Origin of the sequence: Endozoicomonas numazuensis (assembly GCF_000722635.1) — a bacterium.
GTDB lineage: Bacteria > Pseudomonadota > Gammaproteobacteria > Pseudomonadales > Endozoicomonadaceae > Endozoicomonas_A > Endozoicomonas_A numazuensis.
In genome coordinates this window covers 402,956-518,298 of sequence record NZ_JOKH01000001.1, presented here as the reverse complement: position 1 = coordinate 518,298, position 115,343 = coordinate 402,956, and the positions used below count along the sequence as shown (strand labels likewise).

Below are 115,343 nucleotides of genomic sequence, written 5' to 3'. Positions count from 1 at the left end.
TGCTGGATAACAGGGTTGCCTTCTTCGTCTTCATTCAGATTGGTAACAGGGCCTCGATAGCCGTGTCTTTCTGTATAAGCGAACAGGCCATTGGCGACCGCTTCATTAGCCGATGTTTGCAAGACACTGTCTACAGTGGTGTAGACCTTGAAGCCTTCGGTATAAGTTTCTGGCCCGAATCTTTCGACCATTTCCTGGCGAACCATCTCGGCAATGTAGGGGGCCTGCATTTCTATTCTGGGGCCGTGGTAACTGGCTGTTATAGGGGCTTCAACAGCGCCCTCGTAGTCGAGCTGGGAGATGTATCCCAGGTCAAGCATTCTGCCAAGAATCCAGTTACGGCGAACCAGTGCGCGCTCTGGTCCGTTAATCGGGTTGTAGCGGGAGGGGGCTTTAGGCAGGCCGGCAATCATGGCCCATTGAGCCAGGCTGAGTTCATCAATGGATTTACCGTAATAGACCTGTGCAGCAGCTTCTACACCGTATGCCCGATTACCCAGATAAATTTTATTGAGATAGAGTTCAAAGATTTCGTCTTTGGTCAGTTCCTGTTCAATCTGTAAAGCCAGTAGAATCTCGTTGAACTTTCTGGAGAAGACTCTCTCATGGCTCAGGAAGAAGTTTTTGGCCACCTGCATGGTGATCGTGCTTCCGCCCGATTGAATTCGGCCTGTTGAGGCCAGCTGCACCGCTGCGCGCATCAGGCCCATGATATCTACCCCGGGGTGGTGATAGAAGCGATCATCTTCAGCCGCCAGAAAGGCTTTGACCAGAGGTTCGGGGGTATCTGTGAAATGAATTGGGGTTCGGCGTTTTTCGCCAAACTCTGCGATCAGTTTTTCATCTTTTGAGAAAACACGGAGTGGTGTCTGCAGGTGAGTGTCACGCAGGGTGTCTACTGAAGGCAGCGAAGGGCTCAGGTAGAGATACGCACTGGCTGCTATCAGGATTGTGCCGCTGACAGCGGTGAGGCCACTCCAGAGCAGGAATTTTAAAAGCTTTACCGATCGATTCATTCTTGGCTGATGTCCAGTTCTGGCTCTCTGCAGTTACAGGAGCCTCATTATAAAGGGAAATGTTCAATTTCCCTAGAAACTGGATCGTTAGTTAATGTAATGTTCGGCTTTACGTTGCTATTTCGTTGAAATGTTTTCATTCCCTGACAGGGTGTGAAAGCGTTTTCTGCCAAAGGCTGTTCCGGATGGACGATGTTTTTCTGTCATCAGTGACAGATAGTTGTCGAAGCAGTTATGGCGAAGTGAGTAAATTGACATGTCCTGATTTAAGGTATATCGAATAAAAAGTAGCCACGGGAAGGCGCTTAGCGTGATCTGTTCAAGATAAAGTTAATCCGAAAGGTTCCTTTCGTTGCGCAATTGAGCGGACTGTTATTAAATGAAAAATAGGGAATTTTTATAACAAAGCCGCCGTGAGCAACAAACGTCAGTGCTGTGAGCCTTTATCAGACAGATGTTTCATGGTGAAAAAAGCAGGAATCGCGTCTGTGTTTGGGCTGTTCAATAATAAAACAAGCGCTGTCCTTGGAGTGGACATCAGTTCGACCTCAGTGAAGGTTCTCGAGCTGGGTCGTGGCAGTGGGGGCTACCGAATCGAAGCCTACGGCGAAGAACCTTTGCCGCCCGGGGCTGTGGTAGAAAATAATATTCAGGAGCCTGAAGCCGTTGGCGAGGCTATTAAACGCGCAGTGTCCAAAAGCCGCAGCAATGTGAAAAATGCTGCAGTGGCTGTATCCGGCTCCGCTGTCATCACTAAAACCATCGAAATGGATTCTTCTCTTAGTGATGATGAGATGGAAACACAAATTGCAGTAGAAGCCGATCAGTATATTCCGTATGCACTTGATGAAGTGGCCATTGATTTCGAAGTGCTCGGCTTGAAGGAGAATAATCCTGAGCGTGCCGAGGTACTACTGGCGGCGTGTCGGCGAGATAATGTTGATATGCGTGAGGAAGCCCTTGGGCTGGGTGGATTGAAAGCCAAAGTGGTTGATGTCGAAGCCTTTGCCATGGAAAGGGTTTATGAGCTGGTCAGTGACATGCTGGAGCTGCCTGAGGAAGATCCCGTAGTAGCCATTGTTGATATTGGTGCCAGCAGTACCTCTATCAGTGTACTGAGTAATGGACAGACTATTTATACTCGGGAGCAGTTGTTTGGTGGTCGACAACTGACGGATGAAATTCAGCGTCGTTACGGCTTAAGTCCTGAAGAAGCTGAAAAGTCCAAGCGCGAAGGTGGTCTACCCGATGATTTTGAGCCTGAAGTACTGGAGCCTTTCAAAGAGGCCATAGTGCAGCAGGTTTCCCGGTCCCTGCAGTTTTTCTATTCCTCCAGTCAATACAATGATGTTGATGCCATCTTGATGGCAGGAGGAACGTCTTCCATTCCAGGTCTTGCTGCTCTTATTCAGGACAAGCTCGGAACCCAGGCGCTACTGGCTAATCCGTTTGCCAAAATGGCGCTATCCGGAAAAGTGGATGCCGGTCAGTTAACTGGAACTGCTCCAGCATTGATGATCGCCTGTGGATTGGCCATGAGGAGCTTTGACTGATGGCAAGAATTAACCTTCTCCCCTGGCGTGAACAGCTGCGTGAAGAGCGTAAAAAACGTTTTGTTGCTGCCTGGGTAATGACCATTCTGATGGGTGGAGCCATGATTTTTCTGGCGGATCTCTATACCGGAAATGTCATTAATCAACAGCAGAGCCGAAACCAGTACCTTCAGAATAAAATTACTGAACTCGACAAAAGTATTTCTGAAATCAAGGACCTCAAGGATAAACGGGCCCAGCTTCTGGAGCGGATGGAAGTTATACAGAATCTGCAGGGTAATCGTCCGATCATCGTCAGAGTCTTTGATCAGCTGGCCCGCTTGATTCCTGATGGCGTGCATTTCAAAAGTCTTCAGTTTCAGGGGGATACTTTGAAGCTTGTGGGGGTAGCTGAATCTAATAATCGTATCTCCAGCCTGATGCGTAATTTTGATTCCTCGGAATGGTTTTCAGATCCCAATCTAACTGCTGTGCGTAAAGTGACGCTAGGCGGCGAGCGGATGAATGAGTTTGATCTGACTGTGATTCGTACATCACCTGAAAAAGAAGGGGAGGACGAATCATGAGCTTTGCAGATTCTCTTAAAAATCTAAATGAGTTGGATCTGGCTGAGCTGGATCTGGAAAATGTCGGCGGCTGGCCGCTGCCAGTGAGAATTATTGCCTGTGTGCTCACTCTTGGTGTGGTTCTGTTTCTGGGTTATCAGTTGCATTTGAATGACCTTCAGAAATCTTACGACAGTGTTATAGCCAAGGAGAGAGAGTTAAAGGATCAGTATCGGCTCAAAGCTTTCCAGGCAGCAAATCTGGATTCATATCGTACTCAAATGGAAGAAATGGAAGCTTCGTTTGGCGCGCTGGTAAAGCAATTGCCAAGTGATACAGAAGTGCCTGGTTTGCTTGAAGATATTACCTTTACCGGGCGTGGTGCAGGTTTAACGTTCGAGACTATTAAGCTGCAGCCTGAAAAAGCAACGGAGTTTTATATTGAATTGCCTATCAGTATTTCTGTGAGTGGTAACTATCACGATATTGGTAGCTTTGTTAGTGGTGTAGCCAGCCTGCCGCGAATTGTGACACTTCATGACTTTTCTATTACCCCGGAAAGAAACGGGCAGATTCTGAAGATGGAAATTCTGGCGAGAACTTATCGCTACAACGACAAGGAGTCTCAGTAATGAAGTATTTACAAAGACTTTTGGTTGTTTGTGCGGGGGTTGTTCTGGCAGGGTGTTCCGGAAACAGTGGTTTCAGTGATCTGGACCAGTATATGGCAGAAATGAAAGCCAAGCCGTCTGGAAGAATTGAACCGTTACCGACGTTTACACCCTATGAAGCATTTACATACAGGGCTTCAGGCTTGAGAAGTCCTTTTGAGCCACCGATCAAAGTGAAGGCTTCTGATCGCGAGTTCAATAGTAATGTTAAGCCGGACAATAGTCGGGTCAAGCAATATCTGGAGCAGTTTGATATTGAAACTTTTGCTCTGGTGGGCTCTATCAGTAACGACGATGGCCTCTGGGGGCTGATTCGTGGTGATGATGGTATCCATCGGGTTAGAGTGGGTGATTACCTGGGCAAAAACCACGGTCGTATCACCTATATCGATGATAGTGAACTCAGAATTATCGAGATTGTGCCTGCAGGTTCTGAAGTCTGGATTGAAAGACCCAGAAGCCTGAGGCTGGATCTTGGTCAACCCTGATCGTTAAGCTTGTGTTTACAGCCTGGGGCGATGAAATGAGCTTTCTTCGTCTCTGTTAGTGAAAATATTTTCACTGTAAACCTTGCTTGTAAGGATAGCCCGATCAGTGTCGAGATGGATTTCCCGCTTTTGCCATGAGTACCTCGCAGAGCATGTCTTTTTTGATGTGTGGGGGTGATCAAGGTATGGCTCTCGTTTCAATGAGAGCCCTCATGGCTGATTTGATAAGGTAGGCAACATCGCTGCAGAAAACTGGATTTTTCTGATGTCATGCCGATTAGAACAACAATTCTAAAATGCTAAGTGGGTTAAGTAGATGAATAATAAGCCCGTGTTGAAAGCCAGCGCAGTACGAATGCTGCTGTATACGGTGTTGGCGTGGTTGCCGCTTTCTGTCTGGGGTGTAACACTCAAGAAAATGGATGCTGGCACCCTGCCGGGTGACATCGTAGAGCTGCGTCTGATGTTCGATGGTCCTGCACCTGAAGCCAAGGGTTATACGATAGAACAGCCACCAAGAATCTCTCTGGATTTGCCTTACACTCGTAGCGATCTGCCCAAGTACAATGAAGTTGGGTTTCAGAACACAGAGAGTGTGACAGTGCTTGAGGCTGGGGATAGAACTCGTCTTGTCGTTAATCTTAAATCAGCTTCCGGCTTTACCACCAAAACAGATGGTAATGTGCTTTATGTTTATGTGGGAGCAGAAGGTTCAACTACCAGTTCAGCTCTCCCTTCGGTAGCCAATTCTGGAGCACCTCTGGCTGATCCTGCCAGTAAGGGTATTACCCATATTGATTTTCAAAGAGGGGAAGAGGGAGAGGGTAATATTGTTATTACACTGGCAGATCCCAATATTCCCATGGATATGAATGAGCTGGGTGGCCGTATTCGTCTTGAGTTTCAGGGTAATGTGCTTCCGGGTCGGCTACGTAACCGCCTTGATGTTATTGACTTTGCTACCCCCGTGAAGTTTATCGATGCCAAGGTGGAAGACGGTAACGCAGTGGTTGTTATCGAGCCTAAGGGTGAGTACAACTACCTTGCTTATCAGGCTGATAATACACTGACTGTGAGTGTGAAGCCTGTCACTGATAAGGATTATGGTCGAGATCGTAAAGGCCTGACTTATAAGGGTGACAAGCTGTCTCTGAACTTCCAGGATATTGAAGTCCGTGCGGTTCTTCAGTTGATAGCTGACTTTACAGATCTGAACCTTGTGGCCTCTGATACAGTCAGTGGCAATGTGACTCTGCGTTTACAGAATGTTCCGTGGGATCAGGCTCTGGATATCGTTCTTAAGTCAAAAGGTCTGGATAAGCGTCTTGAAGGTAATGTTCTGACAGTGGCTCCGGCTGAAGAAATTGCAGCACGAGAACGTCAGCAGCTGGAAAATGATAAGCAGATCCGAGAGCTGGCACCTGTATACACTGATCTGATTCAAATTAATTACGCAGATGCTGCCGAGATTGCGACAGTTCTTGCCGGTGAAGGTGAAGAGACCAGCCTGCTGACTGAGCGAGGCTCGGTTCAGGTGGTAGCACGTACCAACAGTCTGCTGGTTAAAGATACTCAGGAAAAGCTGGATGAATTGCGAGCCCTGATTCAACGTCTTGATATCCCTGTACGACAGGTGATGATTGAGGCTCGAATAGTCAATATGAATTCTGATTTTACCCGTGATCTGGGTGTTAAGTGGGGTGGAGCAACTGATTTTGATCGATCACCTAATCGAGATGTAGCAATTGGTGGTAGAGGGACTCAGGCGGGAATCGTTGATGGTGTGCCTACTGTTCAGTTGCCAGAAAATGCTCCATTTGTAGACTTTGGGGTAACGGGTTCTAATGCTGCGACTCTGGCTATTGGTTTTGCTACCAATAGTACTCTGCTAAACCTTGAGCTTTCAGCCATTCTGTCGGACGGTGGTGGTGAGACGGTTTCACAGCCAAAAGTCATTACTGCAGATAAAACCAAGGCCGTTATTAAGTCGGGTAAAGAGATTCCGTACGAAGAGAAAACGTCCAGTGGTGCTACCTCTGTGGCCTTTAAAGATGCTGTGCTTTCTCTTGAAGTGACTCCGCAGATAACGCCTGAAGGCAGTATTATCATGGAAGTTACGGTGACTAATGACTCTCAGGGAACCGATGCACCTAATGGAGTACCTACCATTAACAAGAATGAAGTGAACACGCAGGTTCTTGTCAGAGATGGTGAAACAGTTGTTCTGGGTGGAGTCTTTACCCAAGAGAAGAAGAAGGGGACGGTGAAGGTGCCAGTGTTGGGTGATATTCCATATGTTGGACGGTTGTTTAGAAAAGACACCAGTTCAAACACTAAAACTGAGTTGATGATTTTTATTACGCCTCGAGTGGTTAATGACAACATTACCCTCCGGTAATTCTCGCCTGTAAAGGGAAAAGTCGGAAAATAAATAAGAACGGGAGCTTAAGCTCCCGTTTTTTTATGCCTTATCATATTGTCAGCATCGCTTAGGATGCGCTACGCTCGGCCACACGCAGGCAGGAAGTCGGGCTAACAAAGACAATGCCATTAACAAATATATTTCTGGTAGGCCCTATGGGGGCCGGTAAAAGTACGATCGGGCGGATGTTGGCTAAAGAGTTAGGGCTGCCATTTTACGATTCGGATCATGAGGTTGAGGCGCGCAGTGGTGCTGATATTCCCTGGATTTTTGATGTTGAGGGCGAAGAAGGCTTTCGACAGCGCGAGATACAGGTGATACACGATCTATGCACCGAGCGAGGTATCATACTTGCAACAGGTGGTGGCGCTGTAACCAGGTTGGAAAACCGTCAGCAGCTGGGCACCAATGGTTTCGTTGTTTTTCTTAAGGCGTCAGTGGCTGCACAGCTGGCCAGAACAGAGAAAGACAAAAAAAGACCTTTATTGCAAAGACCTGATAGAAAAGAGGTGCTCACTCAATTATTGAGTGACAGAGCGCCTCTCTACACCAGTATTGCAGATATTGAGTTGGACACCGAACAGCTCTCACCCAAAGCGCTGATCAATGAAATCATCCGTGCCGTTGGCAAGCAGCCGTGAGTAAAGGAAAGAATTTTATGAGCGGTTCATTAGTGGAAGATTTTTCAGAAAGAGAGAGTGAGGCGTTTGATGCAGGAGTCGAGCATGCTTGAGCTGAAGGTGGATCTGGGTGAAAGAAGCTACCCCATATTTATTGGTTCAGGTCTATATACGGGTAATTCCAGAGCCGAGTTGCTGAAGCCTTATATTAAAGGGCAGCAGGTGGCTATTGTAACGAACGAAACCATTGCTCCACTCTATCTGGAACAAGTGCGTAGCATGCTTGAGGGCTTTGAGCTGATCGAGGTGATTCTTCCGGATGGTGAGGAATACAAGAGTCTGTCTGTTCTTGAACAGGTGTTTGATGGCTTGCTCAGAGCTCGTCATACCCGAAAAACGACACTGATTGCCTTAGGTGGAGGGGTTGTGGGTGATATGACAGGCTTTGCTGCTGCGGCCTATCAGCGCGGAGTTGATTTTATTCAGATTCCCACCACGCTCTTGTCGCAGGTTGATTCTTCAGTTGGCGGAAAGACGGGAGTTAATCATCCCTTAGGCAAGAATATGATTGGTGCTTTCCATCAGCCTAATGTCGTACTGATTGATATTGATTCTCTGTCCACTTTGCCAGGCAGAGAGTTTTCGGCAGGGGTGGCGGAAGTCATCAAGTACGGCTTGATTTGTGATCGCGACTTCTATCAGTGGCTGCAGTCGAATATTGATCGGGTCATGGCTCGGGATCAGGAAGCATTGACGTATGCTATTCACCGCTCTTGTTCTGATAAGGCATGGGTGGTGGCAGAGGATGAAAAAGAATCCGGGCTGAGAGCTATTTTGAACTTGGGTCATACCTTTGGTCATGCTATCGAAACACATACTGGTTATGGTGAATGGCTGCATGGTGAAGCTGTCGCTGCAGGCATGGTTATGGCTGCGGAGCTGTCCTGTCGGTTGGGTCATATTGGCAGGGAAGAGGTTCGAGACGTTGTGGATATGCTCAAAACGGCTTGTTTGCCAATTGAACCACCTGAAGATATGTCCTCTGAGCAATTCATAGAGCTGATGTCTATAGATAAGAAGGTATTGGATGGGAAGCTGAGGCTGGTCCTTTTGGAGCAGATTGGAAAGGCTTTTGTCACCGATCAATTTGATCGAAGTGTGTTGGATGAAATGCTTCAGGACATGTGCAGGGTATAGAGTCTATTACTTATTGTTCTTTTTATGCATTTGTGATCAAGGGGCTGGCCGTGTAAAATGGTCAGCCCCTTGTCTTATATGGCGAGGCTAAATATCTGCAACTTCGACCTATTTTCCATGAAGTAGTAGTAAAGGGTATACTCTTTTCTTGTACCCTTTTTTGAATTAAAATCCATAAAAATGAATTAATATCTATAGGTGTTTTGCCCTGCAGGGAAGCAGCCAAGTCTTGTCGGAGCATGGGGCTCATGTTTGACGGTAATGGGCTCAAGTGTGATCAAGGTCAGAGACGTCGCCTGACGATCCGGCAGCAAATACCAGAAGCTATGGGATGGCCTATAAAAAGTTACGTTTAAAAGCGGCGAGCAACAAAATTTAAAGAAAAAAACAGCCTTGGGAAAAAGAATAACGATCGTCAAGGGAGTCCAGTAAGAGCGTGAGTCTCAATGGGGCTCCTTAAGTGACAGAAGTTTCAAGGTTTATAATAACTGACGATGAGAGAGTGCCTATGAAAGCAGGTTTGTATAATCCTGGGGAGTTTAGGGATAACTGTGGTTTCGGGCTGATAGCCCATATGGAGGGAGAAAAAAGTCATAATCTCCTGAAAACCGCTATTGAAGCACTTACCTGCATGACGCACCGTGGTGGTATTGCCGCAGATGGGAAAACGGGCGATGGTTGTGGCTTGCTGATTCAAACCCCGGATACTTTTTTCCGTACTGTGGTCAAGGAGCAACTCGGTAAAGATCTGCCTGCTCAGTATGCTGTGGGAATGCTGTTTCTCAGTCAGGATGAGGCAGTAGCGGATCATGCCAGAAAAAAGCTGGAAGCAGAGCTGGAAAAGAAAAATCTGGTGGTGATTGGCTGGCGGAAAGTACCGGTCAACAGTGAGTGTCTGGGGCCGATTGCTCTGGATCAACTCCCTGTTATCGAACAAGTCTTTGTTGGGCATCAGGGGGAGCTGGATGAAGAAGAGTTTTCAGCCCGCTTGTATATGGCTCGCCGCTTTACCAATATGGCACTTGAGCAGGATCAGGACTTCTATATCTGTTCCCTGTCTACCCAGGTAGTCACTTATAAAGGCCTGATGATGCCAGTCGATCTGGCCAACTTTTATCAGGATCTTGGGGACTCTCGATTCGAAACTGCAATCTGCGTATTTCATCAGCGTTTCTCTACGAATACTATGCCTCGTTGGAAGCTGGCTCAGCCATTCCGTCTGCTGGCTCATAACGGTGAAATTAATACCATTACCGGTAACAGGAACTGGTCGCAGGCTCGCCGAAACAAATTCAAGTCCAAACTGCTGCCTGATCTTGATCAGATCTCCCCTCTGGTGAACCGGACGGGTTCAGATTCATCAAGTCTGGATAATATGCTTGAAGTTCTGGTCACTGGTGGTGTTGATCTGTATCGAGCCATCAGAATGCTGGTACCCCCTGCCTGGCAAAATGTTGACACCATGGATCCTGGTCTCAGGGCTTTCTATGAATACAACTCTATGCATATGGAGCCATGGGATGGTCCGGCGGGTCTAGTTATTACTGATGGTCGTCGTGCGGTTTGTGCGCTGGACAGGAACGGTTTGCGTCCTTCCCGCTGGGTGATTACAAAGAATGGCTATCTGACTGTTGCTTCTGAAGTAGGAGTATACGGCTACCAGCCAGAAGACGTGGTAGCGAAAGGTCGTGTAGGACCCGGTGAAGTGCTGGCCATTGATGTTGAGTCCGGGGAGTTACATCAGGCTCACGATATTGATGATCAGTTGAAAACTCGTCAGCCCTATAAGCAATGGCTGAAGAAGAACTCCTATCGTATTCGCTCTCAATTCAGAGGTGAAGACCACAAGATTGAACATTTGGATTCAGAGCTGCTGAACGTTCATCAAAAGATGTTCTCGGTCACATTCGAAGAGCGTGATCAAGTTATTCGCCCCCTGGCTGAAAGTGGGCAGGAAGCAGTAGGGTCCATGGGTGATGATACCCCTATGGCGGTTCTGTCAGGGCGAGTGCGTTCTGTTTATGACTATTTCAGGCAGCAGTTTGCTCAGGTCACTAATCCTCCTATTGACCCCTTGCGTGAAGCGATTGTCATGTCCCTGGAGACGTGTCTGGGTCGTGAGAAAAATGTATTTGAAGAGACTGCCGAGCACGCTGGTCGAGTGGTCCTCAAATCGCCTGTGCTGTCTACTACGAAGTTTCTGAATCTGATCAATGCCCATCATCAGCATGATGATCTGGATGTCGTTTACATAGACATTAACTACAAGCCTGAGGAAGGGCTTAAAGCGGCTATTGAGCGTATTTGTGATGAAGCAGAGCAGGCTGTAAAAGACGGCAAAGCTCTGATTCATTTAAGCGATCGAGATATCAATGATGACAAACTGCCCGTTCATGCTGCGATGGCTACAGGCGCTGTTCATCATCGACTGATCGATACTGGCCTGCGTTCGGATGCCAATATTCTGGTGGAAACGGCTACTGCCAGAGATTCACACCAGTTTGCAGTGCTGCTTGGGTTTGGTGCGACCGCTATTTACCCTTATCTGTCGTATGAAATTATTCATGATCAGATTCGTTCTGGTGAGATTCTGGCAGACCCTCTGGATGCCTATAAAGCGTATCGCAAAGGTATCGATAAAGGTCTTTTGAAGATTCTCTCCAAGATGGGGATCTCGACTATTGCTTCTTATCGAGCTGCTCAGTTATTCGAAGCAATTGGTTTGTCTTCTGATGTGGTTGATCTGTGCTTTAAAGGTGTCCAAAGTCGTATTGAGGGCGCCAGTTTTGAAGCTATTCAGCAAGATCAAAGCCTGCTCTCTGAGACCGCCTGGAAGAAAAGGAAGCCTATTCAGCAGGGTGGTTTGCTGAAATATGTGCATGACAGTGAATATCACGCCTTCAACCCTGATGTTGTCCAGCAACTTCAGAAGGCGGTTTCCAGTGGTGATTACCAGGAGTTTCGTCGTTACTCAAAACTGGTCAATGAAAGGCCGGTTGCCACTCTACGTGATCTGATGGGTCTGAAGGTAGCAGATAAGCCTTTTGCTCTTGCCGATGTAGAGCCGGTAGCCAACATTCTCAAAAGATTCGATTCTGCCGCCATGAGCCTGGGGGCACTGTCTCCAGAAGCTCATGAAGCTTTGGCTGAAGCCATGAACCGCCTGGGTGGTCGTTCTAACTCGGGTGAAGGGGGGGAAGACGAAGCCCGCTTTGGCACCCAGCGAGTTTCAAAGATCAAGCAGATTGCGTCTGGCCGCTTTGGTGTAACGCCTCACTATCTGGTTAATGCGGAAGTGTTGCAGATTAAGGTGGCTCAGGGAGCCAAGCCAGGTGAGGGTGGTCAGTTACCAGGTGGCAAGGTGAACAAGCTGATTGCCAGGTTGCGTTATTCTGTACCTGGTGTGACATTGATCTCTCCTCCACCGCATCATGATATTTATTCTATTGAAGATCTGGCACAGCTGATCTTTGACCTGAAGCAGGTTAATCCGAAAGCGTTGGTGTCTGTAAAGCTGGTGTCTGAGCCAGGTGTTGGCACTATTGCGGCAGGTGTTGCCAAGGCTTATGCCGACCTGATTACGATCTCTGGTTATGATGGTGGTACTGCTGCTAGTCCATTGACGTCTATAAGATACGCTGGTTCTCCATGGGAATTGGGTCTGACAGAAGCTCATCAGGCGCTCAGGGCAAATGACCTTCGAGGCAAGGTTCGTCTTCAGACTGATGGCGGTATAAAAACAGGTTTGGATGTTGTTAAGGCCGCAGTTTTGGGTGCTGAAAGCTATGGTTTTGGCACCACTCCAATGGTGGCTATGGGTTGTAAGTACCTGAGAATCTGCCATCTGAATAATTGTGCTACGGGTGTAGCCACTCAGGATCAGCATTTGAGAGAAAATCATTTCAACGGAACGGTTGAGATGATTATGAATTTCTTCACTTTTGTAGCGGAAGAAGTTCGTGAATGGCTTTCTGTACTGGGGGCCAGAAGTCTTGAAGATGTTATTGGTCGTACAGAGTTGCTGGATCTGTTGCCAGGTGATACCGACAAGCAGAAAGGTCTCGACCTAACACCGATTGTTCGCAATGATCTGATTCCGGCAGATAAGCCTCATACCTGTCAGGTTGAGCGCAATCCTTCTTATGATAAAGGAGAGTTGGCGGAGACTATGGTCGAAGCGTGTCTCCCTGTCATCGAAAGTGGTCAGGGTGGTGAGTTTGAATTTACTGTAGGTAACTGCGACCGTTCTATTGGTGCAAGGTTGTCCGGTGAGCTTGCCAAGCGCCATGGTAATCAGGGAATGGCTGATCATCCCGTCAAACTTAGCCTGAAAGGAACGGCGGGACAGAGTTTTGGTGTCTGGAACGCAGGTGGTCTGGATATGCACCTTGAAGGTGATGCTAACGACTACGTGGGCAAGGGTATGACCGGTGGTAATTTGATTATCCGTCCACCTCAGGGTAGCGTTTTTAATTCCAATGAAACTTCAATCATCGGTAATACCTGTCTTTATGGTGCTACCGGTGGGCGTTTGCTGGCTGCCGGACGCGCTGGTGAGCGTCTTGGTGTTCGGAACTCAGGTGCCACAGTCATTGTCGAAGGAGCAGGGGATCACTGTTGTGAGTATATGACAGGTGGTCTGGTGGTTGTTCTGGGTGAAACAGGCCACAACTTTGGTGCTGGTATGACGGGTGGATTTGCCTATGTACTGGATCTGAAGCGAAACTTCGTTGACCGATACAACCATGAGCTGGTGGATATTCACCGGATTGATACCGAGTCCATGGAAGACTATCAGTCTCACCTGATAGGGCTTCTGGATGAATATGTGAAAGAGACAGGCAGTGAATGGGGGCGTGAACTTCAGGAGGAGTTTTACGACTATCGGGGGCGTTTCTGGCTGGTGAAGCCAAAGGCGGCCAGTTTGGACTCATTGCTGGCGAGTACTCGTGGGCGTCCTGAATAGGATGCCTGCCCGCTTGCAGGAAGGTCTTTAGAACAGCCATGCGCGCTGCAGCAGTCTTCAGCTAATAAAAGCGCAGCGCCATGAGCGTTATAAAAACAATCAGCGAATGAGGTCAAATCCATGTCACAGTTTAATAGCCGACTTAGCAACCATTTTCAGTTTGTTGAAGTAGGAAGAAAGGATCCGGAAAAAAAGGCTCTTCGGGTTCGAAAAAATGATTTTGTAGAGATATATGAGCCTTTTAATGAAAAGCAGGTTAAGCAGCAGTCTCATCGATGCCTTTCCTGTGGTAACCCCTATTGTGAGTGGAAGTGCCCGGTTCACAATTATATTCCGGACTGGTTAAAGCTGGTTTCAGAAGGCAATTTATTTGAAGCTGCAGAACTTTCTCACCAAACGAATAGTTTGCCGGAAGTCTGTGGTCGTGTATGTCCCCAGGATCGACTTTGTGAAGGTGCCTGTACCCTGAATGATGGGTTTGGTGCGGTCACAATTGGGGCTACAGAGAAATACATTACCGATACGGCGCTTGCCCTGGGCTGGCGTCCGGATATGTCCAATGTTGTCTGGACGGATAAGAAAGTAGCTGTGATAGGTGCAGGCCCTGCGGGGCTGGGTTGTGCAGATGTTCTGGTTAGAAACGGTGTGAAGCCAGTTGTTTTTGATAAAAACCCTGAGATTGGTGGTCTGCTCACATTCGGTATTCCTGAATTCAAACTTGAAAAAACAGTGATGTCCCGTCGTCGAGAAGTGTTCACAGAAATGGGGGTGGAATTCAGGCTGAGTACTGAAATCGGTAAAGATGTTCTGATTGAAGATCTGATGGAAGAGTATGACGCTGTCTTTATGGGAATGGGTACCTACACCTACATGAAGGGGGGGTTCCCGGGTGAAGATCTGCCTGGTGTCCATGATGCATTGCCTTTCCTGATTTCCAGTGCGAATCGCAACCTCGGTTTTGAAAAGGATGAGTCCGATTACATTGGGGTGAAAGGAAAACGTGTTGTTGTTCTGGGTGGCGGTGATACAGCGATGGACTGTAACCGGACATCAATCCGTCAGGGGGCTAAGTCAGTGGCTTGTGCCTACCGTCGTGATGAAGAAAACATGCCGGGTTCTCGTCGTGAAGTGGCGAATGCAAAGCAGGAAGGGGTTAAGTTCCTGTTTAATCGTCAACCTGTAGAAATTGTCGGTAATGGCAAGGTTGAAGGGGTTAAAGTGATCACTACCAAACTGGGTGAGCCTGATGAGCAGGGGCGTCGTCGTCCTGAGCCAGTGCCTGGTAGTGAGGAGATTCTGGAAGCGGATGCCGTGCTGATTGCTTTTGGATTCCGTCCAAGTCCTGCTGACTGGTTCGAGTCCCATGACATTCAGTTGAATGAGTGGGGGGGAGTGGTTGCGCCTGAAAAGGCCAAGTACAAGTTCCAGACCTCTAACCCTAAAGTCTTTGCGGGTGGAGATATGGTTCGTGGTTCTGATCTGGTGGTCACCGCTATTTGGGAAGGTCGTCAGGCGGCTGAAGGGATTATGGACTTTCTGGATGTGTGATCTTGCTGAACGATTATCAAGATAAGCAGTCTTGAGGGTCTGAAGCAATTGTCAATACGAGGGGGAATGAGTATTCTCCCTCTTTTCCTTTTAAAAACCGTTAGTGTTAAGGGTTGGTTAGATGGGCTTTGGCTCAGGACCTTGTCTTGTCATACGGTATATTGCACTTTCCTGAATTCTGGAAACCTCATGACTGAGCTGAAAAATGACCGATTTCTGAGGGCTTTGCTGAAAGAGCCTGTTGATGTCACACCTGTTTGGATGATGCGTCAGGCTGGGCGTTATCTACCTGAATATCGGGAACTCAGAAGTAAAGCCGGTGATTTTATGTCGCTTTGCATGAATCCTGAGTTGGCGTGTGAAGTCACGATTCAGCCGCTGGAGCGTTTTGATCTGGATGCGGCTATCTTGTTCTCGGACATTCTGACTATTCCTGATGCAATGGGCTTGGGGCTGTACTTCGAAACAGGTGAGGGCCCAAGGTTTAAAAAGCCGGTACGTACAGCGTCGGATGTTGAGGCTCTGTCAGTGCCGGATCCGGAAAAAGATTTGGGCTACGTCATGGATGCTGTTCGAACCATTCGGACAGAATTAAATGGTCGTGTTCCTCTGATTGGTTTTTCGGGCAGTCCCTGGACTCTGGCTACCTATATGGTTGAAGGGGGGAGTAGTAAGGACTTCCGTCGTATCAAGGCTATGATGTTTGATCAGCCTGCTGTTCTCTCGCAATTGCTGGATGTGCTGGCTGACTCCGTCATTGAGTATCTTAATGCTCAGATCAAGGCGGGTGCTCAAGCTGTGCAGATTTTTGATACTTGGGGTGGAGCGCTTTCACCTGAGTGCTACAAGGCATTTTCTCTGAAGTACATGGAGAAGATTGTGTCGGGTCTGATCAGAGAGCATGAAGGTAGAAAAGTACCTGTCATTCTCTTTACCAAGAATGGTGGTCAATGGCTTGAATCAATGGCTGCAACAGGCGCTGATGCACTGGGTTTGGACTGGACGACTGATATTTCTGATGCGCGTCAGCGTGTGGGAGATAAAGTGACCTTGCAGGGGAATATGGATCCATCTGTACTCTATGCCTCTCCGGATCGGATACGAGCTGAAGTCGCGAAAATATTAAGTGATTTTGGTCCGGGCGAAGGGCATGTTTTTAATTTGGGTCACGGTATTCATCAATTTGTAGAGCCGGATCGAGCTAAAGTTTTTGTCGATGCCGTTCACGAACTGTCTGCTCAATACCACACACAATAATCCATCTGATCCTCAAGTGAGTGGTTGAGCGTCGGCTTTTAAGCTTAAGTCTGATTAGCTCTTGGCCTGATGGCTATCTGTCATCAGGCCATCTCTATTTCTTCATTCTGGCGGACTTCTCCTAATGCCTGGGAAAGAGCCTTCTGTAGTGTTTTACGTCCAGCAGGTTTTGTAAGAAAGGCGCTAACGCCTAATCTCTCTGCACGCTGCTTGCCGGGTGGGTTTGTAGCGCCAGTGAGCATGACGATTCTGGGGATTTCTATCTGGTTGTTTTCCTGTAATCTTTCCACCATCTGAATACCGTTCATTCCTGGCATGTGGTGGTCAAGAATGATGACGTCAAATGCTCGACCAAGGTAGGCTTCGTTACGAATCATGGCCAGTGCTTCCCGGCCGTCTTCAGCGTCCAGAGTACTGATGCCCATCAGGGCGCATTGCTGAGCCAGAACCTGTCTGCAGGTTTTATTGTCATCTACGATCAGTGCCTTGATATTTTTATGAGAGAACATGGGTTGTTCATCGTGATTAAGGGCACTTGTTGTTTGTTGTTTATGCGGTATGGCAAACCAAATGTGTGTGCTGCCCTGATTCATGATGCCAAACTGACCAGACATAGCCTCAATTAATTTGATGGCAATATACAAGTGCATGCTGATATCAGCCCTTTGCTTGGCCTCAGAGTAGCTGAGCTTACTGATATCATCTACCAGGTTCAGACTTTGTTGTCCCTGACTATAGGTGGCCTGAAATAGTATGTAGCCATCCTTTCTTTCTTGTTGTTTGTCGGGCTCATAGTCTGGCAATAATGAGGTCTGATTGACTGAAACCATGACTTCACTGTTTTCTGTGTGGCTGAAGATATGACTCAGTATGCCTTCCAATATAAGTGATAACTGACGTATGTCTGTTTCGCTGATATCAGGCACGTCAGGATGTACAAAGCTAATGAGTTCGGTGTTGAGTTGTTCTGCACGAAACCGGAATTTATATAGACTGTCATTCAGAAATTCATTGATGTCATAAGGTTTGATTTCAAGGCTGCTTTCTCTTTGCTCCAGTTTCCACGCTTCAGAGAGTAGATTGATGAGATTGCTGAGTTCATTGCCCGCATATCTCAGGGTTTCAACATAGTTTTCCTGTTTGGGGGTCAATTGCGTGCTTTGCAGTAATTCAGACATACCCAATACCCCATTCAAGGGGGTTCTGAGTTCATGTCCCATCGCGTTGAAAATATCGTTGTCATTTGTGATTTGGGTGATGGGAGCGGGGCTGACAGTATTGGTTCGTGCAAGGTCAGAGTCTGCATATAAATGTTCCCGGTTTCCGAAATAAAAACTAAACGCGAGAATGGTAAGAGAGGTGATTTGAAGTAGCATCCAAATGGCTGCAATCGGGTTGAAATCTATAACGCCAAGAATGGCCAGGGACGCTATCAGGTGAATAATGGCATATGGTGTGGAAAGCCATACAGGTACAGTCAGTGCGCCTGGCGCTCTGGTAAACAGGCTGCAATACCAGATGACCTGAGTCGTTATCAGGTTGATCAGCAAACTGTGCTCCAGTGAAACAGAAGCACCCGTTAAAGTCAGTATCAGTAGCGATGCTGAGATAATGGAAAGCGTATTAAAGCAGTATATTAATTTGGTGCTATTACCCGATAGGCTAACTCGAGCCATTTGACTCAAAAGGATCGTGCCAGTGATTAATGAAATGTTCATGGTCAGGTGTTGTAGCCACCCAGACTCGAACCAATTGACATGAACCAGTCCCTGCCAGCTGATCAAAAATACTGGTCCCATGAAGCAAAGGCATGCCAGATAGATATGGGCCTTTTGGCGATATTTAAACCAGTTAAATGTGTTCATCATAAACATGACGAGAAACAGAGCCAGTAGCCAACCTGTTTGCCAGTTTGCATATTCCTGATCCTGGAGGAGTACACTGGGGGACTTCAGGGAGGCATGCAGACTGTCTGCAGCTGCCGCAGGTATCTTAACAAACACATCCTGCGCCTGATTTATATAAGGGGTCAGGTTGTATAGATATATATTGCTGCTAGCTTGTCGCCCACCTGGTAATTGTTGGTGATATCCCTTTCCTGCAATGTAAGCCTTTAGAGAGACACCGGGTGGTGGTCGAAGTCTCAGTACAGGCATTGGCTCGACATTGACGTCTTTAGGCAGAGTGATCTTTATCCAGGCTGTTCCTTTCTTGGTCGTGAAGTACAGGCGTTCTTTTTGCCAAGGTGCAAACCGAAATAAATAATCCGGTGTGTTGATCTGATCAAGATCCAGAGTGCTGTCCGGGTCAATGAATATGCTTGAGGAAGGCTCAAGGTTGATAGAAACGTTATAAGGCTGCTGATCAGGTGAATATTCATTGCTGGATGCTACTGAGCCATATGTGGACAGTATCAGTAAAAATACAGTTCTGGCCCAGAATCGAAGCCTGTCATGAAGTAGTGACTCTGACTCTGTGCATGAGTGAGGTCGGATGACAATGGATAATAGGCGGTTGAATACAACTCTCATAATATTTATTGAAAATTCCATTTTTCCATTGGCGATGAGTATACCGTAAGCGGCTTTGTGAAAAAGTGAAATTGTTGCAGTTTTTACGTAATTTTACCCTGAAAGATCATTTAATCTATGGGAAGAGGTGACTTTCTTCTTCAGGTTTCTCTATTGCATGACAGGTCGCGTCTATGCCTGCCAGGATTATAAGTGTCTGACTTTCCAGAGCGTTACTTTCTGGCGATGGCAGAACGGTTAAGTTCAAGCAACAGGTTTTAGAGTTTAATGGACGTCTATTTGGGTTGGAATGAGGTTTGAGTGAACGTGCCTTCCTGTATTGGAGCAGCTCTTATTAGCTGCTCCACAGGACAGAGTGTTTACTGTTCTCTGCTTATAGCTCGGTAGCCAATATCAGTCCTGAAATATGCACCATCCCACTGGATTTTAGCGGTGGCTTGATAGGCTTTTTCCTGTGCCTCACTAACGCTGTTTCCAAGAGCCGTGACGCAGAGTACACGACCACCGTTGGTGAGTATTGCATCGTCTTCCAGTTGTGTGCCGGCATGGAATACTTTGCAGTCGGCTGAATTGGCTTCGTCGATGCCAGTAATTGTATCGCCTTTACGGTATTTCTCAGGATAGCCGCCAGCAGCAAGAACCACCCCTAAAGCGGTTCTTTTATCCCACTGCGCCTCAACTTGATCCAGCTTTTCTGTTGAGCCAGCCAGGCATAGCTCGGTCAGACTTGATTGCAGGCGCATCATGATAGGCTGTGTCTCTGGATCACCAAAGCGACAGTTGAATTCGAGAACTTTTGGGACTCCCTCTGAATCGATCATCAAGCCCGCGTACAGGAAACCTTTATAGGTGTTGCCTTCAGAAGCCATGCCTTCCACAGTTGGGATGATCACTTCCTGCATAGCGCGGTCATGTATAGCGGAAGTGACCACTGGTGCGGGAGAGTAGGCGCCCATGCCACCTGTGTTAGGACCCTTGTCACCATTGTCTCTGGCTTTGTGGTCCTGGCTGGTGACGAGAGGCAGGATATTTTTGCCATCGACCATAACAATAAAGCTGGCCTCTTCACCCTGAAGAAACTCTTCAATGACGACTCTGTGTCCCGCTTCTCCGAAGGCATTGCCTGCCAGCATGTCATCGATTGCTGAAAAAGCCTGCTCTTCTGTGTCTGCGAGAATAACGCCTTTACCGGCTGCCAGTCCGTCTGCCTTTACTACAATAGGCGCGCCCTTTTCACGGACATAGGCTTTGGCTTGATCAATATCAGTGAAGTTCTGGTATTCTGCAGTAGGAATGTTATGACGAGCCAGGAAGTCTTTGCTGAACGCTTTTGAGCCTTCCAGTTGTGCAGCATTTTGAGAGGGGCCAAAGATGGTGAGGCCAGCTTCTTCAAATCGGTCAACCACACCCGCTACTAGAGGCGCTTCGGGGCCTACAATCGTCAGACTAATGCTTTCTGCACGGGCAAAATCAACCAGCTTTTCGATTTCGAGAACATTAATGCTGATGTTGGTAATGCCAGGTTCAAGTGCTGTGCCTGCATTGCCCGGAGCTACAAACACCTGCTCTACATTGTTGTCCTGAATGGCCTTCCATGCCAGGGCGTGTTCACGCCCGCCACTGCCGATAATGAGTACTTTCATAAGTTTGCCTGTCCCCCGGGAATCTGGTTGTGGTGGATGCCAGCCAGATTCTCTAGTAATCAAACTGCTGTGAGCCAGTATGCTGGCTCACAGGGATAATGAGCGACCATAGCCTTCTACTGGTCATTCATTGAATGAAAAAGAGACACATTGTGTGTCTGTAGGAGCCTGGTTGAGAATTTCGTCCGAGCATAAATTTCAGCAGAACGAATCACTGCCTTAATCGCTCTGGGCAGCTCTGTTCTTTCTGAATTTTATGCTGGACTGTCTATTCTTGTCAGGCTCCTGGGTTATCAATGGCGGAAGTGTCTGACGCCAGTGAATACCATGGCAATGCCTGCTTCATTTGCGGCATCGATAACTTCCTGATCTCTCATTGAGCCGCCTGGCTGAATGACAGCGGTAATACCAGCACTGGCTGCTGCGTCAATGCCATCCCTGAAGGGGAAAAAGGCATCAGAAGCCATTACCGATCCACGAACTTCCAGGTTTTCGTCAGCTGCTTTGATGCCAGCAATGCGGGCGCTGTAGACCCGGCTCATCTGACCTGCGCCTATACCAATGGTTTGATGGTTTTTGGCGTAAACAATGGCATTAGATTTAACAAATTTGCCCACTTTCCAGGCAAACAGCAGGTCGTTCAGCTCTGCTTCTGTTGGCGTTCTTTCCGTAACCGTTTTCAGTTCCTGAGCGCTGGTCACCTTGATGTCGGTGTCCTGGACCAGTAGTCCACTATTGACACGTTTGAAGTCCAGAAAGTGTTCTGCTGTTTCCGGTAGGGTGCCACAGCACAGAAGCCTGATATTCTTTTTGTTCTGAAGAATGATTTCAGCTTCGCTGTCGATTTCAGGTGCAATGATGACTTCTACAAATTGGCGGTCAATGATGGTTTTAGCAGTGACTGCGTCCAGCTTTCTGTTAAATGCAATGATGCCGCCAAAAGCAGATGTAGGGTCGGTTGTATAAGCCCGGTTATAGGCTTCCAGAATGTCTGTACCAATCGCTACGCCACATGGATTGGCATGCTTAACGATGACGCAGGCTGGTGCTTCAAAAGACTTGACGCACTCAAGAGCAGCATCAGTATCAGCAATGTTGTTAAAGGAAAGAGACTTGCCTTGAACCTGCTGAGCGCTGGAAACGGTGCCAGCGGGTGCAGAATCTTCTATATAGAAAGCGGCTTTCTGATGAGGGTTCTCGCCATAACGCATGTCCTGCACTTTCTTGTACTGGCGGTTAAATGTGCGAGGAAAGGCTTCTGGTTCTTCTTTGTTGCCTGTCAGTGTGCCGAGATAGTTGGCAATGGCACCATCATAATGGGCAGTATGTTCAAAAGCCTTCACTGCCAGGTCAAAACGAGTAGCTGCGGAAACAGAACCGTTGTGTTCATCGAGCTCGGTGAGTACCCGGGAATAGTCCCCTGTATTCACAATAATGGTCGTGTCTCTGTGATTCTTGGCTGCAGATCGAACCATGGTAGGTCCACCAATATCAATATTCTCAATTGCCATTTCCAGCGTGCAGTCGTCTTTGGCTACTGTTTGCTCAAACGGGTAGAGATTGACCACAACCAAGTCGATCGGTTGAATGCCGTGTTCGGTCATGACAGCTTCATCCTGACCTGAGCGGCCCAGAATCCCACCGTGTACTTTGGGGTGTAGAGTTTTGACCCTGCCATCCATCATTTCCGGAAAGCCGGTGTAGCTGGAGATTTCCACAGCGGGAATATCGTGCTCAACCAGCAGCTTATATGTGCCGCCAGTAGAGAGGATTTCTACGGAGCGTTGGTGCAGTGCCTGGGCAAATTCTACGATGCCGGTTTTGTCTGAGACACTGATCAGGGCTCTCCGAAGAGGTGGCTGTTCGAAATCGTCTGCCATCATTCCTTTACTCACTGAAAAACGTTGCCTGAAAAGCTGACTGATTCTAGCTGGATTTGACCTTCTTCGCAGCATCCGATTCATGGGAAAGGCAGGAAATACGGAATTATTGATGCTGCTTTTGAACAAAAGTGCAGTTTTCTGCGATCAAGGTCGCCTTATTGGGCTCTGGGGATGGGTATCGGGAAGGTATTATTTCTATCTGTATTAGGCAGAAAGTGCATAAAGTCGTATTCATGTCATAAGGCAAAATACGACTTTAAAAGCAGGGAGGGCTACAGCAGGTCGTATTGCTTCAGCTTCTTTCTAAGTGTTCCTCGGTTCAGGCCAAGCAGGACAGCTGCTTTAGTCTGGTTGCCCTTGACGTAAGTCATAACGGTTTCCAGAAGAGGAGCCTCTACTTCAGACAGGACCATCTGGTAAACATCGGTTACCTCTTGTCCATCCAGGTGACTGAAATAGTTATTCATAGCTTTTTCAACGCTGTCGCGGAGTGTCTGTGTTTCACTCTCGATAGGGCTGGTCAGTGCCTGTCTATTGACAGATTGTTCGTCAGTAATAATATGGGGTGCCGTCATGCTGCAATATCCTTGTGATGACCTAAGGTTTGAAAATACTCCAGTATGCAGTTTTCTTGTTCTTCTGCAGACTCCAGACTGTTAAAAAGTTTGCGAAGCTTGGAGCCTGATGGACTGGCCTGCAAATACCAGCCAACGTGTTTTCTGGCGATACGTACGCCTTGCACTTCACCATAAAATTCGTGAAGTGCAGAAAGATGGTCCAGCAAAATGGACTGAATTTCTTTGTTTTCTGGTGCGGGCAGATGATCACCGTACTTGAGATAGTGATTGATTTCCCTGAATATCCAGGGTCTGCCTTGAGCTGCCCGACCTACCATAACGGCATCTGCTCCGGTGAGTTCCAGTACCGTCTTTGCTTTTTCTGGAGAGGTAATATCACCGTTGGCAATTACCGGAATTTCCAGGGACTCACAAATCCGGGCAATGGTTTCGTATTCAGCGTCGCCTTTATACATGCACTGGCGGGTCCTACCGTGTACTGCGAGTGCCGAGATGCCGCAATCTTGAGCCATTAGGGCTATGTCGAGGCCATTTCTGTTCTCGGGGCTCCAGCCAGTTCGTGTCTTGAGAGTTACAGGGATATCAACGGCCTGAACGACTGACTTTAATATACGTTCTACCAGCTCTGGCTCTCTCATTAGTGCTGACCCGGCAGCTTTATTGCAGACTTTTTTGGCGGGGCAGCCCATGTTGATATCAATGATCTGTGCGCCTCGTTCCTGATTCAGTCGGGCGGCCATTCCCATTTGTTCAGGGTCGCTACCTGCTATCTGAACAGAGCGCGGTTCAAACTCTTCGGCATGGTGGTCCATTCTCAGTCGAGATTTTCGTGTGTTCCAGAGCTTTGGATTGCTGGTCACCATTTCTGAGACGGCCATGCCCGAACCCATTTTCAGACACAGTTGTCTGAAAGGACGATCTGTTACTCCGGCCATGGGGGCCAAAATAACCGGGTTTTTAATAGTGTATGGACCAATCTTTAACAAGGTGGTTTGCCTCAATCCAGCATTAGAACTGCCTGGAGCGGATAAAAAGTCTGGGACTATTTAAATCGCTGCCAAGAATTGTGAAAAAAGCAAGTGGTTGATCTTGCGGTATTTTTAAACATTGATACGACTTTCAGCTTCTCCTTGTGGGAGATCAGGCAGACGTAGCCAGATATAATACTCTGTACAATTTTTAGACGAAAGGGGGTTCTATTGTGGGCTCTGACTGGAATAGCACTTACGTTCAGGAGCAGTTATCACCACATACCAGTGTCCTGTTGGATAATATAACCTTACCAAGACCCTTATATAGTGACTTGTGTGGGAAAAACCTCAAGTACTAATTTGAGTGATCTGAGTGTTTTTTGATCTGGATCAAGTACTTACAGGCTTGTAGCAAGTACCTATTGCGTTTTTGTAAGTGCGGGTTCGAGATACCCCTATCTGTAAAACACTACAGAAATAGGGGTTTTAGGCTTTTTGCCTTTTTTCAGGATTGCTTGATAGGTAAAAAGCGAAGCTGGTAGTTCGTTGCTCCGTTGCCGGGGTCAACGATTTCTATGCTCAGTCTGATGGGTTGTCCGCTGGGCATTTCTCTTGATCCTGCCAGAGCGCCCCCCAGGTATTCTCTGGGTCGAAAGCGTCTGCTGGCCACAGGCTGGCCATTGATGTCTGTAAAGGTCAATTCGAGTTGTGGCCAGGGTTGGGGAAATGTGGCCTCATTAATGATCACAGAGTCCACGACCAGCCCTGTATCCTGTTCAGGGTGGCTGCGAATATGCAGCTGCAGGCTTTTTATGGCTTTGGCATCAACCAGGGCTGGCAGGGAGCAATTCAAGTATTGACAGCTGAGTGTATAGGCAGGCCTCAAGCGAGGGTCGAGTGAAAGCTGATCTTTATTGAACCAGGCATATTGCCCCACGAGCGTTAGCGAGGCGAGGAGTATGAGAGCTGTCCAGCCCAGCAGTTTCAGTGAGCTTCTTCTCTGTTCTTCATCTACTTCAACGTGTTCTTTATCTAGAGTTTCCAGAAATGAGTGAAATTGGTGCTCTTCTTTCCCTGAGGGTTCAGTTGTTTTTGTTGTATTGATTTCAGGCTTGTTGTCCTGGGAGGGGCTTTGCTCCGGTGTTTTGGTGGCTTTGCTCGTCTGTTTTTCTGTGGCCTGGGTTTGTAATTTCTTTTCTGGGGCAGGGTCACTGTTCATCTGGGAGCGAGCGTCAAAAACCTCGAGACAGGAGCCACATCTTACAGAGCCGCTGGCAGCTCGTAATTGTGCCTGAGTGACTTTAAAAGAGGTCTGGCATTTTGGGCAGCGAGTAATTCGAGAGCTTGTCATGAAGCCTGTATACGTTACTGTCTTAATTGAATGATGATCATTAGATCAAAGAGCTGCAAAGGATGTCTACTGCTCAAAAGGTAAAATGTCCTGATCAGTAGTCTGAAATGAGCTTTGTATCAAAAAATGACTCAATAGAATCAATAATACTCCCTGATTACGGCTCTTAGGAATAGTCCTGAAATAACTTCCTTATTCAAATCTGCTCAAAATCCGTTCGGGCTGAGCTGGTCGAAGCCCAATGCCATAACCCTTCGACAGGCTCAGGGCGAACGGAGTCCGGGTGAAAATCGGGAAGTTATTTTGGGACAAATCCTTAGTCTTTTCGTGTGCCGGTGACCAGTATCCAGTCTTCGTTGTGTACTACTGGCTCCAGGTCAAACCATTCAGAATAGGTACTCACGATGCTCTCTTTCTGTTCTGAAAGGATGCCAGAAAGTGCTATTTTTCCGCCATTGTTGAGGTGGCCTGCTAGTTTGGGGGCTAGTTCTACCAAAGGGCCAGCGAGAATGTTGGCAATGACGACGTTAGCTTTATCTTCTGGTGCCTGATCAGGTAGATATACTTTCAATTTTTCAGGAGCAATCTTGTTTCTCTCGGCATTATCTACCGTGGCTTCCAGTGCCTGAGGATCAAGATCAACCCCGGTCACTGTTTTAGCGCCCAATAATAGTGCGGCTATAGCCAGAATCCCAGATCCGCAACCATAGTCGATAACGGTCTGGTTTTCGAAACTATCCTGTTTTTCCAACCATTCGAGACATAACGCTGTTGTTGGGTGGGTGCCTGTTCCAAAGGCCAGTCCAGGGTCTAGCATCAGGTTGATAGCGTCAGGTTCTGGAATCTCTTTCCAGCTTGGGCAGACCCAGAGCTTTGTTCCAAACTGCATGGGAACGAAATGGGTCATCCATTCTCTTTCCCAGTCTTTGTCTTCAACGATTTCAATCTTGTGGCTCGGAAATGGGGTTTGCTGGTATTGGGACTGCAAGTGCTCTATTACAGAGTGCATTTCTGTATGGGCATCAAAGAGGCCGATGACCATGGTGTGGTGCCATAACGGAGTGCTGCCTGGTTCAGGCTCAAACAGGGGTTGGTCTTTACCATCCTGAAGAGTTACAGCACTGGCTCCGGCTTCCAGAAGCAAGTCTTCCAACTCTTCAGCATGATCTGAAGAGGTATCTAATTTGATTTGTATCCAGGGCATGAGTATGGGCTTACAGATAGGGAGTGGGAGGCGAAGTCAGGAGTCTGGCCGAGAATAGACGGCTCGGCCTAAAGTCCAATCCACCAAGTCGGACTCATTCTAGCTGATTGGAGGAATGGGACAAAGGGGATTGCGAAAGAAGGAGGGAGAAGCTCTCTGAAAAGCTGCTTTCAGAGAGCTGGGGGAGGTATCAGGCGTCTTCCAGTTTCTTTTCCAGGTAATGGATGCTGACGCCTCCTTCCTGGAAATTTTTGTCTTTCACCAGATCCTGATGCAGTGGAATATTGGTGCGGATACCATCCACAACCGCTTCATCCAGAGCATTTCTCATTCTTGTCAGGGCAGTCTCACGATCAGGGCCGTAAGTGATGATCTTGGCAATCAATGAGTCATAGTAAGGAGGAATGCTATAGCCGCTGTACAAGTGGGAATCGACACGGACACCGTTGCCGCCTGGAGCATGGAACTGGTTAACCAGGCCTGGAGACGGCATAAAGGTTTTGGGATCTTCGGCGTTGATTCTGCACTCAAATGCATGCCCCTGAAGTTCAACTTCATCCTGGGTAATGCTGAGTGGTAAACCACTGGCAATGCGAATCTGCTCCTTGACAATGTCCACTCCGGAAATCATTTCCGTTACTGGGTGTTCAACTTGAACACGAGTGTTCATTTCAATGAAATAGAATTGGCCATCTTCGTACAGGAACTCAAAGGTGCCAGCCCCGGTGTATCCAATTTCTGTACAGGCCTTTGTGCAGGCCGCTGCAACTGTGGCTCTGGCGTCTTCATCAATGCCGGGTGCAGGTGCTTCTTCAATCACTTTTTGGTGGCGACGCTGTAACGAACAGTCTCGGTCACCCAGATGAATAGCGTTGCCGTGGCTATCGGATAGTACCTGAAATTCAACGTGGCGAGGGTTTTCCAGGAATTTTTCCAGATAAACAATATCGTTATTGAAGGCTGCTTTGGCTTCAGATTGGGTCAGGCTTATTGAGTTCAGCAGAGCCGATTCTCGATGAACGACTCGCATACCACGACCGCCGCCGCCACCCGAAGCTTTAATGATGACTGGGTAGCCAATGCGGCGGGCTATTTCCAGTGTGCGTTCATCATCGTCTGTGATTGGGCCGTCAGAGCCCGGGACCGTTGGAACTCCGGCTTCTTTCATGGCGGCAATAGCGGATACCTTGTCACCCATAAGACGAATAACGTCAGGTTTGGGGCCAATAAAAGTAAATCCGCTGCGTTCTACCTGTTCGGCAAAGTCGGCATTTTCAGAGAGAAAGCCGTAGCCAGGGTGAATGGCATTCGCATCAGTCACTTCTGCAGCGCTGATAATGGCAGGAATATTCAGGTAGCTTTCAACAGGACTGTTAGGACCAATGCAGACGGACTCGTCAGCCAGACGCACGTGCATCAGGCTCTCGTCTGCCTTGGAATGCACGGCAACGGTCTTGATGCCGAGTTCTTTACAGGCCCGCAATACCCTCAGGGCTATTTCACCCCGGTTGGCGATTACGATTTTATCCAGCATGGCATCTGTCTCAGACAATGGTGAACAGGGGCTGGTCGTATTCAACGGGCTGCCCGTTTTCAACCAGAATAGCTTCGATGGTGCCTGATTTGTCGGCCTTGATCTGATTCATCATTTTCATGGCTTCGACAATGCAGAGAACATCTCCTTCCTTGACATGCTGTCCCTGTTCGGCAAAGAGCGGCGAGCTGGGTGAAGGGGCTGTGTAGAAAGTACCGACCATTGGAGATCTGACCTGATGACCGGACAATTCAGGTTTGGCTTCAGCCGCTGCAGGAGCTTCAGATGCTGCAGCAACAGGTGCAGGTGCTGCAGCAGGTATTACCTGTGGGGCGGCAATGGCGGCCACTGGAGCATTCTGGGAATAACGGCTGATGCGAACAGACTCTTCACCTTCGTGAATTTCCAGCTCGTCTATACCAGACTCTTCCAGCAGCTCAATGAGCTTTTTTACTTTTCTGATGTCCATGGTCAATCTCAAATGCTGTTGGACAGGGTGAACCTGCCCTGTGGTTAATAGGATGTGTTCATTGGCGCACTACATCATGCCGCCTTGATTGTTTTTACCGTAAAAATCATTTTATTCCCGAAGAGTAAAAATGATTTTCTGCGCTCATGGCTGTTTTAGCCTTAAAGCAAACCGGTTATGCAGAAGCGCGTTTGATTGATGAGTCCGAAGGGGAGGTCATCAAGGCTTCTGATTGAGTTGGTCCAGGGCGTAGGCCAGACCGAACTCGTAGCCTTTGGGTCCAAGACCTGCGATAACACCTTCAGCGACATCACTGAAATAGGAGTGATGTCGGAAAGCTTCCCGTTGGTGGACATTGGACAAGTGAACTTCAACAAAGGGGATGGCAACACCCAGCAGGGCATCTCTGATAGCAATACTGGTATGAGTAAAAGCCGCAGGGTTGATGATGATGAAATCAACACCGTCCTCAGAAGCTTTGTGAATCCGTTCTATGAGCTCATGCTCAGCGTTACTTTGAAAGCAGCTGAGCTGGTGGCCAGCTGTTTGAGCCTGTTGGGTCAGAATCTGGTTGATCTGTTCCAGTGTGGTGGCGCCATACACGCCTGGCTCTCTGGTTCCCAGTAGATTCAGGTTTGGGCCATTCAGAACAAGTATTGTTGCCATCAGTATCCTCTCATAATGGCATGCATTGTGCCGCAATGAAATGAAAGGGTCTAGTTCGTGCGTGTTACTGAACGTTAACGCCAGTTACCAAGCATTTCAGAGCTAGATAAGCTTACAATGATCATGCTGGATTCATGCTTATGGTGAAAGGGTCAGGTTCAGCTTTTTCTGGAGCTCTGAGGAAGTGATTTCCCCCAGAGAGCGAAGTTCATTGCGCTCCTGGCCATTGATATCGAAGAAGAGCAAAGAGGGAGGGCCAAACAACTGATAACTGTTTAACCAATCAAGCTGTTCAGGGGTATTGGCGGTGATATCGAACTTGATCAAGTGCCAGTTATTTATGTTGACGCTGGAGAAAGCATTGGGAAAGACTTCTCTTTCCATGACTTTGCATGAAATACACCAGTCAGCATACACATCAATCATTGCTACTTTGCCATTCTTTGTGGCTATTTCCAGTTGTCTGGAGAGAGCTTCAATCGTTGTAACTTTTTGAAAAGAATAACCTGTTGAGAGCCTATCAATAGGCTGGTTGGCCATTGACAGAGGTTGAAGTGGGTTTTTCTGACCTTGGGCTGCTCCAATGATCAAAAGAGAGCCGTAGATCAAGAGAATAACCCCGAGAGCCTGGAGAAATAAAGCGCTTCCGTTTTTTTTGCTGAAGTCTAAAGCACCAAGGCAAATTGCACCTCCAATAGCTAGAGACCCCCACAAGAATAGAGTCATCGGGGCGGGAATAACCCGTTCCAACATCCAGATAGCAACACCTAGCAAGAGGAAGCCAAATAGCGATTTGATATTCTCCATCCAGCTGCCGGCTTTAGGTAAGAGGCTTTTACCACCGAGACCAATCAAAATCAGTGGAAGCCCCATTCCCATGCCAAGAGCCAGCAGGGAGAGCCCACCCATCAGTGCGTCTCCAGTTGTACTGATATAAATCAGAGCTCCTGCCAGCGGTGCCGAGACACAAGGAGAGACTACCAGTGCAGAAAGAACCCCCATAACTGCAGCACCGTAAAGGCTTCCTGGCTTTTGGTGTTGTTTGTTGAGGCGATCTCTGAGTTTTTCTGGCAGTTGCAGTTCATACAGTCCGAACATACTGAGAGCCAGTAGTACGAAGAGTATGGAAAAGGGGATCAATAGCCATGGGGACTGAAGTTTTGCCTGCAGATTAAGGCTGGCTCCGAACAGGCCCATTAAGGTACCAGCCAGAGCAAAGGTGACTGACATGCTCAATACATAAGCGATCGAAAGTGAGAGCGTTCTCTTTCGACTGGCTCCCTGTGATGCCGCACCAACCAGCAGGCTGGAAAGAATAGGAATCATTGGGAGCACGCAAGGAGTGAAAGTCAAACCCAGGCCTGCCAGTAAAAACAGCAGAAGCGTCACGGAAAACGCTTTGCTTGAGTCCTGTCCAACGGTTTCAGAGATGGTCAGGCTTGTACTGCTATCTGAAGTGGTCTCAGCTGATTTAATCGTTTCTGCACTGACAATGTGAGGATTTTTAACAGAAATGTTGAGCGTATGGGGTGGGTAGCAGAGGCCTGCATTAGCGCAGCCCTGAAATCTGATCTGGAATTGAGGTTCTGTCTCAGAACTCTGGACGGGTACTCTAATCGTGACGTTTTTAGAAAAAACCTCCATGGTTTCTTCAAAATTGACGTCATATTTTTCTTTCCCTTTGGGAAAGGCAGGCTGACCTAGCCGGGTTGAACTTCCATTACTAGTAAAGTTGAAACGATCTTTGTAAAGGTAATGCTCAGGTGTTACCAGAAAATGCAACAGCAATGTTTCGTCTTCAATTTCTGCTTCCAGCTGAAATGCTTCTTCTACAGGTATAAACGACTGGGTTTCTGATGAACGGCTATTCAGTAGTTGATCCAGGTTGGCCATTGCGCTGCTGGAAAAAGCCCAAATAAAAAGAATGAGGAAGAAGGTCGACAAGTAAGGTGTTTGTTTGCATCTGAATAGCTGAACCATGGAAAACCGACTGTTCTTGTTTCTGGTTCTTTTATTGTGGAGTGAATCAGCTGGGATGCAAGCCCTTGGAAAGTTTTGGGGGTACTAATTAGTGCTGAAGATGACATCTCCAGCACTATTTTAAGGTGTAATGCACCATTCTCAAAAATAGCTTAATGCATTATTTCCTTTAGCCTTTGTAATTGGCTACAGACTTCTTGATGACTTCAAAAGCTGCTTCTTTATTCTCCCAGCCTTCGATTTTGACCCATTTCCCAGGTTCCAGGTCTTTATAGTTCTCGAAGAAGTGTTCGATTTGTTTCAGCAGCAGCTCTGGCAAGTCAGAGTATTCCTGAATATCGTTGTACAGTGCAGACAGCTTTTCGTGAGGAACTGCAATCAGCTTCTCATCCTGACCACTTTCATCAGACATGTTTAGCATGCCTACTGCACGACAACGAATAACAGAACCTGGAACAACAGGGTAAGGAGTTACTACCAGAACATCCAGAGGGTCACCGTCGTCCGCCAGAGTCTGGGGGATGTAACCATAGTTGGCAGGGTAGAACATGGGGGTAGCCATAAAACGGTCTACCATCAATGCATCGATATCTTTGTCGATTTCGTACTTGATAGGAGAAGCGTTAGCCGGGATTTCAATAGCAACATAGATATCTTCAGGCAGATTTTTACCCGCCGGAATATTCGCATAGCTCATGTATATACCTTTGCCTTATTTCGATTACAGAGGTAAGAGGGTAGAAAGGCAGCCATTATAAAGGGCTCTGAGGAGCTTGTCTCCGTTCTAGGCAAGACTTTGTGCAGGAAGTTTCCTTGGGGACTGGACTTTGTCCGAAAAAGAGTCGAATACTTGTAAGTGTAAGTAATGCTCCTGACTGCTCGGAATAACCGGGGAGGTTTTATGAGATCAATTAAAGTCAGAGACTGTATGACACCTCAGGTGATCACCATTCCTCCAACTATGGAAGTGGTTGAGGCCATCCGAATACTACTCGAGAACGATATAACAGCCGTGCCAGTGGTGGATGAGAATGGTGGTCTGGTAGGTATCCTTTCAGAAACCGACTGTCTTCAGGGAACGTTGATGGGAGGGTATTTCTCCCAGGAAGGCAGTATTGTGGGTGAGAGTATGACCAGAGATGTCCTGACGGTATCGCCTTATGACGATATCATTACCGCTTATGAGCACTTTATGAAAGCCCATGCCTTTAGGGTTCCTGTTATTGAAGATAGTGCTCTGGTAGGGATGCTCAGTCCTAAAGATGTAATGTCCGCAGTCTTAGAGTTTTATGAAACTCCGACCACTCATAAAGCTGTATAAGGGATTCGGAAACACGCCTGAGACTTTTCAGAAAAGATCAGGCGTCGTCTTTGAAACGTTACTTTTTTGGAGGCTTTTGATCGAAATTGAGTATAGGTAACTCTATATTCATGGTGATAGCGAGCATGCGGGCGGTAAAGCCAGTAATCAGAGTAATAAGGATACAGGCCGTCATGGATAAGGGTGTCATACATAAAATAAAGAAAATCCATGCAGCTATAAATGAAATGCTGGCATAAAGTTCTTTTCTGAATACTAGGAGGCTGACCGAGAATAGACAGCCCGGCCTAAAATCCAGAAAGAACGGCCATCTTTTCCACTGAATTTGCTTAAATAGGTCAACTATTCGCACAAATTCAGTGAAAAATCTGACTCGTTCTACTGAATTTTATGCTCGAACGCTATTCTCGGTCAGCCTCCTAGAGGCACCTGATTACCGAGAATATCTCTCAGCACTCCACCAAAGGTTCCTGTGAAAACTGCCATAATACTGGCAATCAGGTAATTGTGTCCCAATTCAAGTGTTTTCTGCGCGCCAATAATACTGAATGTCACTAAACCAATCGCATCAAGTACCAGAAAAGCTTCTGATAAGTAACGAATCCTGAGTCTTATGATGATAACAGCGACCACGAGACAAGATGATTAGGGTGAGCGATCCACACCAGAGGGTGGTTGTTTAGGATTTGTCTTGAAATAACTTCCCGATTAAAACATGAACTCCGTTCACCCTGAGCTTGTCGAAGGGTGGTGGCTCTGGGCTTCGACAGGCTCAGCCCGAACGGGGGGTGGTCAAATAAGGAAGTTATTTACGGACTATTCCTTAGTGTCAGGTCTCGAAGTGTTCCACCTCCGAATGCGGTGACTGTGGCAATTATGAGGACTCCAAACGGATCAACCTGTTTTTTTCTGCTGCAATGGTCCCAGACATCGCTTCTACAGTAATGGCAAGTATGTAAAGTGCTTCCAGCAATTCCAACTACCTCTGTCGGTTTGAGTTGCCAAAAAATTGGCGAAATATTAAGGGGTTACTTATTATCTTTGACTATTAAATCTACGTGCTGACGTGATAGTTCATCTAAGCTTTACTGAAATATACGCTGCATTTTCGGAAGAAGGTTTATGCCAGGGAGAACGGCGGGAGTTGATACCCAATCAACAGCACCTGTTGATGTAGTGCATCCTAAGCACGAAATCGGTGAGTCAGGCCAGTTAGGGCACAGGAGTGTAACAGGTACACCAGGTCAGAGTCTGGTGGGTAGGCGTGGGGCGCCAGACGCAGGCCCCACGCCTGAAAGTATTCATTCTCGTACCCCTTCACGTGTTGGCCATGAGCAAGAAGATTTACCGGAGCCGGTAGAATCTGAGCTGGATGATTCTCTGGGTAGTGATGAAGCTTCCCAGCTTTTGAGTTCTCTGGAAGCCTCCAAGAAGTCCTCAAGAACGCCTCACCCTTCTGGTGGCCAAGGGTCTGGAGCTGTTCCTGATCCGGAAGATGAACTCATTCCACCAGGGAAAACACCTCCCGCCGGACATGGGCCCGGTTCTGTACCTGATCCTGATGATGAGCTCATTCCACCCAGAGGCACTTTACCTTCTGACAAACCGAGAGTTTCAGTCAGTTCATCTGATGCCCCAGATGTGCAAAAAAGAAAAGAAGAATTTAAGAATCAGTTGCAGCCCAAACTCGGCTTTCTCGATAAACATAAGAAAGAAATAACGGTCACAGCAGTTGGTGGTATTTTGATAGGGATAGGTGCAGCTGCAGCGATTGGTTTTCCTCCCGCAGGGCTGTGTATCTATGCCTGTGGAATAATGATGTTAAGTATGGGTCTTTCCAAAATGATGTTTGCTTTGGATGATGTGCCTGAGAACCTGCCAAAACCAAAGCCTGATGACCCTAAACCCAAGCCTGACGATCCTGAGAATAAACCTGCAGATAGTAGTATCGATGACGGCAAGTTCATGGCTATTCGTAAACCTGTGCTGGAAGCTCTTACAGAAGGTGATGGTCCTATTCCTCTTCTGGAAGATGGTTCTTTGGACGAAGATGAAGCTAAGAAAAGATTGAAGAGGTTTGCTGAAGAGAGCAATCTCAATGTGGATCCTGAAGAGATTCTGGGACAAATTTCTACTGGAGTTCAGGCGGGCCTTCCTCTCTCAGAAGTGGTTGCTGAGGCTATTGCTGATGTATTGAGTAAAGATAAGAATTTTGACCCCAATGACCCTGAATTTGAGGCCGTCACAAACGCTATCTTAAGTGCGGCAGAAACCATAATGAATGCCACGTCAGGCAGTGAAAGAGAACAGGCACTCGCGGAGTTTCTGGCGAAACTGAAAGGCATGTTGCCGAGAATGAGTGATGCAGCGTTGGATAAGTTTCTAGCTATGACCAAGGGAGCTATAACCAGTGCCGAGACAGCAGAGGCCAAAGAAATATTAACAAGTGTTTTAAGGTTACTTGAAACTGAAAAATCAGAGCGATTGTTGAAGGAACAAAAGGCCTCCGTGACATTAGGTGGATCTGCTTCAGCTTCTACTTCTACTTCTACTTCTAGTAGGGTTCCCGAGCCTCCTGGTCCACCTCCTGAAGTTCCAAAGCTTTCTAAGATACCAAAGCTGTCTAAAGCGCCAAAGCCCGCTGCCAGTGAATCTGGAGTTTCTGGTACATCTGATCTGTCTATCTCAAGAAACCTGGTTCACTTTAGAGTGCTTTCTTATGAACTGAGTACTTTAGGGAGATCGGATCAACTGGGTGACGATGACAAAAATGATTTCCTAAAGGCGGCGAGAGAAGTGTTGGAAAGGCCTAAAGACAAAAGGATTTCGGGAGCTCAGTTCTTAGAGGAACTTAAAGAGCATGCAGATGACAGGTTTTCTAACGTTATTGGTAAACTCAAAGAGAAAGATCATTTCAAATAGCTCTGAATTTACTTTTTTAATGACTTTTTCACATATAAGACCATGAGATAAGAGATGTAATTCATTGATACCGCATAAATGACCTAGATTTATTGTAATGTGATCAGCACAGAACGGCAGGGAGCCAAGTTATGACTGAATCCTCACCATCGGTAGATAATCTGGGAGGAGTGACGCTCAGTGGCACACAAGGGGCAGTTCATCTCACTGATGCCAAGAAGGATTCTCTGAGGGCATCGGGTTTTAGTGATGGACAGATAGAGGCTTTGCTTTCTCTTGCCGACCCTGATGATCAGGGGGATTCACTCACGCCTACCCACTTTTATACGGTAGATAAATCAACGCTTAACTCTCTTCAGTATTCAGGTCAGCTTACCGATGCTGCCAAGCAGTTGGTTTATGTGCAGACACCGGTGTCGCTCATGAATCAAGTCAGTGACCCCAGTAACTGGCAGGGTGATAATTATGTTGGTCCGGGGGCTGCTTCCGTTAATTCCTACTTAAATGGAGAGCCAGTAGATTTCTCCAAGCCCAGCCTGGATGCGCTGGTGATGTCAGTGTTGACTGCTAGGGCGGAAATTATAGAGGTACAGCTCAGGGATCAGATTCAGTCTATTCAAGATAAGAATGCCCAATTGGAAGTGGCAAACGATTGGTTGGCCAGAGCTAAAGGAAAAAAGGCAGAGGCCGGGACATCGGGCAATTCGTCCTTTGATCAGGAATTCAAGGATTTTTGGGACAGCCTGGGAGCTGAGTATCAGGCGGGTGATAACCACAACTCCGCTGACTGGGACGTTAATATTGAAGGACTCAAGTCAAAAATCGAGGCCTTGACCAGTCAATCTCAGTTGGAAACCACCAAACTGCAACAGACTATAAATAAGTACAACCAGTCATTTGAAATGCTGTCCAACTTTGTAAACAAATATTATCAATCACTCAGCACGATCATACAGAACTTGCGCTGAATCATGGAGGATCAGGGTGTGAATGAAGAAGCAAAGATCAATGAGGGTGACGACCTTGAAGATATGCTGATTGAGTTCTTTGGCAAAGGGGGAACCTTCAAAGATCTCAAGAATATGAGTGATGACGCTATGGAAGCGATCTACAGCGTCGCCTATAACCTCTACCAAGGTGGCAAATACGAAGAGGCTCAAAAAGTGTTTCAGTTTCTTTGCTTCTACGATCACTTCAACCGTAAATATTTTATGGGGTTGGGAGCTTGTCAGCAGATGATGAAGGAATACGACAACGCTATTGAAATTTTCACCTTTGCCACTGTACTTGATTCGGATGATCCCAGACCTATGATCTACATCGCTGACTGCCATTTGGCTATGGGTGACAAAGAAAAAGCCAAAATGTCTTACGAAACAGCTATCGAGTGGGCTGGCAGTGCATCATGTTATGAGGACGAAAAGCAGCGAGCGCAAAACATGCTGGAAAACCTGAGCAGTTAACTCAAGAGGTACAAGGATGTCTTCAATCGGTCAGAGGCCTGTTTCCACAGAACAGTCTGGGAATGTCAATCAAGCATCTTTTGATGCTGTTGATAATGATGAGTCTCCAGTTCAGAGAGGTTTTAGTAACCATAACAGCTACTCACGAACTCAGGGTGAGGAAGCTTCAAAACCTCAGGTTTCTGCTCCGGTTTTAGAGGCTCCTGCGCCTGATGCTGAGTCTGATAAGGTCACTAATGAAGTACTCAAGCATTATGAGAAAGAGCAGTCTCAGAAACAAACACCTAAATCAGCCGCAGAAACTGTTCAGGAACAGAAAGGTATTCCTATCAGAAAACAGACAGCCAATCTGGAAGGAAGACGTGCTGAGCTGGAAGGCGTGGGATTTAGCAAATCCCAGATAGATGGCATGTTGGCATTAGCTGACCCTAACGATCCAGAAAGTTCTCTCTCAGCCATGCTTTCAACCAGTGCCAGAGTGAAAAGCATGGACGCTGGTGGTGATGGCAAACTCAACCAGCTATTCGATACCTTCGAAGATGTAATGATCAGGTTCTCTGCAATTACTGAAATTCCCGATGACTTAAAAGTTGAGCTCAATCGAGATATCGAAGCATTTACTAAAGCTGCTTTAAATGCTGAGAAGCCTCTCGATATAGATTCGGCAACCACAATGCTGGTTCAGATTCAGTCCAAGCTACAGAATGAACGACTTCGATTCGATCAGGAGAGCATCAAGATTGGTCAGGTTGCTGCCGAGCAACGTAGTAGCAATATTATTCAAAAAATCAAGGACTCTATTGAAAAACTGGACAAGGCTAAAAAGAGTCAGTTGGTTGGCAAAATATTCGGTTATATCGCTTTGGCACTGATGGCAGTAGCCACAGTCATTGTGGCAGCAGTAGGGATTATTTTTACTGGCGGTGTGTTAACCGTAGTCGCTGTGAGTTTAATGGTGGCTGCTATGGCTGTAATGGTAACCATGATTATTTCATCTGAAACGAACAATTTCATGATGAAAATTTTTGACAGCTTCGCTGGGGATGACAAAAAGAATGCTCGCATAGCGGCTATGGTGTTCTGGGCTGTGGTTATGATTGCTCTGTCTGCCGGTGCAGCCGTAGCGGGTGGTTTTGCCGGTGCCGGTGGGGCGGCAGCCAGTACTGCCAGTTCTGCTACATCAGGCACAGCCACAGGTACAAGTACAGCTGCCACAGTCACTGCAACAGGAGCCAATACGGCTGCAACAACCGCCTCATCAGCCGCCAAGGCGGCAACGATTATGACCAAGCTGGCCAAGCTTGCTCAGCTCATTGGTGGTGCTTCTCAAGTGGCATCTGGTGGTGCTGAGATAGGGACATCGGTCTACAACTATCAGGCCGATACACTCAGGGCAGAAACGCTTGAAGAAAAAGCTGAAATGGCAAGAATTCAGCAATTTATTGACGATGCTATGGAAGCTATCGAGAAGGCTATTGAGGAGCTTCAACAGGGGTACTCAGTAGCAGCCAGTATTATTAAAGCGAATCATGAAACCAAGACAACACTTGCGCGCAATCTGCGTGCCTGAGTCTCAAGGAGGTAGGTTATGTCACAGGTAGGACAAACAGGCTCGACGCAGAATACACCAGTCAATTATGGCTCTCAGGCTGCAGGTTTGTCTGGCGCAGGCTCTCTGGATGAAGTGGGTCGTGGAGATCTCGATGGTGAAAACCTCCGGTATTCCAGAGAATCCAAAAATGCAGAAGTACTGAAAGGGCAGCAAAACAGGGCGCCAGTTCTTGATCAGCCAGATGATGTCAAGCCAACACATCTTGAATCAGCCAGTACGGATGTTAATGACATTAGTAAGATGACGAAGTCCTCTCTGGAAAATACCCAGGAGTTAGCGAAAAGCCTGCGCAGTGGGAATCTGAACCCGGATCAGCAGAAACAATTACAGAGAAACGCTGACCTTTTAAAAGGTGGTGCAAGTCTTCTAAGTAATCTTCATGGTCATAACCTTGGTAGTGCGGAAGGAAAGAGAAGTGTTCTTGCCGGAATGGGATTCAGCCAGAGCCAGCTGGATGCCCTGTTGTCTCTGACAGACCCTGATGATGCAGGAAATTCATTAGCTTCTATGCATGATGGCCAGGCAGCATTACAGGGTAAGAAAGATGCTCTTAAATCTATGGGGTTTAGTGAAAACCAGGTTGACGCACTGCTTTCTCTGGCGGATCCGGATGATGAAGGAAATTCTCTTGCTTCTACCCATCAGTCAGGATCTGGTACTGCAAAATCCTCTCTGGTATCTCAGGGGTTCAGTAATGCTCAGGCAGAGCGTTTAACGGCTCTTCTGAATGGGCAAACATTTGGTACTGAGCAGCAAAAAGAACTTTTAAAGCAAATGGGGTTCAGTGATTCAGAGGCAGATATTCTTTTGGCTACTGCAGACTCTCAGGCTCTGAAAGCTCAAGGTAAACTTGCGCAATCAACGGATTCTCATCAACTGGCACAATTGCAGCAAATGGCTCAGGCCGCCAATGTGTTATCAACAGGCAGCCCAATTGGGGACAGGGTTCTTCAACAGTTAGTGGATATATTCACTGTGCTCGAGCTTCTACATGAAATGGGGGTTCAAGGGCGAAGAACCGCACGGGAAACCCGGGCGATTGAATACGATGCGGCTAAGCAGGAGATTCTGAATCAGGCTGGCGAGATGAGAAAAGCGGCTATTTATACTCTGGCTGCTGGTGTTGCGAGCGGTACCATGAAGGTGGCCGCAGGTGCTGTGGCTATTGGTGGTTCAATGGGTGGTGGTTCAGCTGCACAGTCTTCTGTGAAGATGCAGCAAGCTACTCAAGCGTCTCAGATGGTTTCTGGCATGGGTGACATTATTTCTGCAGGCCTCAACTATCAGGCATCAGAGCATCAGACCCGTCAGAAAGAGCATGAAGCTTTCCAGAAAACACATGACAATGCAGCTCAAAGTGAATCTGAGTGGATGCAGATGCATCAGGATATGGTTAAAACTGTTCAGAGTAAGATGGACGAAATCATTCGTACCTGGTTCGAGACACTGAAAACGACTACGCGTGGTTAGATAGAAATACTTCAGCAGTGGGGTAAATATTACCGCTTACTGCATGCAGGAGGCATGAAATGACTATTCCACTCGACAGGGCTGGTGGTGCATCAACGCCATCGTTTCTGGAGAGTAACCAGAACATTGCAGGCAACCAGGGAGCCAAAGGCAAGGTTGCTGGGCAGACGGTTCAGGTCAGGTCTGATGCCGCTTCTGCACTGCTAGACAGTGCAGAAGAACTCTCAATGGTCGCAGACCGCTTCAAACAAACCAAACTAAAAGACAGAAAACTCTCCACTGGTTCAGAGCTTTCCGACAAGCTTCTTGAACGCATCAGGAAAATTCAGGCTATTCAGGAAACCCAGGCGTTCAAAGACCTGGTTAATAACTTCAATAATCAGCCCAATCTTAATCTGAATCAGGTTCTTAAGCAGGCACAGGAATTTTCGGATGATGTGCTTGAGCAATTTGCTGCGCTTGATTTTGCCGCCGAATATTTTGAAGAGCAGGGTGATGAAGAGAAAGCCAATCAAATTCGAACGGCTCAGCAAAGACTCAGAGAAAATAATCCCACATTGATTCAGGCCGGCTTGAATATTTCTGAGTCGGCAGCTCAGATGATCGAGGAAATGGGCTTTGATGTTGATGTTCGCACTGTCCGTGAAAGCTATGCCGGGCTCATTGACTCAATGGGTAAGCTGGATCATGTTCGAGATGATGGTTCACTTAAGAAAACCTATCATTATCTGGTTGAAACCTATGGTGTAGACAATCTGGAAGGTGCCATTCAGGGACAGCTTGACCTCCTGGCGACCGATTTAAATTGCGTGACTCATTCTACTTCCCCCGTGAGATTGAAAGTCATTATTGATGATATGAAAGGCCTGAAAATACAGTCAGGTGTGCATGATGCCTGTTGTGAGGCAGAAGAAAGGCTGGAAAGAACGTTCCCTGAAGAAAAAATAGCGCGACTTGTGTTGATGGGAGAGATGCTGGACCTCATCGATCAGCAATGGGTCACTGAGTCTGATTTTGAACAGCTGCCATTAAAAATGAACCTGGAAAGATTGGAAGCTCACATTTTTGCTCTGACATCGGTTGTGGATATTGTCCGATCTATTCCAGAAGAAGTATTTACTAATGATGAGACCAAGCTGAATATGTTGTCTGCGGCTACAGATAGTCTGGACAATAAAATTGAAGAAGAAGAGTCGGAGGCTATGGAAGATGCTGCTTTGGATGCCGAGTTGGATGATAGTTTCCTTGGTGAGGTGACAGCTTCTCTTGATTTACCGTCGATTAAAAAGGTTGAAACACCCTTTGTTGTTTCAGAGAAGGAAGAGACGTCTATGGAGCAGCCTGTGAAGGGGGCTGCAGTCTCTGTTCCTCAAGTCAAGCAGACATCCAGTGATGCATTGACCAGGAAAGAATCTCAGGTTGAATTAACAACAAGTGAAGCGTCAGCCAGCATAAAATCCACAGTTGAGCCCAATCTGAGTTTAGAGGCTGCTGAAGTCACTCCCAAGCCGGGAGCGGCCGATTAAATCATCGCTAAATTTATGGGTGATTTACCGGATGATACGTACGAAGACCTGACGATGGCATTTAAGGATGTCAGAACATTGTCAGGTAATAAGCCTGAACTGGAGAAACTTCTGGCTGAAATACTTAAATTAAAATCAATCGATCCGCGCTTATCTGAATTTGCACAGAAGATAGAGGAGTTTGTTAAGCCTCTTCTTGCACCTGTTAAAGGAGTGCAGGGAGCATCGGGTGATAATAGGCAGGGTGTGCCTTCAAAAGGGGGCTAGCATGAGGGAAGCAGACTATGGATTGGCGAGATGAAGTCGTTTCGGATATTGGCCGGGGTATGGGTATTGAAGGACTCAGTTTTGGTGTGTCGGGTGTCATCAGTATTGAATTTGAATCAGAGAGAACACTGTATCTTGAGACGCAGGAAGAGGGGGTTCTTATCTATATGGTTCAGGAGCTGTCTAGATTTGATGCATCTAAAAGTCTTGTTCATGCTCTAAGAAAATGTCATTACACACAGTCTCTTTTGTTGCCACTGCAAGTGGGGTTGAAGGGAGAAGAAGAGTTGGTCTGGTTGATTTATTTGAATAATGAGCAGTTTTCCAGACCTACAGTAGAAAGTGTTATCGAAACATTAATAAGACAATCTGAGCAGCTTGCGGCTGCTTAAGATTGCATAGGGCAGCAGGTATATACCTACTGAAAACTTTGACCAACTCAAGAGGTCTGTTATATGGCCGAAAATATAATCAACTCCGAAGGCCTGACAGAGAAAGCGCTTGAATCTGCCGAAACGTTTGCTGTTCCAGAGAAGGTGGACGCAGATGCAGCAGAAAAATTTGGTAGTTTGCTTTCAGGAGACGCTGATGGGCAGCAAGCACTAGAAGCTGCTTCAGCAGTTGAGCAGTCAGAAGGGGAGGCCCTGACCCTGGGAGACAAAATTCTCAGAGGTATGCAGGGATTAAGAGAGCATGTTGAAGCAGGTAAGGAAAATGTTGTTTCCAACCTGCAGCCTGGTGAAACCATGACCATGCAAAACATGTTTAAGACCCAGATGGCCATGACCAACCTAATGGTCACCGAGGACTACATAGGGAAGATCGTCAGTAAGAGTACACAGACGTTTGATACTCTACTGCGAAATCAGTAATTCCTGAAGGAGTCCTGAAGCAGGTGCACAGCTGGCTGGTTACTTTTGATCCAGAATTACAGCCGGAGTTGTCCGTTCATGAGCAAGGGAACTGTGCACCGTACTCTGAAATACCTGGGGGTTATCTGCTTCAGCTTTCTGTTGTCCGGGTGTCAAGTTGAGCTCTATTCAGGCCTTTCTGAAAAGGAAGGTAATGACATGCTGGCTATCCTGCTGGATGGGGGCATACCTGCAGAAAAACTTCTCAACAAAGAAAAGATGGTCACCCTTATGGTGCCCTCTGATGATGTCTCAAGATCTATTAAGTTGCTCCGTGGATTTGGTTATCCCAAGGAAAAGTACTCCTCAATTGGTGATATTTTCCCTAAAGACGGTTTGATCTCTTCGCCCACTGAAGAGAGAGCTCGTTATACCTATTCGATGTCCCAAGAACTTTCCTCGACATTATCCATGATTGATGGGGTCATAACGGCAAGAGTGCATGTTGTTTTGCCTCAGGAGCAGGATTCTCTCAGTGATGTCAATTATCCTTCATCAGCATCAGTGTTCATCAAGTACACGCCTGAGTTGGAGCTGGCGGGCTTTATTCCAAAAGTGAAAACGCTGGTATCCAACAGTATTGAAGGCCTGTCTCTTGATAAAATTACTGTTTCCCTCTTTCCTGCAACCCGGATAAATCAAGGGGGAAATGCCGCTCCCAAAATGGACTCTGTAATGTTTGTTAAGGTGAATCCTTCATCCGCAGGTGCTCTGAGGGGCGTCGTATATGGGCTTGTTTTTCTCCTGATCATGGCTCTTGCCGGCTGTGGTGGATTGTATTGGATGATGTTCATGAAGAAAGGAAAGAAAAAGATCAGGAAGTCTGAATGAACGCAGAGCAACCACAGCTTCACGGCGATTCACAAATAGAACTGTTTCAGTCTGTTGCTGAGTTTAATCTTTATCTTGTACGTTTTATTCATCACAGTTGGCTGAAGACGATTAAATTATCTCCATTAGTCAGGCAGTTGAGGCAAGCAGGTAATGCGGACTACCATCTATCTCACTTTTTATTAAAAGAGTTTGGTTTGGCTAATGACTATGATTATGATTTCGCTGAAAAATATAAGCGCGTTGTACTTGCCAATGAAGATGCGATTCTCAAATTAGCGTTGTATCTGGGCATTATTCTTAATGAAAGTATTATAAGAAATACCATCAGAAAACAGGAGCGGTTCTTGCTGGAGCAAGTTCTTGGTGAGGAAGCTTTTCGATTTGCAGTCAAAAAAGCTCAGTTTTTCAGTCGAATAGGCAGTGATCTGGGGCCTAGTTTTTTAATTGACTGGGATCATTTGGATAGTTTTAGAAATTATCTTTTACAATCTGGCTTTCAGGTTTTAGGAAGAGCTTTCTCCAAAAGTTCTCCAGCCTTTTTGAAAAGGCTGGAGCTCAAGCTTCCTGCCTCTTTTCGTGATTATATCCAGAATTCAGAAAAGTCAGATCTTGATATTGATCAGTGTAAGACATTAGTCGTTAAAACACATAAAGAGGTGAATCGAGAATGGCGTCACCTGTTCGTCTGACTTCTGGACAGCTGACTATCGACCCGTCAGCGAAAGTCCTAAAATCACAAGACTATGCTGATTATCTTGAGTCTGAAGACATTATCAGGAAGGCCAGAGAGCATGCCAGAGAGATCCTGGAGCAGTCTCGTCAGGCTTATGAGAAGGAAAAGCAACGAGGCTATGAAGAGGGGGTTGCAGAAAGCAAAATTGATCAGGCTGATCAAATGCTCAAAGTGGTCAGCCGAACTATCAATTATCTCTCAGACGTCGAGAAAGCGCTGGCTGATATTTTAATGTCCGGCGTCAAAAAAATTATTGGTGAGTTTGATCAGGAAGAGCTCGCGGTAAACCTGGTAAAAAATGCACTGCAGCATGTCAGAAATGAAAAGCAGGTGACGATTCGTATTCCTCCCAGTCAGTTTAAGATGGTCAAAGCCAGACTCAACGAAATTCTTGCAGAATACAAGGGAGTTGGTTTCATTGATCTTGTTCCAGATCAGAGGCTATCCACAGGTGACTGCATCATGGAGAGTGATATCGGTGTTGTCGACGCCAGTGTTGACTTGCAGATCAAAGCGTTGCAAAAGCGATTTGAACGAATTAATTCTGAAGCTGTGAACAACATCAGCAATGATCACTCCATGTTTGATGAACCCAAATAATCTGAACCCTCATTTAAAACTATAACCTTCTATACTCAACTCTTCTCAGTCCTGAGCTATAAAACTGTATACCTTTAAAATCAGGCTATGTGTTTTGCAACACTATGCAGTATGGGCTGTAGCAGCATGAATCTAAACAATCAGAAAGCTGAGGTAGTCATGATTGAGCTCAATCAATCCAGGCGTTTGGGGAGTGTTTTTATTCTTTCTGGTACAGCGATTGGGGCTGGGATGCTGGCTCTGCCTCTGGTTTCTGCTCAGGTTGGATTTTGGGCGATGATGGGGTTGCTGTTCATAAATTTTCTGGTGGTTGTGTTGGCAGCATTGATTACTCTTGAAGCTAACTTGTTAGTTGAGCCTGGTTGCAGTCTTTATACAATGGCAGTAAGGGTTCTGGGAAGGTGGGGGCGACTTTTTGCTATTCTTTCTCCCTTGCTACTGTTTTATTCTCTGATGGCGGCTTATCTGGCAGGTGGCGGCTCTTTGGTTTTTCAGTATTTTGGCCATTCAACTATGGCTAGCCCACAAGTGTGCGTGATTATTTTTACCGTGTTTTCTGGGGCTTTTGTTTACTTCAGTACAAGGTCAGTTGATCTGCTTAGCCGGCTCTTATTCTCTGTTATGATGCTGGCTTTTGCTGCAGCACTGATTACTCTGTTTCCAGCAGTTGATGAACAAAATCTGGTTTATCACCCCATCCATTGGGAGCCTGCTTTGGTAGCTATCCCCGTTATTTTCACTTCATTCGGGTTTCATGGAAGCATTCCCAGCATAATTCTTTATCTTAAATCTGACACTCGCCGAATAGGCACAGTACTGATTTTGGGGGCTGTCGTCCCTTTGGCTGTCTATATCTTATGGCTTCTTGTAGCGACAGGAGTGCTATCTGATCAGGCTTTCATTCAACTGTCTGAGAGTGGTGAATCTGCAGGAGGTCTGGTCAGAGAACTTTCTGATGTCGTGGCTGGGAATCAGCTGAAATTGTTTCTGCATGTATTCTCAGACTTGGCTTTGCTGACTTCTTTTCTGGGGGTGTCTCTGGGGTTGTTCGACTATCTGGCGAGTCTTCTACAGAGAAAAAATAACTGGTTTGGGCGCTTACAAACAGCATTTGTTACCTTTATTCCTCCTGTTATTTTTGCTTTGTGCTACCCCGAAGGGTTCATCGTGGCTTTAGGTTATGCATCGGTTGCCTTGGCCATACTGGCTATTCTTTTACCTGTTCTGATTGTGGGTAAGTTAAGAATAGTTAAAAAACATCAGTCTGAAAACTATCGGGCTCCAGGTGGAAAGTTCAGTCTTATTTTATGTTTTTTCTTTGGATGCTTGGTTATTTTTACTCAAATCATGATTTCTATAGAGCTTTTAGCTTGAATGACAATGATTCAAAAGTGGTGTTTTTCTACCTCTGAGCAGGGGTGCGCAAAATACTCATATCTGTGATATTTGACGTGATTGCTTCACATGTTTGATGTGGGTACATTGGACTCATTAACTTATTAATGGGTTTGGCTGACCACTGTTCCAGCATAAATAAGTAGAGCTTTGAATAAGGCTATACTGGCTATTTGTTGTAAATATTTCTTTGTTGTGAAATATGACGAGAAATAGCCTCAGTCGCTTATGGCTGTTTATGTGAATAATGGGAACCCTTCCTTATAGATAGACAGTATCCAGACATTACCCAATAGGTTTCCTTTCAAACGATTTCACTTAACTCTGTCCGGTTTTGCAGAAGGCTGCTGTCAGGCTGAAAGACCGGACCTTCAGTAGAGGTTGGCATAATGCAGGTCATTAAGGCCGATGTTGCAATTGTAGGTGCTGGTGGTACTGGCCTTCGTGCAGCTATAGCTGTTGCAGAAAAAGACCCAAATCTGAAAATCGCACTGCTTTCAAAAGTTTACCCAATGCGCAGCCATACTGTGGCGGCAGAAGGGGGCTCAGCTGGTGTTATTCAGGATCATGACTCTTTTGATAATCACTTCAAAGATACTGTTTCAGGTGGTGACTGGCTCTGCGATCAGGATGCCGTCGATTACTTTGTTCAGCACTCGACTGAAGAAATGATTCGCCTGGAGCACTGGGGATGTCCTTGGAGCCGTAAGCCCGACGGTGATGTCAATGTCCGTCCGTTTGGTGGCATGAAGATCGAAAGAACCTGGTTTGCTGCCGACAAATCTGGCTTTCATATGCTACATACTCTTTACCAGACATCTGTCAAATATCCTTCTATTGAGCGTTTTGACGAATACTTTGCGACTGATCTGATTGTTGAAGATGGTCGTGCACAAGGTGTTGTGGCGATTGAGGTTAAGACTGGCGAGCCAAAAGTATTCCTGGCCAAAACAGTGATACTGGCAACAGGCGGTTCAGGTCGTGTATTCCGCTTCAACACGAATGGTGCCATTGTTACCGGCGATGGTCATGGTATGGCGATGCGTGCGGGTGCACCTCTGAGAGATATGGAGTTTGTACAATATCACCCAACCGGTTTACCAGGTTCAGGCATCTTGATGACTGAAGGTTGTCGTGGTGAAGGCGGCATTCTGCTCAATAAACATGGTTACCGTTATCTGCAGGATTATGGTCTGGGGCCAGAAACCCCTGTTGGTGAGCCAAAGAATAAGTACATGGAATTGGGCCCTCGTGACAAGCTCTCTCAGGCTTTCTGGAATGAGCAGCGTAAAGGCAACACGATCGAAACCCCTTTGGGGGATGCTGTACTGCTGGATTTGCGACATCTGGGTGAAAAGAAACTGATGGAGCGTTTACCTCTGATCTGCTCACTGGCGAAAAACTATGTGGGGGTTGATCCGGTTCATCAGCCTGTGCCTGTTCGTCCAGCTGTTCACTACACCATGGGAGGCATCCGTACCGATATAAACTGTGCGTCTGATATCCCAGGCCTTTTTGCTGCCGGTGAGTGCGCCAGTGTTGGTATGCACGGTGCCAATCGATTGGGTTCTAACTCTCTGGCAGAAACGGTCGTATTTGGTGCTCTCGTTGGAGAGAAAGCGGCTGAATTCGCTCAACAGGCTGTCATGTCTGATGAGAGTAAACTACTGGATCAGGCAAAGATACATCTTGCCAGCATTGAAAATCTTCGCAATGCCAAGGGTACTGAGAAGGCTTCCCATATTCGCCATGAAATGGCAAAAACTATGGAGCGTTGCTTTGGCATTTATCGAATCGGCGAAGAGATGCAAGAAGGTGTTGATAAAATCGCTGAATTGCGTGACCGCTTCCGTAACGTACAAGTAGAAGATCGCAGTAAAGCTTTCAATACTGAGCTGTTACAGGCTTTTGAATTGCAAAGCTCGCTGGCTGTAGCTGAAACCATGGCTGTAGGTGCTTTAGAGCGTAAGGAATCTCGAGGTGCTCATCAGCGGATTGATGGTTTTGAAAAGCGTGACGATGAGAACTTCCTTAAGCACTCTCTAGCTTACTACAACGGCGACGCAGCTCCCCGTATGGAATATCAGGACGTCAATATTACTCGTTATGAGCCAGAAGAGCGTGTTTATGGCGCAGCGGCTGAGAAGAAGTGACGGGAGGTCAGGATATGAGTGACAAGATGATTAACATCGAAATTCTGAGGTATAACCCGGAAAGCGATGAAAAGCCCAGTTATGGCAAGTTTGAGGTACCCTACCTTGAAGAATGGTCCATGCTGGATGCCCTTGAATATATTAAGGATGAGTTAGACTCTACCCTGGCCTATCGTTGGTCTTGCCGTATGGCTGTTTGTGGCAGTTGTGGCATGGTTATCAACGGTACTCCAAAGCTGGGCTGTGAAACCTTTTTGAGAGATTACAAAGGCACCATCAAAGTGGAGCCTCTGGCAAACTTCCCTATTGAGCGTGATCTGGTGGTGGATGCAGAAGACTTCATTAATAAGCTGGAGTCTGTAAAACCTTACATCATTAATGCTATGGAAAAGCCAGTTGAAGAAGGTGTGACCAAGCAGACTCCAAAAGAACTGAGTCTGTATAAACAGTTTTCCAGCTGCATCAACTGTATGCTTTGCTATTCCGCCTGCCCTCAGATGGGTATTAATCCATTGTTCACAGGTCCCGCAGTTATTGCATTGGGCCACCGTTATAATCTGGATACTCGGGATGACGGTTATGATGAGCGTACCGAAGTGATTCAGGGCAAGAACGGTGTCTGGTCCTGTACCTTTGTGGGTTACTGTTCTGAAGTCTGTCCGAAGAATGTGGATCCAGCCGCTGCTATCAATCAGAACAAGCTGCAGGGTGCTCAGGACTGGGCTTTGTCCTTCCTGATGCCGCGTAAAGGAGGTAAGTGATGAGTCGTCGTCCCTATGTGCGCCCCATGAAACGCACCTGGTATATGGATCATCCTTTTTACCGTACTTATATGATCAGGGAAGCCACCTGTGTGTTTGATGCACTTTACTGCATCAACCTGTTCTTTGGTATTCTTCAGTTGTCTCGGGGTGAGGACGCTTGGCAGGGATGGTTATCATTTCAAGCAAACCCTCTGATGATTTTGTTCACTGTCGTGACTCTGGGGATGACCCTCTTTCATGCAGTTACTTATTTTGATATGACACCAAGGGTCTTGCCTCAGCAAATTCGTAAGATGGTCGCTGATAATGTGGTCAACAAACTGATGTATGCAGGCTTGGCAGCTGTTTCTGCCATTGTTCTTGCAGCTGCAGTGTGGTTTTAAGGAGAAGGTCATGAGTCAGAAAAGACACATTGAGCCACTGCTGTGGAGTTTGTTCGGAGCCGGTGGTACAACGATAGCCTTCTTCTTTCCAGCCATGATACTGGTCGTGCTAGCCGTATCACTGGGTGTGATTCCTGCAGAAGCGCTGTCCTATGAAAGAATGTCAGGTTTCTTCCTGAATAATCTGTTTGGACAGCTTATTCTTCTGGTGGCTTTGGTTCCGTCATATTGGGCCTGTATCCATCGGATTTACCACGGTCTGCATGATCTGGGCTTTCATCCTGGAGCAGGGCTGAAAGTACTCTTTTATGGGGCGACGCTGGTTTTGAGTGTCATTACCATAATTCTGGTACTGTTCTGATTGAATAAAAGTCTGGAACAAAAAAAGCCGTCAGATTTTGTCTGACGGCTTTTTTATTGGCTGTGTCCCGTCCCGTTCTGAAATAAGTTGACAACTTGGAGACATATTTCAGGACGGGACACTCAACTTTACTGGCTTTTAAAGGCCGACATTTCGATGTGCATTTCTCGAAGCTGCTGAGCTAATACTTTTTGCTGATCAAAAGTTAACTCTCCTTCCTGAAGTTTTAACCCGAGCGTGTTGGCCTGTTGACTTAAAGTGAATAGACATTCTTGTTCCATGCGTTTGGCCATATCTGGAAGTAGTTCTTGCCCTAATCCACTGTCACTGAGGTATTCATCTGCCCTGATTCTGGCAATAATTCTGACTGGACTTTCTGATGTTCCCAACTGGCTCATGTAGCCACTGATCTGTTCAAACTGTTCTTCCAATGAGACTTCAGGGTCAATCAGTGTATTGACGATATCTGCAGCGGTGAGTTGCCCTGCGTGGGCTGCTAACAGTTTTTTGGCATTTTCTGACTGGTTTTTTGGCAAGGTGGAGATTAGTTTGTCGAGTTGATTCAAGTCAGTGATGAAACGTTCCATCGATTTTTGAGCACCGACTAAATCGCCATCTCCAAAGAACTTCAGCATCATACCCAAATCTGCTGGTTGCAGCTTTCCTTCTGAGGGAGGTAGCTTGACGCCCCGAGAAAGAATCGACTTCTTTCGTGGTCCTGACAGAGGCTTCTCTGTAGAAAGATACTTTTTCTGTTGTGCTGAATCAGAAGGACCTTCATTGGCAGGCGGTTTGGTAGATTCAAACTGAGTGTGAGGAACTGATTGTCCTGAGCCATCAATCTTTGACATAGTACCATTCCATGGTTTTCTTGCCAGATAAGATCACTTGAAAGCGAAAGTATCTGATATCGCTGCCTGATTTGCAGGCAGGGCAGAATAATGAGTATCTTCTGAAAGAATAGCTCTTTTTGTGGTGAAAATGCAGTATTCATTCAACAATGAATTCCTGAGCTTTCTTTAAATGCAGATGAACAGGCAGGTTTCTCTATGATTGATTCTTTACCCAAAGCAGAACTTCATCTGCATATAGAAGGCACTTTGGAACCCGAATTGATGTTTTCTCTGGCCGAAAGGAATCAAATCAGCCTGCCTTATAAAAGTGTTGACGAGGTCAAAAAAGCGTATCAGTTTTCTAATCTGCAATCCTTTCTTGATATCTATTATGCCGGTGCACAGGTCCTTCAGACAGAGCAGGATTTTTATGACTTAACTTGGGCATACCTTGAGCGGTGTAAAAAGGACAATGTGGTTCATACCGAGATTTTCTTTGATCCTCAGACTCATACAGATCGAGGTGTTCAGTTTGGTATTGTATTTGAGGGGATCGATGCAGCTTTGCAGGATGGTAGAAAACAGCTAGGCATCAGCAGCCATATTATAATGTGTTTTCTTCGTCACTTAAGTGCTGAGGCAGCGCTGGATACTTTTGAAATATCTAAGCCCTGGCATCAAAGGATGGTAGGCGTAGGGTTAGATTCATCAGAGCTAGGGCATCCTCCCGAAAAGTTTACTGAAGTTTTTGACAAGGCCAGGCAGGCGGGCCTGAAGACCGTTGCTCACGCTGGAGAAGAAGGTCCGGCAGATTACATTTGGGGCGCTTTGAATGAGCTGAAAGTGTTCAGGGTCGATCACGGTGTTCGATGTCTGGAGGATGAGAGCCTGGTTCAGTATCTGGTTGAGAACAAAATCCCTCTGACAGTATGCCCCCTTTCAAACATCAAGCTGTGTGTATTTAGCCGTATGTCGGAGCATAATCTGAAGCAGATGTTGGATAAAGGGCTCTGTGTCACGGTCAACTCTGACGATCCATCCTATTTTGGCGGTTATATCAACGATAACTTCCATGCTGCACAGCAAGGGCTGGGGCTTGATAATCAAACTATTTATCAATTAATGCGCAATAGTTTCAATGCCAGTTTTCTTGAGGATGTGCACCGATCTGAGTATCTGGCTCGTCTTGACCGTCTTTATAAGGAGTTAAGCAATGACTAAAAACGTGGTGGTAACCGGAGCAAACCGAGGACTGGGACTGGAGTATTGCAAGCAGTTTTTGGAAAAAGGTTACAAAGTCTATGCCTGTTGTCGGGCCCCCGAATCGGCAGAAGATTTACTGAAGTTAAAGCAGCAGAACAGCCAAAAACTGGAAACGGTACCTCTGGATGTCACTAACCCAACACAAAGAATGAATCTGAAGTATACGCTGCAGGGAGATCAGATCGATATTCTGGTCAACAATGCGGGCATATATGGTCACAGATTGAATTTTGGCGACGTTGAGTCTGAAGAGTGGCACAAGGTTATGGAGGTCAACACTATTGCGCCTTTGTTATTGGTGCAGGAGCTGGTTGATTTGATGCCTCAAGGCGCAAAGGTTGTGTTAATGACCAGCAAAATGGGCAGTATTGCTGATAACTCCAGTGGAGGAAGTTATATTTATCGTTCCACAAAAGCTGCATTAAATGCTGTTGGTAAGAGCTTGGCACTAGATCTGTCGGGCAAAGGCGTCAGTGTGGCCATCTGTCATCCTGGTTGGGTTCAGACGGATATGGGTGGGCCCAATGCCTTGATTGATACCAAGACCTCTGTAAAGGGACTGATTAACGTGCTTGAGGCGCTTGGGCCGGAAAATACAGGGCAGTTTTTTAACTATGATGGTGCCGTGATTCCCTGGTAACCCATGGTTTATAATATTTCAGAATCTGTCTCAGCTCTGAGCAGGGACAGATTAACTCTTAAAGCTTTGGTTTATCTATTGCTCCCGTTTTGGCTTCCAGTATTTCTCTCTCAAGGCTTCATGAAAGGGCTAAACTTCCTTTGAATCAGGCAATCTTCATATTTTGGGGCTGAAATCCATGCCAACTCCTTTTGCTTCCTCTGCTGATATCAATGCTAAAACAGTGACCTTTGAAGCCATTGCTGAAGGGATATACGCTTTTACAGCGGAAGGTGATCCAAATACCGGAGTTGTTGTGGGCGAGAAGAGTGTGCTGGTCTTTGATGCTCAGGCCACTCCGGGGTTGGCCGAAAATGTACTCTCAGCGATCAGAGATATCACTTCTTTGCCTGTCCATTATGTCGTGTTGAGTCATTATCACGCCGTTCGAACACTGGGGGCATCTGCTTTTTCAAAAGCCAGAGTTGTTGCGAGTCTTGCGACAGACCAGCTAATCAGTGAGCGGGGCGCTCAGGATATGGAATCTGAGCTCAGGCGGTTTCCCAGATTGTTTCAGGGGGCAGAGCGTATCTCAGGATTGACCTATCCGGATATTCTGTTTGAAGAGTCCCTGAAGATTGACCTGGGAGGGCGCAGGGTGGAGGTAATTCATCCCGGAGCGGGTCATACAGGAGGAGATACAATACTCTGGATTCCTGATGAGAGAGTACTGTTTGCAGGAGATCTGGTGGAAAATGGAGCTACTCCTTATTGTGGTGATGCCTATCTTCACCAATGGCCTGTCACTTTATCTACTTTGGCTGATCTTGATCCTGAAAGGCTGGTACCAGGTAGAGGAGGTGTCTTGAAGAGTAGTGAGTCAGCCCAATTGGCCATTGAGTCGACTCGACGCTACGTCTCAAGGTTAATGTTTTACGCCACCGAAGCCGTTGATCAGAAAATGGGGTTATCTGCTGTCTATCGTTACATTCGAAAGAAGATGGATCAGGATTATGGTGATTGGGTAATCTATGAGCACTGTATGCCGTTTAATGTAAGCAGAGCTTTTGACGAGGTTTCTGAAATACCGTATCCAGAGATATGGACTTATGAAAGAGATCAGAAAATGTGGGAGTTGCTGGAAGGGTAGGCACTGCTTTTTCAAACAGTGCCCGGAAGCAATAAGCTAGTAAGTTCGAGAGCTCCAGTCTCCTTTGTCGAGAACGGGTCCCATATCCCAGCCATTGGGAGCGCCTTTTTGATCTTCCAGCGTGACAATAATTTTTGCCTTGGAAAGTTTGTCTTCCCAGCCTTTGGGTATAGTCATTTCTTTAGTACCTGAGTCAGGCAGCATACCTAGAGAAACGGGCTCAACACCATCGACGACCAGCCAGAGTTCACAGGCTTTCCCGACAGGAATAGAATCAGGCTGTACAGTTTCCATGACCAGTTTTTTACTGTTCAGAGAAGCATTAAGAATCCATCCGGGATTTTTTTCCTGATTATTGACAACGTAGACGTATTCCATTGTTGCAGGATTGGACATTTGGAAATTAGCCAACACTACCATCAGAGTCAGGGCAACAGATGCAAAAGCGGATCCTTGCCAGAATTTCAAACTGCTCCAGAATGATTCTTTGCTGTTAGTAGCTTTCTCAATGTTTTTCCAGACGTGCTTTGGAGGCTCGATTGGAGGGAGTGCATTGTTTAGTACATCCAGATGTGCTCGCCACTCTTCCACTTCACGTTGAGCATCGTGGCTCACGGCCATTAATGCTTCAAATCGAGCCTTTTCTTCTGACGTCAGCAAGCCGAGCACATAGTCTGCTGCAGCCTGATTTCTTTCATCAGGATTGCCTAGATCTAAGCGGTCATGCATTCCTTCAACCTCATCAGTCCACGTCGGATCCATGTTTTCACTGTTCCAATGGGAACTTCCAGCTGATCTGAAAGACTCTGATGAGTCATTCCGTCAAAATAGCTGAGTTCCAGACAGCGCCTCTGGTTATCATTCAAAGTTTTCAGACAACGGTGAACTTCCTGACTATTCTGTCTATCAGTTGCCATTTGTTCTTGGCTTGAACCTTGGTCAATTTGCAGGTCAAGCGTTTCCGTTTCCATCTGGGGTTCTCTGTTCAGTTTCCGCAAATGGTCCAGTGCCTGATTCCTGGCAATAGTGTTCATCCAGGTCATGGGAGCAGCCTTACTGCTGTTATAGCTGGACGATGCCTGCCAGATCTTGACAAAAGCCTGCTGAAGACAATCTTCAGAAAGCTCTCTGTCTTTCAATATACGCAGGATCACGGCATATAGTTTCGCCGAAGTCAGCTGATATAGATGTTTTAAGGCTTTTTGTTCCCCCCGGGCACACCTGGCCAGGTCTTCAGCAAGGCTCTGGGGAGAGGGTGTTGGTATTGGGGTGGACGTCAGACTCATTCCAGTTGTTCTGTTTATGGGTTAAGAGGCGTACTGTACCGGATTAATGGCTACCATCAAACCTCCATAAATGACTACTTTTCCCGATATTTAGTCATATTAGATGCGCTAACCGCCTGATACAGGCATTGGGTATATGCAACAGATCATTCATGACTTTGTACTTCTCTTCGCGGTCATTGACCCTATAGGGACGTTACTGCTTTTTTTGTCGATTACCGGGGGTTATTCTGCCAGAGACAGGAATCATATCGCTTTGAGAGCCAGCCTCTACAGTGGCGCTATTCTGTTGATATTTATTGTCGTAGGCCAGTTTCTAATGTCTGCCATGGGGATTAGATTGGTGTCTTTCCAGATTGCAGGAGGCATCATTCTATTTCTATTTGGTTTGAAAATGATATTTGGAGAGGATGTTTCTCACTCCCATGATCGAGCTGAGCCAGGGCACGATATCGCCGTTTTTCCTCTGGCAATACCATCTATGGCTAGTCCTGGAGCGCTGACCGCAGTCGTGGTATTAACCGATAATCGTCGATATGGTATTGAAGATCAGGCTCTGACCAGTATTGTACTACTCAGTGTTCTGTTGATTACCTATCTTTTGCTACTCGCCGCCAATACCATCCATAAATGGTTAGGGGACAGTGGCTCTGCAATATTGATCAGAGTGATGGGAATGATTCTTGGGGCATTGGCTGTAGAGATTGTACTGCAGGGGCTTTCTGGTTTGAGTACTGCACCTGTCACACATTTATAGGTTCCTGATTGCTTCAGAAACACCGTTGTAACATTTTCTGATATCGGAGAGTAAAGCACTGAATTTATCATTTTCAGCTTGTTTACCGGCTTCTTCCAGCTCAGTCGTCAGCTGAATAAGCTGACTGGCTCCCACTATCATGGAAGATCCTTTAATTCGGTGCGCCAAGCTGGCAATTTCACTGCTCTTTTCATGCTCCACGGCGGTGTCCAAACACTTGAGATCTTCCTCTGTCGTGTTGAGAAACTCATCCAGAAGGGTTTTCATCAAAGGCGCATCACCTTCTGTTAACTGTTGCAGGTTCCCAAGGTCGATCAATGGATACCTCCTTTGTGTCGTGGTTAATTAGGATGTGTTTCAGATGTCTCTTCAAATAATGTGTCGTCGACTGATGTTAAAACTTCAGGAATTTGTCCATGACCGCATGTAGAGCTTTATCGAAGAATTGAGTATCTTCGATAATACGAATACGCTCATTTTCTATTCCTAATTTGAGTTCATAGCCGGACATCTCAGCTACTTTCATTCCAGAGCTGTTAACGAAGATAAAACGATTACTGGCCGCATTGATGGAAGACAGTTTACAGCGAAAGTGCTGGTCCTGTTTGCCTATGAATTCAACCCATTGACCTACACTTATTTGAACATCGGCGTGAACATTTGGAGCCCTTTTTTCGATCGTTTCGTACTCTTCTGAAATGACATCAATAGCCTCGGACATAAGAAAATCTGAGTCATGAGTCTGTTTATCCACACGTTGGCTCTGAAGTATGATCTCTTCCATATCGGGTTCTTTTTGTTCATTTTCTGTTATTGAACTTTCTGGTGATACGGTAATAACCTCTGCTTCTCGCGGGAACTCAATGGGCATTGAAATCAGGGTGTTCAGAGCATGCATCCACTCAACGACTATGAAAGGGTTATGACCACTCTCGTTTAAATAATCGAGCAGCATATTCTTGAGTATGAGCCAGTCTTCTGCTGGGACAGAGTTACGATTTTCGGGCTGGAGGTTCCATAGCATAATGTCGAGCGTGTTGATGACATCGAACCACTGGGATATTTCTGAAGCAGAGTTCTTGTCGATTTGCTCGATGACTTCAGGCCAGGCTTCGTGAACCATTTTTTCTATACTATCTGGCACTGTGTATTGGTGTCTGGAAACAAGTTCGGTGATGATTGATCGGAATTCATTTTCTGCTTTGTTTTCCAGAGCAGTCTCTTCCGTATTGGTTTCGTCTGAAGGTTCATCCGGATCAGGTTGAGTATGCACTATCTGTACTTGAGTCTGTTCTAATGACTCTCTGATTTTGTGAAGTTTTTCGTTGAATGTTTTATGGCAGCTGGAGAATATGTCAGGATTCTGAATGAAGTGCTTGATAATGTATTTGACTGTTTCTTCAATCAGCTCGATAACAGGTTGTTCTGTTTCTGGGTGGAGAGTCGTATGCATGCCAGCAGAAGTCATATCATTCAGTAATTCTCTTGCTGCATGATGGCGATCCGTTAGAAAATCTTCTTCCAATAAGGTCAGTTTTAAAACAGGGATTTGAAGTAATCCAATTAGCTTTTTGACTTCATCGGGTAATTCATGGTCATCAAGAATAAACTCGAAGAGCATTCCAACCATGTTGATAAGGTCACTGTGTCTGGGAGAGAGTTTTTGTTTTACGCCTTTATCTCTTAACGCGCTTTTAATGGATTCTGCCAGATTGAAAATACAGGCATGTTGGCCTGATAGTTCATCTTGTATCATCGTCAGTGTACTGGCCAGTTCTATGCTGGCAAAAATTCTCGCGTCACTACTAACCGTACCATTGGATGATTCAGAAGAAGGGCTGTGTAGAAGCCCTTCAACTCTGGATACCAGCTTGTTTGCCAGTTCATCCATAAAGGCTTCATTCCATACCTGTGAAGGTTCGTTTGATGGTATAGAAGTGTTGTTAAGGGGAGGGAGGGCAGAATCTCTGCCATGGGTTTCTGTTATAGCTTGAATGTGTTCTGATTCAGAGAAAGGCTGATCTTCGGGTATATCTGCAATTCTGGTTGTTGTTTTATTGACTTCAAGTCCAATAGATTCAAGGTGGTCGTCTACTTCAATCCATAGTTTAATGACTGAAGGTTTGATTTTAAGAGCAAACTGCAGCAAAAGCTCTTGAATTAAGTCTGCATCCAGAGGAGCGGGGGCAAGTGCACTAGCAAAGCTTTCACAAATCTTTTGAGCTCCCAGAGGATTTCTATCAGGCTCTAAGTTTATTAACCCTGTCAGTCTGCTTTGGATGTTATTGAAGTGTTGAAGGTTGTCATTCATGCTCAACTGGTTGGCAGCGTGTTGCCAAGCCAGCTTTTTCTCAAGATCTCCATTTTCAATGAGTGATAGATCGCTCATTGAAAATGAGGGGGGGGGATTGTCTTCTTCTTCAAGTTGATGAAAATGTTTCAGTGATTCTTGCTCAAAGAGCTTTATGATCTCACTTTTTGATCTCTCTAGGATTTGTCGGGCTTCCATAAACTGCATTATTTGAGCATTATTTTTGCCGGATTCTGAGAGCTCAATGACATGTTTAATCAAATCGGTCAGGATGTCATCGATAGGTGGGATAACCAATTTTTGGAAAAAATTGATGAAAGCGGTGTTGATTTCGCCTATCTGAGAGAGTTTTGCAGAACTCGGTAGCGGTACAACATTGCTAGACGTTCCTGTCATAAACCTTACTGCTCCCTGTATGACAATTAGATCTGAGCCTTTCCTGGGGACCCAGGTAAGAATACATGCCAAATTGGTCAGCCTAATACATAGACCTCTTCTCGCACGTAAGTCATTTATCTAATTATAATTTATTTAAATCAGTAGATTTATAATAAAAAGAAATAAAAAGAGCTATATGGACTAATTTTTGTCAATGATGTGACAACCAATACTTTTGATCAGCCTTGCTTGAGCTCTTTAGAAATTTCGCGAGCTTTTTCCATCGCTTTGTTAAAGCCGTTCTTGAAGAGATTCTCTCTGATTTGTCTCTGAAGCTCTTCAGGGCTAATTAAACCATCTTCTACTTCATCAGACTCAGTGTTTTTCATTTCGGCTTGTTTTTTCAGGTCGGAAAATCGCTCTGCTTCCGCTGCATCAATCTGCTGTACAGGCTGAGTTGGGTCCACTTGTCCACGGTTGGAAGGTTGGACGGGTTCAGCATCATTGTTGGTGATCATTGTTCTCTCCCTGGAGTGATCATTCTGGCGGACGATAGAGTCTATTCTTGTATATATCGCCCACAACCATAGTTCAGTGTAGATAATTGGTTTCTAGAGAGCGAAATGGAAGTTGTTCTATAGATCATGGACTGTTATTTCCAATCTGTGTAAAAACCGAGGGTTCATACCTTAAAGCCCTCCATAGCTTCGCCGACAACTGGAATAGTTATGTTTGGAGAATGTTATGAGTGGCCAGCACTTCACATTGACCATCAGTCAGAGCACAACAGACGAAGGCGATTTTGCCATCCATATGAAAGAGGAGGGAAAGCCTGAGCAACTCCTTGTGCACCTGAGGTTTATGCACTTACCCATGATGGATGAAAAGTATCTCGACGACGTGGTGGGTGTATTAGCCCGTAAACTTGCCAAACGCGTCATTGAGTGGCGGGTAGCCCCAGATTTGAATCCTGAGACCATGCCTGATGCCCAGGATGAAGCAAGAGCTGTAGTAGATGCAGTCCTGGATAAAATGAAAAAAGGGCAGTAATCGTTCTGATACTCAAGAACTCATCGCTTAAGTGAAACCCATGGAAGGCTCTGTCTGATGAATATGATGTCTTTGCCTTTCAAATCCTCTAGATGCCTCATTCCAGAGGTATGACTCCATTTGGTATTTGATCGAACACGTTGATGAAATGTGGAAAGCAGATTCAAAAAGCTTCCTCTAATGAGCTTTCCATCGACTCCAATGGTGACAGAACGAAAGGCATTAATGGCGTATTTTCTGCAGCCTCAGCCTCTTGATCCTTGCTGGTAAAATCAGGTTCTACTGCCAGTTTAAGCAGGTGTGAAAAATGCTTTGAGTGTTCTCCTGGACAAAAAAGAGATCAAGAGACTGCGTAATTCGAAAGTTCATTCCTTATTTTTACTTACAAAAACATTTTGGTAGGTCTTTCAATCGCTCCTGGATCTTCTCAGTCTTAAACTGGAAGTTAAAACAACCGTCGCACGACCTGACGAGATAACTTCAGCCACACAGCATCTTGCCGATTGAATATCTGATGAATTTCATGTCAGGCAATAGATATGCGCTTTAATCTCGGCAATGGATATTGTGTAAGAAGCTTTTTGTATGGTGATGCGCCATCGCTTTCACGTCATGGCAACAATTTGAATGTAGCCAAAAATCTTAGGGACAGTTTTCCTCACCCCTATACCATTGAACACGCCAGGGCGTGGATTCAGCATGTAAAGGAAAATGAAGCCGATACTCGTTTTGTGATTGATCACGAAGGAGAAGCCATTGGTGAGATAGGCTTTGTTATTCAGCTGGATGTCCATCGCTTTACAGCCGAGATTGGCTACTGGTTGTCTGAATCACACTGGGGCAAAGGTGTTATGACTCATGCTCTTAGTAGAGTGACCCAGTACGCAATGGAAGAACTCGGTATGGTTCGGATCTATGCTGATGTTGTAGAGCACAATCAAGGCTCTGGGAAAGTACTTGAAAAGTGCGGATTCCAGCTTGAAGGAGTATTTAGAAAACATATTTTCAAAGGAGAGGAATACTTTGATCAATATGTTTATGGTCTTGTTCGCTCTGACGTTCAATAATTGTTTTATGGTTGACTTCAGAGCAACATTGAACCCTTTCCCCTTATTTAATACCTGATGAGAAAGCTGTTAATCAATTCCTCAGACATTAATACTTAGCTGTATTAGTTCAGATCTGATCTGACATTTCTTCTTAAAAAAGAGAATGGGTTACCGATTTGGAGAGAAGGTGAATCACCTAAATCCAAATCATAAAAATGGTAACCCAAATGATTCATACTTCTGATCGAATTCCTGAATCCGTGACTTCATCAGCAATAAAAAAGCCTTAAAGCCATCCACCGAAAGGGGTGTAGGCTAAAATACGACCTACTCGTTTTTTCACTGAATAGGTGAATTTTTGTGGAACTCCATTTTGAGCAGTCTGATACGGAATTCTATACACCATTTGCTGGCCTTGCCTTTATTGGTCACGCCCTCAATAAAAAAACATCCCTCAAAAAATCACTCCGTAAGATTAAGAAGCGACATGGAATCGCCAATATTGATTTAGTGCGTGCTTATGTTGGCTTGCTGGCCCTCGGCAAAAATGACTTTGACGCCATTGACACCCTTCGCCATGACGATTGGTTCCAGCAATGCATGGGAATAAAACAGATGCCATCTGCCAGTCGATTGCGCCAGCGCTTTAATGAAGATGCTACCCAGCTTATTCCGCTGATTGAGGAAAGTCTTGCTGAGTTGCTTATAGAACTTGATGCTCCGCTTACACCACTTCCAAAAGAACTTGATCGCCAACAGCATATACCATTAGATATGGATGTCACGCCTCAAGACAATAGCAACTCCAAGAAAGAAGGAGTGAGTTGGACATATAAACACTTTTTCGGCTACTCCCCCATTATGGCTTACCTTGGGCAAGAAGGCTGGTGCATGGGGTGTGAGTTGCGACCAGGTTCGCAACACTCGCAAAATGATTTCATCCCATTCCTGGGTGCCGTTTTACAGAGAGTACGTCGTATAACGCAACAGCCGATATTGCTTCGGCTCGATAGTGCTCACGATGCTGAAGATACCCGCATGGCCGTTGCTCAACATGCTAACGTTGACCACATAATTAAATTGAATCCTCGCCAACAGTACACCTCCAAGGCCTGGCTACCTAAGTTTGAAGCAGCGAAGGTAGAGTGGCATGAGCTACGAGCAGGTAAGCACTATGCGACTTTGACTATTAACCATGAAGCTCACTATGGTCATCAGCGACTGATTATCAAAATGGTCAGACGAACGTCAGATGCCGTTGGTCAGATGTTTCTAACTCCAGACTACGAGCTGGAAGGTTGGTGGACAACATTGAATGAAGAAGAATACAGCGATAACGACGTTATTCTGCTGTATGAGAATCACGCCACCAGTGAGCAATTTCACAGTGAATTAAAAACCGATATGGATCTGGAAAGGCTTCCTTCTGGAAAGTTCGATACTAATGATTTAGTAATGTGTCTGGGCGCATTAACTTATAATATGCTGCGTTACATGGGGCAATCTTGTTTGCTGGGGCCGCAGTCACCTGTTCGTCATCAGGCAGCAAGGAGAAGAATAAAAACCGTCATGCAGGAGTTGATTTATCAGGCTGCCCGCTTTTTGGAGGCAGGCCGTCGCAAAATACTACGATTTGGCCGATATAGCCCGGCACTCCAAGTGTTTATGGGGCTTTATCCAGAAAAAATGCTTTGTTAGCCATCAATATTATTCTGTCTTTCTGAAATGAATGCCAGGTCTTGGTAGGTGATGCATCGCCTGAATTTCAAAATAATGACAAAAACAGCTGGGTTCTTTGCTGGATTGTTCTGTTATTTCCTGATCAAAGTAGTAATAAAGTGATTTGCGGTAAGGTTGGAGCTTAAATTACACGATTTTCTCGAGATTAATTAAGAACTCACTGATTCAGGGAATTGTTAAGCACAAGGTTGGCTTGCTGAACCTCGCTGATGAACTCGGTAATATTTCTAAAGCCTGTAAGATGACAGGGGTGTCCAGAGACACCTTCTATCGTTACAGAGGTGCGGTTTCTGAGGGAGGTGTTGAAGCGCTTCTTGATCAAAGTAAACGCGTACCCAATCATAAAAATTGTGTCGACCAGGCGATGGAACAAGCCGTCATTGATTACGCTATTCAAGACCCAGCTCATGGGCAAGTCAGGGTATCCAACGAACTCCGCAAGCAAGGTGTTTTTGTTTCTCCCAGTGGCGTGCGCAGCGTCTGGCTGAGAAATGTTTGGCCAACTTCAAACAGCGCTTAAAAGCACTGGAAGCCAAGGTGGCTGAAGAAGGTATTATTCTCACCGAATCGCAAGTGAAGCCCTTGAGCGCAAGAAGCTGGACGATGAGGCTTGTGGTGAAATTGATACCTATTCGAAAGTAGCCCAGTGTAAGCTTTATCCTACCAAAACGCCCATCACGGCGGCTGATCTACTCAATGATCGGGTGTTGCCATTCTATGAGGCTGAGGAGCTGCCTGTGCTGCGCATACTCACGGACAGAGGAACAGAGTACTGCGGTAAAGCAGAACAGCATGATTACCAGCTGTATTTAGCCATCAACGAAATTGAGCACACGAAAACCAAGGTAAGGCATCCACAAACCAATGGTATCTGTGAGCGTTTCCATAAAACGATTCTGCGAGAGTTTTATCAGCCCGCTTTGAGGAGGAAGCTTTACGGGTCGATAGAAGAATTACAGCAGGATCTGGACGATTGGCTGAATCACTACAATACTGAGCGTACCCACCAAGGTAAGAAGTGCTGCGCAAGAACACCAATGGAAACCTTACTTGATGGCAAAAAAATCTGGATGGAAAAGTTCGTGAATGTAGCTTGGCCTGACAGACACCTTCTTGAAAATCGGTAACTGTCAGATCAGGTCTGGCTGGATTAGTACAACTTAGCAACCTATACATCTTGCAAGGTTAGATAGATATACGACCGAGAGGCTGTACGGTGATTTCTTCTGTCAATTCCTGGTGAGATAGCACAGCAAGGTCATAAACCTCCAGCTCCAGAAGTTTCCTTACGTATCTGCGAATATCCATAGAAGTGATCAGGACTGGCTTATGCTCAAGGTGTCCAATCTTACCCACTGTATTTTTTACATTTTCAACGAAACGAGCTGATTGTGATGGGTCTAAAGCAAGGTAGCTGCCTGCTGATGTCTGCCTTATACCTCCGCGAATGGTGTCCTCTACATCCTGATCCAGAAGGTAAACAGGTAACATGTTTTTACCATTCGAGTATTTGTAGCTGACATAACGCTTTAGAGAGGAACGTACATATTCGGTTAATTGAACGACTTCTTTTTCCTTGTGTCCCCAAACGACAAGAGCCTGAAGAATCGATCTCAGGTTTCTGATAGAGATATCTTCTGAAACAAGACGTTGGAAAATCTCAGTGATTTTATTCACTGGAAGAAGGCGTTGGACTTCCTTGATCAGCTCTCCAAAGGAAGATTCCATTTTCTCCAGAAGATAACGAGTTTCCTGAATGCCTATGAATTCCTCTGCATATTTTTTCAAAACATGGGCCAGATGGAATGTCAGAATTTTAGGGGCATCCATGTAGTTAACATTATTTTTCTCCAATCTCTCTTTCTGGCTTTCTTCAGCCCACAACGTATCAAGGCTTGGGAGGAAGTCATCTTCTTGTTCGTATGGGATTTTCAACATTTCCAGATGGTCCACTGTTTCACGAACAAAAACAAAGCCAGGACGGAAATGACCATTAGCTACTGGCACTTCCTGCAGCATGATGGCGTATGTATTATCCATCATAGAGTCATTGAAACGCAGATGAATACCCGGGAAAGGGACACCCAAATCCATATAAAGAGCCTTTCGTACTTTTAGCAGTTCATCGTTGAGCATCTGCGTGTTCAAAGTCTCCTGAATCGAGGTGGGGACATCGATGATCAGTGGTAAGGTTTGAGTGAATTCTTCCTGCTGATCCAGTCTGGACTTTGCTTCCCCGGCCGTCTCAGTTGCAGCTGCCATGGCAGGTATCCCGCCTTCTGCTTCCTGCGTCATCTGGCGAGTGTTTTTTCTCAGCAGATAATAACCACCACCACCAATGATCAGGGCTAGCATCAGAAATATAAAGGTAGGAAATCCTGGGATTAGGGCAAAACCCAGAAGCAGTACACCCCCAACCAGCAGGGCTTTGGGTTTATCTAGAAGCTGACCGCCAATTTCGTTACCAAGGTCTTTTGAGTCTTCATTGGAAACTCGGGTGACAATAATGCCTGAAGTAATAGAGATCAACAGAGCGGGAATCTGAGAAATCAGGCCGTCGCCTACCGTCAATATGGCGTAGAGTTGCAGAGCCTCACCCGCAGTCATATCTTTCATGGTGGTACCAATGGCAACACCTGCAGTAATGTTTACAAAGATAATTATCAAACCTGCTATGGCATCACCTTTTACGAACTTCATGGCACCGTCCATGGAGCCGTACATCTGACTTTCTTTCTGTACCAGTTCACGGCGCTTTTGGGCTTCTTCCATCTCAATGGAGCCAGCACGAAGGTCAGCATCAATACTCATCTGCTTGCCGGGCATGCCATCGAGTGAGAAACGGGCACTGACTTCTGCAACCCTCTCGGAACCTTTGGTGATAACAAGAAATTGGACAATAGTGATAATGAGGAAGATTACGACACCAACGATCAGGTTGCCGCCCACAACAAAATTACCGAATGTATAAACAATCTCTCCAGCATCCGCCTGGAGAAGAATCAAACGGGTTGTGGTGATAGAAAGTGCCAGTCTGAAGAGTGTTGTCACCAGCAGTACTGCTGGAAATGAAGAAAATTCAAGAGGGGATAGCAGGTAAATAGACGTCATCATCAGAATGAACGACAGACCCATATTCAATGCTATAAGAAAATCCACCAAGACGGTGGGCATGGGCAAAATGATGAGACTGACGATCATTACCAGCATAGCTGCCAGTAAGAGGTCATTTCTTTGGCCCAGTTTATTCATACCTGCGACGACGAGGTTCATGCTTCACGACCAGCCTGTTTGAAGGAGAGTGCAGTCTGGTCAAGCAAGAGAGACTATTTTACAGCGGCTTTCTTTCTCTTTTTGAGCAGAGCTCGCCCCTTGATCCATTTGATGGCCCGGGTATCCATACCAGGCTTTGCGTACTGGAGAAAAGTATCGGCGGCCTTAATGGAATCTTCAGGGCGATCGATTTGCAGGTAGGCGTAACTCAGCATGCGATAAACATCGGGGTTTTTTGGCTCAAATCGTTTGACCGCTTCCAATAATGCAATTGATTTACGAGGCTGGAGGTATTCCATATAGTAAGAAGCTTGAGCCAGTAACCATTGTCTTAATGGCTTATTCATGGGGTTTTCCTCCTGGCGGTTTTATTATCCAGCGACCAGAACATTTCGGGTCATGGTCAGATATTCTTGTAGTTCTTTTGATTCTTTCAATACGTCCAGTGCAGCTTTTACTTCTGGCCACTCTTCGGCCTTTTTGCTCAGAAGGCTTAAAGCCATATCCCTCATCATGTGGTGCTCATCCGGTGATAGAGAAGGGGATTTCTCGGTCAGGCTGAGAGCATATTTCTTTTCCCTGTTCTGGAAAGTCCGACCCATTTCAAGTGCTTTCCAGAAGTGGGCAGAAATGCTGTCTCCAGAAGGCTTGAATGAAGACTTGTCTTTAGGGAAATCTTTATCAATAAAGTCACTGTTTACGAATGAAATACCAGAAAGACCGCTTTTAAAAGACACGTCCATGATGCAGAGCCCCCATTAGAAGAAAACTCTTTTAACATCGGCTGGAGGAAAATAAACCGTAGAACTGGCTTTAAAAGTGTGTAAATGATTAGAATTGAAGGGTAATCTTGGATACACTGGTTCTATTGTATTTTTTATTTTATTTAGCTATTAAAAATTTAAAAGTAATTAGAAAAATTTTATTTAGCCGTTAACACCCTTACTCTCAGGTTGTTTAGAAGATGGGCATGGAGGCACTCTTCGAATGAGCTCTAAGACTCTCAAACACTGGCTAATCGTATTGCCTGTTCAAGCTCTGGCTATTTTATTATTTTTTACAGGTATTTTGTCTTCCTTTACGCAGGCTGCTGTCTGGTCTTCCTCAAACCATTCTGACAATACTCGAAGGCATATCGTTCGACCAGGTGAGTCACTTTCTATCATTGCTCAGAACTATGGCTTTGAACTCCATGAGTTAGCTGAGTATAACAATATTACGAATCCTTCAAAGTTGCTGGTGGGGCAAACGATATACCTTCCAGATAGCTCTGCCGAATCTGCTCAGTCAGAATTTCAAACAGCTCGCCCAATTTCTGAACCTCCGGCACAAGTATTGGATGCAACTGCATTTCCACCCACCCGATCCAAACCTGATGAAGAAGAGTACTTTAAATTACAGCAGTGGATGGGAAGCCAGAAACAGACGACAGGTATTGAAACTGTTGACTACAACTACGTAAGAAAGTCTCCGAAGACCGACAATACTGCAGGATTTGATATTCCTTTGGATTCACAGTCTGCTTCAGAAACCAAAGTCGCCACAGAGTCTGAAACAAACCAGCAAAAGAGCGGCGGCTCAAATAGTGTAGATTTTCAGGAAGATGTTGAAGAAGAGATAAAGGATTCAGAGTCACCAGCGCTGGCGGTTTTTGGAGATCGCCCATACGCCTATTATGGCAGTGGCGAGGATCTGGTGGAGGCAATACAGAATTTTGCTGCCAGTTACTACGTTCCGGTCGTGATTTCTGAAGAGGTAATTGGGGAGGTTAATGGCAAGATTGGACCACTGACGCCTGTCGACTTTCTGGATCACATGGCCAACATTTATGGCTTTATCTGGTATTTTGATGGGCATTCACTCTATATCTACAGTGGTAGTTCGGCTGAACAGAAGATCATAAGTCTTGAATACATGACGACTCAGGGATTTAAGAAAACCCTGAAAAAAGTGGGAATTTGGGATGGCCGCTTTTTCTGGAAAGAGCAGCAAAAAGATGGACTCGTTTATGTGTCTGGCCCTCCAAGGTATATTGAGATGGTGAGTCAAACAGCAGCATTACTGGATAAAAAAGAGGGTGAGCGTCAAAAAAGCAAGTTAACAGTGAGAATGTTCAGGCTTAAGTATGCCTGGGCAACAGATAAAAGTTTTAATTTCAGAGGTCAGCAGGTTGTGGTCCCGGGCGTAGCCACTCTATTAAGAAGTATTTCCAGCGGAGGTGGTGTTTCCAGTGTAGAGAGCAAACCCGTTGAGCCTTTAAAAATACAACCAGTCAAAGGTGTGGTGCGTCAGGGGGTTCAAAAGAATCAGCAGGCACAACAGCCTCAAGAAGGATTGAATGCTGGAGCGCATGCGGAAGGGGCTTATATCAGTGCAGATCCAAGATTGAACGCCATTCTTGTTCATGATCTGGAGTCCAAGATGCCCATGTATGAGGGACTGATTGAGTCTTTGGACAAACCTTCATCTCAGGTTGAAGTCAGCGTTTCCATAATTGATGTCAATACTGCTGACATAGAAGCTCTGGGTGTGGACTGGAACAATACCAGGGGAAGTAATACTGAAATAAAGTTTGATCCCGGGTCATCAGCTTATAAAGATGATTTTTCTTCCTTTACAACTGTTCTGGGTATGAATATTGGTAGCTTTAACGCTCGACTCAGTTTGCTTGAAGATGAGGGGCGAGCCAAGGTAGTTTCTAAACCTTCCATTCTGACTTTAGACAACCTGGAAGCCGTTTTTGATAACAGCAGTACTTTTTATGTCCAGGTAGCAAGCCAGGAAGATGCAGAGTTATTCCCGGTAACCTCCGGAACAGTTGTTCAAGTAACCCCACGAATTGTCAAAGAAGAGATTGGGCGTCGAATCCATATGAGTGTAAACATTCAGGATGGAGGGGATTCGAACGATCAGAACCTTTCATTGCCCCGAGTCAGTAACAGTTCGATCAGCACACAGGCGATCGTAAACGAAAATGAAAGCTTGCTTATCGGAGGCTTCTATAAGGAAAGTCAGGATCAAAAAACGACTAAAGTGCCGGTATTGGGAGACATTCCTGTTCTTGGCCGACTGTTCCGAGCGGATAAAAAGCAAAATACCAGTCAAATGCGTCTGTTTCTTATAACGCCCCGAATTCTCAGCGCTGGGGCTTAATCTGGGTTGTCTGCACACTTCTGTTTTTGTCATAACACTGTTATGAACCACCTATAGATTCGTATTTATTCGAATTAGTAAACATGTTGGTTTTTTTTGTACTATAAGTTTCGTTATAGTTTAAAAATATTCGCAAATTTTCGTTTTCAGGTGTGAGTGAATGAAGCAGGCACAGGCAGAAGATCTCTTTGACATCTACGTTATCGGTGGTGGCATCAATGGTGCTGGTATTGCCGTAGATGCAGCAGGCAGGGGCCTGAAAGTAGGCCTGTGTGAAAAGTCTGATCTGGCCGGAGCCACTTCATCAGCCAGCAGCAAACTGATTCATGGCGGACTCAGGTATCTGGAACACTATGAGTTCCGATTGGTTAAAGAGGCCCTTGCAGAAAGAGAAGTGCTGTTGAAAATGGCGCCTCATATTGCTTCCCCCATGCGCTTCTGTCTGCCCCATAGGCCACATCTGAGACCTGCCTGGATGATCCGTGCCGGGCTGTTTCTTTATGACAACCTCAGTGCCAGAGTTTCTTTGCAAGGATCCAAATCACTGAGATTTGGCAAAGATTCTGCACTGAAAGATTCCTTCAGCAAAGGGTTTGAATATTCTGATGCCTGGGTAGATGATGCCCGTTTGGTCGTACTGAATGCCATGGAGCTTCAGAGAAGAGGCGGAGAAGTTCGTACTCAAACCAGTGCATTACATGCCGAACGACATGAAGGGATTTGGAAGATCACTCTTCGTGATGAAATCACTGGAGAAGCGTTTACTGTTCGCAGTCGTGCGCTGGTCAACGCCGCTGGTCCCTGGGTTCAATCTTTCTTTGATGAAGGACTGAAGCAAAAATCCCCACGAAAAATTCGCCTGATCAAAGGCAGTCATATCGTTGTTTCTCGTATTCATCAGGAACCTCGAGCCTATATCCTGCAAAATGAAGATAACCGGATTGTTTTTGTGATTCCTTATCTTGAAAAATACTCTCTGGTGGGGACAACAGACGTAGAGTACAAAGGTGATCCTGCCAAAGTGTGCTGCTCTGAAGATGAAAAACGCTATCTTTGCGATGTGGTAAACAAACACTTCAAACAGCAGGTTTCTCTGGATGATATTGTTTGGGACTACTCTGGAGTTCGTCCACTTTGTGAAGATGAATCAGACTCTCCACAGGCCATTACCCGTGATTACACCATGGAGTTGGAGGATAAAGATGGCAAGGCACCGCTCCTGTCTATCTTTGGGGGCAAGCTCACCACGTATCGTAAGTTGGGTGAAGCTGCTGTGGGTAAACTTCAGCCTTATTTTGCTGACATGGGCGAAACCTGGACCAAAGATTCCCAGCTGCCTGGCAGTGAGCAATTCAAAAGTGTTCAGACATGTATTGAAGAGCTCTGCAATGCACATCCCTGGCTGCCTCGTGAAATAGCGTCACGTTTTAGCGGAACTTATGGAAACCTGAGCTATCGATTGATAGGCAAGAGTCGCTCTCTGGAAGATTTCGGTGAAGATTTTGGTGCTGGACTTTATGCAGCTGAAGTTGACTATCTGATTGAAAATGAGTGGGCTTACCAGGTGGAAGATATTATTTGGCGTCGCAGCAAATTGGGCATTGAATTAGATGAGTCGGGTAAAGTCCGACTGGAAGCCTATTTGTTGAGAAGATTACCTGAATTGATTCCTGAGCGTTTCGGCAGTAAAGGTTCACCTTTGGAGAAAGTTGTCTAAAGGTAGAGACGCTAGTCCTACCTTTCATCTATAATTTTCTATTACAGTCACAACTCCTCAATTATAAATGCAATCCGTCAACGCTCTTTTTAAATGTCGTCGTATTGCCGCTATAGGCGGTGGTCATGGTCTGGGAAGGGTCATGGCCAGCCTTGGTTTCATGAAAGATCGTCTCGCAGGTATTGTTGCCACTACAGATGATGGTGGATCAACTGGCCGACTGAGAGAGGCCAGTGGTTGCATAGCGTGGGGTGATCTTAGGAATTGTCTTAATCAGCTCTGTTCTGACAGTCCCAATTTGGCTCGTATCCTTTTTGAATATCGTTTCAAGGAAGACAGCGGGGAGCTAACGCATCATAACCTTGGCAACCTGATTCTTCTGGCCATGGATCAAATGTGTGTTCGCCCCATGGATGCTATCAACCTTATCCGACAGATGCTTCAGGTTGAAACTGACTTGATCCCTATGTCTGAGGAGCCTGCCAGTCTTGCTGCCATGCTTGATAATCAACAGATTGTGGGTGAGACAACAATAGATGCACTGGATCAGAAACCTGATCGTTTAATGCTGATTCCGGATATAAAGCCAACGCAGGAAGCTTTGACGGTACTTGAAGAAGCTGATCTCATTATTCTGGGACCTGGCAGTTTTATGACCAGTATTCTTCCGGCGTTACTAATGAAAGATGTGGCCCAGGCTATCCAGAAAAGCGACGCGTTAAGTGTATTTATTGGTAATATCAGCCCTGAAGTTTCAGCCGTCAGACAGATGGCTATTGGCGAGAAGCTGAACTGGATGAAGGAAATGACAGGCGTTTATCCTGATGTGCTTTTGTGGCCGGAAGAACGCGAAGCGCCAAAAGGGATACAGTGCGCACTGCTTCAACAGCCCCTGGCAGACCCTTTCCAGCCTGGTGCTCATAGCCGGGAAGGGATGCGCAGGGCTCTCGATATACTGGTGGCGAACCATCTCAATTACTGAGGACAATGAGCCAGAAGGCTATTGTCCTTTGCCTTTTACCATGACCCACATAGTCTTGAACATAATGGTAAAGTCCATTTTTAACCAGTCGGCCGGACTGCTTAATGACAATGCATAAGCATGGTCATAAGCTACTTTGTTTCTCACATCATCGATGGTTTCATCGTAGCTCAGGTTAACTTGGGCCAGCCCTGTAATACCTGGAACCACATCAAAAGTCCTTTCGGTATAAAACGGGATATTATCTTCCAGCTTATGGCACATACCCGGTCTTTCAGGTCTGGGACCCACGATGGACATATCACCCATGAGTACATTCCAGAGTTGAGGCAATTCATCCAGGCGAGTCTTACGAAGAAAATGTCCTACTTTAGTGACTCTGGGATCATTCTTTGCAGCCCATACAGGGCCGCTTTTGGCCTCAGCGTCGGCACTCATCGTTCGGAATTTGGTCATCAAAAAGAGGCTTACATAGTTTTCTCTTTGATAGCCAATGCGCATTTGCCGATAAAAAACCGGACCAGGGCTGTCCAGTCTTATAGCTATGGCAATGAAGGGATAGAGAGGCAGTGTGAGAATAATGCCTATCACAGCCAGAGATATGTCCATTACCCTTTTACCGAGTGCAGTAATAGGGTGAACATAAGTTACATCTTTCATGGTCCTACTCCTTGGTACATCGTTTTTATCTCCGGTTTTTACTCCGGATAACTACAGAGCATGCCAACTACATCCCCTTACTGCTTCTGGCTGTCACAATCAGTTTTGTACAGCCCGACTCCTTTTGTCTTTACTGGTCACTTTTTTCCACTGTCCAGATTCCAAACCGGTCAGGTATCGAACCAGCCCTATCGCCATCGCAATATGTCCGGACATTATGTAATAAACGATCCTGGCCAGTTTCCAGTTCGGTTGCTTTTTAAACAGTATAAAAAATACTGTGAAGATGTAGACGGCCAGTTGGGCAATGAATATTGGTATGAAAATGGGATAGTGCTTTATAAGTAAGGCAGATGAGAGTAAGACAAGGGTGAAAAACACGGGCATTAATGGTCTCAGGAACTTTCCAGAAAAGAAGTTGAAAGCAATCCTGCCAAACCTCGGATGCAGTAAACCGATATGACGAATGGCCTGTTGGACATTGCCAGCGGCAATTCTTTTGCGTCGGCTGAAGTCCATTTCATTGCAAGCTTGTTCAAGTTCCACGGCCATGATCCTTTCATCGTACAGGCATTGGTAACCCTGCATGACAATGCTGACGGGGAGGGTGAAATCATCATTGATGGTATCAGGTGGCAGTTCTTCGAACAGACGACGGCGAAAAGCGTAGAAAGCCCCGTGTACGCCCAGAGTGGCACCCAATGAGCTTTCCTGAGTTTTTATTTGTCTCTGATAGCGCCAGTAGGCCTGCTCACCAACGCTCAGTGAGTGGAAGAAATGATAACTGCCACAGACAACCCCGGTTTCTTCATAACTGAGCTGTGCGGCAGCGATAAGGAGGCTATCGGTAGAGAGCAGTGCTGAAATGTCAGATAGAGCAACTACATCACATTGACACAAGCTGATGGCTTCATTAAGAACGGCAACTTTCCCACAATTTTGGGGTTTCTCAACGACTTCGATATCAAGATGACAGTTTTCTATCTGGCTGGCAGCCCTTCGTGACAGCTCAGCAGTATCATCAGTACAGCCGTCACAAACGATAATGATTTTTAACTTGTTCTCTGGATAATCAATAGCGCCGAGGTTATGAATTTTATCAGTGATGACCGCCGCTTCATTATGAGCAGGCATGATCAGACAAATTCTGGGCAACATATGGTCCAGAGGGCTGATCCGGTAGTGACGATGATAGTATGGCGGAGGCGTTGTCTGACCTCGTTTGGCCAGCCACTTGAGAGCGACTGGATAACCTACGTGATGATAGATTACGATGAAGGATGCTATCAGAAATACGGACAACAACAGCCATTCCATTACAGCTTTCCTCCCTCATACAGCTGAACGTATTGATCAATCATTCTGGTTAAATTGCCCTTTTGCACCACGAACTCTCTGGCGCTATTTCGAGCTTTTTCAGTGCACCCTTTTTTAATCTGTCCAGCCAATGCCTGCGACAGTGCCTCTTGATCCCCTGCTTTAACCAGCATTCCTTCCGGTGCGACAGCTTCGCTGCAGCCACCAACATCTGTCAGCACGACATTCCTGCCACAGGCCTGGGCTTCCAGCGGCGAAAGAGGGAGGCCTTCCCGAAGAGATGCAAGACAAAAGACATCGATGGCATGGAAGAAATTTGGCATATCTTCGACAACATCCAGAAAGTGCACCCTCTTCTCAATTCCAAGGTAAGTAGTCTGTTCCTTCAAATTATTTTCAAGCTCACCACCGCCAGCTAGCGCCAAATGACAGTCAGGCGACAGTTTCGAAAAAGCAGAGATAAGAACATCGTGGGCTTTCACCGCAGTCAGTCTTGCAGCGCAGCCAATGATAGGAACATCTTGAGGGAGAGATAATTGGTTTCGCGCATGTTTCTGATCGCCGGGCTGAAAGCGTTCAGTATCAATTCCGTTCATGACTACGGATGGTTTAAACAAAGGAATATATTGTCTGATACTGGCTGCAACCAGCTCTGCATCAGCCACGACTGCTGGTTGGAATAGATGGAAAAAGCTGCCTACCAGCAACCTTCTTTTGAGATTGGCAAGGTGCCAGGCGTCGTGCTCAGTATGCACGTGTCGGCATGAAGCCAGTTTGGCAGCTATGCCTCCATAAAGCATGGGCCCAACGTGATGAGTGTGAACAACATTGACGTCAAGAGACTTGAGCAGGTCTGCGAGCTTTTTGATATCACTGAACTGAATACCTGGCTGTTTGTCCATGAAATGCAGCCTTGGTACATTTTCTAGACGGGGCCAGTGATTTCGAGCTGCGTGCAGATCACCTTCAAGGCTGATGATGTGAACTCTTTCAGGATTTGGCGCCCTTCTTTGAAGGTCGAGAACCATGGTTTCGATCCCGCCAGGCGCAAGGTGTTGAACAATCTGAGCAACAACAAACTTCTGGCTCATGTGGCCTCTCCTGAGAAGGTATCGGTTTCCGGGCTGTAAGTCAGGCAAAGAGCCTGTGGCATTGCTGGTATTCGGGTGATCACAGGAACGCCGGTCATGGTTTCAAGTGTTTCTCTCAGTCTGAGGCTGGTGTCAGAAATTTCGGCGATGGCGGTGAGACCTGTACCAATACCGATGCCTGCAAAGAATCCGGCGACTACAAACAAAATAGAGGGTAGGGCATTTGGTTTACTGGGAGTGAAAGGTTCATCGATGACTTTGATTCTTTCAAGCTCCTCATATCGACCCAGATCTCCTGAAACTCGCGCCATTTCGTAGCGCTGAAGGAAGTCTTCGTAGAGTTTCATCTTGATGTCATAGTCGCGCTGTAACTCAATCAGGTGCCTTTCAACCTGGGCAAATGACGTCACCTTATTTTCCATCTCCAACGCTATGCTTTTGATGCTTTCTACTTCATTTTGCAAACTGATCACTTTGGCGTTGGCTTCCTGAACGGCTTGTAATTGTGAGGCAAGAATAGTGGTTGAGCTGTTTCTGGTTTCGTCTATATGGGTTGGAGCTGTTGCCGCTAGATTCCATAATCGCTTAATGTCTTCTGGTTTAAGCTGACTGGTTTCATTGATCATTCTTTTTCGTTCGCTTTCGAGTCTTTCAAGTTCTCGAAGGGACGCTTGTACTCTGCTGTGTTGTTCCGTGTAACGGAAACGAAGCATGCTTAGGTCAGCCCTTACCTGTATTAACCTCTCCTCCAGCTTGCCAATCACTGGGTTCGTTTGAGTAAGGTTGTTATTGAACTCATTCAAGGCGGCTTCTGCGCCAGCAAGATCTGTTTTCTTTTCCATGAGTAACTGTCTGAGTTCAGCCAGACGTGTGATGTTGGCTTTATGAAGCTGGGGTAATTCAAGAGCGTATTGAGCTTTATAATCAGCAAGCTTTTCTTCAGCTCCGTTCAGTGCTCCACGTTGCCTCTGCAGCTGATTTTTCAGAAAGTCTTCTGAGGTCGTGGTCCAGGATTTATGAGGGGCAAGAACAATAGACAAAAAATGCTTTGTCACCGTTTCGAGTAAAAAAGCAATATCAGTGCGATTTTCAGAGCGGTAATATATCTTGATTAACTCACCGCCAAATACGATAGACAGCGATCGTGAGAGTTCCTGAATCTGCTTGTCTATGTCTTCTTCGGTGGATTGATCTGTAATGTAACCCAAGTCTCTGGCTACGGCGCCCAGTACATTTCGGCTTTTTAGCAGGATTTTCAGAGCAGACTGACGCTCTTCAAGGCTGGTCGACAGAGAAAAGTCTTCAAGAATAGGGTTTAGCTCACTGGTGTCCTGAAGAAGGATTGTTGTATGAGCTTCATAAAACTTGGGGGCAAGAAAGCTGGCAAATAAGCCAATAAAGGGCATGATCAGCATTGGCACAACAATCATGTATCGCCTTCGCCAGGCAATAGCCAGTAATCTTAAGAGGTTTCTCAGTACATCATTGGACACTGTCACCTCCTAAAACCTGAATAGTGACCGTATCGGGTTCCTGATCAGGTATGTAGAGTTCTTCTATCTGAACGGAATAGTCCTGCAGATAGCTTCTTAGTTCCTGGACTCTGACCCAGGCATCATTAATGGAGTTAAAACCTTCATCTGAGGAAGGGGAGATGGACAGAATAATGCTCAGATTATCCCGGTCTGGCAGAGTCTGGAAAAACAGTTTGATGACTTTTTTCTGATGATCAGAAATATGATTGGCATCTTCTTCATAATTCAGTGAAAGCTGACGTCGATACATGTTGTTTGATATCGTCAACTCTTTGGATTCCGAGCGTAATTTCTCTATAGCGCCGATTAATTCTTCTTCAGTTTGGGGAGGCTGCTCGGTTAATAATTTTTCAAGGGGGGCGGGAGGCTGGCTGGCACAACCAGAAAGAATGGCCATTAGTGATAAAAGCCATAGTGTTGAGAGTTTGATTGTTGGAACCCTGTTCACATCCACTTCCCTGTTGAACTCCCTTATTTATCCTTGCCAAAAGGAGTGCTGTCATTCTTCAAACAAATCAGCTGAAATAAAGCAACAAATGTCGTCAGTGCTGTTATTTTAACAGTCCAGCTTTACCTGATTTATTACCAGCTTTATCTCATTGTAGATGTTTAGCTCTCACTGAGCCTTTCAGGAAAACGGGATTGTCGGTTGGCCAGATGATCGATCAATTCTTCCAACTGAGCGGCTCTACTTTCCCAGGATTCGTTTCTTACTGCGGCACGTCGATTTTCTATTGCTTCTTTTTGATCATATGCTCGCTGAATAGTCCTGGAAAAAGGCTCTCTGTGACTCTGGATAGTGACTTCTGAGTCGTAAACTCTGACAGCAGGGAAATCTGTAGAAGCTATTGCTGTGCCAGAAGCCAGATACTCTCTTAATTTCAGTGGGTTACAGGCTTCTATCTGGCGGTTATGGCAGAAAGGCAGCATGGCAACGTCCCAGTTCTGAACATAAGCAGGGAGTTTAGAGTGCGGTCTTGGCCCAAGAAAATGCACATTCGGTATCTCTCTTAGAGCACCAACATCGGTTTTTATGGTTCCGACAAAAACGAATTGCCAGCCGGGTAAGGCTGTTGCTGCCTGAGTCAGCATTTCAACATTGAGCCATTCTGAAATACTGCCATAAAAGCCGGCAACAGGTCCCTGCCTTGGAAAGTCTCCAGGGTGAGAACGAGGAGAGGAGAACAGGTCATAATCAACTCCGTGAGGGAACATCACTGTGGAAGGGCCAGGCAGCTTTTCAGCAAGCTCCTTACTGACTACCAGAATCAGATCCACCTTATCTGCCAACTCCCGCTCCATCGGGTTTACGGTCGAATGATCGACGCCATCCAGAGTATTAAAGTCATCACCACAATAGTAAATCGAAGCTTTTTCATTTAAAGAGCCAACTACGTCGACAGCTGTCGGCAGAGATGTCCATAGAATAATGTCTTTAAATCCGTGTTCTTTACAGGCTTCGCGGATGTCTTTGACCAGCTGGTTTTTATTAAACTGGCGAACGATGGACAGATTATGAAAAGGGATAACTTTGGGACTGAGAATAATAGGGGATGGGCCTTCACTGATATCTTCAGTAAGAACATTGGTTCTCTTAAGCATACTTTTTGCTTTGAGAACAATCCGTTGCATGTCCTTTTTATTCAGGCCCGGGCTGCGCATACCTATCGAATTGATCCAGATGACACGGTGCCGTGTCAGCAGATGCCTGATTAAATGTTGGGTACTGGATGGCAGGCCACCCCAGTCTTCTCCAAACACCACCAGATCAGCCATATCAAGCCTCCAAGCTTTCTTTTTGGTGATCAAGAGACTTGATCACTTTGGCTGGAATGCCTCCTGCCAGAACTCCTGCTGGCAGGTCTTTTGTGACAACGCTGCCTGAGGCTACTATGGTTCCGGCGCCTATTCGGACACCACCCATTACTGTGACTCCAGCAGCCAGCCAGACATTGTCTTCAATAATGATATCGCCAACCTGATCATCGGTATCTGGTAACCCTTTAGCCCTGTCAATCGGATCTACGGGGTGCCCTGGATAGCCAACAAGGCGTACTTTTACTGCCAGTCGGACGTTATTGCCGATTTCAATCTTTCTTCCTACAAATATTTCGTTTTGCCAGCTGATACCAACGTTGTCGCCTATTTTGAGGGAGGGTGCTTCAACACTCGAAGCCCGGCCACTGATTGTAGAATGGCCAGAGATTCGGCAGTTATCGCCGAAGGTGATAGAAAGGGGACCCAGCAACAGGGGCATACCAGAATAAACATACAGACGTTTGGGATTATTTTTAAGGCGACTTTTAAAGAGAGGAGTCCAGTAAAGGGCACGACCAATACTGGCAAAGAAGCCCGTTATCATTTTATGAAGATGATACAAAAGGCTATGCAGTGGTCGTATAAGAGGAAATTCGAAGTAACGGATCGCTTTTAAGGTTGAAAAAATAAATCTAGCGATCGGTGAGTTACCGGACTTCAGCCAGTTTTTCAGGCTGTTGATCATTGGGCTTATCCTTGCCGTCTATAAACGAATTGTTGGACTTCCTTGATTTTTTAACTATAGACCCTTTTTCCCCTTCTGCTTTCTCTGGGTGATAGGTATCCATATAGTTGGCAATAGCAATACTAATCGAAGTAATAATGTAGATAGGCCATAAGAAGCCCTGGCTGAGAAAGCTTCCTGAAACGCAGAAACCTACCAGGCCTGCATAGGTGCCAACGGTTATTGCTGTTAAATGAGGGTCATATTCCGGCGAACCTCTATTCCTGTCGAGTCTGTCCAGTGACGAGCGAATAGACATGAAAATACTGAAAATCAGGAATACAAAGAGTCCCAGTCCAAAAAAACCAGCTTCTGCCAGCACTTGAAACCAGGTGCTGTGGGTCACATGAGCCTGCCCTTCTGCACGACTATGGGTCGCGTAATCCCAATAGTTATCAAGGAACAAAGAGAGACCTACACCTGTCATAGGGTTTTTCAATCCCATGAAAAAGGCAGCTTCCCAGGCATGAATACGACCCATCGCAGACGCATCTACACCTTTTTCTGCCGCACCACCTGACTTACGGTCATTGATACCTGCTGCAGCGACCAGAATCATCAAGCTAAAGCTGCAAATACTGATCAGTAGTAGTTTTGACTTGATGATTCTCAGGCCAAATATCCCCATAACTGCGACAGTGGCCAGAAGTCCTCCACGACTCTGGGTAGCAATGATAGAAGATACAAAAATAATAAATCCAGCAATGCCAAGCAATGTTCTAATTCTGCCCGTTCCCCGGGTTACCGCAAAAGCAATGGCATAACTCATCGGGAAGCTCAGTACTAGAGAAAGGTCATTAGGATCGCCCAGACTGGTGCCAGGAATGGTGACACGGGTTTCTTCCACCATACCGATGCCATTGGCATTGTTGTATAGAGTGACATAGCCGACGGCCAGCCCAGAGCAAATAATCAGAAAGTGGGCCAGTTTGAAGTGCCAGTGTTCAGTCATTAGCCAAGATATAGCCAGAACCATTATGCCAATCTTCACATAGACGCTGGTAAAGCTACCAAAAGCACTGGGTGGATGACTGGAAAAAGCAATACCCAGTACAACCCAGCCGAAGAATCGGGCAAAGGCAGTGTGTTCGTGTCGCCAGTACATTTTTACTTTTCGGGTCAGAACAATGTGCCAGCCCAAAACGAAATAGGATCCCAGAGCTGTCAGCATGGGGATTTTGATTGGATCCAGCTGGGGAAAAACTTCATGAAGCCGGAAGAAAGAGAACATGATGAAAATCAGTACAACAACAAAAGGCTTCTTTAAAATAAAAATCAGGCCCAGTGGTATGGCTGCCAGCGGAATCAGAGCAATAGGGTGAGGAAACAGCAGGGCGGGCAAAGCGGCCAGAATACAATAGATGCAGGCCACCATCGTTTGGTGTTTGTTAGCGAATATCCTTTCTAGAACCGGCCCCTGCATAATTTCTCTCTATAATCCTAATGCTTGAGATAACCAAGAGTGGTTTTGGATTGTGTTCTGAAAAAAAGCAGCATGGTCAAAACGAATATCAGGCCTCCTGCCATAATCATTGCACCAAAGAGTAGCCAACTGTTGATATCTGGTGATTGATATCGGATTAAAAAAAGTCCTGACAGCATCAGTGCAGAACTTATAAACCCAGGAGCCAGTGCCTTGAAAAAGTCTATGGCTGAAACCTGAAAAACAGGCAGCATATTCCATAAATGGAAGATGAAGCTGACCCCGGTGACGCCTAGCCAGGCTAAGCAGGCTCCGGTGACTCCATATTGAATACCAAAGAGGATCATTGGCAACATGACCAGAGATCCAAGTAAAGCTTGAGTGTTTTTTCTGGGTTCTCCCACTGCAGTCGAAGCAGTTGCCAGGATTTCTGACAACATTCTCAGTGGGCTGGACAGGCAAAGAATTTGGAAGGGAATGATCGCTGCAGTCCATTTTTCGGAAAGCACCAGAGTAATTAATTCTGGTGCTACTGCGCACATCCCAAAATAAATTGGAAATAAAGCCAGGCTGGCTAGTTGAATGGACTTGATTAAATAGAGCCCTGCTACATCTTTTTCATTTTGTAGTTTGGCGAAAGATGAAAGCCCTAAATGATTTAAAAGCTCACCTATTTTGTCACTCGGTAGGTTTGCCAGATTCCTGGCGACTGAAAAAATACCCAGTTCAGTCTTATTTAACAGCTTACCAATGCTGATACTGGTGAATACGTTATAGAGGTAGCGAAGTACATCATTGATGGTAGCGAGACCACTGAATGCTGCAATTTTTGAAAACCCCTTGAAGTTCCAGGCAGGTAATATCCAACAGGGCTGAAGCCTGAAAAAGCCAATGGTGGACACTAGCCTCATGAATAAATGACCCAGGATTAATGACCAGACTCCCCAGCCCGTTGCAGCCAGTACCAAGGTGAATATGCTGGTACTGAGGGTAGTAATGAACTGCACTTTCTCACGTTCCTTGTAGAGCATGTTGCGGCTGGCCAGAGCATAGGGAAGGGTATGAAAAATCATAATCAGATGCTGTAAAGCAATGACCTGAACAAGCAGGGTGACTCTGGGCTCGTTAAAGAAATTGGCTATTAAGGGAGCCGAAAAAAAGAAAATTAAAAAGAAACAGACACAAGAAACAATATTTACAGTAAAGCATTGTCTCAGGGTGCTTTTGTCCAGCGTTTCAGTCTGAATAACCGCTTTGGCTATGCCAAAATCACCCATCAGGGCAAAAATGCCGATAAAAGCCATGGTCATAGCCATCAGGCCGTAATCATCGGGCGTCAGCAGTCTGATAAGGATCAGGGTGTTTAGCCAAGTAAAGATCTGAGCAGCCAGCCTAAGCATGGCACCGACTTTCAATCCCTTGATAACATTCTGACCCAGTTCCATTTCGTTATTCTCTTAATTCTGTGATCGAGGGGTTCTCGCAGGGAGACTGATGAGCGATTGGCCAGGACAGGCCTTTCTTTGAAAGAGCGTGACGGTAGACAGATACAATCTGTGGCAATATAGCCTCGTAGGAATAGTCTTTTTCTATGGTTTTCAGACAGCATTGGGTCATATTGTCCAGATGTGCCGCATCAAGGCAGGACCAGTGTTTAATCAGCTTTGTCATCACCTGAATGTTCTCTCTGGGTACTATCCAGCCATTGGCATTTTGTTGAATCAGCTGAGGCAGTGCTCCCAGTCGATAAGCGACTACTGGTATTCCTCTGGACATGGCCTCTAGTGCAACCATTGGCAGGCCTTCTTCACGGGATGAGATGCAGAGCAGGCCAATCTCTGGCCATTGCGTTTCCATGTCCCGGACTTGTCCGACCAGCGAGACATTTGGAGGAGGCTCGGAGCTGAGCTCTTGTTCCATTGGGCCACCGCCAATCATTCTGAAAGTCAGTTCGGGGAGCTGAGATGCGATTCTAATGAAAAGGTCAGGCCCTTTCTCATGGCTGAGTCTTCCTACAAAGGCGATATTTCTTCCCTGTATACAAGGGGCTGATCGTATATTTATGAAGTTGTTAATGACTTTTGGTGTCTTGGGCAACCGTTTTGCAATCTCTTCACTGACGGCGATATTACTGGACAACCGACTCGTTAATTTGTCGAGTAGGGTGTACAGCCTGACTATGCCAGAGCCCTTATCACCGTTGTGAAAAGTTGAGACAGAGGGTGTACCAGCAAGCAGGGCTGCCAGCCTTCCCATAACAGCGGCTTTATATCCATGACTGTGAAGAATCAGAGGCTCTTCAGAGTTAAGAAGATTTCTTAGGTGTTTGAATGAACCATCAAGGTAACGGAAGTTGATCTGTTTCTGTTTTAATTTTTCTTCCAAAGGATGGGTGTGCGAATAGCGTTTATAAAACCAGATTTCAGAATCACAGGCTGACTGTCTAAGGGCCAGGGCAAGATGAACAATATGAGTCTCAATCCCTCCAAGTTCGCTGGAGTCGAGCAAAATGACTACTTTCTGCCTGTCCATTAACGGGTCCCTCAGGAATTTGCAGGTTTGTTTTTCCAGGCTCTCAGGAACTCAGCAAACTCTTTTTCAGGAATGGGCTTGCTGTAAAAGTATCCTTGGCCTTCTGTGCATCCCGAGTTAATAAGGTGTGTTTCCTGTTCTCTGGTTTCTACACCTTCTGCGATGACCTCAATACCAAAGCTGCGACCTAGTTGAATGATGGCTTCAACAATCACAGTGTTTTCTTTATTTGCTGGCAAATCTTCAACAAACGTTTTATCAATTTTCAACTTGTCGAATGGAAACTGCTTTAGATAGCTCAGAGAAGAGTAGCCGGTACCGAAATCATCCAATGCTAGTGTAATGCCCGTTGCCTTGATCTTATTGAGCTGCTCGGATGAAAGCTCGATATCTTCCATAATGCAGGTTTCTGTCACTTCAATTTCAAGCCGCTGTGGCGGTATCTGGTATTTGTTCAGCAAATAGTTGATGCGATCAACAATGTTTTTATCTCGTAGTTGAATGGCTGAAAGGTTAACGGCAATCCTTAAATCACTAAATCCATTCTGACGCCATTCATGGAGTTGGTGGCAGGCAGATTCGAGAACCCAGTCCCCTATGGGAATAATATCCAGGTTGCTTTCTGCCATGGGGATAAACATTTCTGGTGAAATAAGCCCTTTCTCGGGGTGCTTCCACCTAAGCAAAGCTTCTGCTCCGACCATTTGAGATGTTTTGAAGTCAATTTGAGGTTGATATACCAAGCTCAATTCATGGTGTTCCAGAGCTTCATGGAGATCCATTTCAAGTTTTTTACGCTGCCGGATCTCAGTATCGATCGTTGCAATATAGAATTGATAACGGTTATGGCTTCTGGATTTGGCCATAATCATAGCGAATTCTGCCTGCTGCAAGAGGTTGTCTACTTCCTGACCATCGTCAGGATAAAGCGTAATGCCCACAGTACCGCTAATGGTTATTTTTTCATCGTTCACCAGAATCGGCCTGGTCAGTTGCTTGAGAAGAGTCTGGGCCATTTCTGCAGCTTCATAGGGTTGGGTGATTTTGGAGAGAACGATTGCAAACTGGTCCTCTCCAAGACGTCCGATATAAGCTCTGTTACCGATGTAATTTCTCAAGCGGTCTGCAATTTTGACCAGTGCATGTTCAGCTGCATTGAAGTTGAACTGAGCATTAAGGGACTTGAAGTCATCCAGTCCCAGACAGATAATGGCTATATTGCTATCTGAATTCAGTGGGTTGTTGATCAGACTTTGAAGATGTTTTTGCAACGTTTTACGGTTTGGCAGACGGGTCAGGTAATCATACTGAGACAATCTCATGATTTGAGCCTCAGCTTTTTGCCTTAAATTCAGGTTTCTCTCAATGGACTCCAATAGTTGATTGGCTGTTCTTACCCATAGACCCAGCTCATTGTTCTGGTGACCTTTTGGCATAGGCAGCTTATGAGAGCCAGGAGCATCTGGGTTAATCTGTGACAGGTTTCTGATTAGCCGGTTAAGAGGCTTGGTAAGCACTAATGAATAAATCAGATAGAGCAATAACGCCATGGCGATGGCTCTGAATATGCCACTGACCAAAACAATCAGAGAGCGCAGAATAAACTCTCTGCCATGGTATGCAGTATCAATAGCCAGAAGTAGCTCACCGTAGTACTCATGAAAGGGCTCTTCTTTATACAAAGGGATTCGATAAATACGAATGGGCTCAAAAATATAGTCAGAAAGCTGGCGATACCGTGAAGTAGAAAGGCCTCGTTCTACGACCGCCAGTTCGGGCTCATCAGGTATTTTGATAGCTGCTACGTGAACGGACTGGTGCTCCATCAGACCAGAAAGAATTTCTTCTCCCATAGTGGGTTCCAGTCTATAAGCCGCCTGAATGGAAGATTCCCTGATCATTGCCAACATTTGTTGGGCTTCTGAATCAATACTTTTACTGGACTGGCGAGCGTCAATGAAAATCTGCACACAACTGATTGCTATGCCTAATACACAGGCTGCCAGAAGAACGGCTTTAAGCAGTTTGGCAGATAAGCGTTGCTTAGCATCAATGCCTGTGCTGGTTTCCATATTCTTTGACTTCTTTCGATGCCATTCATAGAACGTTTTTCAACGACAGACTTCAATGAGGTTGGCTGTTTATGAAAAAGGAGAAAGCAATTAGTAACAACCGGATGTTGTTTAAAGAGCTTTTTATTATCCTTGTGAGATTAACTATAGGAAGTTAAGAGCAAGCTACTAATACGAAATTGTAATCTTTAAGTACGATTTTAATTAGGTTTTTTATTAGATCAGATAATTGTCGCAGTGTGTTTTTATTTGATTTTTGTTTAAAAAAAGTGGTGATAAATTGTCAAAAAGGCTTTTTGATTAGGAAATATTATTTTGAATTAATTCTGATATTTCTAAAGGGTATAGTACACCCGACTTTTAAGTTAATGCTTGTCTAGTCTGGTAATTAGTCTTAAAAAAAAGATGTCTGGGTTTTTGTGTTTGAGAAGCCCATGAATAAAGTTAAGGAGTAGGAAGTAATGGATTACGCAACCTGGCATGCACAGTCATGCGATGTTATCTCACTGACAGATCAATTCAATGCCGAAACTGTTAATGCGGTAAGATCTCACTTCGATCATCTGATTAGAGATTGTGCAGGTGATGTCCTGGTTGATATGAGTTCTGTGAAAGAACTTGATTCTTCAGGTATTGGTGCTCTTGTCTTTCTTTATAAACGGTTAAAAATTGAAAACAGGCAGCTGGCTTTAGTTGGCGTTAATGGGAAGCCAGATGAATTACTTAGCATGTTACGAATCAACCAGGCGATCAAGCAATATAATGATGTGGAAGATTATCTGTCTAACCTCTAAAAAAATTTTTGATCAAGTACTACAAATCTTGCATAACCCTGCAGAGCATTTCTGCAGGGCTTTTTTGTGTCTGATGATTTTATTTATCACAGGGTGCAACCACTGGCCAGATCATTCGGAGCGTGTGGTCAGTATTACCGATCGCTACCCCGAAACACCAGAAGCTGTAGATCAGGCCTATCTGAAAAGCCTATGGGATATTGGAGAGTCCAGAATGGCTTTTGTTGTCAATAAAGGTGCTGAATATTGCATGCCAGGTCAGATAAAAGTGGTGAGGAGTTATTTACGAAGAGCAAAAATGGAAATAGATGGCAGCCTGTTTCTGGATGCTCAGTATAGTGTGGCCACCGCTATGGAACAGTTGGATTATGTGAACAGGCTGATGTCCAGCCTCTCTGAAAATAGTGAATGTCTGGATAGTTTTGTGAGTTTTAATGGCATAGACACACCTTCAGAAGATTTCTCTCATGAGTTGGCAGCCGCATTGAACTGCGAATGTGATCAGATAAGTTCCAGTGGTGAAATATCGGTGGGCTTTCATAAACGACTATTGATGGTTTACTCCGCGATGGAGAATCATCCTGAAATATTCCTGTCTATTTATTCAGTAGATGAAAATGCTGGGAATGAAATTACTAATTACTTTTCCAGTAAGGGAATAAATACCAGAAATATAGAAAATAAAAAGGGTGTTTTATCACCGGTACTTCTTAGTTCAGATGGCCTTGCATTTTCAGTAGATATAAGAAAGCAGATTAAAAAATACAGATTAAGAGAGTGGCGAGATTCTATTGACCTTGAGTCAACCATCATCAGGAGTCCATCCAGTGAATAAGGTGCTTTTACTAATACTTATGATGGTGTCTTCATTAGCTTTTTCTGAAGAAGCATGGCAGCCTGGAAAAAGAGTAGCCATTTACTCTGAAGAAGGGGTTCCTCAATACCCCCTGCTCTCAATTAATGAAAGTGCCCACATTGTTATGGGTGATGGTCATGTTATTAATTTAGAAGGCCTAAGTGTATCTCAAGCATCAGAGAAAATTAAAGAATCCTTAGGATCGGCCTATCAAACATCGAAGGTCGATTTTATTGACTCCACTAACATGATCAGGGTTACCTTCTTGGGAGATCTTGATGAGCCGGGGAGTTACTGGTTACCAAAGAATACTGATCTTGCCAAAGTTCAGCATTTTCTGCCGCTATTTGAAAACCGGTTATTCTTACCTGCTTATTCAGTCATCAGGTCTGGAAACAGGCAAGCCATTCTCCAGGATGATATGGCTAAGTTTGAGGTTCAGGGAAAGGATATCATTATGGTATCGCTGACTAGAAAAAAGATTCCTGACCCTGTTGTACTTAAAGAAAGTGTTCCAGAGCCTAAGCCTGTTGCAAAGAAGAAAAAAGAAGCAATCAAAAAAACTGCTCAGAAAATTAAGGCGCCTATTAAAGAAAAAGAATCCGCCGGAGGTACAAAAGCGGCTATTCAACCAGCTGATTCCAAAGTTATTGAAAACGAAGGTGTTCAAGCAATCAGCAGCAAGGCAGTTACACAGGGCGGGCTTGAAAAATACAACACCACTGAAGTTTTAAAAGATTATACATTGCAGCCTGGTGATATTTTAAGAATCGATCTTCCGGGTGAAGACGGGTTCAACAAAGAGTTCCTTATTAGCCGAGAAGGGGAGGTCAGTCTGCCTGAAGTAGGTCAGCATAAGGTAGCTGGAAAAACGCTTGGAGAGACTGAGAATATTATCTATAAGAAGCTGTCAACAGCCTACCTAGGACTGGATAAGCTTTCAGTGTTGTTAAAGGAAAAAAGACTTCTGGTGACGGTTCTGGGTTATGTTAATAACCCTGGAGAAGTCGAGCTTTCCAGTAGTGGGAATATCCAAACAGCTATTAACGCTGCAGGTGGCCTCAGAGATGGAGCACAACTTGATAAGTTGCAGCTCAGAAGGGAAGGTGGGCCTAAAGAGTTTAACTATAAACACTACCTTGATACCGGTAACCCCGCTCTAATACCTGATTTGAAATCTCTTGATGTCATCTTCATTCCATCATCACCTCAATTAGGTAATATACATGGTGAATCTTTTACTCCGGGTGCTACTGAAGGAATGGACCCTACTCAGGATAGAGATGCGCTTAAGGTATTCGGTGAAGTTATCAGGCCAACTACTTTTCCATTTAAGGAAGGGATTAATGTAGTAGATGCCCTGCTAAGGTCTGGAGGGGTGACACGATATGCGAATGTCGAGCAGATCAGGATTATAGATAACAACGAAGCAAAACTCTTCGACCTCAAGAAATATCTGGATCAGGGGGATGAGAACGCAGTAATAAAACTCTCTAAAGGGGCAACAGTATTTGTACCCAAGCAGGTAGAGGCTGTTAAGTTTGGGGGAAGGGTCGTTTATGTGATGGGGCAAGTACAGAAGCCTGGTGCATTTGAAACCGGTGAAGAGGTGGGGTTTCTGGATGTACTTGCGAATGCCGGTGGACCTAATCGGTATGCAGATACACGGATGGTCAGGATTCTCAGAACCAATGGTGATGTAGTTCGATTCAATTTGCAGGACTATGCTGAAGGTGATGGGGCTCAGCTGCCCAAAATCATGGCGGGAGATGCCATTTTTGTCCCTGAAAAAGGAACAGAGATAGATAGAACATGGCTCAAGCTTCCCACCAATAAATCCATTCATCTGCTCGGCGCTGTTACCAAACCCGGTCGCTATGAATACTCCGAGACGATCACTTTTATGGACCTGCTGGCTCATGCCGGCGGACCCAATAAAAGAGCAGACTTGAACCGAGTTAAGATTATTGAAACGGGTAAAGGTGGTCAGGCAGTCAGTCGTGAGTTTAATCTGGAACATTTTCTTGCCCACGGCGGAAACTGGGATTCTCTTCCCAAACTGTCCGGTGGGTCGACCATTGTTTTTCCAGAGTTACCAGAGAGTCCAACCGATAATAAAGCCAATTGGGTAAAACTCAGCAGCGATCAATCCATTTATATTATGGGGTCAGTGGTTGCGCCAGGTCGTTATGCATTCAACAAACATCTTGATCTATTAGATATACTTTCTGCAGCAGAAGGTCCCAAAGATGAGGCGGACCTGACCAATGTTCGAATCATTCATCGGAATGGATCTGCACCCAGAGTCAGTACCTTGAATCTGGTTAACTACTTTGAAACGGGCGATGAAACACTGCTGCCCTCCGTCGAAGTAGGAGATACTATTTTTATTCCCTCCAGAAACCGAAGCTGGGTAGAGAAAAAACAGGAGCAGACAATAAGGATTCTAGGGGCTGTGAACAAAAGTGGTCGCTACGAGTTTAATTCCGAAATGTCGATTCTTGATCTCCTGGCAGAGGCTGGTGGGCCGACCAAAACAGCTTATATAGAAAAGATCATTATTGTAAATGCCTCAGATTATAAGAATCAGGCACACACATTTGATCTTATAGGCTTTATGAAAAACCCTGACGCCTCCAGGCTGCCAGTAATCAGGCCAGGAGATACGGTTTTTATTCCAGATGTATCCAATACCCAGTTTGCTTACTTTATGGATGCCTTGAAAGATGTACTTAGTATTGTTTCGCTGGTCAGTCTGACAAAGTCTCTGATATCGGGCTCAGCCCTCTAGGTGGTGTAACATGATCAAGCTTCCCATCAATTATCTGGAAGTAGAGCAGGTCTATGGCAATACTATTGGGCGGGGAATGAGATCTCTGGCGGTGACGTCTACCAATCCTGGTGAAGGCTGCAGCACCATGGCTTATGCCATGAGCAAGCGAAGTGAAGCAGATGGTAAACATACCCTGTTGGTTGAAGTGAACCTGTTACACCCGGAGTTAGGGGATTTGTCAGGTCATTTACATACTGACTGGTTACCCAATCCCAGTTCAGCTGATGGTTGTATCATGCATGACGATGAAGCTGATATAGATATACTTCCAGCGCCTTGTGATACCGATGCCATCATGTTTCGAAACCTGAGTAATATGAATAAACTGATGGAGTACTGGTTAGAGCGTTACGATGTGGTGGTGTTTGACACTTCTCCAGTCATGGCGATCAACAGAAACAATATTCCAGCTGAGTCTATTTGTGCCATGGTTGATGGCACGATTCTGATGGTGATGGCAGGAGTGACTCGCCAGACAGACCTTCAGGCTGCCATAGATAAACTCAGACATCATGATGCTTCACTGGCGGGCTTTATTTATAACGACTTATACAACCCAAGACTGGCTGATGAGCTGGTCAGGGAAACAAGAGGTTTTGATAAGTGGTTTCCAAATGCTATGGATAAGCTCAGGCATTACGTACGTAAATCATCTTTTCTTAACATTGAACTATAAATGTTATTGATGGGCTTTTAGTCGTCTATCGGTACTCTTTCATAATCTGATCTATGATGCCTTCTGACTTTAATTTCTGAAGAATACTGTTGATCTCTTTTCCCTGCTTCTCGGCAGATTTACTGAACATAAAAGCAATGGGCACACAGTCAAACGTTTTGCCTGTTTTAAACGTTCCTGGAAATCGGGTTTTCATCAGATAGCGGGCAACCAGCTCATCCATCAGTGCTGCATTATTTCGACCTTTCATTAGTAGCCTCAAAACATGCATTTCGTCTTTGGAGTTGTTGCGAATGACTTCTCCGGTCTCAAAAAAAGGCTCAAAGGTTTTAAAGGTATAGTTTTGCACAACCCCCAGTCGCTTTCCCCGGAGGTCACTTGGATGATTTACTTCAAGGTCGCTGTCTTTTAACTGGACGATCACTTCACAGTGCTCTGTGAAGGGGGCCGTGAAGTAAACGTTTTTGGCAATGCTTTCTCGCCACTGCGGGGAGGTCCAGGCTTCCAAATCCAGGCTGTCATTGCCTACCTTGTAAATAATTCGGTTAAAAGGGTAATACTCTTCCTTGAAGTCGTAAGAGCTTCGCTGGCTGATAGCTTCAAGGATTTTTTGCACAATTCCCTTTTTATCATCGATCCAGAACAGAGGGGGGTAGTCTGAAGGAAGCAGTCCTGCTGAGATCGAAAGCCTGTCCTTGTCGGCAAAACTGCTGATGCCAGGAAAAAGCAGGCATAAGGCCAAGAGCTGTTGGCATATCTTTTCTTTGGTTTTCACACGCATTGCAAATCCGGCCCTATGTCGGAGGTGTATTACCAATATCGATCATTGGGCCCAGGTATTTAGGACCGGTGTTTAACCAGTGGACTTCGAGCACCGCCAAAACTCTTGCTAGAACCTCTCTGGCTTTGTTATTCAAGTCGCTGTTGGTTCCGTCACCAGCGTTGAAAGCTATAGCGTTGATGTCCCTGTTCTGAGCAATATAGAGGGCTCGTTTATTGTGATAGGTCTGGGAAATAATGGTGAATTCGTTTAGGCCAAAAACAAATTTTGCTCGAAGAACTGAATCCAGAGTTCGAAAGCCCGCATAATCCCTGTAAATCTTCTCTGGAGGAATGCCCATTTTTAACAGGTCTTTTCGAATCGTGCTTGGCTCATCATAGTAGGGTGTGCCATTGTCACCGCTGATCAGGATATATTCAATCTTGCCACGGGTGTAGAGACGATATGCAGCCTTGAGACGGAGGGCGTAATGATCGTTATAGCCACCTTCACGGGCATATTTACTGGTGCCCAGCAAAACGCCGACTTTATTGTATGGAATGCTTTCTATATCAGTATAAAGCCGTGAGCTGGTTCTGGTATTTACCAGCCAGTTGGCGATAGCGATCAGGGAAATGAGTCCTATCACAGCTACGGCAAACAACCCTGTAACAACTTTTAGGCGGGTCAGCCTGCCTCCCATTCGGAAGTCTCCGTAAAATTAGGAATTCAAGAACAGTTAACCATAATCACCTTTCTGGTGGAAGTCTACCTGATGTGGATTACCTTAAATCGTCCAAAATTTCTCTTAGTTCGACTGCAATATACTCTGAAGGTTTGTCAGGCATACCAAGAGATTCCAGTGAGAGAAACCGATTATGAGTGGCAGTGGCTGAATGAAAAGTCTTTACTACTTCTTCCGGTGATGAGGCCAGAAATGCCAGGTTTCTTCGAATGAGAAAATTGTCCACTTCCGGTTCTGCGATGTAGATCACTGGCTTCCCTTTATAGAGTGCCATTGTGCCAATAGAGGATTTGTGGACCATAACAGCGACAGATAACTTGGTGAGTGCAGCCGTGGAATGACGACTCTTATCCATTAATCTGACATTACCTGCACCTCTTTCCTTGATCCAGCGGCGTTCAATCTCTCCATTGGTTTTTGGGTGGAAGGTGACCAGAAAGGTGGTGGAGGGTATTTTTCGGGTGGCCTCTATGAAGATTCTGAAGTAATCCTCATAAGTGTCGTCATAGCCTCCTGCAAATACCACTACAGGCTGTTGGGTGCTGAGATTTAATTCCTGACGAACACGGTCGTTGTCCGTCTGTCGATAAATGTCATCCCAGGCTTCGAGAGCGGGTTGTCCGGATACGGTATAAAGCGGTGCTGGCGAAAAAGAGAGATCGTTGAAGCTTTGCCGGGTTGCGATACTGGGTATATGAAGTTCATCAAGCGAACTCACAGTGCTTAAAAAAGCACGGACATATTCTTTAGTGACTACAGGGTCAAAGTTGTCATAAAAAGCCAGGTTGTAACTGCCTCGCGTTCTCATATGGTTGAGAATTTGAGCCTGGGCAGCACTGGACATTCCTGAGTAGACGATCTTGGGGTTAATGCGTTGTGATAGTTCAATAAGAGCGGTACCGGGCCAGGAGGTTTCCCGGTTGTTTCTAAGCTGCTCGGCATTATGTACAGAGATAGAGAGATTGAGAGGATGGTTCCTGAAAATTTCTGCTGCTCTTCCCAGCGATAATATACGGTAATTGATGCCTTGCTTTTCAAGAGCATTTTCTAGCTGTTTAAAGGCGTTGCTCTCGCCTTGATCGTATGCGACCAGAAGAAGGTCAATATTCTTCGCTGCCAGAGCATTAGCGCTGACAAGGCCTGTAAAGAAAGAAATACACAGCAGAAAGAGAAAGGCTGGATAATTTTTCATTCTGACTCCGTTAGAATCCCTGTCTCTGGTTTTTATCCGCTATAGAAACAGGGAGACTAACAGTCTGGTATAGAATTCCTCTAAAGAAAAGGCTAGGAGGCTGACCGAGAATAGGCAGCCCGGCCTAAAATCCAGAAAGAACGGCCATCTTTTCCACTGAATTTGCTTAAATAGGTCAACTATTCGCACGAATCCATCGAATAATTTGACTCGCTCTACTGAAATTTATGCTCGAAAGCATAAGTCCGGCAGGCTCCTGGAGGTGGTTGCTTTTTGGCCTGAAAGGAAGTTATTTGCGTGTCAGGAAAACACCCATTTCACGGTGATGGGTATAGGGAAACTGATCAAATAGAGCAATACGCTGTACAGTATGCGTTTCAGTGATCTTTTCCAGGTTTTGTTTCAGTGTTTCAGGGTTGCACGAGATATAGACAATATTATCGAAGTTTTGAACCAGGGTTTCTGTACCTGCATCCAGCCCAGCTCTGGGAGGGTCTACAAAAATAGTAGAGACCTGGTAACTGTCCAGATCAATATCTTGTAAGCGTCTGAATAATCTCTCCCGGTTCATAGCCTGGGTGAATTCTTCGCTGGAAAGGCGAGCAATCTGTACATTCTGGATGTTGTTCAGTTTGAAATTATTATGGGCAGAATTAACAGAGGTTTTGGATATTTCTGTAGCAAGAACCTTGTCAAAATGATTTGCCAGAACGCAAGTGAAGTTGCCGTTACCACAATACAGCTCCAACAGATCTCCCTTTATGCCATCACAGACACGGCTCGCCCATCCAAGCATATGTTCGTTCACGCCAGCATTGGGCTGAGTGAAGCTATTCTCAACCTGAGTGTATTGGTAGGTTTTTCCCAGAACTTTCAGTGATTCCACAACATAGTCCCGATCCAGCACAACTTTCTGTTTTCTGGCTCGGCCAATGATCCGGATGTTGTGGGTGGTTTGAAGCTTTTCAGCGGCTACTTTCCAAACATCATTCAATTGTTTGTGATAGAGCATACTGATCAGGGCTTCACCCGTCTGGGTCGTCAGGAACTCCATTTGAAAGAGTCTCTTGCGCAGTATTTCGTGTTGCTCAATGTCTCTCATCAGAGGCATCATCAGCTGATTGATGCGCTCTGAACCAGCGGGGAATTGATCAATACTAAAAGGCTGTTTGGTCTCAGAGTCAAACATGCGGTAAAAACTATGCTCTCCCTCATGCCAGATGCGAAACTCTGCCCGCATTCGGTAATGTTCTGGCCGGGACCTGAAAATCTCCAGTTCAGGGATATCGAAAGCCTGAAACTCTTCTCGGGTAAGGCTGACCTTTTCGGCCAGCTGGGCTGCGTACTTTTCAGGTTCTACAACGGCTAATGACATGGTTATCTTCGATATTGGATATGGAGACTTTATGGAGCTTCAGAGTGAGATGATGAATTCTAACTCATGTATGAAGCATCCTGGAGATTGCCCCTGAATCGCCAGGATACATTACGTCCATGTAAATAAAAGCGGCCCATATTATGGGCCGCTTTTGAAGAGATGAAAACTGCTTTTCAGCTCATTAACTGAACATCACCAGTTTGACAGTGAACAGCACTGAAAGGATAACCAAGGCCGAATTGAGATCTTTTGCACGACCGCTCAAGAGCTTGATAGCGGTATAGGAGATGAAACCAAAAGCAATACCGGTGGTAATAGAGTAGCTAAGAGGCATTGAAACAGCCGCAATAACAACGGGTGCTGCTTCAGTCAGGTCGTCCCAGTTGATCTGGAACATACTGTGAGTCATCAATACTGCGACAAAAATCAGGGCAGGTGCGGTCGCATAGGCAGGAACCATGGCAGCTAAAGGTGACAGGAATAAGCATCCCAGGAACAAAAATCCAACAACAACTGCTGTCAGACCCGTTCGGCCACCGACAGAAATACCGGATGCACTTTCGACGTAACTGGTGGTGGTAGATGTTCCCAGTCCTGCACCAGCCATACTGGCTACAGAATCTGCCATCAGGGCTCGACCCAGACGAGGGAATTTACCGTCTTTATCCAGAAGGTCTCCTTTCTGGGCAACAGCCACCAGGGTGCCAGAAGTATCAAAGAGATCGACAAACAGGAATGAGAAAATAATGCTGACCATTCCAACTTCCAGCGCACCGGCTATATCCAGTTCAAGTAGAGTTGGAGTGATACTGGGGGGCATGGAAACCACACCATTCATTTCTATTTTGCCAGCAATAAGGCTAATGATCGTGATGGACAGGATACCAATCATGACTGAGCCGGTTACATTGCGATAGTAGAGAGCCACAATCAGCGCAAAGCCGATGGAAGTCATGATGGCCCCCCATGAACTCATATCTCCCAGTGTTACCAGTGTCGCAGGGCTGTCGACGATAATGCCGGCATTCTGCAATGCGATAAAGCCGAGGAAAAGGCCGATACCTGCTGCAATACCGCCTCGCAGAGAAAGTGGGATACTGTTAATGATCCACTCGCGAACCTTAAAGGCACTTAGTGCGAAGAAGCAGATACCAGAAAGGAACACGGCACCCAGTGCGACTTGCCAGCTATAACCCATCTGACCAACAACGGTGAAAGCGAAAAAGGCATTCAGACCCATGCCAGGTGCAAGGGCAATAGGATAGTTGGCGTAGAAACCCATGATCATACAGCCGATGGCTGCAGCTACGCACGTGGCCACAAATACTGCGCCCTGGTCCATACCGGTAGTTGCCAGCATACTGGGGTTTACAAAAATAATGTAAGCCATGGTCAGGAATGTGGTAATGCCTGCCAGTACTTCTGTCTTAACATCGGTTTGATGTTCTTTTAGTTTGAATAGCCGTTCTAACATGCTGATGTTTCACGCAGGAGTAAAAGCTTCTAATTATAACGACTTTTATAACTGAGTGGAATATGCGAGTAGTGTCGTCGTATCTTCGTTAAGGCGCGGTTTTTAGTGGAGAGTTCTTAGGTTTATTGATGAGGGTAAAACCCTGTCTTGTGTTTAAATTTCTTTATGTCCCTATATATAGTGCCTGCTATAGAGTGTGAGCAAATAATGTTCACTTCGCTGGGAAGCTTGTAACTGAGGGGGTTGGTGCGAGATGAAGAAAGCCATTAACAGGGTTATCCACAGAAGTTGTGGTTAAATTGATAGTCTCTGCCAAAAAATAGAAGATTTCGTTATAGCGCAGATTATTCTGCGAAGATTGCTTTCGTATTTATAGTTCTAGGAGGCTGACCGAGAATAGCGTCCGAGCATAAAATTCAGTAGAACGAGTCAGCTTTTTCACTGAATTTGTGCGAATAGTTAACCTATTTAAGCAAATTCAACGGAAAAGATGGCCGTTCTTTCTGGATTTTAGGCCGGGCTGTCTATTCTTGGTCAGGCTCCTAGGTGTTATTGCTGAAAGGGTTGCCGAAAGAATACTGAGTAGAAGAGAGCTGCTGCTGGTTCAGCTCAAAGGTAGAAATCGTTTTCTGGAGAGATGTGAATGAAAAACAGCTATGACCGTTATATGTCCGCTAAAGAAGGTGAAAAAAACGCTGACAATCGTGCGGACCCCGATGCTTTTGTCCGGCACCAGGAAGAGGTTTTCAATGAGGCTGCAGCATACTTTTCAAAAGAGGGTTTTATTTCTGAAGAGCTCCGGGGGCGGCTTGAGGCTTTAGTGGACAAAGGCCTTGGCGATAGAGGTCTGGAGCCGGGGGTTAGAATTCTGGATGTTGGGGCTGGTTGTGGTGCGCTGACTGAAGTGTTTCTTGAAAGGAATCCGTCTGCGGATATAACCGCTGTTGATCTTTCAGAAAAAATGCTGGGGGTACTATCCAGTCGTTATCCGGGAGTAAAGACCGTCAGGAGTGATATTCTCAAGTTCTCGTCGCCTGTCGACTTTGACAGCGTCTGGTTCAATGCCTGTTTTGGTAATCTGCTGGATCCGGGGGCTGTTATACGGCATATAGCCGCTCAGATGACCTATGGTGCCCGGCTTCATATTAGCCATCCAATGGGAAGAGGTTTTCAGTTAGGGTTGCATAAGAAATATCCGCAGGTGGTACCGCACTTACTTCCTGAAGATCAGGGGCAGGTTGACGAGCTTGTTGAAGGTACTGGGCTGATAATGGAGCAAATGGTGGATGAGGATAAATTGTATCTATTGTCTTTCCGGAGGTTATAGAAGAGCTGGCTCAGGGAGAGCCAGCTCCAGGGGAGAAATCAGGCTACAGCTGCTAATTCACCTGTGTGCATTTCCTGAATCCTGGCATCAAGTTCGGCCAGAATTTCGGCCATTTTTCTTCTCTCGCTTTCCTGGATTTCAGTACTGCGCTGGGCGCGTTGTTTTCTGTGACGTTCAATGGCTTCCCGGATACGAAGCTCTTTGGGGCAAATAGGCTCCGCGACAATGATTTCTTTTTCAATAATGGCTACAGGTTTGGCTTCAGCTTCTTCTGGCTGAGTATTGTCTTCTTCAACTGCAGGCTCAGGTTGAACATCCAGCTGTGACAATGCACTGCTGTCTCCAGCCAGGCAGGCATCTGCGGCTGCAGTAATAGCTGCCAACTGCGCAGTGATATCGTCGCTCATTTCAATGCTGTTCATCTGAACCATGGCATTGGCCCTGGAGCCGGCAGCTTTTGCTACTTCAGGTTTTGGCTGCTCAGTTTCTGGCTGGTTAACTTCAACCTTAATCTCCGTCGAACTCAGAGTCGTTCTGGGAGCAGCAGGCGCACCTGAAGGTTGAGCGGTCTGATGCGTCTGGGCAGAGGCAGATTTGGTTTCTGATCGTTGAGCAGAACCCTTGTCCGACTCACTGGAAGCATCTCCGGTTTTTATGGCCAGACTTGGAGGTGCATTGGTATCACCTTCGCCGATTTCTGCGAAAATGGAAGCCAACTCTTTTTCAATATTGGACTTGCGCTGGCGTTTCTTCTTTTTTGGCAGAATTTTTACAGTACTGGTCTTATAGCCTCTAAGATTTTCGGCGCCAAAAAAGTCGATGGCATCCTGTTCCAGTTCAGCCAACTCTTCACGAGACTCAGCCCTATCCCATTCCTCTACGGTAAATTCGTCTTCACCATGGATGCGGATCTCTCTGTATAGCGGGTAGTCTAGATCCTGGTGTGCTGCAGCCACCATTTTTTCCCATTGGCTTTCAAGGTCATTGCGAGTGGAGCCCACATAAATTTGTTTTGTTACTTTGTTGGTGACGGTGAAGATAATCAACGCTGGATGACCTTTCTACTGACGATGACAGGCGCGCAATTATACCTGCCGATTTTTTCCTGTGTAGTGGGTATTGTGCACTATTCCAAAACTGTTTTAACGGATAGCGGGCTGAGGGGATATTGAAACGGTTAAAATGGTAGGAATATGCCGAAATTCGTAGGTTTTTTGCACTTTTTTGCAGGGCTTCGGAAATAGTCAATTTGTAGGCCGCGTTCTAAATTATCGTTTTGACAAAGGTAGTTGATCAGCTAATGTCAAAATAAACACTATGGATGGTGGCAGCTAAGATGGCAGGTAAGTGGAACTACAAGAACAGACTGGTAGTTATTCCTGCTTCACTGTGGCTGTTTTTTCCGTTTTGGACATTCCTTATTTTCTTCTCGTCGACTTCCAAAGCAGAAGTATCTGACAACAATCTTGTGGTTGAACGTTTTGCCAATCGATTCTTTCTTCAGCAAGAAGACAGTCTGGACTGCCTTCAAATTGATGTAGAGGGTATCGAGTTTGAGGCTTGTGTGCATCAGGATCCAGAGCCAGGGAGTGTTTGCTACCCAAGAAACCGGGCTGTAATTAAGCCTTGCGATGAAAGTAGTTCTGCTCAGAAATGGCATTATAACTTCCAGAAAAAAACCATTCACTTTCAAGGCTATGCCACCAGTATGTGTCTATCCAGGATGATAGAGACGCTGGAGATGTTGCCATGTATTGAGTCTACCCGTGCCCAGATCTGGACGTTTGATGAACAGGGAAGGTTATCCAATGCTTTAGATGGGCAACAGAAAAGCAGTTATATGGCTCTGATCGATAAGAGTGATGACCCAGTGCCACTCGCCTATCGATACCTTGAATCTGATATGGGAGAAAGAAGGTGTTATAAGAATTTAAACACCGGGCAGATCGTTTGTGAGTATGAAGAGGCAGAGCCTGGCCGTGATCGAAAGCCTGATCAGGAAGAAGAAAAAAGTGATTCTGAAGAGAAGGGGGCTAATAGGGGTGATGAAGAACCCGTTGAGGAGCCGCAACCTGATAAACCTCGTCTTCCTGAAGAAGAAGCTCCGGCAGAAGAGATTCAGCCTGCTTTAGAATGGGAAGAGAGGTCGGAGGGCGCGTTCTGGGTTTCTGAACGCCTGACTGAGGATGTGATGTTGGTCAATCAGCATCCGAGGGTTTGCCTCAATGCCGAAGCGGCAGAAAGTTGCTTATCTGAAGCGACAGATAAAAGCCGTTGTTATTCAGCCGCATCCATTGCATTAACGGCGTGTGATAGTCACGGTAGTCAGGTTTGGCGACATGATTTAAAAACGAAAAGAATTTTTAATCGTGCTGCAGGCTATCGATATTGTTTGACCTGGGTTCCCGGTGGTTTTTCTCTCTTACCGTGTTTTCCGGGAGGCAGCCCGTCACAGAAGTGGTATTTTGCTCGAGGAAAGACAGAAGCTTCTCTGGAAAGGGGACGGCTAAGAACCATGCTGAATGGGATTCAGAATCCTTATTCGTATGTGCAGGCACTAAGCCTGCCAGAAGGTATCAGCAAACCAAAGAAAAAGAACCTGCAGGCATTAAAAGTTCACTTTGAGCGGTTGTATGCTGAGTGTGGCTGGAATCCGGTGACCGGGAGTTGGCAGGGCTATTGCCCGGGCAATCCTTAGGCAATGCTGTGCAGGGTAACGTATCAAAAGTGCTTGAGGTCCAAAGCCATCACTATGGCATCTTCGGATTTATGATCTTTTCCTGATGGGTAATAGTTGTTACGACGGCCAATTTCACTGAAACCTGCATTGAGATAAAGGTTAAAAGCTTTTTCGTTGGACTCCCGCACTTCAAGAAACAGGGTTTCAGCCTTTTCAACTGAAGATTCGATCAAATGTTGCAGCATGGCGGAGCCATAACCCTTGCCTTGCTCTTTACGTGCCACAGTTAAAATCAGTAGGCTGGCTTCGTCTGCTGCAGCCATGATAACGCCCTGAGCTACAATTTTGCCCTTGTACTCAGCCACAGCGCAGAGGTGGCCAGAGTCAATACTGTCCACATAATGCTTCTGATTCCAGGGGTGTGGCCCGGCTTCCTGTTCAATAGCAGCCAGTTCTGGAAGGTCCTGGTGGGTCATTGCTCTAAACGACAGCATATTGGTTTCATTTTCCGTGATAACTGAGCGTTGTCAGGTGCCGAATAATACCACGGGCAACATCATTGATTTTTGTGCTCATGGCTTTGGCTATGACAGAGTCAGTTCTTTGATAATAGGAGAAATATCCTGCCAGGCTTCTGATTTCAGGGCGGGAAGTTTCATCAACTCATTTAAACCATGAGTGACAACAAAGTGTTGGTCCGAGTGAAGCCCTTTTTGTAGACCTCTCAAGTCACCAAATGAGCGGTTTGGGTCTATAACAAAACGGGCAGCGGCCTGACCAAAGAGCAGAACTACTTTTCGTCTGGCAAGGCCAAACTGATTGCTGAGGTATGCACATACAGCATCTGCAGCGGCAGAGTCGTCTTGGCTCAGATGCTCCATCAGGCCAATGTTGCCCAGTGGCCAGATAAATTCACTGGAAGGCAGTGGGTCACTTTCAGCAGGCATTTTAATAGCACGAAGAATATCGCTAAGTAATCGCTGATGAAAGCGTGAAAACTGATTCAGGCCCGAATGTGGCATTTCTGCTACCACTAGGCAGTGCTCATTGGCGGGCAGGGTGACCAGTCTGAATTTGCTGACTTCTACAAGTCGGGTTTCAGTAACAAGCTTATTTATGACGGGTGCATCTGGCTTGGCTTCTGGTTTTGTCTTGACAGTATTGCTAATGCCCAGTAAATCTTTTGCCGTTGATACACCCATGGCAGCCTCGGAGGTCTGCACAGATTCCAGAGTGCCAGAAAGAGCTGAGGGTGTCTCAGGTTCAAATTCTTCCTCTGGAAAATCAAACTCCCTGGGAGGGAGTGCATTGGGCAGGATCTGCCTTGGAAACCAGGTTTGGATTCCCATAGCGTCGAGATAATGCTGTCTTGTTCGCTCGTTGATCCTGCCTTGCATGGCTGTTACACGTTTCCTGTTTGAGGATTGGTTTTTGGTCGGTCAGTATTCAGCAGGTTCAGTGCATTGATATAGGCTTTGGCGGAAGCGACTACGATATCGGTGTCGGCTCCGGAGCCATTGACAATACGACCCTGTTTTTCCAATCGCACACTGACGTCACCCTGAGAGTCGGTGCCGCTGGTTATAGCGCTGACATTATACAATGCCAGACGGGCACCTGAATCAGCAATACTTTCTATCGCTTTGAAGACCGCATCTACAGGACCATCACCCGCGCTGCGTACTTCTTTTTCTTCTGAATCGACAGCAATAACCAGACGCGCTTCTGGTGTCTTTCCGGTGCTTGAGCCTGCTTCCAGCTCAACCAGGCGATATTTTTCCTCTTCATTACTGGAGCGGACATCGCTGACCAGTGCCTGCAGGTCATCATCGAAAATTTCAGATTTTTTGTCTGCCAGAATCTTGAAGCGGTTAAAGGCTTCAGTCAGTTCATCACGGTCGGCAAAAGTAATGCCCAGCTCTTCCATGCGAGATTTGAAGGCGCTGCGACCGGATAATTTGCCCAGAGTCAGACGGTTGGTGTTCCAGCCAACATCCTCAGCCTTCATGATTTCATAGGTCTCACGGTTTTTCAGTACACCGTCCTGGTGGATGCCAGATTCATGAGCAAAGGCGTTTGCACCTACAATTGCTTTGTTAGGTTGCACCGGAAAGCCTGTAATACCTGAAACAAGGCGAGAGGTAGGGACTATATGCTGGGTATTAATGCCAGTTTCAACGTTGAGGTCATCTTGGCGGGTGCGGATCGCCATGACAATTTCCTCAAGTGAGGCATTACCCGCTCGCTCTCCCAGACCATTAATTGTGCACTCGACCTGACGGGCGCCATTCACTACAGCAGACAGGGAGTTGGCAACCGCGAGTCCGAGGTCATTATGACAATGCACAGAGAAAATGGCTTTGTCAGAGTTGGGAACTCGCTCAATTAACTGGGCAATCATGTTGCCGTATTGATGTGGCAGCGCATAGCCAACCGTGTCAGGAATGTTGATGGTGCGAGCACCTGCGTCAATAACGGCTTCGATAACGCGACACATGAAATCAATATCTGATCGACCCGCGTCCTCACAGGAAAACTCGACATCGTCAATCAGGTTACGTGCTTGTTTAACCGATGCTATGGCTTGCTCCAGAACCTGGTCAGGTGTCATACAGAGCTTATGCTTCATGTGCAGTGGAGAGGTGGCAATGAAGGTATGGATGCGACCTTGAGCAGCCGGCTTCAGAGCCTGGGCAGCAGCATCGATATCTTTGGGGAGTGCACGGGAAAGGCTGCAAACAGTGCTGTCTTTGATGGTTTCAGCGATGCTTTTTACAGCATCAAAGTCACCTGGGCTGGCAATGGCAAAGCCTGCTTCAATGACGTCAACCTTGAGCATTTCCAGTGACTTGGCAATCCGGACCTTTTCATCCTTGGTCATGGCTGCACCGGGGCTCTGCTCACCGTCTCTCAAAGTGGTGTCGAAAATAATAACCTGATCATTGCTCATGGTTGTTGCTCCAGCTGTTCTTCTATCAGCTCAAGGCTGTATTGTTAATAGCTCAAGGCTGCTTATTCTGCTCAAACCTGGTTGAAAGCGCTGTAAATGATGAGTTCTGTTTTGCGACAGACAGCACTTTCTGCTTTTGGCAGTTTGGAATTATTAAAAATATAATCTTGTACTGACTCTTGGGTCAGAGGGCCAGACGGCCGGGGTCGAAGGTGAAATTATATAGTCTGCTCAAGGCAGTAGGAGTAGTAGAAGGGCAGGGCGAAAGATAGATTTGGGAGTGAACACTACAGTACTACGGGAAGTGGTTACCCGCATATTGCTGTTGCTATTGTCAGAGGCCTGGATGTGTCCGGGCTGGTGTTTCGTGACCACATTCATCTTTCTGAATCAACGTAAAAGTTATTTTATGGATTCTGTAGATCGCACTATATCTTCTATGAACCGCTTTGCCAAGTTGGTTGATCCAGTTTTCGAGACTGGATAGGATTCAGGTCGAGAATTCTTATGAAAATATTTTAATTAACGGCCTCGGCTGATTAACTACGTATCATTCTTTTCTTTCGTCATGGGTATCTTACCCATCAAAGGATAGCCGGACTCATGAAAAAAGCGTCAGTCATTTTGCTGGGAGCCCTTGCGCTGGGCGGGTGCGCCCTGAGCCCTCAGGAAGTGGATGTAAACCCCAGAATCGCCGTGGAAAAGCCCATTAAGCAGTTGCAGGGAACGGTCAGTGTCACTGTTTATGATGAAAGGTTGTCCCGGTCTCTTGGCAATAGGGGGGGAGTCTACTCGAGTACCAATGCGATCACCACTAATGATCGGTTAGCTCTGGCTATTCGCTCTTCTGTAGAGTTGGGCTTGCGTGAAATGGGGTTAAGAGTTACAGAGTCTGAGGAAGTGCCCCAATTCCAGGTGTACCTGGATAGCTTGGAGTACCGTGTTCCTGAAGGCAGTTACATTACTCAGGTTGATCTGAGTGCAAAAATTCGGGCCAGGGTTATAAAGAATGGTCAGAGTTTTGAGGGGGTATACTCCAGTGAAATCAGTGAGCGTGTACCCAAAGCGCCTTCTGATGATAAAAATGAAGAGCTGATTGATAAAGTGCTGAGTGATGTTTTGAGTCGGTCGCTGGCAGATCCTGGACTAACTAGCTTTCTGAATCAGGGGTGAATTGGCGAACCCGGCACTCTTTAGAACAGGAGCCGGGTTCACTCAAAAGTTAGTTCTGAAGCGGCTTCTCCAGCCAGTGGGTGACAAGCTTTGTCCAGGCAGGGTGAGTGTTCAGACAGGGGATTAACTCCAGAGATTCACCGCCAGCGGTTATGAAATCTTCTTTGGCCTCCATTCCAATTTCTTCCAGAGTTTCCAGACAGTCAGCAACAAATGCTGGACAGATCACCAGAACCTTTTTTATTCCTTGCTGTGCCAGTGATTTTATAATGCTGCTGGTGGATGGCTCCAACCACTTATCTCTTCCTAATCTGGACTGGAAGGCGACAGTGTATTTGTCTACGGGAATATCGGCTTTTTCTACAAAGCAGGCAGTGGTTCTATAGACCTGATGTCGATAGCAGGTCTGGTGTGCAGGAGAAGCTTTCTGACAACAGTCGTCTGATTGTAAGCAGTGTGAGCCCGTGCAATCATCTTTGCGAATATGCCTTTCTGGCACTCCATGGTAGCTGAAAACGATGTGATCAAATTCTTTTTCCAGATAATCTTTGGCGCTTTCAACCAGTGCTTCAATATAGGCATTGTGATCATAAAACACCGGGTGTACTTTTAAAGTTACCGGGAGTTTGTGTGTGCTTATGATTTTTTCAGCTCTCTCAACCACTGTTTTGACAGTAGACATGGCGTAATGAGGGTAGAGAGGGAATAGCAAAACTTCCTTGATTTCAGGTTTGCTGGCCAGCCTGACCAGTGCGCTTTCCATATCGGGTTTGCCGTACCTCATGGCCAGCTCAACTGGCATAGTGGTTAGCTTTTGCACTTCTTCTTGCAGGTCTTTACTGATACTGATCAGGGGGGAGCCTTTTTCAGTCCAGACAGACGCATAGGCTTTGGCAGACTGGGCCGGTCTTTTGGGCAGAACAAACAAGCTGACAATCAGACGTCGAACCAGCCAGGGCATGTCGATGACGTGGCCATCCATCAAAAAATCATTCAGATAGTTTCGTACATCATGTTCATGGGGGCTATCGGGTGACCCCAGATTAACCAGCAATGCTCCGGTATTTTTCATCCCTACTTCCTGTCTACCCTGGAGTTGGTCGGATTTAAGACAGCGATCCCCATTGTTTTTCAAGATGCCCTGTTCTGGTCATCGCACGTTCACTCCGGCCACTTACTCTTTATAAGCTCCTGTGTCTGGGCGACTGAAGGTAGCATCTTGAAATCCACGGGGTTACAAAATTGAAGCTTAGATCCGACCGGCTCCTGGAAATTTTTCATTGCCATAGACGATGAAGTATTTTTCTATCGCCTATGGTCGTTTGAGTTTAGGTTAGAGCTACGGGAGTATAACCAAACGAGAGCATCGGGGGAATGCAGCTTTCCAGTATGAGAAAGCTGCAAGTGATCTCAGGATGCCTGCTTTTTTCCGCCTGCTTTAAACAGTACGAGATAGCCGACAACAGCAGAAAGGAATGAGCCAGCAAGAATACCTATCCGATCGGTCGACAGGAACTGTGGATCATTTTCAAAGGCCAGTGAGCCAATGAATAAACTCATGGTAAAGCCAATACCGCAGAGCATGGCGAGTCCATAAAGTTGAATCCAGTTGGTATCAGTTGGCATTTTGGCTATTCCGGTTTTGATAGCCAGCCAGCAAAAGCTGAAAACACCGAGCTGCTTGCCTACAAACAGGCCTAGCATAATACCCAGAGGAATAGGGTCTGCTAATGTTGCCACTTGCTCAGGTGACAGTTCCAGCCCGGCATTAGCAAATGCGAAGATGGGGAGAATAAAATAGTTCACTTTGCCGTGGAGCTGATGCTGAAGCTTTTTCAAAGGAGAGCGTCCACGACTGTCTCTAAGGTCCAGAGGAATGGTTAGCGCCAGAATGACACCTGCCAGTGTGGCATGAACGCCCGATTTCAAGACGCATATCCAGAGCAGCGCACCAATGATTAGGTAGGGTGTGGTCTTGGTGACCCCCATTCGGTTCATGATAGCCAGCATACCCACAAAAATGGAGCCCAGAATCATTGATGTAATAGACAGGTCACTGGTGTAAAACAAGGCAATAATGATAATGGCACCCAGATCATCAAGAATGGCCAGTGCCAGCAAGAAAATTTTCAGGGCGGGTGGAACCCTTTTACCCAGCAGTGCCAGCACACCAACAGCAAAAGCAATATCTGTTGCTGCAGGAATGGCCCAGCCTTTGAGAGCTGCAGGATCGGTAAAGTTGAGAGCAGCATAAATCAGGGCAGGAATCACCATGCCGCCTACAGCCGCAAAACCGGGAAGAGCTATCTGGGCGGGCGTGCTCAGGTCTCCTTTCATGACTTCATATTTCACTTCCAGCCCGATTAACAGGAAGAAAATGGCCATGAGCCCGTCGTTTATCCACAATAACATGGGTTTGTGGATATCCAGTGGGCCCACTGCAAAGCGAACAGGGGTTTGGAGAAACAGGTCGTAAAGGCCTGCAAGAGGGGAGTTGGCGGCAAACATCGCCAGTGCAGCAGCAATTATCAACAGCACGCCAACGGCATACTCCTGATACAAAAATTGCTGGAACCTTCTTAGGTGCATGGATTCTTCCGAAGAAATTCAAATGGACGAGCAGACTCTACCAGGGCGCGTTGACAATTAATTCATGGGCTCAGTGCTGCCGTAAAGGAGGTGCAGGAAAGGCTTATGCTGGTGTAGTTTCTCTACATCAAACAAGCGCTGACGCAGTAAATGACCAGTATGTGGAGCACCCGGAGGGCCCTTCACGGAGCATTCATGATTAATTGTCAACGCACCCTCATCCAGAGGCCACCGTGCTTAAGACAATGTCATAGGCAAAAGTCAGGCGGACTCCTGTAGGATTTTTTTGAGAGCGGTTGAATGGGCGGAAGCTTATCGAAATTGTATGCAGTTCGCCAATCTGCAGATGATTAATTTACAGTATTATCTGAGATTATACTGAGTTTTTGGTGGTTTGACTGATATACCCATCGCCTTTCAAGATGCTACGTTGTTGCCAGCGTTCGCTCACCCTGATCACCTACTACTTGTAGGCTTACAGGGCTTCGCTCACTTGTCGCCTACTACCTACTAGTAGCATCTTGAAATCCAATGGGTATAGTTGTGTGCAAGATGGAGCTATTGTTCTCATCAATAAGAATTCACAGGGGTTTCTGCGCCAGAGTAACGCGATCCTTCTTAGACAGGTCTTGTCTTGTACTGGTGTGGGTAAATCCTTCAGCCTCTAATATAACGCGTATATCCATGCCTTGATCATAGCCGTGCTCAAAGAGTAACCAACCACCTGAGCGAAGTTTCTGGATAGCCTGCTGACTGATGATTCGAATATCATCAAGACCGTCTTTGCCAGCGGTCAGTGCCGATCTGGGTTCAAACTGTACATCGCCCTGAGAAAGATGCTCGTCATCCTCTCGAATATACGGCGGGTTGCTCACGATCATGTCGAGCTGGTCGGGCAATGGGGCGCACCAGTTCCCTTCAGTAAAAGTCGCATTGTTAATCCGGTTCAGAATTGCATTTTCTTTTGCCGAAGACACTGGTTCGGGCAGTCGGTCAACGCCAATGACAGTCCATTCTGGTCTCTCAATAGCCATGGCCAAAGCAATGGCGCCACTGCCGGTCCCGAGATCAGCAACGATTGCCTGATTTGAAAGCGGCATGGAGAGTGCCAGTTCAACCAATAGCTCAGTATCAGGTCTGGGGATCAATACAGAGGGAGAAACTTTAAGTTTCAGGCTCCAGAACTCTTTTTCACCTGTGATATAAGCGACAGGTGTGCCTTTTATTCGTTGTGCCAGCAGTGACTCAAACTGTTTGAGTTGTTCTGGTGTCAGTTCTCTTTCAGGCCAGGTAAACAGATAACTGTATGGTTTATCCAATACATGGCAAAGCAGAACTTCAGCGTCCAGGCGAGCTGTGTTGCTTTGTTCCCTCCGAGCAGAGTGGCTGTCAGTGAGGCGCTGGGTCGCCTCACTGAGGGTTCGGTCAATCCTGCTCATTGGGCTACTCATCCGATAAGCCTGTCAGCAGGTCGGCCTGGTGTTGCTGAAGAAGAGGATTAATCACAGGATCCAGATCGCCTTCGATAATTTCAGGCAGCTTATACAGGGTCAGATTGATACGGTGATCCGTTACTCGACCCTGAGGGTAGTTATAGGTCCTGATGCGCTCTGAGCGATCACCGCTACCGACCAGGCTTTTGCGGGTATCACTGATCTCTTTGGCAGCCGCCATTTCCTGGGCGTCTTGCAGCTTTGCAGAAAGCAGAGTCATGGCCTTGGCCCGGTTTTTATGTTGCGAGCGTTCGTCCTGGCATTCAACCACAATGCCAGTGGGCAGGTGAGTCAGTCGAATGGCTGAGTCGGTGGTGTTTACGTGCTGTCCACCGGCACCGGATGAACGATAGGTGTCGACTCTCAAGTCTTCCTTTTTGATCTCGATGGCTTCCTGCTCGTCTGGTTCGGCCATAATGGCAACGGTACAGGCTGAAGTATGTATACGTCCCTGGGATTCTGTTTCAGGGACTCTCTGTACCCGGTGAGCACCAGATTCAAACTTCAGTTGACCAAACACATTGTTGCCAACAATGCGGGAAATGATTTCTTTGTAGCCACCATGTTCGCCGTCATTGGCACTGATCACTTCGATTTTCCAGCCGCGTTTCTCGGCATAGCGGGAGTACATCCGGAAAAGGTCTCCGGCGAAAATGGCAGCTTCATCACCGCCCGTGCCCGCGCGAATTTCCAGAAAAGTGTTGTTGGTGTCTCTGGGGTCTTTAGGCAAAAGTAATAGTTGTAACTCTTGAGCCAGAGGGGGTAGCTGTTCTTCGCAGCTCTGGATCTCTTCCTCAGCCAGGTCGGCCATTTCAGGGTCGTCCAGCATGGCTTTAGCATCTTCCAGGTCTTTCTGAATCTGGTCGTACTCACGGTATGCGTTGACGACAGGCTCGAGCTCGGCATACTCCTTGGATAGCTTGCGGAACTTATCCTGATTGCCAATGACTTCGGGGTCGCTGAGCAGAGCGCCGATTTCCTCAAAACGCTCCAGCAGGGTTTCAAGTTTGGCACTTAGACTGGCCAGGTTTGGATTTTTCATGTGGGTTTAATCGATTCTATGTCAGGAGTGGACCTGATGGGTTAAACAGAAAAAGCCGGTTACTTCCGACTGTTCTTTAGTCGGACGGAGGTGATGTCTTGCAGAGCTAAGAGTGGGTTGGTTCTTTAGCACGGTTTTCGTAACGGCGGTGAATCCCCAGTAGCTCTTCGGCCCATTCCAGTCGATTGTTCTGGCCTTCTGCGGCGGCTTTTTTCAGCTGTACACTGGGTGTGTGCATGAGCTTGTTAGTCAGAGAGCGGGCAAACTGGGTCAGAACCTGTTCAGCAGGCAGGCCGTTGGCTAAAGACAGTATGGCCTTTTCCAGCTCGAGATCTCTCAAGGCTTCGGTATTCTGACGGTAGCTGCGCAAAACATTGACAGCGTCCAGCGAGCGCAGCTGACTCATGAACTCGAAGGCGCCAGTTTCAATCAGTGATTCGGCTTCTTTTGCCGCATCCTGTCGCTGTTGCATGTTGTCTTGGATAACGCCATGCAGGTCATCAACGGTGTAAAGGAAAATGTCCGGCAGGTCAGCTACTTCAGGCTCAATGTCTCGGGGTACGGCAATATCTACCATAAACATGGGGCGGTGCTTGCGCTTTTTAATGGCTCTTTCTGCACTGCCCTTGCCAAGCACGGGAACAGGGCTGGCTGTTGATGCAACAACAATGTCCGCTTCAGGCAAGAGGTGTGGAATGTCTGAAAGAAGAGCGGGTTTACCATCAAATTTGTCGGCCAGCAATTTAGCACGGCTCATTGTCCGGTTAGCGACAATGATTTTTCTGAGGCCTTGTTGATGCAGGTGTCTGGCTACCAGTTCAATGGTTTCACCTGCGCCAATTAACAGTGCAGTGTTGTCGGACAGGTCGGCAAAGATTTGTCGCGCCAGAGTGGTAGCTGCATAAGCGATAGAAACGGGCTGCCTGCCAATGGCAGTATGGGTACGCACCTGTTTGGCCGTGGTAAAGCAGTATTGGAACAGTCTCGACAGCAGGGAGCCGATGGTTCCGGCTTCCTGAGCCTGGGCATAGGCTGATTTGAGCTGGCCGAGAATCTGTGGCTCACCCAGAACCATGGAGTCGAGGCCGCAGGCCACTCTCATCATGTGGCGGACTGCTGCCTTTTCGTGATGAATGTAACTATGCTCTGCGAGCAGCTTATGATCCAGGTTGTGATAGCCAGTCAGCCATTCAAGGGCCTTGTGATAATCTGCGTTACTGGCGCAGTAAAGCTCAGTCCGGTTACAGGTAGACAGTATCGCCACTTCGTCAGTGCCCATGAAATGGCGGGCGTCCTGAAGCGCCTCAGGCAGCTGCTCAGGTGAAAAAGCAACCTGTTCCCTGAGGGCTATGGGTGCAGTTCTGTGATTAATACCGGCGGTAAGATACCCCATAAAGTCCTGTTGCCTTTTCTTACGCTCTAGTCAGCCACATGGCTGTACTTTTACTGTGAAAAATTGTTCATCTCCTGCGGTGATGACATATTGTTTCAATGACTCATGGCTGTTTTTCTGTTTATCGCAGCGCATGCCATAACTCTTCGTACTCTCCCGGCTCAATGATAACGATTACCGAGCTTTGGGAAGATTGTATGTTTGTTCAGTCCAGTACATAGTTATGTAAACAGAGGATTGGACTGTATTTTTGAATCTCACTGCTATTATTGACCGTACATTATTCTACAACACTGGACGGCTGGCTGGTCTTTCGCCCTGGATTCTTCCGCCTGAAGCGGACTGAAAAGTCTATTCTGGACATTCAGTTGCCAAGCGCTGGCTGTTAGCCTGTCCGTGTTTATTGCAACGAAAACAGAGTGAATTCCTGTCATGTCAGACAGATTGTTTATGCCTGATCGTTTGCAACTTGTTGTCAGGCCCCTGTTAATGACCTGCCTTTTGCGCAGCTCTCAGGCGTCAATCAACAAGAGGTTGCGTGATCAGACAGACAAAGAATCTTGATCTTTGCTCTGTTTTAACAGCTCTTTTGGCCGATCAATTCTCCTATGGAACGGCAACAACTGCAAACCCGGATGTATCCAGTCATACCCATATGAAAGAAAAATATTTTGTGCGGTCTTCTGACACAGACTCTGCAGCAAAGTGTTTTCCACGATAAATGGCGTATGTCATGATAAAGAAGACTGCAGTTGAAAACGGATCCATCCGGGACTGCTGGCTAAAGGAGGCTGGCCGAGAATAAACGGCCTCCTGGGAGCAGGATTCAGTGCAGACATTATTTCCAACGGGTAAAGGCATACCATTCATGAAGAAACTTAATGGTTTCTCTTTATTGCTGGCAGCCATTCTGGTGTCAGGTTGTTCTTCAATTCAGTATTCCGGGCAGTCAGAAGTGAATTCTGAGTCAGCCCCTGCGGTCAATAACAAACCAGAAGAACCAGTTGCTTCATTTGAGCCCGACACTCTTTATGACTTGCTGGTTGCTGAGCTGGGTGGTCAGCGCAAGCGCTACGATCTGGCGTTGGGCAATTATCTCAAGCAAGCTCATAAAACTCAGGATAAAGGTATTGCCAAAAGAGCCTATCAGATCAGTCAACTGATTGGTGCCCGACAGGCTTCTCTGGATGCCGCTGTGCTTTGGGCAAAGCTGGATGAGGACAATGCTGCAGCCTTGCAGGCCAGTGCCATTGAGTTGATAAGGGCGGGTCAGCTGGATCGTGCTGTTGAGCAGATGAGAAAGGTGCTGGCTCTTGAAGGTGAAGCTAGTTTTGATTTCCTCGCAGCCAGCGCATCGGAGCTTTCGGAAGATGAGCGGGTGCAGTTACTGGTCACATTTGACAGCATCCTTAAGGATTACCCGGATCATCGGTCACTGAAACTGGGTAAAGCCATTCTTCTTCTGCAGGACAACCAGCTGAATGAAGCGATCAAACTGTGCGATCAGCTTCTTTCCAAAGACTCGGGTTATGTCAAAGCCATCATTCTTAAGGGGCGAATCCTCAACAAGATGGGTAAAGGCGGCGAGGCTGAGAAAATGCTGGCTGATGCCGTCAGAAAACACCCTGAAATCCCCAGGTTACGTCTGATTTATGCTCGAGTGCTGGTGCATCTGGATAAATTGGGAGAAGCCAGGGATCAGTTTCAGGTTCTGCTGAAACAGTCACCCCATGATGTCGAGATCATACTGTCTCTGGCGTTGATTGCGCTTGAGAATGATATGGTTGACGAGTCTGAAGAGTACTTTAAGCAGCTGATAGCACTGGGGCAGAGGAAAAGCACGGCCAACTACTATCTGGGTCGAATAGCGGAGCAGAGAGGTCAGTATGATCAGGCTAGAAAATACTTTCTGAACGTTATGCCAGGCAAAGAATTTATGATGTCACGGGTTGCTCTGATTCAGATGCAGCTAAGGCAGGGTAAAGTCGCAGAGGCCAGGCAGCAGCTGGATGAAGACCGTAACCGTTTTCCTGCACACGCTGTGCAGCTGTATTTGCTTGAAACAGAAATTCTGGTGAATGCCTCAGAGTTGGATGACGCATTAAAGTTGTTTACAGGCGCCGTGTTGCGCTATCCGGACAGTGTTAATCTGCTGTATGGTCGGGCTATGGTGTATGAAAAAATGGGACGTATTGATGATCTTGAAAAGGATCTGCGTGCCATTATCAAGGCTCAGCCAGAAAATGCAGCTGCCTTGAATGCCCTGGGATATACCCTGGCTGATCGAACTGATCGCTTTGAAGAAGCAAGGGCATTGATTGAGAAAGCCTATGCCCTGGATAAGGAAGACCCTGCCATTATGGATAGCATGGGTTGGATTTACTATCGACTCGGAAACTATCAGGCTGCTTTGGGTTATTTGAAGAGCGCCTATGCAAAGTATCCAGACCATGAAGTGGCGGCTCACCTGGGTGAGGTGCTATGGGCTCTGGGGCGCAAAGAAGACGCTAAAGCCCTTTGGGATGAGGCTTTGCAAAAATCTCCGGACAGTGATGTTTTAAAAGAGACTCGTGAACGATTGGAAAAACAGTCGCTCAAAGAGGCAGGTGTGTCACCTGAGTCTAAAGTCTCCATCGCTGAATAATGGCTGAGTAATCAAAAGTGACGGGTCTGAGAAGACCCGCTTTTTTACATGCAAAACCAGACAGGCAGTATGCAAACACCGTTTTCTACTCCATACCTATCTCATAATTGCTCAAGGTTGAAGCTGACTGTACTGATGCTTTTAACCTTATGGCTATCCGGTTGTGTTACCGCTCCAAAGCCAGAGGCCGCTCATTCGGAGTCTCAGCGACAGTCTTTGTGGAAAACGCATCAACAGCAGCTGAAAGCGCTTGATGACTGGAGTCTCAAGGGGCGTCTTGGCCTGAGGGTGCCTGGGCAGTCAGGTTCTCTGTCACTGGAGTGGCAACAGAATAACGGGCAATATCTTATTTACCTGGACGGGCCTCTGGGGCAGTCCGTGGCGAAAATTAAGGGGCAATCTGGCGCGGTAGAGCTGGAGGCTTCTGGCCAGCGTTATAGCGGTGTAAGCCCGGAAGGTTTGTTGTTTGAGCTAACGGGTTGGGATTTGCCCGTCAGTCTGCTGCGCTATTGGGTGGTAGGGTTGCCCAGTCCCGAGAGTGACTCCAATATTCAATTGAATAATCAGGGTTATCCGGCTCTGATCAGTCAGCAGGGCTGGCAGGTTGAATACCTGCAGTACAAGGATTTTTCTGGTGTAACCCTTCCTGCCAGAATCAAGGTGCGTCAGGGAGAGGTGCAGGCAACACTGTTTGCCAGAAGCTGGGAGCTAAAATAAACGCTCTTCTTTACTATAAAAATGCAGCTCTATCAGACCCTGTAGCCATTTTTGTTTCAGGGCGAGCCGCATTTCCCGCTCATGGCTGTTTATGTTGAGAAAGTCATTTTTGTCTATGGGCTGAAAATGGTTTAATCGCTCATGATTGTTTATTTCAGGATGGTTTATTGATGTCGTCTTCAGCTCTGGTTCTGCCTGCTCCGGCCAAGCTAAATCTCTTCTTGCATATAGTCGGACGGCGCGAAGACGGTTATCACCAGCTTCAGACTGTTTTTCAGTTTCTCGATTTTGGTGATGAGCTGACTTTTGAAGCCCATGATGAATTGCAGCTGATGTGTGATGTTCCTGAACTGGTTAATAACGACAATCTTATACTGAAGGCTGCGAGGCTTTTGCAGGCTCATACAGGCTGTGTCAAAGGTGCCAGAATTAACCTTGTTAAGCGCTTGCCAATGGGTGGTGGTGTCGGAGGCGGCAGTTCTGATGCCGCTACTGCACTTCGTGGTCTGAATATTTTATGGGGCTTGCAGCTTGATGAAGATACTCTGGCAGAGTTGGGATTGCAGCTCGGAGCTGATGTACCGGTGTTTGTACGTGGGTATGCGGCTTTTGCTGAAGGAGTAGGCGAGAGGCTTACTCCCGTAACGCCTGAGGAGTACTGGTATCTGGTGCTTAAGCCTGACTGTCACGTCAATACCACAGAAATGTTCCGTCATCAGGAATTGACAAGAGATACTCGTCCCATTAAAGTTTGCGCCGCATTGAACGGGCTGCATGGAAATGAGCTGACCAATGACTTTCAGCCATTGGTTCGCAGGCTTTATCCGGAAGTTGATAAATGTTTAATGCTGTTGGATAATTCCGGAAATTCGAGCATGGGGCAGGCTATGATGAGCGGTTCGGGTGCATGTGTATTTGTACCGTTTGCCAGTCGTGAACAGGCGGAAGCGACTCTGGCAGGAATCTACTCAGAAGTTAATGGTTTTGTTGCCCGCGGTGTCAATACATCTCCGCTTCACAACTCGATCAGTCAGCTTCAATCATGCGTGAATTAAAATCCATTATCCCGCGTTCAGTGACTGCAAATTATGTTACTGGGGTGTCGCCAAGCGGTAAGGCAGCAGGTTTTGATCCTGCCATGCGGGGGTTCGAATCCCTCCACCCCAGCCAATGTTTCGATTCCTATCTTACCGATAGCTCTCTCTACTGCCTTACGAGACGTAACGCGCAGGAAAAAACATTCTCCTTCGAACCTTTCGAAGGTAATGCTTCCAATCCAAGCAGCCCAAAACAGAATGATGTAACTTTCATTGCACTCTCTATTGAGCTACGTGATGAGGGTTCTGCTCGTTTGGCGAAGAGCTACATCCACCCAAGACTACGACCAGAGCAAGGTACTTATCCGTGTCGAAAATGATGGTGTTTGCCGGCAACTCAAATCCGGAGCTGGTGCACAAGGTTGTCAATCACCTGCATATCCCCCTGGGCAAGGCCTATGTTGGCCGCTTCAGCGATGGTGAAATTGCAGTGGAAATCCAGGAAAACGTACGTGGACGTGATGTATTTATCATCCAGTCCACCTGTGCGCCTACCAACGACAACCTGATGGAACTGCTGGTAATGGCAGATGCCATGCGTCGTTCTTCTGCGGTTCGTATCACAGCGGTACTGCCTTACTTTGGTTACGCTCGTCAGGATCGGCGTCCGCGTTCTTCCCGTGTGCCTATCAGTGCCAAAGTGGTGGCTGACATGATTGCGGGTGTGGGTGTGGATCGTGTTCTTACTGTCGATCTGCATGCTGACCAGATTCAGGGCTTCTTCGACATCCCTGTGGATAACGTATACGGCTCACCTATCCTGCTGGATGATATGGAGCGTCAGGGCTATGAAAACCTGATGGTAGTCTCTCCTGATCACGGTGGTGTGGTGCGTGCCCGTGCTGTGGCCAAGCGTCTGAATACTGATCTGGCTATCATCGACAAGCGTCGCCCTGAAGCGAACAAGTCTGAAGTCATGAATATTATTGGTGATGTTACCGGGCGTACCTGTGTGCTGGTTGATGATATGGTCGACACTGCCGGTACTC

General features: G+C 46.3%; 98 protein-coding genes, 1 tRNA gene and 1 pseudogene (2 of these 100 running past the window's edge). 51 read left to right on the top strand and 49 right to left on the bottom strand.

Annotated features, from left to right (window positions below; genetic code table 11):
- Positions 1–1,016, bottom strand: the beginning of a protein-coding gene (locus GZ78_RS02245; RefSeq protein WP_034832446.1) for a penicillin-binding protein 1A. 1,462 nt of this gene lie to the left of the window's left edge; the window shows 1,016 of its 2,478 coding nt (coding positions 1–1,016); the start codon lies at positions 1,014–1,016; its stop codon lies beyond the left edge, outside the window.
- A 488-nt stretch (positions 1,017–1,504) separates the two neighbouring features.
- Here GZ78_RS02245 and GZ78_RS02240 point away from each other — a divergent pair, with 488 nt between their 5' ends.
- The 10 genes from GZ78_RS02240 (at position 1,505) to hemE (ending at position 16,283) form a co-directional block, all read left to right on the top strand.
- Positions 1,505–2,569, top strand: coding sequence for a pilus assembly protein PilM (locus GZ78_RS02240; RefSeq protein ID WP_034834022.1), 1,065 nt, complete (start codon positions 1,505–1,507; stop codon positions 2,567–2,569).
- A complete protein-coding gene (locus GZ78_RS02235; protein WP_034832444.1) occupies positions 2,569–3,135 on the top strand; it encodes a PilN domain-containing protein in 567 nt (188 codons plus the stop codon). Before GZ78_RS02240 ends, GZ78_RS02235 begins: the two co-directional genes overlap by 1 nt.
- Entirely contained in the window at positions 3,132–3,746 is a 615-nt protein-coding gene (locus GZ78_RS02230) for a type IV pilus inner membrane component PilO (RefSeq protein ID WP_034832441.1), read from the top strand. Before GZ78_RS02235 ends, GZ78_RS02230 begins: the two co-directional genes overlap by 4 nt.
- Positions 3,746–4,273: a pilus assembly protein PilP gene (locus tag GZ78_RS02225; RefSeq protein ID WP_034832439.1), complete on the top strand. Its 528-nt coding sequence runs from the start codon at positions 3,746–3,748 to the stop codon at positions 4,271–4,273. The genes GZ78_RS02230 and GZ78_RS02225 overlap by 1 nt, the downstream gene beginning before the upstream one ends.
- Before the next feature lie 316 nt (positions 4,274–4,589).
- Positions 4,590–6,671, top strand: coding sequence for a type IV pilus secretin PilQ (locus tag GZ78_RS02220; RefSeq protein ID WP_034832438.1), 2,082 nt, complete (start codon positions 4,590–4,592; stop codon positions 6,669–6,671).
- 146 nt (positions 6,672–6,817) lie between these two features.
- Complete coding sequence (aroK, locus tag GZ78_RS02215; protein WP_034832436.1) at positions 6,818–7,336, top strand: shikimate kinase AroK; 519 nt, start codon at positions 6,818–6,820, stop codon at positions 7,334–7,336.
- 84 nt (positions 7,337–7,420) lie between these two features.
- A complete protein-coding gene (aroB, locus tag GZ78_RS02210; RefSeq protein ID WP_034832435.1) occupies positions 7,421–8,512 on the top strand; it encodes a 3-dehydroquinate synthase in 1,092 nt (363 codons plus the stop codon).
- A gap of 508 nt (positions 8,513–9,020) precedes the next feature.
- Positions 9,021–13,478: a glutamate synthase large subunit gene (gene gltB, locus GZ78_RS02205; protein WP_034832432.1), complete on the top strand. Its 4,458-nt coding sequence runs from the start codon at positions 9,021–9,023 to the stop codon at positions 13,476–13,478.
- 120 nt (positions 13,479–13,598) lie between these two features.
- Positions 13,599–15,026, top strand: coding sequence for an FAD-dependent oxidoreductase (locus tag GZ78_RS02200; protein WP_034832430.1), 1,428 nt, complete (start codon positions 13,599–13,601; stop codon positions 15,024–15,026).
- Positions 15,027–15,215: 189 nt separating this feature from the next.
- Positions 15,216–16,283, top strand: coding sequence for a uroporphyrinogen decarboxylase (gene hemE, locus GZ78_RS02195; RefSeq protein WP_034832427.1), 1,068 nt, complete (start codon positions 15,216–15,218; stop codon positions 16,281–16,283).
- Between the two features lie 83 nt (positions 16,284–16,366).
- Here the strand turns inward: hemE and GZ78_RS02190 are convergent, their stop codons facing one another.
- The 12 genes from GZ78_RS02190 to ppa form a co-directional block, all read right to left on the bottom strand.
- Positions 16,367–18,835 carry a response regulator gene (locus tag GZ78_RS02190; protein ID WP_081869633.1) on the bottom strand — a complete coding sequence of 823 codons (2,469 nt, stop codon included), beginning with the start codon at positions 18,833–18,835 and terminating at the stop codon, positions 16,367–16,369.
- A gap of 338 nt (positions 18,836–19,173) precedes the next feature.
- Positions 19,174–20,457: a phosphoribosylamine--glycine ligase gene (gene purD, locus GZ78_RS02185; protein ID WP_034832422.1), complete on the bottom strand. Its 1,284-nt coding sequence runs from the start codon at positions 20,455–20,457 to the stop codon at positions 19,174–19,176.
- A 293-nt stretch (positions 20,458–20,750) separates the two neighbouring features.
- Entirely contained in the window at positions 20,751–22,337 is a 1,587-nt protein-coding gene (gene purH, locus GZ78_RS02180; RefSeq protein WP_034834020.1) for a bifunctional phosphoribosylaminoimidazolecarboxamide formyltransferase/IMP cyclohydrolase, read from the bottom strand.
- Between the two features lie 275 nt (positions 22,338–22,612).
- The gene (fis, locus tag GZ78_RS02175; RefSeq protein ID WP_034832419.1) at positions 22,613–22,915 is read right to left on the bottom strand and encodes a DNA-binding transcriptional regulator Fis; all 303 of its coding nucleotides are present in this window, start codon (positions 22,913–22,915) and stop codon (positions 22,613–22,615) included.
- Positions 22,912–23,904, bottom strand: a complete 993-nt coding sequence (gene dusB / locus GZ78_RS02170) for a tRNA dihydrouridine synthase DusB (protein WP_034832417.1) — start codon at positions 23,902–23,904, stop codon at positions 22,912–22,914. Before dusB ends, fis begins: the two co-directional genes overlap by 4 nt.
- Positions 23,905–24,394: 490 nt before the next feature.
- On the bottom strand, positions 24,395–25,240 hold the full coding sequence (locus GZ78_RS02165; protein WP_034832415.1) for a DUF3426 domain-containing protein: 846 nt from the start codon (positions 25,238–25,240) through the stop codon (positions 24,395–24,397).
- Positions 25,241–25,556: 316 nt separating this feature from the next.
- Positions 25,557–26,444, bottom strand: coding sequence for a 50S ribosomal protein L11 methyltransferase (gene prmA, locus GZ78_RS02160; RefSeq protein WP_034832412.1), 888 nt, complete (start codon positions 26,442–26,444; stop codon positions 25,557–25,559).
- Between the two features lie 190 nt (positions 26,445–26,634).
- On the bottom strand, positions 26,635–27,978 hold the full coding sequence (gene accC, locus GZ78_RS02155; protein WP_034834018.1) for an acetyl-CoA carboxylase biotin carboxylase subunit: 1,344 nt from the start codon (positions 27,976–27,978) through the stop codon (positions 26,635–26,637).
- A gap of 10 nt (positions 27,979–27,988) precedes the next feature.
- A complete protein-coding gene (gene accB, locus GZ78_RS02150) occupies positions 27,989–28,447 on the bottom strand; it encodes an acetyl-CoA carboxylase biotin carboxyl carrier protein (RefSeq protein ID WP_034832411.1) in 459 nt (152 codons plus the stop codon).
- 219 nt (positions 28,448–28,666) lie between these two features.
- On the bottom strand, positions 28,667–29,113 hold the full coding sequence (gene aroQ, locus GZ78_RS02145; RefSeq protein ID WP_034832408.1) for a type II 3-dehydroquinate dehydratase: 447 nt from the start codon (positions 29,111–29,113) through the stop codon (positions 28,667–28,669).
- A 138-nt stretch (positions 29,114–29,251) separates the two neighbouring features.
- Positions 29,252–31,093, bottom strand: a complete 1,842-nt coding sequence (gene dsbD / locus GZ78_RS02140; protein WP_034832405.1) for a protein-disulfide reductase DsbD — start codon at positions 31,091–31,093, stop codon at positions 29,252–29,254.
- 169 nt (positions 31,094–31,262) lie between these two features.
- Complete coding sequence (gene ppa, locus GZ78_RS02135; protein ID WP_034832402.1) at positions 31,263–31,790, bottom strand: inorganic diphosphatase; 528 nt, start codon at positions 31,788–31,790, stop codon at positions 31,263–31,265.
- A 204-nt stretch (positions 31,791–31,994) separates the two neighbouring features.
- Between ppa and GZ78_RS02130 the strand changes: the two genes are divergently transcribed.
- Positions 31,995–32,414: a CBS domain-containing protein gene (locus GZ78_RS02130; RefSeq protein WP_034834016.1), complete on the top strand. Its 420-nt coding sequence runs from the start codon at positions 31,995–31,997 to the stop codon at positions 32,412–32,414.
- Positions 32,415–32,825: 411 nt separating this feature from the next.
- On the opposite strand, the gene GZ78_RS02120 is transcribed toward GZ78_RS02130, so the two are convergent.
- Positions 32,826–33,047, bottom strand: a complete 222-nt coding sequence (locus GZ78_RS02120; protein WP_051785740.1) for a trimeric intracellular cation channel family protein — start codon at positions 33,045–33,047, stop codon at positions 32,826–32,828.
- Positions 33,048–33,223: 176 nt separating this feature from the next.
- Positions 33,224–33,289 carry a TRIC cation channel family protein gene (locus GZ78_RS30865; protein ID WP_407919759.1) on the bottom strand — a complete coding sequence of 22 codons (66 nt, stop codon included), beginning with the start codon at positions 33,287–33,289 and terminating at the stop codon, positions 33,224–33,226.
- Positions 33,290–34,055: 766 nt separating this feature from the next.
- Here GZ78_RS30865 and GZ78_RS02115 point away from each other — a divergent pair.
- The 17 genes from GZ78_RS02115 to frdD all read left to right on the top strand — a co-directional run bounded on the left by GZ78_RS02115 (position 34,056) and on the right by frdD (position 49,808).
- Positions 34,056–35,336, top strand: coding sequence for a hypothetical protein (locus GZ78_RS02115; protein WP_152558496.1), 1,281 nt, complete (start codon positions 34,056–34,058; stop codon positions 35,334–35,336).
- Between the two features lie 131 nt (positions 35,337–35,467).
- Positions 35,468–36,304 carry a hypothetical protein gene (locus GZ78_RS02110; RefSeq protein WP_034832395.1) on the top strand — a complete coding sequence of 279 codons (837 nt, stop codon included), beginning with the start codon at positions 35,468–35,470 and terminating at the stop codon, positions 36,302–36,304.
- A gap of 18 nt (positions 36,305–36,322) precedes the next feature.
- On the top strand, positions 36,323–36,799 hold the full coding sequence (locus tag GZ78_RS02105; RefSeq protein ID WP_236631464.1) for a SycD/LcrH family type III secretion system chaperone: 477 nt from the start codon (positions 36,323–36,325) through the stop codon (positions 36,797–36,799).
- 16 nt (positions 36,800–36,815) lie between these two features.
- Positions 36,816–38,369, top strand: a complete 1,554-nt coding sequence (gene sctE / locus GZ78_RS02100) for a type III secretion system translocon subunit SctE (protein ID WP_034832391.1) — start codon at positions 36,816–36,818, stop codon at positions 38,367–38,369.
- Between the two features lie 18 nt (positions 38,370–38,387).
- Positions 38,388–39,881 carry a hypothetical protein gene (locus tag GZ78_RS02095; RefSeq protein ID WP_034832389.1) on the top strand — a complete coding sequence of 498 codons (1,494 nt, stop codon included), beginning with the start codon at positions 38,388–38,390 and terminating at the stop codon, positions 39,879–39,881.
- A gap of 59 nt (positions 39,882–39,940) precedes the next feature.
- Positions 39,941–41,407, top strand: a complete 1,467-nt coding sequence (locus GZ78_RS02090; protein ID WP_034832388.1) for a TyeA family type III secretion system gatekeeper subunit — start codon at positions 39,941–39,943, stop codon at positions 41,405–41,407.
- Between the two features lie 15 nt (positions 41,408–41,422).
- Positions 41,423–41,674, top strand: a complete 252-nt coding sequence (locus tag GZ78_RS02085; protein WP_034832386.1) for a hypothetical protein — start codon at positions 41,423–41,425, stop codon at positions 41,672–41,674.
- Between the two features lie 17 nt (positions 41,675–41,691).
- Positions 41,692–42,066 (top strand): type III secretion system chaperone family protein, encoded by a 375-nt coding sequence (locus GZ78_RS02080; RefSeq protein WP_034832384.1) that lies wholly within the window; start codon positions 41,692–41,694, stop codon positions 42,064–42,066.
- 63 nt (positions 42,067–42,129) lie between these two features.
- Positions 42,130–42,546 (top strand): EscI/YscI/HrpB family type III secretion system inner rod protein, encoded by a 417-nt coding sequence (locus GZ78_RS27080; RefSeq protein ID WP_051785739.1) that lies wholly within the window; start codon positions 42,130–42,132, stop codon positions 42,544–42,546.
- A 78-nt stretch (positions 42,547–42,624) separates the two neighbouring features.
- Positions 42,625–43,416, top strand: coding sequence for a type III secretion system inner membrane ring lipoprotein SctJ (gene sctJ / locus GZ78_RS02070; RefSeq protein WP_051785738.1), 792 nt, complete (start codon positions 42,625–42,627; stop codon positions 43,414–43,416).
- Positions 43,413–44,108: a SctK family type III secretion system sorting platform protein gene (locus tag GZ78_RS02065; RefSeq protein ID WP_034832381.1), complete on the top strand. Its 696-nt coding sequence runs from the start codon at positions 43,413–43,415 to the stop codon at positions 44,106–44,108. The genes sctJ and GZ78_RS02065 overlap by 4 nt, the downstream gene beginning before the upstream one ends.
- Positions 44,087–44,752: an HrpE/YscL family type III secretion apparatus protein gene (locus GZ78_RS02060; RefSeq protein ID WP_051785737.1), complete on the top strand. Its 666-nt coding sequence runs from the start codon at positions 44,087–44,089 to the stop codon at positions 44,750–44,752. The genes GZ78_RS02065 and GZ78_RS02060 overlap by 22 nt, the downstream gene beginning before the upstream one ends.
- Before the next feature lie 126 nt (positions 44,753–44,878).
- Entirely contained in the window at positions 44,879–46,126 is a 1,248-nt protein-coding gene (locus GZ78_RS02055; RefSeq protein WP_161787286.1) for an aromatic amino acid transport family protein, read from the top strand.
- Between the two features lie 410 nt (positions 46,127–46,536).
- Complete coding sequence (gene frdA / locus GZ78_RS02050) at positions 46,537–48,300, top strand: fumarate reductase (quinol) flavoprotein subunit (RefSeq protein WP_034832379.1); 1,764 nt, start codon at positions 46,537–46,539, stop codon at positions 48,298–48,300.
- A 14-nt stretch (positions 48,301–48,314) separates the two neighbouring features.
- On the top strand, positions 48,315–49,061 hold the full coding sequence (locus GZ78_RS02045; protein ID WP_034834006.1) for a succinate dehydrogenase/fumarate reductase iron-sulfur subunit: 747 nt from the start codon (positions 48,315–48,317) through the stop codon (positions 49,059–49,061).
- Entirely contained in the window at positions 49,061–49,447 is a 387-nt protein-coding gene (locus tag GZ78_RS02040; protein ID WP_051785735.1) for a fumarate reductase subunit C, read from the top strand. Before GZ78_RS02045 ends, GZ78_RS02040 begins: the two co-directional genes overlap by 1 nt.
- Positions 49,448–49,457: 10 nt before the next feature.
- Positions 49,458–49,808: a fumarate reductase subunit FrdD gene (frdD, locus tag GZ78_RS02035; protein WP_034832376.1), complete on the top strand. Its 351-nt coding sequence runs from the start codon at positions 49,458–49,460 to the stop codon at positions 49,806–49,808.
- Positions 49,809–49,936: 128 nt separating this feature from the next.
- On the opposite strand, the gene GZ78_RS02030 is transcribed toward frdD, so the two are convergent.
- Entirely contained in the window at positions 49,937–50,659 is a 723-nt protein-coding gene (locus GZ78_RS02030) for a hypothetical protein (RefSeq protein ID WP_034832374.1), read from the bottom strand.
- A 198-nt stretch (positions 50,660–50,857) separates the two neighbouring features.
- Between GZ78_RS02030 and GZ78_RS02025 the strand changes: the two genes are divergently transcribed.
- From GZ78_RS02025 to GZ78_RS02015, 3 genes are all read left to right on the top strand, one after another.
- The gene (locus tag GZ78_RS02025) at positions 50,858–51,862 is read left to right on the top strand and encodes an adenosine deaminase (protein ID WP_034832373.1); all 1,005 of its coding nucleotides are present in this window, start codon (positions 50,858–50,860) and stop codon (positions 51,860–51,862) included.
- The gene (locus tag GZ78_RS02020) at positions 51,855–52,544 is read left to right on the top strand and encodes an SDR family oxidoreductase (protein ID WP_034832371.1); all 690 of its coding nucleotides are present in this window, start codon (positions 51,855–51,857) and stop codon (positions 52,542–52,544) included. The genes GZ78_RS02025 and GZ78_RS02020 overlap by 8 nt, the downstream gene beginning before the upstream one ends.
- A gap of 178 nt (positions 52,545–52,722) precedes the next feature.
- Positions 52,723–53,673, top strand: coding sequence for an MBL fold metallo-hydrolase (locus tag GZ78_RS02015; RefSeq protein WP_034832369.1), 951 nt, complete (start codon positions 52,723–52,725; stop codon positions 53,671–53,673).
- 36 nt (positions 53,674–53,709) lie between these two features.
- Here the strand turns inward: GZ78_RS02015 and GZ78_RS02010 are convergent, their stop codons facing one another.
- Positions 53,710–54,402, bottom strand: a complete 693-nt coding sequence (locus tag GZ78_RS02010; RefSeq protein WP_034832368.1) for an anti-sigma factor — start codon at positions 54,400–54,402, stop codon at positions 53,710–53,712.
- Complete coding sequence (locus tag GZ78_RS02005; protein WP_051785734.1) at positions 54,387–54,959, bottom strand: RNA polymerase sigma factor; 573 nt, start codon at positions 54,957–54,959, stop codon at positions 54,387–54,389. The genes GZ78_RS02010 and GZ78_RS02005 overlap by 16 nt, the downstream gene beginning before the upstream one ends.
- 136 nt (positions 54,960–55,095) lie before the next feature.
- Here GZ78_RS02005 and GZ78_RS02000 point away from each other — a divergent pair, with 136 nt between their 5' ends.
- Positions 55,096–55,716 carry a MarC family protein gene (locus tag GZ78_RS02000; protein WP_034832366.1) on the top strand — a complete coding sequence of 207 codons (621 nt, stop codon included), beginning with the start codon at positions 55,096–55,098 and terminating at the stop codon, positions 55,714–55,716.
- On the opposite strand, the gene GZ78_RS01995 is transcribed toward GZ78_RS02000, so the two are convergent.
- From GZ78_RS01995 to GZ78_RS01985, 3 genes are all read right to left on the bottom strand, one after another.
- Positions 55,711–56,034, bottom strand: coding sequence for an Hpt domain-containing protein (locus GZ78_RS01995; RefSeq protein ID WP_034832362.1), 324 nt, complete (start codon positions 56,032–56,034; stop codon positions 55,711–55,713). The two genes, GZ78_RS02000 and GZ78_RS01995, sit on opposite strands and share 6 nt — an antisense overlap.
- Positions 56,035–56,110: 76 nt before the next feature.
- Positions 56,111–58,423, bottom strand: a complete 2,313-nt coding sequence (locus tag GZ78_RS01990; RefSeq protein WP_034832361.1) for a DUF1631 family protein — start codon at positions 58,421–58,423, stop codon at positions 56,111–56,113.
- A gap of 221 nt (positions 58,424–58,644) precedes the next feature.
- Entirely contained in the window at positions 58,645–58,923 is a 279-nt protein-coding gene (locus tag GZ78_RS01985; protein WP_034832359.1) for a hypothetical protein, read from the bottom strand.
- A 226-nt stretch (positions 58,924–59,149) separates the two neighbouring features.
- Here GZ78_RS01985 and GZ78_RS01980 point away from each other — a divergent pair, with 226 nt between their 5' ends.
- The 4 genes and pseudogenes from GZ78_RS01980 to GZ78_RS01965 all read left to right on the top strand — a co-directional run bounded on the left by GZ78_RS01980 (position 59,150) and on the right by GZ78_RS01965 (position 63,371).
- Positions 59,150–59,455: a hypothetical protein gene (locus GZ78_RS01980; protein ID WP_034832358.1), complete on the top strand. Its 306-nt coding sequence runs from the start codon at positions 59,150–59,152 to the stop codon at positions 59,453–59,455.
- Positions 59,456–59,994: 539 nt separating this feature from the next.
- Positions 59,995–60,522 (top strand): GNAT family N-acetyltransferase, encoded by a 528-nt coding sequence (locus GZ78_RS01975; protein WP_034832356.1) that lies wholly within the window; start codon positions 59,995–59,997, stop codon positions 60,520–60,522.
- 342 nt (positions 60,523–60,864) lie between these two features.
- Positions 60,865–62,202 (top strand): IS1380 family transposase, encoded by a 1,338-nt coding sequence (locus GZ78_RS01970; RefSeq protein WP_034831824.1) that lies wholly within the window; start codon positions 60,865–60,867, stop codon positions 62,200–62,202.
- Positions 62,203–62,404: 202 nt separating this feature from the next.
- Positions 62,405–63,371: pseudogene (locus GZ78_RS01965) on the top strand (IS481 family transposase).
- 58 nt (positions 63,372–63,429) lie between these two features.
- On the opposite strand, the gene sctV reads toward GZ78_RS01965, so the two are convergent.
- The 3 genes from sctV to sctX are packed head-to-tail and all read right to left on the bottom strand — an operon-like array spanning position 63,430 to position 66,260.
- A complete protein-coding gene (gene sctV, locus GZ78_RS01960; RefSeq protein WP_034832355.1) occupies positions 63,430–65,517 on the bottom strand; it encodes a type III secretion system export apparatus subunit SctV in 2,088 nt (695 codons plus the stop codon).
- 53 nt (positions 65,518–65,570) lie between these two features.
- Positions 65,571–65,864, bottom strand: coding sequence for a hypothetical protein (locus GZ78_RS01955; protein ID WP_034832351.1), 294 nt, complete (start codon positions 65,862–65,864; stop codon positions 65,571–65,573).
- A 24-nt stretch (positions 65,865–65,888) separates the two neighbouring features.
- Complete coding sequence (sctX, locus tag GZ78_RS01950; protein WP_034832346.1) at positions 65,889–66,260, bottom strand: type III secretion apparatus assembly protein SctX; 372 nt, start codon at positions 66,258–66,260, stop codon at positions 65,889–65,891.
- A 244-nt stretch (positions 66,261–66,504) separates the two neighbouring features.
- On the opposite strand from sctX, the gene sctC reads away from it, so the two are divergent.
- From sctC to yvcK, 3 genes are all read left to right on the top strand, one after another.
- On the top strand, positions 66,505–68,670 hold the full coding sequence (sctC, locus tag GZ78_RS01945) for a type III secretion system outer membrane ring subunit SctC (protein WP_034832344.1): 2,166 nt from the start codon (positions 66,505–66,507) through the stop codon (positions 68,668–68,670).
- 160 nt (positions 68,671–68,830) lie between these two features.
- Positions 68,831–70,387 carry a glycerol-3-phosphate dehydrogenase gene (gene glpD / locus GZ78_RS01940; protein ID WP_051785733.1) on the top strand — a complete coding sequence of 519 codons (1,557 nt, stop codon included), beginning with the start codon at positions 68,831–68,833 and terminating at the stop codon, positions 70,385–70,387.
- 67 nt (positions 70,388–70,454) lie between these two features.
- Entirely contained in the window at positions 70,455–71,369 is a 915-nt protein-coding gene (yvcK, locus tag GZ78_RS01935) for a uridine diphosphate-N-acetylglucosamine-binding protein YvcK (RefSeq protein WP_034832342.1), read from the top strand.
- Between the two features lie 18 nt (positions 71,370–71,387).
- Here yvcK and GZ78_RS01930 read toward each other — a convergent pair whose 3' ends face one another.
- From GZ78_RS01930 to GZ78_RS01880, 11 genes are all read right to left on the bottom strand, one after another.
- Complete coding sequence (locus GZ78_RS01930) at positions 71,388–72,029, bottom strand: sugar transferase (RefSeq protein ID WP_034832341.1); 642 nt, start codon at positions 72,027–72,029, stop codon at positions 71,388–71,390.
- A gap of 99 nt (positions 72,030–72,128) precedes the next feature.
- Positions 72,129–73,346, bottom strand: coding sequence for a glycosyltransferase family 2 protein (locus GZ78_RS01925; protein ID WP_034832339.1), 1,218 nt, complete (start codon positions 73,344–73,346; stop codon positions 72,129–72,131).
- Positions 73,346–74,437 carry a glycosyltransferase gene (locus GZ78_RS01920; protein ID WP_034832336.1) on the bottom strand — a complete coding sequence of 364 codons (1,092 nt, stop codon included), beginning with the start codon at positions 74,435–74,437 and terminating at the stop codon, positions 73,346–73,348. Before GZ78_RS01920 ends, GZ78_RS01925 begins: the two co-directional genes overlap by 1 nt.
- Positions 74,434–75,930 carry a GumC family protein gene (locus tag GZ78_RS01915; protein ID WP_051785732.1) on the bottom strand — a complete coding sequence of 499 codons (1,497 nt, stop codon included), beginning with the start codon at positions 75,928–75,930 and terminating at the stop codon, positions 74,434–74,436. The genes GZ78_RS01920 and GZ78_RS01915 overlap by 4 nt, the downstream gene beginning before the upstream one ends.
- Positions 75,920–76,420 carry a hypothetical protein gene (locus tag GZ78_RS01910; protein ID WP_152558495.1) on the bottom strand — a complete coding sequence of 167 codons (501 nt, stop codon included), beginning with the start codon at positions 76,418–76,420 and terminating at the stop codon, positions 75,920–75,922. The genes GZ78_RS01915 and GZ78_RS01910 overlap by 11 nt, the downstream gene beginning before the upstream one ends.
- Before the next feature lie 161 nt (positions 76,421–76,581).
- Positions 76,582–77,748, bottom strand: a complete 1,167-nt coding sequence (locus GZ78_RS01905; protein WP_051785731.1) for a glycosyltransferase — start codon at positions 77,746–77,748, stop codon at positions 76,582–76,584.
- A gap of 1 nt (position 77,749) precedes the next feature.
- On the bottom strand, positions 77,750–78,475 hold the full coding sequence (locus GZ78_RS01900) for an acyltransferase (protein ID WP_034832330.1): 726 nt from the start codon (positions 78,473–78,475) through the stop codon (positions 77,750–77,752).
- Positions 78,438–79,937, bottom strand: coding sequence for an O-antigen ligase family protein (locus GZ78_RS01895; protein WP_201772636.1), 1,500 nt, complete (start codon positions 79,935–79,937; stop codon positions 78,438–78,440). The genes GZ78_RS01900 and GZ78_RS01895 overlap by 38 nt, the downstream gene beginning before the upstream one ends.
- Before the next feature lie 17 nt (positions 79,938–79,954).
- Positions 79,955–81,382 carry a lipopolysaccharide biosynthesis protein gene (locus GZ78_RS01890; RefSeq protein WP_034832328.1) on the bottom strand — a complete coding sequence of 476 codons (1,428 nt, stop codon included), beginning with the start codon at positions 81,380–81,382 and terminating at the stop codon, positions 79,955–79,957.
- Positions 81,383–81,386: 4 nt separating this feature from the next.
- Complete coding sequence (locus GZ78_RS01885; RefSeq protein ID WP_051785729.1) at positions 81,387–82,469, bottom strand: glycosyltransferase family 4 protein; 1,083 nt, start codon at positions 82,467–82,469, stop codon at positions 81,387–81,389.
- Positions 82,470–82,480: 11 nt separating this feature from the next.
- Complete coding sequence (locus GZ78_RS01880) at positions 82,481–84,541, bottom strand: putative bifunctional diguanylate cyclase/phosphodiesterase (protein WP_034832326.1); 2,061 nt, start codon at positions 84,539–84,541, stop codon at positions 82,481–82,483.
- A 461-nt stretch (positions 84,542–85,002) separates the two neighbouring features.
- Here GZ78_RS01880 and GZ78_RS01875 point away from each other — a divergent pair, with 461 nt between their 5' ends.
- The 4 genes from GZ78_RS01875 to GZ78_RS01860 all read left to right on the top strand — a co-directional run bounded on the left by GZ78_RS01875 (position 85,003) and on the right by GZ78_RS01860 (position 89,700).
- Entirely contained in the window at positions 85,003–85,335 is a 333-nt protein-coding gene (locus GZ78_RS01875) for an STAS domain-containing protein (protein WP_034832324.1), read from the top strand.
- Positions 85,336–85,408: 73 nt separating this feature from the next.
- Positions 85,409–86,170 (top strand): hypothetical protein, encoded by a 762-nt coding sequence (locus GZ78_RS01870; protein WP_152558494.1) that lies wholly within the window; start codon positions 85,409–85,411, stop codon positions 86,168–86,170.
- Positions 86,163–88,982 (top strand): SLBB domain-containing protein, encoded by a 2,820-nt coding sequence (locus GZ78_RS01865; RefSeq protein ID WP_152558493.1) that lies wholly within the window; start codon positions 86,163–86,165, stop codon positions 88,980–88,982. The genes GZ78_RS01870 and GZ78_RS01865 overlap by 8 nt, the downstream gene beginning before the upstream one ends.
- A 10-nt stretch (positions 88,983–88,992) precedes the next feature.
- Complete coding sequence (locus GZ78_RS01860; protein ID WP_051785727.1) at positions 88,993–89,700, top strand: CpsD/CapB family tyrosine-protein kinase; 708 nt, start codon at positions 88,993–88,995, stop codon at positions 89,698–89,700.
- A 25-nt stretch (positions 89,701–89,725) separates the two neighbouring features.
- On the opposite strand, the gene GZ78_RS01855 is transcribed toward GZ78_RS01860, so the two are convergent.
- From GZ78_RS01855 to GZ78_RS01835, 5 genes are all read right to left on the bottom strand, one after another.
- Positions 89,726–90,481 (bottom strand): substrate-binding periplasmic protein, encoded by a 756-nt coding sequence (locus GZ78_RS01855; protein ID WP_034832320.1) that lies wholly within the window; start codon positions 90,479–90,481, stop codon positions 89,726–89,728.
- Positions 90,482–90,494: 13 nt separating this feature from the next.
- A complete protein-coding gene (locus GZ78_RS01850) occupies positions 90,495–91,163 on the bottom strand; it encodes a SanA/YdcF family protein (RefSeq protein ID WP_034832318.1) in 669 nt (222 codons plus the stop codon).
- Between the two features lie 79 nt (positions 91,164–91,242).
- Positions 91,243–92,397, bottom strand: coding sequence for a type III PLP-dependent enzyme domain-containing protein (locus GZ78_RS01845; protein WP_034832316.1), 1,155 nt, complete (start codon positions 92,395–92,397; stop codon positions 91,243–91,245).
- A 289-nt stretch (positions 92,398–92,686) separates the two neighbouring features.
- Positions 92,687–93,772 (bottom strand): tRNA (uridine(54)-C5)-methyltransferase TrmA, encoded by a 1,086-nt coding sequence (gene trmA / locus GZ78_RS01840; protein ID WP_034832311.1) that lies wholly within the window; start codon positions 93,770–93,772, stop codon positions 92,687–92,689.
- A gap of 184 nt (positions 93,773–93,956) precedes the next feature.
- The gene (locus GZ78_RS01835; RefSeq protein WP_034832308.1) at positions 93,957–95,249 is read right to left on the bottom strand and encodes an NCS2 family permease; all 1,293 of its coding nucleotides are present in this window, start codon (positions 95,247–95,249) and stop codon (positions 93,957–93,959) included.
- A 643-nt stretch (positions 95,250–95,892) separates the two neighbouring features.
- Between GZ78_RS01835 and GZ78_RS27075 the strand changes: the two genes are divergently transcribed.
- Complete coding sequence (locus tag GZ78_RS27075) at positions 95,893–96,576, top strand: class I SAM-dependent methyltransferase (RefSeq protein WP_051785726.1); 684 nt, start codon at positions 95,893–95,895, stop codon at positions 96,574–96,576.
- Between the two features lie 38 nt (positions 96,577–96,614).
- Here GZ78_RS27075 and GZ78_RS27070 read toward each other — a convergent pair whose 3' ends face one another.
- Complete coding sequence (locus GZ78_RS27070; protein ID WP_051785725.1) at positions 96,615–97,622, bottom strand: GIY-YIG nuclease family protein; 1,008 nt, start codon at positions 97,620–97,622, stop codon at positions 96,615–96,617.
- 290 nt (positions 97,623–97,912) lie between these two features.
- On the opposite strand from GZ78_RS27070, the gene GZ78_RS01820 reads away from it, so the two are divergent.
- Positions 97,913–99,274, top strand: coding sequence for a ricin-type beta-trefoil lectin domain protein (locus GZ78_RS01820; RefSeq protein WP_152558492.1), 1,362 nt, complete (start codon positions 97,913–97,915; stop codon positions 99,272–99,274).
- 23 nt (positions 99,275–99,297) lie between these two features.
- Here GZ78_RS01820 and rimI read toward each other — a convergent pair whose 3' ends face one another.
- The 3 genes from rimI to GZ78_RS01805 form a co-directional block, all read right to left on the bottom strand.
- Positions 99,298–99,750 (bottom strand): ribosomal protein S18-alanine N-acetyltransferase, encoded by a 453-nt coding sequence (rimI, locus tag GZ78_RS01815; RefSeq protein ID WP_034832305.1) that lies wholly within the window; start codon positions 99,748–99,750, stop codon positions 99,298–99,300.
- Between the two features lie 90 nt (positions 99,751–99,840).
- Positions 99,841–100,653: a uracil-DNA glycosylase family protein gene (locus GZ78_RS01810; protein ID WP_034832303.1), complete on the bottom strand. Its 813-nt coding sequence runs from the start codon at positions 100,651–100,653 to the stop codon at positions 99,841–99,843.
- Between the two features lie 5 nt (positions 100,654–100,658).
- Positions 100,659–102,206 (bottom strand): 2-isopropylmalate synthase, encoded by a 1,548-nt coding sequence (locus GZ78_RS01805; protein ID WP_034832301.1) that lies wholly within the window; start codon positions 102,204–102,206, stop codon positions 100,659–100,661.
- A 603-nt stretch (positions 102,207–102,809) separates the two neighbouring features.
- On the opposite strand from GZ78_RS01805, the gene GZ78_RS01800 reads away from it, so the two are divergent.
- Entirely contained in the window at positions 102,810–103,379 is a 570-nt protein-coding gene (locus GZ78_RS01800) for a YajG family lipoprotein (protein WP_034832299.1), read from the top strand.
- Between the two features lie 49 nt (positions 103,380–103,428).
- On the opposite strand, the gene hemH is transcribed toward GZ78_RS01800, so the two are convergent.
- From hemH to hemA, 5 genes are all read right to left on the bottom strand, one after another.
- Positions 103,429–104,451, bottom strand: coding sequence for a ferrochelatase (hemH, locus tag GZ78_RS01795; RefSeq protein WP_034832296.1), 1,023 nt, complete (start codon positions 104,449–104,451; stop codon positions 103,429–103,431).
- Between the two features lie 338 nt (positions 104,452–104,789).
- The gene (nhaA, locus tag GZ78_RS01790; protein ID WP_051785723.1) at positions 104,790–105,968 is read right to left on the bottom strand and encodes a Na+/H+ antiporter NhaA; all 1,179 of its coding nucleotides are present in this window, start codon (positions 105,966–105,968) and stop codon (positions 104,790–104,792) included.
- Between the two features lie 581 nt (positions 105,969–106,549).
- Complete coding sequence (gene prmC, locus GZ78_RS01785; protein WP_201772635.1) at positions 106,550–107,419, bottom strand: peptide chain release factor N(5)-glutamine methyltransferase; 870 nt, start codon at positions 107,417–107,419, stop codon at positions 106,550–106,552.
- Positions 107,412–108,503, bottom strand: a complete 1,092-nt coding sequence (gene prfA, locus GZ78_RS01780; protein WP_034832291.1) for a peptide chain release factor 1 — start codon at positions 108,501–108,503, stop codon at positions 107,412–107,414. Before prfA ends, prmC begins: the two co-directional genes overlap by 8 nt.
- A 106-nt stretch (positions 108,504–108,609) precedes the next feature.
- Positions 108,610–109,896, bottom strand: coding sequence for a glutamyl-tRNA reductase (gene hemA / locus GZ78_RS01775; protein WP_034832288.1), 1,287 nt, complete (start codon positions 109,894–109,896; stop codon positions 108,610–108,612).
- Positions 109,897–110,764: 868 nt separating this feature from the next.
- On the opposite strand from hemA, the gene GZ78_RS01765 reads away from it, so the two are divergent.
- The 5 genes from GZ78_RS01765 to GZ78_RS01745 all read left to right on the top strand — a co-directional run.
- On the top strand, positions 110,765–112,540 hold the full coding sequence (locus GZ78_RS01765) for a tetratricopeptide repeat protein (RefSeq protein WP_051785722.1): 1,776 nt from the start codon (positions 110,765–110,767) through the stop codon (positions 112,538–112,540).
- Between the two features lie 69 nt (positions 112,541–112,609).
- The gene (lolB, locus tag GZ78_RS01760; RefSeq protein ID WP_161787285.1) at positions 112,610–113,257 is read left to right on the top strand and encodes a lipoprotein insertase outer membrane protein LolB; all 648 of its coding nucleotides are present in this window, start codon (positions 112,610–112,612) and stop codon (positions 113,255–113,257) included.
- Positions 113,258–113,427: 170 nt separating this feature from the next.
- Positions 113,428–114,312, top strand: coding sequence for a 4-(cytidine 5'-diphospho)-2-C-methyl-D-erythritol kinase (ispE, locus tag GZ78_RS01755; protein ID WP_034832281.1), 885 nt, complete (start codon positions 113,428–113,430; stop codon positions 114,310–114,312).
- A 40-nt stretch (positions 114,313–114,352) separates the two neighbouring features.
- Positions 114,353–114,427 (top strand) — tRNA-Gln (locus tag GZ78_RS01750).
- Positions 114,428–114,661: 234 nt separating this feature from the next.
- Positions 114,662–115,343 carry the 5' portion of a ribose-phosphate pyrophosphokinase gene (locus tag GZ78_RS01745; protein ID WP_034832278.1) on the top strand. The gene runs 260 nt beyond the window's last position, so 682 of the gene's 942 nt are visible here — the first part of the coding sequence; the start codon lies at positions 114,662–114,664; its stop codon lies off the right edge, out of view.

Coding starts and splice junctions, on each gene's coding strand:
- GZ78_RS02235 (WP_034832444.1), top strand. CDS start 2,569: ATGGCAAGAATTAACCTTCTCCCCTGGCGTGAACAGCTGCGTGAAGAG.
- GZ78_RS02230 (WP_034832441.1), top strand. CDS start 3,132: ATGAGCTTTGCAGATTCTCTTAAAAATCTAAATGAGTTGGATCTGGCT.
- GZ78_RS02225 (WP_034832439.1), top strand. CDS start 3,746: ATGAAGTATTTACAAAGACTTTTGGTTGTTTGTGCGGGGGTTGTTCTG.
- GZ78_RS02220 (WP_034832438.1), top strand. CDS start 4,590: ATGAATAATAAGCCCGTGTTGAAAGCCAGCGCAGTACGAATGCTGCTG.
- aroK (WP_034832436.1), top strand. CDS start 6,818: ATGCCATTAACAAATATATTTCTGGTAGGCCCTATGGGGGCCGGTAAA.
- aroB (WP_034832435.1), top strand. CDS start 7,421: ATGCTTGAGCTGAAGGTGGATCTGGGTGAAAGAAGCTACCCCATATTT.
- gltB (WP_034832432.1), top strand. CDS start 9,021: ATGAAAGCAGGTTTGTATAATCCTGGGGAGTTTAGGGATAACTGTGGT.
- GZ78_RS02200 (WP_034832430.1), top strand. CDS start 13,599: ATGTCACAGTTTAATAGCCGACTTAGCAACCATTTTCAGTTTGTTGAA.
- hemE (WP_034832427.1), top strand. CDS start 15,216: ATGACTGAGCTGAAAAATGACCGATTTCTGAGGGCTTTGCTGAAAGAG.
- GZ78_RS02190 (WP_081869633.1), bottom strand. CDS start 18,835: ATGGAATTTTCAATAAATATTATGAGAGTTGTATTCAACCGCCTATTA.
- purD (WP_034832422.1), bottom strand. CDS start 20,457: ATGAAAGTACTCATTATCGGCAGTGGCGGGCGTGAACACGCCCTGGCA.
- purH (WP_034834020.1), bottom strand. CDS start 22,337: ATGGCAGACGATTTCGAACAGCCACCTCTTCGGAGAGCCCTGATCAGT.
- fis (WP_034832419.1), bottom strand. CDS start 22,915: ATGACGGCACCCCATATTATTACTGACGAACAATCTGTCAATAGACAG.
- GZ78_RS02165 (WP_034832415.1), bottom strand. CDS start 25,240: ATGACAAGCTCTCGAATTACTCGCTGCCCAAAATGCCAGACCTCTTTT.
- prmA (WP_034832412.1), bottom strand. CDS start 26,444: ATGCCCTGGATACAAATCAAATTAGATACCTCTTCAGATCATGCTGAA.
- accC (WP_034834018.1), bottom strand. CDS start 27,978: ATGCTGGATAAAATCGTAATCGCCAACCGGGGTGAAATAGCCCTGAGG.
- accB (WP_034832411.1), bottom strand. CDS start 28,447: ATGGACATCAGAAAAGTAAAAAAGCTCATTGAGCTGCTGGAAGAGTCT.
- aroQ (WP_034832408.1), bottom strand. CDS start 29,113: ATGGCAACAATACTTGTTCTGAATGGCCCAAACCTGAATCTACTGGGA.
- dsbD (WP_034832405.1), bottom strand. CDS start 31,093: ATGGTTCAGCTATTCAGATGCAAACAAACACCTTACTTGTCGACCTTC.
- ppa (WP_034832402.1), bottom strand. CDS start 31,790: ATGAGCTATGCGAATATTCCGGCGGGTAAAAATCTGCCTGAAGATATC.
- GZ78_RS02130 (WP_034834016.1), top strand. CDS start 31,995: ATGAGATCAATTAAAGTCAGAGACTGTATGACACCTCAGGTGATCACC.
- GZ78_RS02110 (WP_034832395.1), top strand. CDS start 35,468: ATGACTGAATCCTCACCATCGGTAGATAATCTGGGAGGAGTGACGCTC.
- sctE (WP_034832391.1), top strand. CDS start 36,816: ATGTCTTCAATCGGTCAGAGGCCTGTTTCCACAGAACAGTCTGGGAAT.
- GZ78_RS02095 (WP_034832389.1), top strand. CDS start 38,388: ATGTCACAGGTAGGACAAACAGGCTCGACGCAGAATACACCAGTCAAT.
- GZ78_RS02090 (WP_034832388.1), top strand. CDS start 39,941: ATGACTATTCCACTCGACAGGGCTGGTGGTGCATCAACGCCATCGTTT.
- GZ78_RS02085 (WP_034832386.1), top strand. CDS start 41,423: ATGGGTGATTTACCGGATGATACGTACGAAGACCTGACGATGGCATTT.
- GZ78_RS02080 (WP_034832384.1), top strand. CDS start 41,692: ATGGATTGGCGAGATGAAGTCGTTTCGGATATTGGCCGGGGTATGGGT.
- GZ78_RS27080 (WP_051785739.1), top strand. CDS start 42,130: ATGGCCGAAAATATAATCAACTCCGAAGGCCTGACAGAGAAAGCGCTT.
- sctJ (WP_051785738.1), top strand. CDS start 42,625: ATGAGCAAGGGAACTGTGCACCGTACTCTGAAATACCTGGGGGTTATC.
- GZ78_RS02065 (WP_034832381.1), top strand. CDS start 43,413: ATGAACGCAGAGCAACCACAGCTTCACGGCGATTCACAAATAGAACTG.
- GZ78_RS02060 (WP_051785737.1), top strand. CDS start 44,087: ATGGCGTCACCTGTTCGTCTGACTTCTGGACAGCTGACTATCGACCCG.
- GZ78_RS02055 (WP_161787286.1), top strand. CDS start 44,879: ATGAATCTAAACAATCAGAAAGCTGAGGTAGTCATGATTGAGCTCAAT.
- frdA (WP_034832379.1), top strand. CDS start 46,537: ATGCAGGTCATTAAGGCCGATGTTGCAATTGTAGGTGCTGGTGGTACT.
- GZ78_RS02045 (WP_034834006.1), top strand. CDS start 48,315: ATGAGTGACAAGATGATTAACATCGAAATTCTGAGGTATAACCCGGAA.
- GZ78_RS02040 (WP_051785735.1), top strand. CDS start 49,061: ATGAGTCGTCGTCCCTATGTGCGCCCCATGAAACGCACCTGGTATATG.
- frdD (WP_034832376.1), top strand. CDS start 49,458: ATGAGTCAGAAAAGACACATTGAGCCACTGCTGTGGAGTTTGTTCGGA.
- GZ78_RS02030 (WP_034832374.1), bottom strand. CDS start 50,659: ATGTCAAAGATTGATGGCTCAGGACAATCAGTTCCTCACACTCAGTTT.
- GZ78_RS02025 (WP_034832373.1), top strand. CDS start 50,858: ATGATTGATTCTTTACCCAAAGCAGAACTTCATCTGCATATAGAAGGC.
- GZ78_RS02020 (WP_034832371.1), top strand. CDS start 51,855: ATGACTAAAAACGTGGTGGTAACCGGAGCAAACCGAGGACTGGGACTG.
- GZ78_RS02015 (WP_034832369.1), top strand. CDS start 52,723: ATGCCAACTCCTTTTGCTTCCTCTGCTGATATCAATGCTAAAACAGTG.
- GZ78_RS02010 (WP_034832368.1), bottom strand. CDS start 54,402: ATGCATGACCGCTTAGATCTAGGCAATCCTGATGAAAGAAATCAGGCT.
- GZ78_RS02005 (WP_051785734.1), bottom strand. CDS start 54,959: ATGAGTCTGACGTCCACCCCAATACCAACACCCTCTCCCCAGAGCCTT.
- GZ78_RS02000 (WP_034832366.1), top strand. CDS start 55,096: ATGCAACAGATCATTCATGACTTTGTACTTCTCTTCGCGGTCATTGAC.
- GZ78_RS01990 (WP_034832361.1), bottom strand. CDS start 58,423: ATGACAGGAACGTCTAGCAATGTTGTACCGCTACCGAGTTCTGCAAAA.
- GZ78_RS01985 (WP_034832359.1), bottom strand. CDS start 58,923: ATGATCACCAACAATGATGCTGAACCCGTCCAACCTTCCAACCGTGGA.
- GZ78_RS01980 (WP_034832358.1), top strand. CDS start 59,150: ATGAGTGGCCAGCACTTCACATTGACCATCAGTCAGAGCACAACAGAC.
- GZ78_RS01975 (WP_034832356.1), top strand. CDS start 59,995: ATGCGCTTTAATCTCGGCAATGGATATTGTGTAAGAAGCTTTTTGTAT.
- sctV (WP_034832355.1), bottom strand. CDS start 65,517: ATGAACCTCGTCGTCGCAGGTATGAATAAACTGGGCCAAAGAAATGAC.
- GZ78_RS01955 (WP_034832351.1), bottom strand. CDS start 65,864: ATGAATAAGCCATTAAGACAATGGTTACTGGCTCAAGCTTCTTACTAT.
- sctX (WP_034832346.1), bottom strand. CDS start 66,260: ATGGACGTGTCTTTTAAAAGCGGTCTTTCTGGTATTTCATTCGTAAAC.
- sctC (WP_034832344.1), top strand. CDS start 66,505: ATGAGCTCTAAGACTCTCAAACACTGGCTAATCGTATTGCCTGTTCAA.
- glpD (WP_051785733.1), top strand. CDS start 68,831: ATGAAGCAGGCACAGGCAGAAGATCTCTTTGACATCTACGTTATCGGT.
- yvcK (WP_034832342.1), top strand. CDS start 70,455: ATGCAATCCGTCAACGCTCTTTTTAAATGTCGTCGTATTGCCGCTATA.
- GZ78_RS01930 (WP_034832341.1), bottom strand. CDS start 72,029: ATGAAAGATGTAACTTATGTTCACCCTATTACTGCACTCGGTAAAAGG.
- GZ78_RS01925 (WP_034832339.1), bottom strand. CDS start 73,346: ATGGAATGGCTGTTGTTGTCCGTATTTCTGATAGCATCCTTCATCGTA.
- GZ78_RS01920 (WP_034832336.1), bottom strand. CDS start 74,437: ATGAGCCAGAAGTTTGTTGTTGCTCAGATTGTTCAACACCTTGCGCCT.
- GZ78_RS01905 (WP_051785731.1), bottom strand. CDS start 77,748: ATGGCTGATCTGGTGGTGTTTGGAGAAGACTGGGGTGGCCTGCCATCC.
- GZ78_RS01900 (WP_034832330.1), bottom strand. CDS start 78,475: ATGATCAACAGCCTGAAAAACTGGCTGAAGTCCGGTAACTCACCGATC.
- GZ78_RS01895 (WP_201772636.1), bottom strand. CDS start 79,937: ATGCAGGGGCCGGTTCTAGAAAGGATATTCGCTAACAAACACCAAACG.
- GZ78_RS01890 (WP_034832328.1), bottom strand. CDS start 81,382: ATGGAACTGGGTCAGAATGTTATCAAGGGATTGAAAGTCGGTGCCATG.
- GZ78_RS01885 (WP_051785729.1), bottom strand. CDS start 82,469: ATGGACAGGCAGAAAGTAGTCATTTTGCTCGACTCCAGCGAACTTGGA.
- GZ78_RS01880 (WP_034832326.1), bottom strand. CDS start 84,541: ATGGAAACCAGCACAGGCATTGATGCTAAGCAACGCTTATCTGCCAAA.
- GZ78_RS01875 (WP_034832324.1), top strand. CDS start 85,003: ATGGATTACGCAACCTGGCATGCACAGTCATGCGATGTTATCTCACTG.
- GZ78_RS01870 (WP_152558494.1), top strand. CDS start 85,409: ATGATTTTATTTATCACAGGGTGCAACCACTGGCCAGATCATTCGGAG.
- GZ78_RS01860 (WP_051785727.1), top strand. CDS start 88,993: ATGATCAAGCTTCCCATCAATTATCTGGAAGTAGAGCAGGTCTATGGC.
- GZ78_RS01855 (WP_034832320.1), bottom strand. CDS start 90,481: ATGCGTGTGAAAACCAAAGAAAAGATATGCCAACAGCTCTTGGCCTTA.
- GZ78_RS01850 (WP_034832318.1), bottom strand. CDS start 91,163: ATGGGAGGCAGGCTGACCCGCCTAAAAGTTGTTACAGGGTTGTTTGCC.
- GZ78_RS01845 (WP_034832316.1), bottom strand. CDS start 92,397: ATGAAAAATTATCCAGCCTTTCTCTTTCTGCTGTGTATTTCTTTCTTT.
- trmA (WP_034832311.1), bottom strand. CDS start 93,772: ATGTCATTAGCCGTTGTAGAACCTGAAAAGTACGCAGCCCAGCTGGCC.
- GZ78_RS01835 (WP_034832308.1), bottom strand. CDS start 95,249: ATGTTAGAACGGCTATTCAAACTAAAAGAACATCAAACCGATGTTAAG.
- GZ78_RS27075 (WP_051785726.1), top strand. CDS start 95,893: ATGAAAAACAGCTATGACCGTTATATGTCCGCTAAAGAAGGTGAAAAA.
- GZ78_RS01820 (WP_152558492.1), top strand. CDS start 97,913: ATGGCAGGTAAGTGGAACTACAAGAACAGACTGGTAGTTATTCCTGCT.
- rimI (WP_034832305.1), bottom strand. CDS start 99,750: ATGCTGTCGTTTAGAGCAATGACCCACCAGGACCTTCCAGAACTGGCT.
- GZ78_RS01810 (WP_034832303.1), bottom strand. CDS start 100,653: ATGCAAGGCAGGATCAACGAGCGAACAAGACAGCATTATCTCGACGCT.
- GZ78_RS01805 (WP_034832301.1), bottom strand. CDS start 102,206: ATGAGCAATGATCAGGTTATTATTTTCGACACCACTTTGAGAGACGGT.
- GZ78_RS01800 (WP_034832299.1), top strand. CDS start 102,810: ATGAAAAAAGCGTCAGTCATTTTGCTGGGAGCCCTTGCGCTGGGCGGG.
- hemH (WP_034832296.1), bottom strand. CDS start 104,451: ATGAAAAATACCGGAGCATTGCTGGTTAATCTGGGGTCACCCGATAGC.
- nhaA (WP_051785723.1), bottom strand. CDS start 105,968: ATGCACCTAAGAAGGTTCCAGCAATTTTTGTATCAGGAGTATGCCGTT.
- prmC (WP_201772635.1), bottom strand. CDS start 107,419: ATGAGTAGCCCAATGAGCAGGATTGACCGAACCCTCAGTGAGGCGACC.
- prfA (WP_034832291.1), bottom strand. CDS start 108,503: ATGAAAAATCCAAACCTGGCCAGTCTAAGTGCCAAACTTGAAACCCTG.
- hemA (WP_034832288.1), bottom strand. CDS start 109,896: ATGGGGTATCTTACCGCCGGTATTAATCACAGAACTGCACCCATAGCC.
- GZ78_RS01765 (WP_051785722.1), top strand. CDS start 110,765: ATGAAGAAACTTAATGGTTTCTCTTTATTGCTGGCAGCCATTCTGGTG.
- lolB (WP_161787285.1), top strand. CDS start 112,610: ATGCAAACACCGTTTTCTACTCCATACCTATCTCATAATTGCTCAAGG.
- ispE (WP_034832281.1), top strand. CDS start 113,428: ATGTCGTCTTCAGCTCTGGTTCTGCCTGCTCCGGCCAAGCTAAATCTC.